Source organism: Longilinea arvoryzae (assembly GCF_001050235.1).
GTDB classification, from domain to species: Bacteria; Chloroflexota; Anaerolineae; order Anaerolineales; family Anaerolineaceae; genus Longilinea; species Longilinea arvoryzae.
Map to the genome: position 1 here is coordinate 2303855 of NZ_DF967972.1, position 115343 is coordinate 2419197.

Annotated in this window: 106 protein-coding genes, 1 tRNA gene and 1 other RNA gene (1 of these 108 cut by a window edge); 53 read left to right on the forward strand and 55 right to left on the reverse strand. The window is 56.7% G+C overall.

Translation table 11 applies throughout. The features are described from left to right. Positions 1-36 precede the first annotated feature (36 nt). The 18 genes from nrdR to mraZ all read right to left on the reverse strand — a co-directional run bounded on the left by nrdR (position 37) and on the right by mraZ (position 18525). Positions 37-486 carry a transcriptional regulator NrdR gene (gene nrdR, locus LARV_RS10210; protein ID WP_075073540.1) on the reverse strand — a complete coding sequence of 150 codons (450 nt, stop codon included), beginning with the start codon at positions 484-486 and terminating at the stop codon, positions 37-39. Between the two features lie 576 nt (positions 487-1062). Further along, on the reverse strand, positions 1063-2229 hold the full coding sequence (gene ftsZ, locus LARV_RS10215) for a cell division protein FtsZ (protein WP_075073541.1): 1167 nt from the start codon (positions 2227-2229) through the stop codon (positions 1063-1065). Positions 2230-2304: 75 nt separating this feature from the next. Continuing rightward, positions 2305-3546, reverse strand: coding sequence for a cell division protein FtsA (ftsA, locus tag LARV_RS10220; protein WP_075073542.1), 1242 nt, complete (start codon positions 3544-3546; stop codon positions 2305-2307). A gap of 6 nt (positions 3547-3552) precedes the next feature. Beyond that, complete coding sequence (locus tag LARV_RS10225) at positions 3553-4608, reverse strand: cell division protein FtsQ/DivIB (protein WP_075073543.1); 1056 nt, start codon at positions 4606-4608, stop codon at positions 3553-3555. Next, a complete protein-coding gene (locus LARV_RS10230) occupies positions 4605-5714 on the reverse strand; it encodes a D-alanine--D-alanine ligase family protein (protein WP_075075191.1) in 1110 nt (369 codons plus the stop codon). The genes LARV_RS10225 and LARV_RS10230 overlap by 4 nt, the downstream gene beginning before the upstream one ends. A gap of 16 nt (positions 5715-5730) precedes the next feature. Then, the gene (gene murB, locus LARV_RS10235; RefSeq protein WP_075073544.1) at positions 5731-6684 is read right to left on the reverse strand and encodes a UDP-N-acetylmuramate dehydrogenase; all 954 of its coding nucleotides are present in this window, start codon (positions 6682-6684) and stop codon (positions 5731-5733) included. 15 nt (positions 6685-6699) lie between these two features. Further along, positions 6700-6882 carry a hypothetical protein gene (locus tag LARV_RS10240; protein WP_075073545.1) on the reverse strand — a complete coding sequence of 61 codons (183 nt, stop codon included), beginning with the start codon at positions 6880-6882 and terminating at the stop codon, positions 6700-6702. After that, a complete protein-coding gene (gene murC, locus LARV_RS10245; RefSeq protein WP_075073546.1) occupies positions 6875-8242 on the reverse strand; it encodes a UDP-N-acetylmuramate--L-alanine ligase in 1368 nt (455 codons plus the stop codon). The genes LARV_RS10240 and murC overlap by 8 nt, the downstream gene beginning before the upstream one ends. Beyond that, positions 8242-8784: a hypothetical protein gene (locus LARV_RS10250; protein ID WP_152031773.1), complete on the reverse strand. Its 543-nt coding sequence runs from the start codon at positions 8782-8784 to the stop codon at positions 8242-8244. Before LARV_RS10250 ends, murC begins: the two co-directional genes overlap by 1 nt. Beyond that, complete coding sequence (gene murG, locus LARV_RS10255) at positions 8781-9884, reverse strand: undecaprenyldiphospho-muramoylpentapeptide beta-N-acetylglucosaminyltransferase (RefSeq protein WP_075073548.1); 1104 nt, start codon at positions 9882-9884, stop codon at positions 8781-8783. Before murG ends, LARV_RS10250 begins: the two co-directional genes overlap by 4 nt. Continuing rightward, on the reverse strand, positions 9805-11058 hold the full coding sequence (locus LARV_RS10260) for an FtsW/RodA/SpoVE family cell cycle protein (protein WP_075073549.1): 1254 nt from the start codon (positions 11056-11058) through the stop codon (positions 9805-9807). The genes murG and LARV_RS10260 overlap by 80 nt, the downstream gene beginning before the upstream one ends. Then, positions 11037-12419, reverse strand: coding sequence for a UDP-N-acetylmuramoyl-L-alanine--D-glutamate ligase (murD, locus tag LARV_RS10265; protein WP_075073550.1), 1383 nt, complete (start codon positions 12417-12419; stop codon positions 11037-11039). The genes LARV_RS10260 and murD overlap by 22 nt, the downstream gene beginning before the upstream one ends. Before the next feature lie 2 nt (positions 12420-12421). Continuing rightward, entirely contained in the window at positions 12422-13414 is a 993-nt protein-coding gene (gene mraY / locus LARV_RS10270; protein WP_075073551.1) for a phospho-N-acetylmuramoyl-pentapeptide-transferase, read from the reverse strand. Next, the gene (locus LARV_RS10275) at positions 13411-14829 is read right to left on the reverse strand and encodes a UDP-N-acetylmuramoyl-tripeptide--D-alanyl-D-alanine ligase (RefSeq protein ID WP_075073552.1); all 1419 of its coding nucleotides are present in this window, start codon (positions 14827-14829) and stop codon (positions 13411-13413) included. Before LARV_RS10275 ends, mraY begins: the two co-directional genes overlap by 4 nt. Positions 14830-14841: 12 nt before the next feature. Continuing rightward, positions 14842-16623 carry a peptidoglycan D,D-transpeptidase FtsI family protein gene (locus LARV_RS10280; RefSeq protein WP_075073553.1) on the reverse strand — a complete coding sequence of 594 codons (1782 nt, stop codon included), beginning with the start codon at positions 16621-16623 and terminating at the stop codon, positions 14842-14844. A 1-nt stretch (position 16624) separates the two neighbouring features. Next, a complete protein-coding gene (locus LARV_RS10285; protein ID WP_075073554.1) occupies positions 16625-17089 on the reverse strand; it encodes a hypothetical protein in 465 nt (154 codons plus the stop codon). A gap of 52 nt (positions 17090-17141) precedes the next feature. Further along, on the reverse strand, positions 17142-18089 hold the full coding sequence (gene rsmH / locus LARV_RS10290; protein ID WP_075073555.1) for a 16S rRNA (cytosine(1402)-N(4))-methyltransferase RsmH: 948 nt from the start codon (positions 18087-18089) through the stop codon (positions 17142-17144). Between the two features lie 7 nt (positions 18090-18096). Beyond that, positions 18097-18525, reverse strand: coding sequence for a division/cell wall cluster transcriptional repressor MraZ (gene mraZ / locus LARV_RS10295; RefSeq protein ID WP_075073556.1), 429 nt, complete (start codon positions 18523-18525; stop codon positions 18097-18099). A gap of 179 nt (positions 18526-18704) precedes the next feature. Here mraZ and LARV_RS10300 point away from each other — a divergent pair, with 179 nt between their 5' ends. Continuing rightward, a complete protein-coding gene (locus LARV_RS10300; RefSeq protein ID WP_075073557.1) occupies positions 18705-19130 on the forward strand; it encodes an EamA family transporter in 426 nt (141 codons plus the stop codon). Between the two features lie 180 nt (positions 19131-19310). On the opposite strand, the gene LARV_RS10305 is transcribed toward LARV_RS10300, so the two are convergent. From LARV_RS10305 to LARV_RS10315, 3 genes are all read right to left on the reverse strand, one after another. Next, complete coding sequence (locus LARV_RS10305; RefSeq protein ID WP_075073558.1) at positions 19311-20147, reverse strand: LabA-like NYN domain-containing protein; 837 nt, start codon at positions 20145-20147, stop codon at positions 19311-19313. Positions 20148-20407: 260 nt separating this feature from the next. Beyond that, on the reverse strand, positions 20408-20596 hold the full coding sequence (locus LARV_RS10310; RefSeq protein ID WP_075073559.1) for a hypothetical protein: 189 nt from the start codon (positions 20594-20596) through the stop codon (positions 20408-20410). 185 nt (positions 20597-20781) lie between these two features. Next, a complete protein-coding gene (locus tag LARV_RS10315; protein WP_075073560.1) occupies positions 20782-21849 on the reverse strand; it encodes a zinc ribbon domain-containing protein in 1068 nt (355 codons plus the stop codon). A gap of 228 nt (positions 21850-22077) precedes the next feature. Here LARV_RS10315 and LARV_RS10320 point away from each other — a divergent pair, with 228 nt between their 5' ends. Together LARV_RS10320 and LARV_RS10325 are read left to right on the forward strand one after the other, a co-directional pair. Further along, on the forward strand, positions 22078-23835 hold the full coding sequence (locus LARV_RS10320; RefSeq protein ID WP_075073561.1) for a hypothetical protein: 1758 nt from the start codon (positions 22078-22080) through the stop codon (positions 23833-23835). A gap of 257 nt (positions 23836-24092) precedes the next feature. After that, complete coding sequence (locus LARV_RS10325; RefSeq protein WP_075073562.1) at positions 24093-24944, forward strand: trypsin-like serine protease; 852 nt, start codon at positions 24093-24095, stop codon at positions 24942-24944. A 63-nt stretch (positions 24945-25007) separates the two neighbouring features. Here LARV_RS10325 and LARV_RS10330 read toward each other — a convergent pair whose 3' ends face one another. The 6 genes from LARV_RS10330 to LARV_RS10360 all read right to left on the reverse strand — a co-directional run bounded on the left by LARV_RS10330 (position 25008) and on the right by LARV_RS10360 (position 34458). Beyond that, positions 25008-26552 carry a YifB family Mg chelatase-like AAA ATPase gene (locus tag LARV_RS10330; protein ID WP_075075192.1) on the reverse strand — a complete coding sequence of 515 codons (1545 nt, stop codon included), beginning with the start codon at positions 26550-26552 and terminating at the stop codon, positions 25008-25010. Between the two features lie 134 nt (positions 26553-26686). Continuing rightward, the gene (locus LARV_RS10335; protein WP_075073563.1) at positions 26687-27295 is read right to left on the reverse strand and encodes a hypothetical protein; all 609 of its coding nucleotides are present in this window, start codon (positions 27293-27295) and stop codon (positions 26687-26689) included. A gap of 462 nt (positions 27296-27757) precedes the next feature. After that, entirely contained in the window at positions 27758-29734 is a 1977-nt protein-coding gene (locus LARV_RS10345) for a BTAD domain-containing putative transcriptional regulator (RefSeq protein ID WP_075073565.1), read from the reverse strand. A 76-nt stretch (positions 29735-29810) separates the two neighbouring features. Then, positions 29811-31973 carry a formate dehydrogenase subunit alpha gene (fdhF, locus tag LARV_RS10350; RefSeq protein ID WP_075073566.1) on the reverse strand — a complete coding sequence of 721 codons (2163 nt, stop codon included), beginning with the start codon at positions 31971-31973 and terminating at the stop codon, positions 29811-29813. 2 nt (positions 31974-31975) lie between these two features. Continuing rightward, positions 31976-32710 (reverse strand): 2Fe-2S iron-sulfur cluster-binding protein, encoded by a 735-nt coding sequence (locus LARV_RS10355; protein ID WP_075073567.1) that lies wholly within the window; start codon positions 32708-32710, stop codon positions 31976-31978. Continuing rightward, positions 32707-34458, reverse strand: a complete 1752-nt coding sequence (locus tag LARV_RS10360; protein ID WP_075073568.1) for an NAD(P)H-dependent oxidoreductase subunit E — start codon at positions 34456-34458, stop codon at positions 32707-32709. Before LARV_RS10360 ends, LARV_RS10355 begins: the two co-directional genes overlap by 4 nt. Positions 34459-34539: 81 nt before the next feature. Between LARV_RS10360 and mobA the strand changes: the two genes are divergently transcribed. Next, positions 34540-35139: a molybdenum cofactor guanylyltransferase gene (mobA, locus tag LARV_RS10365; RefSeq protein ID WP_075073569.1), complete on the forward strand. Its 600-nt coding sequence runs from the start codon at positions 34540-34542 to the stop codon at positions 35137-35139. Here the strand turns inward: mobA and fdhD are convergent. Next, complete coding sequence (gene fdhD / locus LARV_RS10370) at positions 35136-35960, reverse strand: formate dehydrogenase accessory sulfurtransferase FdhD (RefSeq protein ID WP_075073570.1); 825 nt, start codon at positions 35958-35960, stop codon at positions 35136-35138. The two genes, mobA and fdhD, sit on opposite strands and share 4 nt — an antisense overlap. 177 nt (positions 35961-36137) lie before the next feature. On the opposite strand from fdhD, the gene LARV_RS10375 reads away from it, so the two are divergent. The 7 genes from LARV_RS10375 to LARV_RS10405 all read left to right on the forward strand — a co-directional run bounded on the left by LARV_RS10375 (position 36138) and on the right by LARV_RS10405 (position 42977). Continuing rightward, positions 36138-37142, forward strand: a complete 1005-nt coding sequence (locus LARV_RS10375; RefSeq protein WP_075073571.1) for an NBR1-Ig-like domain-containing protein — start codon at positions 36138-36140, stop codon at positions 37140-37142. 28 nt (positions 37143-37170) lie between these two features. Further along, a complete protein-coding gene (locus LARV_RS10380) occupies positions 37171-38238 on the forward strand; it encodes an SIS domain-containing protein (protein ID WP_075073572.1) in 1068 nt (355 codons plus the stop codon). A 93-nt stretch (positions 38239-38331) separates the two neighbouring features. After that, positions 38332-39123 (forward strand): ABC transporter permease, encoded by a 792-nt coding sequence (locus LARV_RS10385; RefSeq protein WP_083522486.1) that lies wholly within the window; start codon positions 38332-38334, stop codon positions 39121-39123. Further along, positions 39116-39934: an ABC transporter permease gene (locus LARV_RS10390; protein ID WP_075073573.1), complete on the forward strand. Its 819-nt coding sequence runs from the start codon at positions 39116-39118 to the stop codon at positions 39932-39934. Before LARV_RS10385 ends, LARV_RS10390 begins: the two co-directional genes overlap by 8 nt. A gap of 12 nt (positions 39935-39946) precedes the next feature. Next, complete coding sequence (locus LARV_RS10395) at positions 39947-40960, forward strand: ABC transporter ATP-binding protein (RefSeq protein ID WP_201785909.1); 1014 nt, start codon at positions 39947-39949, stop codon at positions 40958-40960. A gap of 80 nt (positions 40961-41040) precedes the next feature. Next, complete coding sequence (dinB, locus tag LARV_RS10400) at positions 41041-42228, forward strand: DNA polymerase IV (protein ID WP_075073574.1); 1188 nt, start codon at positions 41041-41043, stop codon at positions 42226-42228. Between the two features lie 11 nt (positions 42229-42239). Next, positions 42240-42977 (forward strand): hypothetical protein, encoded by a 738-nt coding sequence (locus LARV_RS10405; protein WP_152031774.1) that lies wholly within the window; start codon positions 42240-42242, stop codon positions 42975-42977. On the opposite strand, the gene LARV_RS10410 is transcribed toward LARV_RS10405, so the two are convergent. Further along, on the reverse strand, positions 42974-44224 hold the full coding sequence (locus tag LARV_RS10410; protein ID WP_236709956.1) for a glycosyltransferase: 1251 nt from the start codon (positions 44222-44224) through the stop codon (positions 42974-42976). The genes LARV_RS10405 and LARV_RS10410 overlap by 4 nt on opposite strands. Positions 44225-44274: 50 nt before the next feature. Between LARV_RS10410 and LARV_RS10415 the strand changes: the two genes are divergently transcribed. The 5 genes from LARV_RS10415 (at position 44275) to LARV_RS10435 (ending at position 49461) form a co-directional block, all read left to right on the forward strand. Continuing rightward, positions 44275-44347: transfer RNA gene (locus tag LARV_RS10415), tRNA-Thr, on the forward strand. 377 nt (positions 44348-44724) lie between these two features. Beyond that, the gene (locus LARV_RS10420) at positions 44725-46785 is read left to right on the forward strand and encodes an ArnT family glycosyltransferase (RefSeq protein WP_075073576.1); all 2061 of its coding nucleotides are present in this window, start codon (positions 44725-44727) and stop codon (positions 46783-46785) included. 106 nt (positions 46786-46891) lie between these two features. Next, positions 46892-47542, forward strand: a complete 651-nt coding sequence (gene udk, locus LARV_RS10425) for a uridine kinase (RefSeq protein WP_075073577.1) — start codon at positions 46892-46894, stop codon at positions 47540-47542. Next, positions 47539-48078, forward strand: a complete 540-nt coding sequence (locus LARV_RS10430) for a VTT domain-containing protein (protein WP_075073578.1) — start codon at positions 47539-47541, stop codon at positions 48076-48078. Before udk ends, LARV_RS10430 begins: the two co-directional genes overlap by 4 nt. 27 nt (positions 48079-48105) lie before the next feature. After that, a complete protein-coding gene (locus tag LARV_RS10435; RefSeq protein ID WP_075073579.1) occupies positions 48106-49461 on the forward strand; it encodes a M20/M25/M40 family metallo-hydrolase in 1356 nt (451 codons plus the stop codon). A gap of 83 nt (positions 49462-49544) precedes the next feature. Here the strand turns inward: LARV_RS10435 and LARV_RS10440 are convergent, their stop codons facing one another. Beyond that, positions 49545-50117 (reverse strand): SET domain-containing protein, encoded by a 573-nt coding sequence (locus tag LARV_RS10440; RefSeq protein ID WP_075073580.1) that lies wholly within the window; start codon positions 50115-50117, stop codon positions 49545-49547. A gap of 465 nt (positions 50118-50582) precedes the next feature. Here LARV_RS10440 and LARV_RS10450 point away from each other — a divergent pair, with 465 nt between their 5' ends. From LARV_RS10450 to LARV_RS10490, 9 genes are all read left to right on the forward strand, one after another. Then, entirely contained in the window at positions 50583-52181 is a 1599-nt protein-coding gene (locus LARV_RS10450; protein ID WP_075073582.1) for a sensor histidine kinase, read from the forward strand. Next, positions 52178-52846, forward strand: a complete 669-nt coding sequence (locus LARV_RS10455; RefSeq protein ID WP_075073583.1) for a response regulator — start codon at positions 52178-52180, stop codon at positions 52844-52846. Before LARV_RS10450 ends, LARV_RS10455 begins: the two co-directional genes overlap by 4 nt. Before the next feature lie 191 nt (positions 52847-53037). Next, complete coding sequence (locus LARV_RS10460; protein ID WP_075073584.1) at positions 53038-53877, forward strand: CBS domain-containing protein; 840 nt, start codon at positions 53038-53040, stop codon at positions 53875-53877. A 14-nt stretch (positions 53878-53891) separates the two neighbouring features. Continuing rightward, positions 53892-54398: an NAD(P)H-dependent oxidoreductase subunit E gene (locus LARV_RS10465; protein ID WP_075073585.1), complete on the forward strand. Its 507-nt coding sequence runs from the start codon at positions 53892-53894 to the stop codon at positions 54396-54398. Further along, positions 54388-56010 carry an NADH-quinone oxidoreductase subunit NuoF gene (gene nuoF, locus LARV_RS10470; protein WP_075073586.1) on the forward strand — a complete coding sequence of 541 codons (1623 nt, stop codon included), beginning with the start codon at positions 54388-54390 and terminating at the stop codon, positions 56008-56010. Before LARV_RS10465 ends, nuoF begins: the two co-directional genes overlap by 11 nt. Further along, positions 56007-56729: a bidirectional hydrogenase complex protein HoxU gene (gene hoxU / locus LARV_RS10475; protein WP_075073587.1), complete on the forward strand. Its 723-nt coding sequence runs from the start codon at positions 56007-56009 to the stop codon at positions 56727-56729. Before nuoF ends, hoxU begins: the two co-directional genes overlap by 4 nt. Further along, a complete protein-coding gene (locus LARV_RS10480; RefSeq protein WP_075073588.1) occupies positions 56726-57262 on the forward strand; it encodes an NADH-quinone oxidoreductase subunit B family protein in 537 nt (178 codons plus the stop codon). The genes hoxU and LARV_RS10480 overlap by 4 nt, the downstream gene beginning before the upstream one ends. Before the next feature lie 8 nt (positions 57263-57270). Beyond that, entirely contained in the window at positions 57271-58695 is a 1425-nt protein-coding gene (locus LARV_RS10485) for a Ni/Fe hydrogenase subunit alpha (protein WP_075073589.1), read from the forward strand. A 14-nt stretch (positions 58696-58709) separates the two neighbouring features. Then, positions 58710-59159 carry a hydrogenase maturation protease gene (locus LARV_RS10490; RefSeq protein ID WP_075073590.1) on the forward strand — a complete coding sequence of 150 codons (450 nt, stop codon included), beginning with the start codon at positions 58710-58712 and terminating at the stop codon, positions 59157-59159. Positions 59160-59222: 63 nt separating this feature from the next. Here LARV_RS10490 and modA read toward each other — a convergent pair whose 3' ends face one another. From modA to LARV_RS10510, 4 genes are all read right to left on the reverse strand, one after another. Next, a complete protein-coding gene (gene modA / locus LARV_RS10495; protein WP_075073591.1) occupies positions 59223-60095 on the reverse strand; it encodes a molybdate ABC transporter substrate-binding protein in 873 nt (290 codons plus the stop codon). 19 nt (positions 60096-60114) lie between these two features. After that, positions 60115-60945 (reverse strand): ABC transporter permease, encoded by an 831-nt coding sequence (locus LARV_RS10500; RefSeq protein WP_075073592.1) that lies wholly within the window; start codon positions 60943-60945, stop codon positions 60115-60117. Then, positions 60917-61483 (reverse strand): PadR family transcriptional regulator, encoded by a 567-nt coding sequence (locus LARV_RS10505; protein ID WP_075073593.1) that lies wholly within the window; start codon positions 61481-61483, stop codon positions 60917-60919. Before LARV_RS10505 ends, LARV_RS10500 begins: the two co-directional genes overlap by 29 nt. A gap of 229 nt (positions 61484-61712) precedes the next feature. Then, the gene (locus LARV_RS10510) at positions 61713-62552 is read right to left on the reverse strand and encodes a GNAT family N-acetyltransferase (RefSeq protein WP_075073594.1); all 840 of its coding nucleotides are present in this window, start codon (positions 62550-62552) and stop codon (positions 61713-61715) included. A 145-nt stretch (positions 62553-62697) separates the two neighbouring features. Between LARV_RS10510 and LARV_RS10515 the strand changes: the two genes are divergently transcribed. Both LARV_RS10515 and LARV_RS10520 read left to right on the forward strand, forming a co-directional pair. Beyond that, complete coding sequence (locus LARV_RS10515; protein ID WP_075073595.1) at positions 62698-63099, forward strand: helix-turn-helix transcriptional regulator; 402 nt, start codon at positions 62698-62700, stop codon at positions 63097-63099. A gap of 125 nt (positions 63100-63224) precedes the next feature. Continuing rightward, a complete protein-coding gene (locus tag LARV_RS10520) occupies positions 63225-63779 on the forward strand; it encodes a P-loop NTPase family protein (protein ID WP_075073596.1) in 555 nt (184 codons plus the stop codon). Between the two features lie 36 nt (positions 63780-63815). Here the strand turns inward: LARV_RS10520 and LARV_RS10525 are convergent, their stop codons facing one another. Next, on the reverse strand, positions 63816-64766 hold the full coding sequence (locus LARV_RS10525) for an IS110 family RNA-guided transposase (protein WP_075071883.1): 951 nt from the start codon (positions 64764-64766) through the stop codon (positions 63816-63818). Between the two features lie 736 nt (positions 64767-65502). Between LARV_RS10525 and LARV_RS10535 the strand changes: the two genes are divergently transcribed. Together LARV_RS10535 and LARV_RS10540 are read left to right on the forward strand one after the other, a co-directional pair. Continuing rightward, a complete protein-coding gene (locus tag LARV_RS10535; protein ID WP_075073598.1) occupies positions 65503-65772 on the forward strand; it encodes a hypothetical protein in 270 nt (89 codons plus the stop codon). Next, on the forward strand, positions 65765-68065 hold the full coding sequence (locus tag LARV_RS10540) for a DNA polymerase domain-containing protein (protein ID WP_075073599.1): 2301 nt from the start codon (positions 65765-65767) through the stop codon (positions 68063-68065). Before LARV_RS10535 ends, LARV_RS10540 begins: the two co-directional genes overlap by 8 nt. A gap of 43 nt (positions 68066-68108) precedes the next feature. Here the strand turns inward: LARV_RS10540 and LARV_RS10545 are convergent, their stop codons facing one another. Beyond that, positions 68109-68513, reverse strand: coding sequence for a Fur family transcriptional regulator (locus LARV_RS10545; protein WP_075073600.1), 405 nt, complete (start codon positions 68511-68513; stop codon positions 68109-68111). A gap of 114 nt (positions 68514-68627) precedes the next feature. On the opposite strand from LARV_RS10545, the gene LARV_RS10550 reads away from it, so the two are divergent. The 3 genes from LARV_RS10550 to LARV_RS10560 are packed head-to-tail and all read left to right on the forward strand — an operon-like array spanning position 68628 to position 71108. Beyond that, on the forward strand, positions 68628-69605 hold the full coding sequence (locus LARV_RS10550; protein WP_201785910.1) for an energy-coupling factor ABC transporter permease: 978 nt from the start codon (positions 68628-68630) through the stop codon (positions 69603-69605). 3 nt (positions 69606-69608) lie between these two features. Continuing rightward, a complete protein-coding gene (cbiQ, locus tag LARV_RS10555) occupies positions 69609-70400 on the forward strand; it encodes a cobalt ECF transporter T component CbiQ (protein WP_075073601.1) in 792 nt (263 codons plus the stop codon). A gap of 3 nt (positions 70401-70403) precedes the next feature. Continuing rightward, positions 70404-71108, forward strand: a complete 705-nt coding sequence (locus LARV_RS10560; protein WP_201785911.1) for an energy-coupling factor ABC transporter ATP-binding protein — start codon at positions 70404-70406, stop codon at positions 71106-71108. Positions 71109-71221: 113 nt separating this feature from the next. On the opposite strand, the gene LARV_RS10565 is transcribed toward LARV_RS10560, so the two are convergent. The 8 genes from LARV_RS10565 to rnpB form a co-directional block, all read right to left on the reverse strand. Next, positions 71222-72145 (reverse strand): glycoside hydrolase family 130 protein, encoded by a 924-nt coding sequence (locus LARV_RS10565; RefSeq protein ID WP_075073602.1) that lies wholly within the window; start codon positions 72143-72145, stop codon positions 71222-71224. Between the two features lie 18 nt (positions 72146-72163). Beyond that, positions 72164-72769: a DUF624 domain-containing protein gene (locus LARV_RS10570; RefSeq protein ID WP_075073603.1), complete on the reverse strand. Its 606-nt coding sequence runs from the start codon at positions 72767-72769 to the stop codon at positions 72164-72166. Positions 72770-72775: 6 nt separating this feature from the next. Next, a complete protein-coding gene (locus LARV_RS10575; RefSeq protein WP_083522487.1) occupies positions 72776-73660 on the reverse strand; it encodes a carbohydrate ABC transporter permease in 885 nt (294 codons plus the stop codon). Positions 73661-73671: 11 nt separating this feature from the next. Further along, positions 73672-74919 carry a carbohydrate ABC transporter permease gene (locus LARV_RS10580; RefSeq protein ID WP_083522488.1) on the reverse strand — a complete coding sequence of 416 codons (1248 nt, stop codon included), beginning with the start codon at positions 74917-74919 and terminating at the stop codon, positions 73672-73674. A 98-nt stretch (positions 74920-75017) separates the two neighbouring features. Further along, positions 75018-76376, reverse strand: a complete 1359-nt coding sequence (locus LARV_RS10585; protein ID WP_075073604.1) for an ABC transporter substrate-binding protein — start codon at positions 76374-76376, stop codon at positions 75018-75020. 126 nt (positions 76377-76502) lie between these two features. Beyond that, positions 76503-79349 carry a beta-phosphoglucomutase gene (pgmB, locus tag LARV_RS10590; protein WP_201785912.1) on the reverse strand — a complete coding sequence of 949 codons (2847 nt, stop codon included), beginning with the start codon at positions 79347-79349 and terminating at the stop codon, positions 76503-76505. Positions 79350-79410: 61 nt separating this feature from the next. After that, the gene (locus tag LARV_RS10595; protein ID WP_075073606.1) at positions 79411-80454 is read right to left on the reverse strand and encodes a LacI family DNA-binding transcriptional regulator; all 1044 of its coding nucleotides are present in this window, start codon (positions 80452-80454) and stop codon (positions 79411-79413) included. Positions 80455-81046: 592 nt separating this feature from the next. Beyond that, an RNA gene (rnpB, locus tag LARV_RS10600) (RNase P RNA component class A) lies at positions 81047-81459 on the reverse strand. A 259-nt stretch (positions 81460-81718) separates the two neighbouring features. Here rnpB and tpiA point away from each other — a divergent pair. The 15 genes from tpiA (at position 81719) to LARV_RS10675 (ending at position 96392) form a co-directional block, all read left to right on the forward strand. After that, positions 81719-82477, forward strand: a complete 759-nt coding sequence (gene tpiA, locus LARV_RS10605; RefSeq protein WP_075073607.1) for a triose-phosphate isomerase — start codon at positions 81719-81721, stop codon at positions 82475-82477. Positions 82478-82485: 8 nt separating this feature from the next. Continuing rightward, positions 82486-83244: a hypothetical protein gene (locus LARV_RS10610; RefSeq protein WP_075073608.1), complete on the forward strand. Its 759-nt coding sequence runs from the start codon at positions 82486-82488 to the stop codon at positions 83242-83244. 263 nt (positions 83245-83507) lie between these two features. Next, positions 83508-83987 (forward strand): 4Fe-4S dicluster domain-containing protein, encoded by a 480-nt coding sequence (locus LARV_RS10615; protein WP_075073609.1) that lies wholly within the window; start codon positions 83508-83510, stop codon positions 83985-83987. A 1-nt stretch (position 83988) separates the two neighbouring features. Then, complete coding sequence (locus LARV_RS10620; RefSeq protein WP_075073610.1) at positions 83989-85794, forward strand: aldehyde ferredoxin oxidoreductase family protein; 1806 nt, start codon at positions 83989-83991, stop codon at positions 85792-85794. A 134-nt stretch (positions 85795-85928) separates the two neighbouring features. After that, positions 85929-86207: a MoaD/ThiS family protein gene (locus tag LARV_RS10625; protein ID WP_075073611.1), complete on the forward strand. Its 279-nt coding sequence runs from the start codon at positions 85929-85931 to the stop codon at positions 86205-86207. Between the two features lie 24 nt (positions 86208-86231). Further along, the gene (locus tag LARV_RS10630) at positions 86232-88088 is read left to right on the forward strand and encodes an NADH-quinone oxidoreductase subunit 5 family protein (RefSeq protein ID WP_075073612.1); all 1857 of its coding nucleotides are present in this window, start codon (positions 86232-86234) and stop codon (positions 88086-88088) included. An 8-nt stretch (positions 88089-88096) separates the two neighbouring features. Next, positions 88097-89248 carry a proton-conducting transporter transmembrane domain-containing protein gene (locus tag LARV_RS10635; RefSeq protein ID WP_075073613.1) on the forward strand — a complete coding sequence of 384 codons (1152 nt, stop codon included), beginning with the start codon at positions 88097-88099 and terminating at the stop codon, positions 89246-89248. Next, positions 89227-89709 (forward strand): NADH-quinone oxidoreductase subunit B family protein, encoded by a 483-nt coding sequence (locus LARV_RS10640; RefSeq protein ID WP_075073614.1) that lies wholly within the window; start codon positions 89227-89229, stop codon positions 89707-89709. The genes LARV_RS10635 and LARV_RS10640 overlap by 22 nt, the downstream gene beginning before the upstream one ends. 3 nt (positions 89710-89712) lie before the next feature. Continuing rightward, entirely contained in the window at positions 89713-90621 is a 909-nt protein-coding gene (locus LARV_RS10645) for a respiratory chain complex I subunit 1 family protein (protein ID WP_075073615.1), read from the forward strand. A gap of 27 nt (positions 90622-90648) precedes the next feature. Further along, a complete protein-coding gene (locus LARV_RS10650; RefSeq protein ID WP_075073616.1) occupies positions 90649-91218 on the forward strand; it encodes a 4Fe-4S dicluster domain-containing protein in 570 nt (189 codons plus the stop codon). Then, the gene (locus LARV_RS10655) at positions 91215-91640 is read left to right on the forward strand and encodes an NADH-quinone oxidoreductase subunit C (RefSeq protein WP_083522491.1); all 426 of its coding nucleotides are present in this window, start codon (positions 91215-91217) and stop codon (positions 91638-91640) included. The genes LARV_RS10650 and LARV_RS10655 overlap by 4 nt, the downstream gene beginning before the upstream one ends. 15 nt (positions 91641-91655) lie before the next feature. After that, positions 91656-92735, forward strand: coding sequence for a hydrogenase large subunit (locus LARV_RS10660; protein WP_075073618.1), 1080 nt, complete (start codon positions 91656-91658; stop codon positions 92733-92735). Between the two features lie 230 nt (positions 92736-92965). Beyond that, on the forward strand, positions 92966-93952 hold the full coding sequence (gene moaA, locus LARV_RS10665; RefSeq protein WP_075073619.1) for a GTP 3',8-cyclase MoaA: 987 nt from the start codon (positions 92966-92968) through the stop codon (positions 93950-93952). Between the two features lie 12 nt (positions 93953-93964). Continuing rightward, positions 93965-94636 carry a response regulator transcription factor gene (locus tag LARV_RS10670; protein WP_075073620.1) on the forward strand — a complete coding sequence of 224 codons (672 nt, stop codon included), beginning with the start codon at positions 93965-93967 and terminating at the stop codon, positions 94634-94636. Next, on the forward strand, positions 94626-96392 hold the full coding sequence (locus LARV_RS10675) for a sensor histidine kinase (protein ID WP_075073621.1): 1767 nt from the start codon (positions 94626-94628) through the stop codon (positions 96390-96392). Before LARV_RS10670 ends, LARV_RS10675 begins: the two co-directional genes overlap by 11 nt. Here LARV_RS10675 and upp read toward each other — a convergent pair. Beyond that, positions 96374-97000 (reverse strand): uracil phosphoribosyltransferase, encoded by a 627-nt coding sequence (upp, locus tag LARV_RS10680; RefSeq protein WP_075073622.1) that lies wholly within the window; start codon positions 96998-97000, stop codon positions 96374-96376. The genes LARV_RS10675 and upp overlap by 19 nt on opposite strands. Before the next feature lie 71 nt (positions 97001-97071). Here upp and ruvB point away from each other — a divergent pair, with 71 nt between their 5' ends. The 3 genes from ruvB (at position 97072) to LARV_RS10695 (ending at position 99925) form a co-directional block, all read left to right on the forward strand. Beyond that, a complete protein-coding gene (gene ruvB, locus LARV_RS10685; RefSeq protein WP_075073623.1) occupies positions 97072-98100 on the forward strand; it encodes a Holliday junction branch migration DNA helicase RuvB in 1029 nt (342 codons plus the stop codon). A 104-nt stretch (positions 98101-98204) separates the two neighbouring features. Continuing rightward, positions 98205-99224 (forward strand): tRNA preQ1(34) S-adenosylmethionine ribosyltransferase-isomerase QueA, encoded by a 1020-nt coding sequence (gene queA / locus LARV_RS10690; RefSeq protein WP_075073624.1) that lies wholly within the window; start codon positions 98205-98207, stop codon positions 99222-99224. A gap of 11 nt (positions 99225-99235) precedes the next feature. Beyond that, entirely contained in the window at positions 99236-99925 is a 690-nt protein-coding gene (locus LARV_RS10695; protein WP_075073625.1) for a uracil-DNA glycosylase, read from the forward strand. A 58-nt stretch (positions 99926-99983) separates the two neighbouring features. Here LARV_RS10695 and LARV_RS10700 read toward each other — a convergent pair whose 3' ends face one another. After that, positions 99984-100799, reverse strand: coding sequence for a plastocyanin/azurin family copper-binding protein (locus LARV_RS10700; RefSeq protein ID WP_075073626.1), 816 nt, complete (start codon positions 100797-100799; stop codon positions 99984-99986). 248 nt (positions 100800-101047) lie between these two features. On the opposite strand from LARV_RS10700, the gene LARV_RS10705 reads away from it, so the two are divergent. Beyond that, complete coding sequence (locus tag LARV_RS10705; protein ID WP_083522493.1) at positions 101048-102040, forward strand: alpha/beta fold hydrolase; 993 nt, start codon at positions 101048-101050, stop codon at positions 102038-102040. 105 nt (positions 102041-102145) lie between these two features. Here LARV_RS10705 and eno read toward each other — a convergent pair whose 3' ends face one another. The 9 genes from eno to LARV_RS10750 all read right to left on the reverse strand — a co-directional run bounded on the left by eno (position 102146) and on the right by LARV_RS10750 (position 112579). Next, on the reverse strand, positions 102146-103441 hold the full coding sequence (gene eno, locus LARV_RS10710) for a phosphopyruvate hydratase (RefSeq protein ID WP_075073627.1): 1296 nt from the start codon (positions 103439-103441) through the stop codon (positions 102146-102148). A gap of 186 nt (positions 103442-103627) precedes the next feature. Next, positions 103628-105133, reverse strand: coding sequence for a hypothetical protein (locus LARV_RS10715; RefSeq protein ID WP_075073628.1), 1506 nt, complete (start codon positions 105131-105133; stop codon positions 103628-103630). Between the two features lie 160 nt (positions 105134-105293). Next, on the reverse strand, positions 105294-106922 hold the full coding sequence (locus LARV_RS10720; RefSeq protein WP_075073629.1) for a CTP synthase: 1629 nt from the start codon (positions 106920-106922) through the stop codon (positions 105294-105296). Between the two features lie 259 nt (positions 106923-107181). Then, the gene (locus LARV_RS10725) at positions 107182-108015 is read right to left on the reverse strand and encodes a mechanosensitive ion channel family protein (protein WP_075073630.1); all 834 of its coding nucleotides are present in this window, start codon (positions 108013-108015) and stop codon (positions 107182-107184) included. A gap of 125 nt (positions 108016-108140) precedes the next feature. Further along, entirely contained in the window at positions 108141-108983 is an 843-nt protein-coding gene (locus LARV_RS10730) for a S1 RNA-binding domain-containing protein (protein ID WP_075073631.1), read from the reverse strand. Between the two features lie 183 nt (positions 108984-109166). Then, positions 109167-110306, reverse strand: coding sequence for a S1C family serine protease (locus tag LARV_RS10735; RefSeq protein ID WP_075073632.1), 1140 nt, complete (start codon positions 110304-110306; stop codon positions 109167-109169). Positions 110307-110332: 26 nt separating this feature from the next. Continuing rightward, positions 110333-111574 carry a S41 family peptidase gene (locus LARV_RS10740; protein WP_075073633.1) on the reverse strand — a complete coding sequence of 414 codons (1242 nt, stop codon included), beginning with the start codon at positions 111572-111574 and terminating at the stop codon, positions 110333-110335. Between the two features lie 77 nt (positions 111575-111651). Beyond that, positions 111652-111900 (reverse strand): hypothetical protein, encoded by a 249-nt coding sequence (locus LARV_RS10745; protein ID WP_172797841.1) that lies wholly within the window; start codon positions 111898-111900, stop codon positions 111652-111654. A gap of 10 nt (positions 111901-111910) precedes the next feature. Then, on the reverse strand, positions 111911-112579 hold the full coding sequence (locus LARV_RS10750; protein WP_075073635.1) for a pyrimidine 5'-nucleotidase: 669 nt from the start codon (positions 112577-112579) through the stop codon (positions 111911-111913). A 138-nt stretch (positions 112580-112717) separates the two neighbouring features. Between LARV_RS10750 and mutL the strand changes: the two genes are divergently transcribed. Together mutL and LARV_RS10760 are read left to right on the forward strand one after the other, a co-directional pair. Then, on the forward strand, positions 112718-114472 hold the full coding sequence (gene mutL, locus LARV_RS10755; protein ID WP_075073636.1) for a DNA mismatch repair endonuclease MutL: 1755 nt from the start codon (positions 112718-112720) through the stop codon (positions 114470-114472). Between the two features lie 24 nt (positions 114473-114496). Then, on the forward strand, positions 114497-115343 hold the 5' portion of the coding sequence (locus tag LARV_RS10760; RefSeq protein ID WP_075073637.1) for a DegV family protein. 20 nt of this gene lie beyond the right edge of the window; the window shows 847 of its 867 coding nt (coding positions 1-847); it begins with the start codon at positions 114497-114499; its stop codon lies beyond the right edge, outside the window.

Here is a 115343-nt window from a genome sequence, read left to right on the forward strand (position 1 = left end):
AACGCCCGGTTTTAGAACTTGCCATGGAATACCTCCTCATCCTTCCAGTAATCGGTCGATCTCGTTACGAATGGCTTGCAGATCATCGAGATGCAGATAAACGATGGCATAACGGATATAGGCAATCTGGTCGAGTTTTTTGAGGCCGGCGATGACCATATCGCCGACCACACGGGAAGGTACCTCGGCGCGTCCCATTTGCTGCAGCGAAGATTCGATCTCGCCGATCAGGCGTTCGATTTCGGCGGCCGAAACCGGGCGTTTGGCGCAGGCGATGCGAATACCGCGGGACAGTTTTTCACGATCGAATTCCTCGCGGGTGCCGTCCCGTTTGACCAGCAGCGGAGTGGCCAGGATCGGGCGTTCGTAGGTGCTGAAACGTTGGTGACACTTTTCGCATTCCCGCCGGCGGCGAACACCACCGTGAGCGTCGTGGGTCGTGTCCAACACTTTTGATTCCTCGTGTTGACAATATGGGCAGCGCACAGGTTCCCCTCCTTGAATTGCGGTTTATGGAATAAAAAAGTCTCCTTTGGAACAACTACCCCCATATATGGGGGTATCATTAAAGGAGACCGTATATTTACTGTCAAAATTCTAGCACAGATGATCCATTCATGCAATAGCCAATCCGGGATTGTAACCTTAAAATTTAGATTGCCGTCCGGGGCCCGGCGAGGGCATTTTTTCGACATCCGGTTTTCGGTGGCCGGCTTTGTTTATACAACCCGGGGGCGAATTGTGGCCTCGAATGCCGGAATCGGGCATTTGGCGCCACAAATGGGGTGCTGAAAACGAACAGGTTAGAATCCTTAAAAATCCATAAATATTAGTCTTAAAATTTTTTTCGCCGCTTTGATTTTAATTAAATGCGATCCCCGCCCTGGACGGGGGCGGGGATGAAGGGGGGGATAACCTGAACCCGATAGGGCGCATCCGATGGGCAGTTCGATGCCGGGGCAGGCTGCAAGGCCGGCCACCGGCAGGGCTGCCGGGCAGATGGACCGTATCTTTTGGAGAGCCCACCCGAAAAGCAGGCTCTCCAATCAGGTGTGATTTCGATCAGCGCTGGCTGTTCGTGCGGTTGCGCAGGAAGGCCGGCACATCCAGATCGTCTGTGTTGTATACGCGCGGCGAGAACTCGGTCGGCGCCGGAATGGGGGCGGCGGCGTTGGTGTTCAGGTTGGGACGTTCGGCAGGGCGCGGGCGTGACTGGCTGCCAGACAGATCCTCGCTGGTGCGAATAGGACGCTGCTCACTCACAGGGCGTACGCCCGCGCGGTCAAAACCCGTTGCAATGACGGTGACGCGGATATCATCGCCCATATTCGGGTCGATGACTGCGCCGAAGATCAGGTTGACATCCGGGTGAGCCGTTTCCTTGATGATGGCGGCGGCCTGGTTGACCTCGAAGAGGGTCAGGTTGCTGCCGCCGGTGACGTTGAAGAGGATGCCGCGCGCGCCGTCGATGGTGATATCGAGCAATTGGCTGGAAATGGCGGCTTCAGCGGCCACCCGGGCGCGATCTTCGCCGTTGGCACTGCCGACGGCCATCAGCGCTGCGCCGCCTTCGCTCATGATGGCGCGAACATCGGCAAAGTCGAGGTTGATCAGGCCAGGGACGGTGATCAGCTCAGAAATGCCCTGGATGCCCTGGCGAAGGACATCGTCCGCAGTCCGGAAGGCATCCTGCAAGGAGGCGCGCTTGTCGACGATCTGCAGCAGGCGGTCGTTGGGGATGACGATGAGCGTATCGGCGTGTTCCTTGAGCTTGGAAATGCCCTGCTCGGCGGATTGCTGGCGGCGAGAGCCTTCGAAAGTGAAGGGGCGGGTGACGACGCCGATGGTCAGCGCGCCGCATTCCTTGGCAATCTGGGCCACGATGGGGGCCGCGCCGGTGCCGGTGCCGCCGCCCAGGCCGGAGGTCACGAAGACCATGTCGCTGCCCTTGAGCACTTCGTACAGCTCTTCGGCCGATTCTTCGGCGGCCTTGCGGCCCATCTCGGGATTGCCGCCGGCGCCCAAACCGCGGGTCGACTTGTCGCCAATGCGCACGCGGGTCGGCGCTTTGGAGAGTAACAAAGCCTGGGCATCCGTGTTCACGGTGATGAACTCGATGCCCGACAGGCCCTCGTCGATCATTCGGTTGACAGCGTTACAACCTCCGCCGCCAACACCAATGACTTTGATGCGAGCAAATGATTCTTGAAGTTGGTTGTTCAGGTCCATGGTTATCCTCCGCAAAGTTGAACAGATCAGGTTCTGTAACGCTAGCGAAAGTCAGCCGAACGCCGGCCGACATATTTACGGTAACAGCCGTTTAAGGAATTCCTTGAGCTTTTCAAGATCGACACTCGTTCCTCCTGCACCGCTGCGTGAACTGCGGCGCGAATGAACCGGCATGGTCTCGCTCATCAACAATGCCCAATAGAGCAGGCCCACGCTGGTGGAGTAAGCCGGCGAATTGAGTTGATCGGTCAGGCCGACCAGATTTTCCGGACGCGCAAGGCGGACGGGCAGGCCCATCACCTGGCTGGCCAGATTGCGCATGGCAGGCAGTAGACTGGAACCACCGGTAAGCACCATTCCGGCCGGAAGCAAGCCGTCGTAACCGGAACGTTTTATCTCTTGTAAGACCAGCTCGAAAATTTCAGCCACCCGTGCCTCGATGATATGCGCCAATTCTTTTCGGCTGACCTGCACAGGCAAATCCTCGCCGAAAGCCCGCACGGAAAATGTTTCTTCATCACTGATCTCTAATTCTATCGCATGTCCGTAAGTCTTCTTGATTTCTTCGGCTTGCGGAATTGAAAGGCGCAGCCCGTGAGCGATGTCCGAGGTAATATGATTGCCACCCACGGCTAAAACCATGGTGTGCCAGATATCACCGTCGATGTAGATGGCCATGTCAGTCGTTCCGCCGCCGATATCGCAGACCACAACGCCCATCTGGCGTTCGGTCTCGGAGAGCACAACCTCGGCCGAAGCCAGGGGATTGAGGACGAATTGGGTTACTTCCACGCCGGCCGCCTGAACGCACTGGCGCAGGTTTTCGACGGTGGACGCGGCGGCGGTGATGATGTGGGCTTCCACTTCCAGACGGTAGCCGTGCATGCCGATGGGGGAACGCACGCCGTCCTGCCCGTCGACGATGAAGCCGCGCTGGATGACGTGGATGATTTCACGGTTGTGCGGGATGGCCACCGCCTGAGCGGCTTCAAGGGCGCGGGCGACATCGTCTTCATCGATCACACCGCCCGTGATGCCCACCACGCCGCGGCTGTTGACCGAGGAAACGTTCGCTCCGGCCAGGCTGACCAGGGCCGAGGTGATTTCCAGGCCCGAAGTGCGCTGAGCTTTTTCCACCGAACGGGCGATCGATTGTGACGCTGCAGCCAGATCGACGATGGTCCCCTTTCGAATGCCCTGGGAAGGCTCGATGCCCACGCCCAAAATGCGCAGGTTGCGTTCGCCTTCGACCCTGGCCACCAGGGTGCAGATTTTCGTCGTGCCGATGTCGATACCAACGACAATGGGTTCGTCCATGGCGTCCTACTCCGTTCGGAAGAAAGGAGCACTCAGGTGCTCCACGCTGATCATCACGGGCGTAATTCCGCGCTCAGTGAGTTGCTGAACAATGGCTTCGTATTCGGTTAATTTCGTTTCCAGATTGCCCAGGTCATTCCCAATGTAGACTTTCCATCCGCGGGTGTCCTGCCAACCCAGACCGTCCGTGGTGCTGTAGGCCAGCACGGTGCCTTCGGGAACGCGGGTGCTCAAATTGAGCGTCGCAGCCAGCAAGTTCAAATCCATCCGGCTGCCTTCGACGGTTGTGACCGGCGCCTTGAGCGAAGCCAGCATGCTGGCGGCCGTGGATTCCGCGCTCGCAGCGCTGCTGTCTTCCGCGGCGGAGGGGGCGACCAGTTCGGGCAGGCCATCAGCCTGCAGGGTGATCAAACCGGCCGCTTCACCGCGCACCGGGATGACGACACCTTCCGGGTCCACCCAGACGGTTTGTTCCGGCATCTGCCAGGCGACGATCGGCTGGCGTTCGCGGACACTGATTTCGACCTTGGCTGGCAATCCAACGTGCACCTGCACATCGGTCAGTTCGGGGAAGAGGGCAGTCACCTGGGCTTTGATTTCATCCGGATGAAGATCGAGCGCGGCGGTTCCGGTGAGTTTGAGTGCCGTTTCCACATCCGTGACGTTCAGGCGCTGGAGCCCGGTGATATTCAGGCTGGACACTTCGAACATAGAGCTGCTCGACATCAGGAAGATGCCAATCAACAGGATGACCACCAGCATGCCCGAAACCATCCGCCAGCCGGGATTGACCAGCGGAATGGAGGGCAGGCGAACTTCGACGCCAGAGGCGTCCAGGCTGTAATAGTACTGGCGGCGGACGTTGCTCTTTGCATTCTGACGCACGGGCCGCGAGGTCTTCACCGCAGCGGCGGATCCGCGCGTCATCACAGGCTGGCTTTTCACCGGCGTATGAGTACGCTGGTTGATCTGGCTCATGCGCGTCTGTTCCTGCTGCGTGCGGCGCTGGCGAACCTGATCCGCGTGGGAATTGGAATGGGTGGCGGCCGAAATAGGGCTCATGCGCTTCTCCTGTACTGGCGTTCGGTGCGTTGCTGGTCGGCGTTACGCTCCAGGGCCAGAGAAACCAGGCGGTCGATCAGTTCAGGGTAGGAAATGCCGCTGGCTTCCCAGAGCTTGGCGAACATACTGATGCTGGTAAAGCCTGGAATGGTGTTGACTTCACTGACGTAGATCCCGCCGGCGGTTTCACTGTAGAGGAAGTCCACCCGCGCCATGCCGGCGCAATCGATGGCCTTGAAAATGGCGACTGCCAGACTGCGGAATTTAGCCTGCTCGTCTTCGTTCAAACGGGCCGGGATGATCAATTCGGAACGTTCATCGATATATTTGGCAGCATAGGTGTAGAAGTCGTCGGAAGGGCGGACTTCGCCCGGTACGGAAGCCTCAGGCTGATCGTTCCCGAGCACGCTCACTTCGATTTCGCGCGGTTTTTCCAGCCCGCGTTCCACCAACACACGCCGATCGAAGCGCGCGGCTTCCAGCAGACCTTCGTAGAGATCGGAGCGGTTGCGCACCTTGGTGATGCCGACCGACGAACCCAGGTTGGCCGGTTTGGTAAAAAGCGGATAAGCGGAAACCTTTTCGCAGGCTGCGATGGCGTCTTCCATCCCTTTTTCGACATCCAGGCGGCTCAGGACGATCGAATCCAGCACCGGGATGTGGTTGGCGCGCATCACGTCTTTGAAAAGCGCCTTGTCCATACCCACGGAAGAACCCAACACGCCCGCACCGACGTAAGGCAGGCCGATCAGTTCGAAAAGCCCCTGAATGGTGCCGTCCTCGCCAAAGGTCCCGTGGAGCACAGGGAAGATGACATCCAGGTCGGCGTAAGGAGTGAGTGACTGCCCCTGAATTGCGTACAGCGTCGTCTGACCCGCCTGCGGCAGCAGGGTGACCGGGGTGAGATGGCCGGTTTTGCCTTTTTCGAAAGCATCCAGGGCATCCTCGCCGGCCAGCCACTGCCCGGCATGGGTGATGCCGATCGGGTAAATCTCGTATCGATCCGGATCCAGCGCGCGCAAAACGGAACGAGCCGACATTAAAGATACTTCATGCTCGCCGGAGCGCCCACCAAAGAGGATACCGATACGGATCTTGTTATTCATGAAAGCCTCTGTGCCTTTAATTTGTCGATCCATTCGAAATTTCCCATTCGCCAAGCAATTCCACTTCCAATTCAAGCGTGATCCCGAACTTCTGCTGCACCGCAGTGCGAGCCATTTGGATCAATTGCCATAGATCGCTGGCGGTTGCCTGGTCGTTGTTGACGAAGAAATTGGCGTGAATTGGACTGATCTCCACGCCGCCCACGCGCGCACCCTTGAGTCCGGCTGCTTCGATCAACCGTCCGGCGTAATCTCCGGCCGGATTCTTGAACATGGAGCCCAGGCTCGCGCCGGGGGGTTGCGTCCGGCGGCGCTGGGCCGAGTTGGCGTCCATGCGCTGCTGCACAGCCTGCGGTGTACTGGGGGACAGCTTCATGCGAGCTGCCAGGATGATGGCCTGCCCGGGATTGCGTTTGAGTGCGCTGCTGCGGTAACTGTATGCCATTTGCTCGACAGTCCAGGTCTGTCTACCCAGTTTTTGGTGCAAGATTTCTGCCAGCACCAGGCTGCCGTTCATGTCTCCGCCGAATGCGCCGGCGTTGCCGTAGACCGCTCCGCCGACCGAACCGGGGATGGTTGCCGCCCATTCCAATCCACTCAGGCCGCGCAATGCCACCTGGCGCGCAACGGTCCCCAAATTGGCGCCCGATTCGGCCCAGACGCTCATGGGTTCGGTATGGGTGTCGATTTTGATGTTGCGGGTTCGATTGACGATGACGACACCCGGTAGACCCTGATCACTGACCAGCACATTCGAACCGGAACCGATCATATAGAAAGGAATGCCATGCTCCCAGAGTCTCTGCGCGGCCAGTTCGAGTTCCTGGCTGGTTTGCGCGATCAACATGGCCTGCGCAATTCCACCCACGCGAGCCGTGGTGTAATTGGCCATGCTGACGTTTTCCTGCAGGCGATCGCCAAACAGGGTGCGCAGCTCAGAAAGGGAGGATGTAATCGATTGGGGTTTCATTTGTAGACCGGTTCTCTAAAGGCCTTTCAAGTGGTCGATCAGCTTGTTGACGACCTTCTGGCGCTCGGGCAGCGCCAGGTCATCGTAGCGTGAGGCGCGTCGGTCAGCCGCCGGATTCGGATTTTGGGGCTCCAGGCGCAAGCTGGGGAGGATCAGGGTTTCCTGTTCAAAGGTACGTTTCGTCTTCGGATCAGACATGGCCTTCCTCTTTCTGGCCCAACGCGGTGAGGACCTGGGTACTGATCTGGTCCGCGTCCCCGGCGGAAAGCACCAGGAGAACGTCACCCGGCTGCAATTCAGCCAGCAGGGTGTCGCGGACGTCCGCCAACGCGGGGATAAAACGAGCGTTCGAATGCTGCATTCGGTCGACGACCTGAGCAGCAGAGAAACCATTATCCTTTTCGCGCGCCGCATAAACGGCCGTAACGATGACCCGATCGGCGTCGCCGAAAGCACGGGCGAATTCAGGCAGCAAGGTTTGGGTTCGCGAATACGTGTGCGGCTGCCAGACGGCCCAGATGCGACGGCTCTGGTAGCGGGACCGTGCAGCCGCCAGGGTGGCGCGAATTTCGGTGGGATGATGCGCGTAGTCATCCACGATCGTAATCCCATCTACTTCACCCCGCACGTCAAAGCGCCGGCCGGTTCCCTTAAAATTTGCCAGAGCTGCCGCAACCGCGGCGTCGTCGATCTTCAATTCGCGCGTCACCGCCAGAGCCGCCAGTGCGTTGCGCACATTGTGTTCGCCCGGCACCTGCAGGGTGATTTCACCGGCATAGGCGGGCGCCCGGAAGGAAAAGCCGCCTTGATCGTTGCGGTGGACATTCACCGCGCGCAGGTCGGCGTTTTCATCCAACCCGTAGCGGATGACACGGCAGCCGGCCGGGATTTCAGCCGCCAGCCCGGAAGTCTCGGCATTATCGGCGTTGGTAATGAGCAGCCCGCCCGGTTGAAGGCGATGGACAAAGTCAACGAAGGCCGCCCGATAATCTTCCGGGGTGGGGTAACAATCCGGATGGTCGTGTTCCATCACCGTCACCACGGCGATTTGTGGGTTCAGGCCGAGGAACATGCGGTCGTATTCATCTGCTTCAATGACAAAGGCGCTGCCCCGTCCGGCATGGGCGTTGTTTCCCAGGTTCTTGGAGACGCCGCCGATGATATAGGAAGGATCCTTCCCGCACGCGGTGAGCAGCCAGGCCAGCATGGACGTGGTGGTGGTCTTGCCGTGCGTTCCGGCCACGGCGATGCCAACGCGCCCGCTCATCAATCGGCCCAGGAAATCCGACCGTTTGAGAACCGGGATCCCCGCCGCCAACGCGGCCTGGACTTCGGGATTGGCATCCGGGATGGCCGAGGAGCGCACCACAATATCGGCGCCGCGCACGTTTTCAGGCGCGTGGCCGGTATATACGGTCGCCCCGGCCTCCGCCAGCTCGTGGGCCAGATCGGAGAGAATCCGGTCCGAGCCGCTGACCGAGTACCCGCTCTCCAAAAGGAGCCGGGCTATGGCGGAGAGTCCGCTGCCACCGATGCCAATCAAGTGAACGTGTGTCATCAGATGAACACCACCAGAACGAATACGAAAGCGATCGCGACCGCGAAATAAATGGCCGGGCTGCCCAGCCAGTTCGGCGGCAGGAACGACAGCAAACGAATGGCCGCGTCGCCGATTGGAGTGCCAGCCATGGGAGCCGTGACGATTGCAAAGGGATAATTGGCCGCGTTCATGTAAAACCAGAGCGAGCCAAAGATGAGGTAGCCATTGAATGCGCCCAGGAAAATGCCCAACAGGCTATCTTGCAGCCGGTCGCGGGCAAAGCGGCCACTTTCGGCCAACCTGGGAATTTTCGGCGTCTGGTAGCCGAAGAAGACCAGCGACAGGATGATCAATGTGCGCATCCAGAACAGCGAATTTGGCGCGGTCAGCGGAAGGGTGTCTCGAACGAAGGGGACGAACCGTTCGAGGACGTTGATGATGAACATGGCCAGGATGACGCTGAAACTCACCAGCAGTTCCCGCGCCCAGCCGCGCATTCCACCGATCAGCGCGAAAAGGACCACGTACATCCAGAAGGTGGCGTTTAAACCGATCATCAAGCATTCCCTTCCTGCGGGTTTGCCCCCGCCAGGTCGCGAACCAGGGCTGCAAGCCGTTGGCTTGCTTCCGGCCGGGCCAGCGATCTCATCGCAGCGCGCATGGCATTCAAGTTTTCAACGTCGTCCAGCAGTTCGCTCAGGACAGGCACCAGTTGCTTCGGTAGATCCTCATCTTTGATCATTTTGGCTGCGCCTTTATCCACCAGGTAGGCTGCGTTGACTTTCTGATAGCGCCAGGCGTAAGGGTAGGGGACCAGGACAGCCGGCAGCCCAAACAGCGGATATTCTCCCAGGGTGGAGGCACCGGCCCGGGAAACGACGATATCTGCGCTCGCCAGAGCGGATCCCATATCGTGCAGGTAGGAATACGCATGATAACGTCCGGCGAGTTCCGGGCTCAGGCCAGCCTGGAAAGCCTGAATTTCAGGCCAATCCAGATTGCCGGTCAGGTGCAGCACCTGAGCCATTTTGAGCAGGTCGTTCAAGTTGGCTGTCACGGCGCGGTTGATGGAGCGCGCGCCCTTGCTGCCGCCGGTCACCAGCACGACGGGTTGGTCGAGGTTCAAATTCAGGCTGCGGCGGGCTTCATCGCGATCGTAGCGGGTCAACTCGGGGCGGGTCGGATAACCGCTGACCTCGAGGTGTTTGCGCCCGGGGAAGAAAGCCCGCGAATCGGGGGCGGTGACGGCCACAATACTGGCGTAGCGGGCCAGGAATTTGAGCGCCATCCCGGGTTCGATATCCGGCGTGTAGAGCAGGGACGGAATACTGCGTCCGGCGACGGCCATCGGCGCGGCCACATACCCCCCGGTGAAGAGCAGGACATCTGGTTTGAACTGGCGCAGGATCCGCCGCGAAGCCGCGACACCCCGGACCAGTTTGGCGATGTTGCCGGGAAGGGAACGCAAACCGACGCCGTGAACCCCGGCAGCGGGGATCGCGGTGTACGGTACGCCCTGGCGTTTTACGAGTTCAGCTTCCATTCCTCCCTCACCGCCGACCCAGAGCACCGTCACTTCTTCATTCCCGAGGGATTGCAGAACGGCGAGCGCCGGATACACTCCGCCGCCCGTTCCGCCTGCGCAGATCAACAACCGCACTGAATGGCCTCCCTTGTTCCGGGGTGGATGTCCGGTTGGAAACCCGGGCAACACTCATGATCAAACCAATTGCAGCCAGACACGTGATCAAACTGGAACCGCCTGCGCTGATAAAGGGCAGCGCGTTTCCGGCGAATGGAAGCAAGTTGACCATCACACCCATGTTGATGGTCGCCTCCAAAACGATCCACAGCGTGCAGCCGGCGGCCAGCAATTTACCCAGCAAATCCGGGGCATGCGAGGCGATCTTCAGCCCGCGCCAGAGCACGACCATGTACAGAAGAATGATACCGGCTGCGCCGATCAGGCCGGTTTCTTCAGCGATGACGGCAAAGATGCTGTCGGTGTGGGCAACCGGCAGGCCGGTGAACTTGGTCGCACCCCGTCCGATCCCCACCCCGAAGACGCCGCCGCGCACGACCGATTCGAGCGAGCGCTGCACGTGGTATGAGGCTTCGACAGGATCCCGCAGACCGGCCAGATAGGGCTCCAGGCGGGCTTTACCGGTGGGCATGACCGTCACCAGCAACCAACCCAGCAAACCGGCGACAATGACGATGATCAGAACCTGTTTCCAATCCACGCCGGCCAGGAAGAACATCAATCCGCCCATGATGAGGATGGTCAGCACGGCGCTCAGATCGGGCTGGGCCAGGATGATGCCGCCCGTGATACCCAGAATGGCAGCCATGGGCAGCAGGCCGAAAGTGATATTGTTGATCATTTCGCGCTTGGAATACAACCAGAACGCCAGATAAACGATGATGGCCAGCTTCGCCATTTCGGATGGCTGCACCGAGCCGCCAAAAAGTGCGCGGCGGGCGTTGAGCCGGGTCTCGCCGGTGACCAGAACCAGTACCAGCATGATCAGCGTGACCAGCATCATCGGAACCATCAACCTGCGCCAGCGGTGATAATCGACCAGGCTCAGTCCGACCATGGCGGCCGAACCGACGATGGCCCACCGCAGTTGATTGGTGAAGAAGTAGGCCGGGTTGTCGCCAAGTTCAAGGGAAGCGCCCCAACTGGCCGAATAGACCATTAACAGGCCAAAGGCCATCAATGAGGCGACGGCCAGCAGTAGCGGGACATCCAGCCTCAGGTGCAGTGACTTGACGGCCCGGTTCTGCCGCACGCTATTGGCATTCGAATTTACGGCAGTTGGTTCACCCATTCTCGGAAGCACTCCCCACGCTCTTCGAAATCTTTGAACTGATCGTAACTGGTGCCTCCCGGCGACAATAACACCACGTCCCCGGGTTGAGCAACCTGTGCCGCCGCTTGAACGGCTTCATGCAGGTCACCACAGACTTCCATGCTGTACGGCCGGCGACCCAGTTCCAGCGGGCCGATCGCATTTTGAATCTTCGCGGCTGCCTCGCCGAAGAGAATGACATGGTCGACGCGTTGGTGAATGAGCGTAGCCAGATCATCCCACGGCAGCTTCTTGTCGCGACCGCCGAGCAGAACGACCAGCGGTTCGCTGAACGAATGAATGGCGGCGCTGGTGCGTTCGGGGGCGGTGGCGATGGAGTCGTTGTACCATTTGCTGCTCCGCCAGGTGCGCACGAATTCCAGGCGGTGCGGGACTCCGCCAAAACCTTCGACACCGCTGCGCATGGCCTGAACGGGAAAGCCAGCCGCGTGGGCGATGGCGCAGGCTGCCAGAACGTTGTAGAGGTTGTGCGTGCCGCGCAGCAGGATGGAGCTTTGCGGCATGATTGAGATGTCCTTTTGGCCGTCATATACCCACAGGTGCTCGTCCTGGCAGAAGGTGCCCGCCTGGTGAAGGTCCGGATGCTGCAGGCTGAATGTGACCAGGCGGCCGGCGACCTGAGAGCGCAGATTCCACGATCCGGAGTCCGCCGGGTTAAGAATGGCCACATCTTCGCTGCCCTGAAAATGAATGAGGCGGGCCTTGGCAGCGGCATAAGCTTCGAGGGTGCCGTGACGGTCGAGATGGTTGGGGGTGATGTTGAGGATGGCGCCGATATGCGGTGAGGTCGTCATCTGCTCGAGCTGGAAACTGGAAATCTCGAGAATTACGACATCATCCGCCTTGATCTCTTCGAGGTGATCGACCAGCGGCAGGCCGATGTTACCGCCGATCCAGGCTTTGCGCGGCGCCTTGATCGCGGCCTGAGCCATGCGACCGACCAGCGTGGTGGTGGTTGTCTTACCAGCCGAACCGGTGATGCCGATGACCGGGCAGGGGACCGCGTCCATGAAGATTTGGGTATCGTTCGTGATGGGCAGGCCGCGCCGCTGGGCTTCCTGTACAATCGGCAGGGTCAGCGGAATACCGCCCGAGACGCACACCAGGTCAGTCTGATCCAACAGGCGTAGAGGATGCTCGCCCAGCACCCATTCGATGGGCAGAGCCGCGTTGGCCTGGCGCACGGCGGCCAGTTGGTCGGGGCTGCGTTGGTCGTTCAAAGTCACCAGCGCGCGCTGGCGCACCAGATAACGCGCCAATGCCAGCCCCTGCCGGGCTGCACCAAGAATGAGTACGCGTTTACCGATCCAGTTTGCCATCGTTACACCACCGCAAACGCCACGCCGAGCATGGCAGCCAGAAGACCGACCAGCCAGAATCGCTGGACCACCTGCGTTTCACTCCATCCGAGCAATTCGAAATGATGATGGATCGGCGCCATTTTGAACAACCGTTTACCCTTGGTCAGCTTGAAATAGCCGACCTGTAGGATATCCGAGAGTGCTTCGCTGACCGGAATGATGGCCACAATGGGCAGCAGCAGCCATTGACCGGTCATCAGGGCAACCACCGCCAGGGTGGCGCCCAATGCGAGCGACCCCATATCGCCCATGAAGAGCTGGGCGGGATGCACATTGAACCAGAGGAAACCGAACAACGCGCCCACCAGTGTGAAACAGAACCGGCCCAGGAAGACATAACCCTGCAGCAGGGCGATCAGGCCGTAAGCGGCGAAGGCGGTGGCGCTGATCAGGCCGGCCAGACCGTCCAGACCATCGGTAAGGTTGACCGCGTTGGACATGCCGACGATGAGGAAGACCGCGATCGGGATGTACATATTTCCGAGCGGAATTTCTTCGACCGTGCCGGGCCAGTAGAGTTCGGGGACATCCAGCACGTACTTCAACCCGAAGGCAATGACGATCGCCAGCACCAGTTGAAGGAGGAATTTGGTGCGCGCGCGCATGCCCAATCCACGGCGCGGACCGCGAATGCCTTCCCAGTCATCGATCGCGCCCAGGAGAGCATAAGCCACCATCACCAGCAAGGGCAGCAGAATGGAACGGCCTATGACTTTCAGTCCCAACAGGGTCGCGGCGTTCAATAACAGGGTCAGCATGATCACGGGCAGCAGGAACATGATGCCGCCCATGGTGGGGGTACCCATCTTGACTGCGTGCGAATCGGGGCCTTCAACCCGAATGAGCTTGCCGATCTTGAAGTGGCGCAGGATGCGCAGCAGCGGGCCGCCCCAGATCACCGTAAACATAAAACTGAAACCGGCCAATGCGAGGGCCAGGGATGTATTGCTCATGATTCCGCCTCCAGGGAAGAGACGATGCGGTCCATGCGCACTCCATGTGACCCCTTGATCAAAACCACATCATCCGAATTCAAAATTCCTTTCAATAGTTCCGTCGCCTGATTTACATCGTTCACGGCAGTGATCGCATCGGCCGGCATGCCGGCCTGGCGCGCCGCCTCGGCAATGAGCTTTCCCAAACGCCCGACTGTGACCAGGCGATTGGCGACTTCCGCCGCGCGCACCCCGACCATCTCGTGCCCTTCCTGTTCGTAAGGACCCAGTTCGAGCATATCGCCCAGCACGGCCACCTTGTTGCCTTCGATTTCCGTCAACAGGTTGAGCGCCGCCAACGTCGATTCAGGCGATGCGTTATAGGTGTCGTCGATGATCAGGGCGCCACTCGTGGCGCGGACCGTCGCCAGGCGTAACTGGGTCAGGCTACGCTGCAGGCCGTCGATCACTTCCTGCCAGGATAGCCCTTCCACCAATCCCACCGCAGTGGCGCGCAGCACGGTTTGCACCGAATGCTGGCCGATCAGCGGAACGTGCAGGTGGAGGGTCTCATTGCGAACGTGAAGCTGGAAGCGAATGCCCTGCAGACCCAGGCCTTCGATATCACTGGCCCACAAATGGCTGCGAGCGTCCAGACCATAATAGAAGATGCGCGCCTGTGTGCGGCCGGCCATGCCGCGCACCCAGGGATCGTCGTAATTCAAAATGGCAACGCCTTCCGGAGCCGGCGGCAGAGCTTCGACCAGTTCACCTTTGCCTCGGGCAATGGCTTCCTGAGAACCGGCGCGCTCGGCATGCACGGTGCCGATGTTGGTGACTACGCCGACCTGCGGCCGGGCCAGTTTGCACAGAAACTCGATTTCACCGGGTACATAGAAACCCATTTCGAGCACAGCCCGCTGCGTGCCTTCGCTGAGTTGCAGCAGGGTCAGCGGCAGGCCGATTTCATTGTTCATGTTGCCGGGGTTCTTGATGGTGCGATAGCGTTGGCCGAGGACCTGGGCAACCAGTTCCTTGGTGGTGGATTTCCCCACACTGCCGGTGACGCCGATCACGCGCACAGCCAGGCGCTGGCGCCAGAAACCGGCAATCGTTTGCAGCGCAGCCAGGCTGTCATTGACCCACAGGCAGAAGGGCGGTTGGGGAATCGCGAGTGGCTCTGGCAGTTGGCCGGAGCGTAAATCGAGCACCGGGAACTGCGCAGTAAGGTCGCGCTGCACCAGGGCAATGTGGGCGCCGCGCTCGAAAGCGCTGGCGACGAAATCGTGCCCGTCGACGTGTTCGCCTGGCAGCGCCACGAACATGGCGCCGGGGATCACCTGTCGTGAATCAACCGCAGCCTCGCTGATAATCAGGGAGGCTTCCGGTCGATTGCCCGTCAGGGCTTCCAATACATCTGCCAGCCGTAACACGCTCTATTTACCTCATTGCCCGTTCAACTGATGCCGGATGTCGTCCGGTGGGAGTTTCATCAACGCGACCAGCTCTTTGACAATATCGCTGAATACCGGGGCAGCCACTGTCGAGCCCCAGATATCGCTGGTCGGTTTTTCAAGCCAGACATAAACCAGGAACTTGGGATCGTCCGTAGGTCCCCAACCGACAAAGGAGGTATTGGTGATACCCGTTAAATATCCGGTACTGGTTGGAATTTCCGCCGTGCCTGTCTTTCCGGCGATTTTATATCCAGGAACCAATGCCACCGAGGATTCCGATTCAAGAGAGACGGACAGCATATCGGTAAGGGTCTTGGCTGTCTGGGCCGTAATGGGCGAACCTACCGCTACTGGTGGTGTATTATACTGCTTCCCATCCTGAATGTAGGCTTTGAGAACATGCGGGGCATACATGATGCCCTGGTTGTTGGCAACGCTGGAAATGGCCATCGCCAGTTGAAGCGGGGTGACCGCAACGCCTTGCCCGAATGAATTGGTGGCCAGGTTGACCTCGTACCAGTCCTTATCGCCGGGCAGGGTCAACGGCCAGAATTGTTCGCCGGCCAGGTCGACGTTCGTGCGGCGACCGATGCCAAAGGCCTGCATGTAATTGTAGAATTTCGTCGGTCCCATCTGGGTGGCAACCCAGGAAAGGCAGACGTTCAGGGAGTGCTGCATACAACCGGTCATGTCCTGCGGTCCCCAGGCGCCGCGGTCCCAGTTGTAAATGTAATACCCACCGACCAGGATCGAACCGGTATCCAGGAAAGAGGTCTCCGGGGTGACGGTGCCGCTATCGAGAGCGCTGGCCATGGTGAGCACTTTAAAGACCGAACCCGGTTCGTACGGCCGGCTGATGGCGCGGTCGAAGAGCGTACCGTCGGAATAGATATCGCTGTAGGTCCAGTAGTCATTCAGGTCCATGCGCGGCGTCGACGTCATGGCCAGAATTTCACCGTTGGTCGGGTCGAGAATGAGGGCAGTGCCGGATTCTGCGCCGGAGTCCTGCACAGCCTTGTCCATGACGCGTTCCAACATGGCCTGGATTTCGCGGTCGATGGTCAACACCAGACTGGAACCTGGCGGGACATCCGGAACGTCCTCGATGAGAGCCGGATCGCGCGGAATGCTGATCGTGACCGGATTGCCGGCCAGCAAATCGTTGTATTTTTCTTCCACGCCGTAAAAACCGGTGGCGGATTCGCGATCTTTGTAGTTATAGAAGCCGAGAATGTTGGAGGCCAGTGATTTTTCTGGATAGGACCGCTGCAGGTGACCCGTCCAGTGCAGACCGCGCAGGCTCTGCACTTCCTGGCCCTTTCGAACCTTGGCCCGGTCGGTCTCGTACTGGTCGTAAAGCTTTTCCAGCTCGTTGACTTTTTCAGCCGAGACGAAATCGGTCACGATCACATAGGATTGCTTGCCCTCGATATATTCCAGGCTGGCCTTTCCCAGGACATCTCCATAATCGAGTCCCAGAACGGTCGAAAGGACGGTCGCCAGCGTTTCCGGATTCTCGACCTCATTGAGGGCGATGCCGATTTCGTAAACGTCCTTGTTCCCGGCCAGCAGGTGTCCCCAGCGGTCATAGATATTGCCGCGTTCGGGATAGATGGTGCGCGAAATGGTGCCGTATTGCTTCTCGATCGATGCGCTCATTTTTTGAGCGTTGACGTTGGTCTGAATGCGAACCATTTGAAATAAAATCAAAGCGCCCACCAGGGCGAAGAAGATACCGATGAGTCGCAGACGGGTGAAATATTTAAGCATATCAGTACCCTCCCGCGGATGCGCCTGACAGCACACCCTGGAAGAACCATTCCCATAAGGATTGCCGGTAGGATTGCTTGATGATGGGGGATGGGAGGGAATTGGAGGAAGGCGGCGGGGCGATCATGGCCGGTTGGCGGCCTTCGTAACCCGGGATCACCATATAGATGGCCGTGCTCATATCCGGAAGCTCGAATCCCATCTCGGTAGCCCGCTGCGTCATCACGCCCGCCGAGGTGATTTCAGCCAGCGCGGCGCGGCGGTCGGCAATCAGGCGGTCGAGCGATTCGCGCTGCCGTTCCAGGCTTTGAATTTCGAGTCCGGCCGTGGCCGTTTGAGCGCTGATGAAGAGATAAACACCGGCGATCAACACCACCCCTACCAATGCAGCCAGAAAGCCGCCGATCCGTTGGATCTGGAGGCGCCATGGGGCTTGTTGGTATGCCTGCGTGAACAGGTGGGTCATTCTTTGTTGCTCCTGAAGGAAATCGGTTTGATTTCCGGTATTTATGCAAATCTCATGCCAGAGGCAGCTTTTCGACGATGCGAAGTTTGGCGCTGCGAGCCCGGGGATTGCGGCTGGCCTCCTCTGCGGTCGCTTCGATCGGATGCCGGTTGACCTCGACCAGACTGGCCTTGTGGCCGCAGGTACAAACCGGTTGATCGGGCGGGCAGATGCAATCGCGGCTTTCGAGCCGGAAATACTGCTTTACGATGCGGTCTTCCAGCGAGTGGAAGGAAATCACAGCCAGCCGTCCGCCGGGCGCCAGGGATTGGACAGCCTGGGGAAGAAATTCCTCGAGGGCGTCGAGTTCGTGATTGACAGCGATGCGCAGCGCCTGAAAGGTGCGCGTGGCGGGGTGGATGCGCCCGCGCCGACCGCCGGAAGCCCGCAGGATTACCTCTGCCAGTTGGGCCGTGGTGTGCAGCGGCCGGGCCTGAACAATGGCACGGGCGATGCGGCGGGATGCCCTCTCCTCACCATAGCGATAGATCAGATCCGCCAGTTCAGTTTCAGGAAGCGTATTGATTAGGTCAGCGGCTGAGGTGGGTTGATCCGGCGAGAAGCGCATATCCAACGGCCCATCCGCCAGGAATGAAAAACCGCGTTCGGGGGTATCGATTTGCATCGACGAGACTCCCAGGTCGATGACGATCCCATCCACCGCATTCCAACCCAGATCCGCCAGTTGGCGCTGCAGGGTGGTGTATGAGACCTGACGGAGGGTAACTCTGGATTCAAAAGCAGAAAGGCGCCGAGAAGCTATCTCAAGCGCCTGCGGATCGAGGTCCAGCCCCAACAAGAGTCCTTCCGGACTGCTGTCTTGAAGGATGCCCAAGGCGTGTCCCCCTGCTCCGACGGTCGCATCCACATACCTGCCCGGACTATGTGGGCGTAAAGCATGTATAATTTCTTGGTAAAGTACGGGGAGGTGCGGGGTATTGTCGTTCCTTTCGGCGCACATAGGGCACCTAGAGGGTGAGCGCCGAGAAGCGTTGTTCGTTGGCCTCGGCGTTGGTCATGCTCTCACTCTGATGATTCCAGAGTGAAGGCGACCAGATTTCGAAGTAGTTGAGCACGCCGACGAGGACAGCTTCGGTTTCCAGTTGGACCGCTTCACGCAGGGATTGCGGAATCAATATGCGCCCGGCCTTGTCGATTTCAACGCGTTCTGCATTGGAGAAGATCAGGCGCATCAACTGGCGAGAGGTCGGATCGGTGAGGCTCAATTTTGCCGACCGCTCGGCGATTTCATTGAAGTAGGAGGTGGTCAATACCATCAGGTTGTGGTCGAACCCCAGGGTGATATAGGCGCCTTCCGAGATCAATTCACGGTAGCGAGCCGGAATGGTCAGGCGGCCTTTTTCATCCAGGTTGTGATGGTACGTGTTTAGGAACATTAGTTCTATATCCTCTTTAAAGCCGAAACGCCGGACCATGCCAGCGCTCCACCATCTCCCACTTCATACCACTTTCTCCCACATTCTAGCCGATTTTAAGGGAAAAAGCAATAGGCATTACCCACCTTTTAGCTTTTTGTAAGGATTTCCAATAATTTATCTCCCATTGGAGGATGATCATGAAACCTCAAGTTCTCGCGTTGTTGACCGCCATTGCCTGGGGCGTCGGAGGCTATTTCGAGAAAAAAGGCCTTCACCTTGGAAACCTGGCTCCGGAGATGGGAATTACCATCCGTACGGCAGTTGCATTGGTGATTCTGGGCGTGGTAAGTTTTCCACAGTGGAAGTCCGTCACCCAGGCCGGCTCTAAGGCTCTGCTGTATATGATCATCGGCGGCGGGCTGGTGGCCGGGGCGTTGGGGATGCTCTGCTACTATAAGGCGATCAAAGGCGCACCCTTGACTCAGGTAATGCCGATTGCGTTCACCTCACCGCTGTTTGGCGCCCTGATGGGCATCCTGTTTGGCGGCGAACCGCTGACCTTCAAAACGGCTGCCGGTTTGCTGTTGACCCTTTCGGGAATTGTTGTGCTGACCGTCGGATAAATTCCTTCATAATGAGAAGGGGCTGCCTACCGTCAAACCGGTGAGCAGCCCCTTTTTATTTCAGATTATCTTTCGCATTCAACTTCAAAGGCCGAATGGGGTAATGAGGTGTATGCCAAAATAATGGATTACCCTGTCGTTGATTTTCGAATCGAGGATCCGTTTGGCGATCAGGCGTAGCTAAAATCGGCTGACCAGTTCGATATCCTGAGCCTGGAGGCGGTCGTATTTTTCGGATCGCACCAGCTCGAATTCGAAGATGAAGTTCCGGGAGGGTAATCCGGTGGGGCGAATGCCTTCCGGAAGGTTCGAATCGTGGAAGAACGCGGTTCCGTAGGCCGAATCCGGATTACGGGTATCGGTTTGCCAGAGCTGAGGGCTGATCTCCTTCAGGAATCGCATGAAACCGTAGCCCTGATCGGTGTGCCAGTAGCACCAGCCGCGCACCCGGCTGTTGATTTCGCCCCAGGCGGGTGAATCGGGTTTGCGCATGGTGACCGGAATCAGGTTGGGAATCAGATAACCGGAAATGAAGAAATCGGATTCGTAGCGTAGTTTCGAAGAAACGTTATCCAGACCCACAACCTCGACACGGCAACCTTTATTCTGAAGTGCGCGTACCACCTGGACGAAATCCCCGTCGCCGCTGACGATGAGGACCCGGTCCAGATTTTCAGACTGAAGCAGCGCATCTACGGCCAGGTCGAGATCCGCATTGGCTTTTCCATACCGAATGCCTGATTCATCTTTGAACCATTGAATTTCTTTGACGATTACTTTATAACCGATATCTCGTAACGCAGAATGGAAACTTGTCGCCCCCTTACGATAAACCTCGTCCCTTTCAGCGCGATCGCTGTCAAAGGTAACGTAGGCGTTCATGCGCATGGGGTCGGCGAAATCCCGACAGGCGAACTCACGGAGAACATCATATTGCATTTTTGAGCCGCCATTGATATATACATAGGCAACATCAACATACACCCCCACTTTGCTGGTGGATCGCCCAGTTCTCATAGAAGCACCTCAATTTTAATAAGAAGAAAATTATTATATAAATATTACTACAAATGCAAGATTTATAGCAGAGACTTTCGATTGCAGAATGGTTGCAGTCGCGGGGGGTGTACAAAGACGATCTCGGGCCTTGAACGATTCACCGGAGCGGATCCTTGCCGGTCGGGTACGTATGATCACCGGCCCGACCGTCAACAAAATAATCGCTGGAAGGTGTAAGTCGACCTTTCAGGATCCGTCGGGAATTTGCAAAAAAGGGTTCATCCGGTTTCCGATATGGGCTGCAATGCCTGCCAGAGCTTTTGGAGCACATCCCTGCGATGCTTGAGCATATCCTTGTAATCCGCCCGATCGGTCTCGTGGATTTCCTCTTTCAGGTCAGCGATGCAATCTTCGAGCAGATAAACCAGAGTCTGGCGTTCTTCTTCGGTCAGGTCGAGTTTCAACATCGTGAACCTCCTCGGCAGGCCGGCCGTTAAGAAAACAGCCGCCTGCAAATTGCAGACGGCCCGTATATGACTTCGGAATGTTCTTGGCTTTGGCAGCCAGGCCGGGATTCAAGCGCTGTGCCTGAATCCAGTATAGGAAATTCGAGGAAGGTTGTCAATCGGATGATCCGGATTGACGACTTTTTTCACGGGGCCGGCTCGATGGTAACGATCTCCCCCAGCGAATTGATGCGCAAAGTCCAGCGGCTGCCGGGTTCCGCCGCGCCAAACAATGCGGCATCTGCGGTCTCGTAAGTGACATTGCCGTCTTCCGTGGAAAAAGTAATGCGATATTGTTCGCTGCCATCCCCGGCGCGCTGGTCGGCCGCGAGGTTGAGTTGCGGCCAGTAGGGGTTCAAATCCGAGCCGCTGGTGGTTATGTTATCGACCGTTACCCATTCCTGAACGGTATAGCTGCAATAATCGGCATAGACTTCATACTGGCAATCCTGAACGACTTCGGAATAACCATTGCCCTTGTCGATGGTATATGGCGTTCCACACACCTTTACGGATCGATCCGTGGGTTGGTCGGAGACGCCGGCTTTTCGTTCCTCACACACGCCGAGGATCGCGTCCTGGGGAATCTGATCTTTCCAATCCTCATGTTCGACGGCTCGTTGCGCCAGAATGGGATAACTGCGCTGCCAGGCAAGCGCGGAGACGGTGCCGATTTGATCGGTGGTGCGGGTTAGGATGACGGCCAGCAGAATGCAGAGAATGGTCAGCCCGATGAAAGCGAAGGGCAGCCATTTGGGGAACGAAGCGGGCTTTGCCAGAGACGGTTGGGCCTGCGCGGGCGCGGATTTCAGGCTGGCGCCGCATTTGGAACAGGTCAATGCAGTGGCCGGGTTGGGCGAACCGCAGGCCGGGCAGTTTTGCATGGCAACCGGTCCGGTGTTCAACGCACCGGCCATTGTTCCGCTGGCGCGAGGCGTCCCCGTCGCCAGATCGGCGCCGCAGGCAAGGCATTCCCTGGCGTTGGCCGGGTTGCGAGCGCCGCAATAACCGCAGTGAATATCTGCGCCCAGTTCGGCCTGCTCGATTTCTTTGGCGTCGGTGACCAGGACGTCCTGATCGTCTTTTTGGAATTCGACATTGGCCGGTTGGGCGGCCCCACAACCCCGGCAAAAACGGAAATTTCCAGGATTCTTGCTCTGACAATTGGGGCAATACCAGACCATACGGACATAACCGAGTGATTCACGCGGCATGACACGAACCTCGAGGCGGGAAGGGATTTACTCTGATTATAATATAGCCCTAATCAACACCGGAGAACTCTGGCGGGCGGTTGCATGCGCAAAACCCCGATCCGGTTCGACCGGCGATTTCGGGAACGAAACCTGGTTCTCTGGCGGCGTACAATTGATTAACCTATATCCGGTATAATACAGCTTATTCGTAGATTTCGTTTTTGGATTGACGATCCGGATATGGACATGAAACGATTTACCGGCGCGCTGGCGTGCCTGCTTTTTTTTCTAACTGCGACCTTTGGGACGCTGGTATCGCCTGTTCAAGCAGCGATCTCCACCACGCCTGATCCAACCGGCAGCCCAACCCAGGCAGCGGATACAAGCAATGCGTCCGGCGCGGAGGGCGGTTGTTTTACCACCAACGCCTGGCATGAAACTGAGAATTATCTCATCTACCATATGATCCGGGTGGATGAGCAGAATATGATTCTGCCCTGGTACGACCCGAGCAATCTGTGCAATTCGTACGACCATATGCTCCACCTGGTTTTCGAATGGTGGTTGAATATGGAACGCAATCCGGCGGAACCGGACCTGCCGTATTACCTGATGCACCAGATCTGGCAGTCGACTTCGGAACCCGATTACGACCCGAAGGGCCTGGGCGGCGATCAACTGGCAATGGCCATATCCTCCTGGACTTTGTACTATGCGTATACTGGAGACACGCGCGCGCTGGATGATATGGTCTTGATTGCGAACCACGTTCTGGATAACGGTATGTCGCCGGCGACGGATTTATGGCCAAATCTGCCCTATCCTTACAATGTTACCCGGCTGGATAAAATGGACGGGGACATGATCTTCCATGAGAATTTCACCATGCTCGACAAGGCGGGATCCTTTGGCTATGAGCTGGTGAACCTGTACAAAATCACGGGAAACACCCGTTATCTCCAGGCGGCGGTAAAAATCGCCAATACCCTGGCCAACCATACCCAGGCCGGGGACGAGGTAACCTCACCCCTGCCGTACCGGGTGAATACCAAGACCGGCGAACTGCCGGTTGGCGGAAATCCATACACCACCTATTGGACGGGGTTGCTGATGCTGTGGGAAGGCCTGGAGGGTCTGGGCCAGGGTAACATTGCTGATTACCAGACCGCCCATACCAAAGTCTTGAACTGGCTGCGTACTTATCCCGTTCATAATAACCAGTGGGGGCCGTTCTTCGAAGACGGACCGGGCTGGTCGATCACACAAACCAACGCGGTGACCCTGGCGATGTACATCATGGACCACCGGGATCTCTGGGGGCCGACCTGGCAGGCGGATGCTCGTTCAGCCCTGGATTGGCCCTATGCCGCGCTGGACAACCTCGGATGGATCGACTACGGGGTGGAACTGATCGACGAGCAAACCGGTTACCGCAAGCCTGGAAACAGCCATAACAGCCGGCAGGCATCGATGGAATTGCGCTATGCCGAATTGACCGGCGACACCAGCCGGGTAACGAATTCGGTGCGCCAACTGAGCTGGGCAACGTATTCGGTGGATTTCGATGGCAAGAACCGGTATCCGTACGACAATATCTGGCTCACGGATGGTTACGGCGATTACGTGCGTCATTACTTGCGAGCTATGGCCGCCGCGCCTTGGTTGGCGCCGGACGACCAGGATCATTTGCTGCGAACCTCGTCGATTATCAAATTCATTCGTTATCAGCCGGATAGAATAGAATATCGCACCTTCGATGGCTCCGCCCAGGAAAAACTGAAAATCACCAGCTTTATGCCCCTGAGTGTTACCGCAAATGGCGTGCCTTTGCAGCGCCTGAACAGTATTTCGGACCTGGAGACACAGACGGGCTTCACGCTGGGCGCTCCGGGAGATCTGCCAACGGTCATGCGCATCCATCATGAAAATGCGACCTCGATCGTCATATCCGGCGTACCGCCCAAATACCTGTTTCTGCCGCTCATCCAACAGATACCCCAATAAAACATTGTCCGGGCTGCCGGTTTACGATTGCGAAGCGTGCCCGACAACTGTTCGCCCTGATTCGGAAGAATTTCGCGCAGAAATACGGCCGCGCGGCCGTATTCTTTCATTTGGATCGAGCAATTTTCTTCATTTATAAAGAAACGCTAAGAATAAACTGGATTTCGATTGTTGAATTCAATGATCGAATATGTTATTTATTAAATATTCCCACTGTCGGGAACCTGGAAAACAATTCTGAATCAGGGAGGTTCATGATGAAAAAAGGACTTCTTCCGCTGACGCTTGCGTTGATTCTGATTGTCTGTGTAACAACACCGGCTGCGGCCATCACAGGCGGCCAGCCGGATGGAAATGGGCATCCGTATGGGGCCCTGCTGATCGTCCCGGGGTACACCTTTTGCTCTGGCACATTGATCGCTGCAAATGTCGTTCTGACGGCGGGCCACTGCACCAGTTTTTGGACCGCGGCGGGCATCCCCGAAGTTTGGATCACGTTCGATGCCGCAGCCAGCGTGGACGCCGAAACCTGGGTCCCGATCCCGGGGCAGGGAACCTGGTATACGACCCACGCCTGGGTGACCCATCCGGGATACGATGATGCAGCCTGGCCGTTTACCTGGGATTACGGCCTGGTCTTCCTGGATGAACCGGCGGTGGGGATCACGCCTGCCGAGCTGCCTATGGCCGGTGTGGTCGATGAACTAGTCGGAACGACCGGCCAGACCGATGAACACTTCTTCGATGTGGGCTACGGCCAGAACGGCGTCACCGTCGGAGGTGGTCCATACACGCGCAACTATGATTTCGTCCGCAAAGTATCTGAACAGCTTTACAGCCCCAGCCAGGGAACCGTCGGCACGCAGGATGCGCGCTGGTTGATGTTGATCAATGCCCCCAGTAAAAATTTTGGAGGCGGCTGCGGAGGCGATTCGGGTTCCGGCATCTTCCTGGATGTCAGCAGCGCCTATCCGGATACGGTGGTCGCCGTGCACACCGGCGGTTACCGCCTGGGGTACGAGGGACGCCTGTGCGGGCGGATCACTTCACTAAACCACCGCATCGATCTGCCAGAGGTGCTTGGCTGGATCGCTGCATATCTGGATTGAAGTTTGAGAGAATGAATGCCAAAGCCTGCCGCGAAATCCCCGGCAGGCTTTTGTGTGCGAATATTAATCTGCTGATAATCGCGGCCGATATTGCAACGCTTCGGCCAGGTGCGCCGGCGCGATTTGTTTGGCGGCGGCCAGATCAGCGATGGTGCGGGCCAGTTTGAGCACGCGGTGATAAGCGCGCGCGGAGAGCTGCAGTTGATTCATGGCGGTGCGCATGAGGGCGCGGCCGGCGTCATCCAGCCCGCAAAATTGGCGGACCTCACCCACGCGCATGTCGGCATTGTTCATGATGGCAGCCTGGGGTTCCTTTTCCGGGTCCAGTCTCCCAAAGCGCTCGCGCTGAATCTGGCGGGCGGCCTCGACCCGGGCACGGACCGTTGCGGAGGATTCACCCAGGCGGGCATCGCTGAGTTTATCGTACGCAACGCGCGGCACTTCGACGTAGATATCGATGCGGTCGAGCAGCGGCCCGGAGATGCGTTTCTGATATTTGGTGACCACCCCGGGTGAGCAGGTGCATGCTTTAAGCGGGTCGCCGAAAAAACCGCATGGGCAGGGGTTCATGGCGGCCACCATCTGAAAATTGGCCGGGAAAGTGAGCGATCCCTGGGCGCGGCTGATAGTGACCAATTTATCCTCGATGGGCTGGCGCAGGACTTCCAGAACGCGCGGGCCAAATTCGGGCAGTTCGTCCAGGAAAAGCACGCCGCGGTGCGCCAGCGATATTTCGCCGGGGTGGGGGACGTTTCCACCGCCGACCAGGCCGGCATGGCTGATGGTGTGGTGCGGCGCGCGGAATGGACGGGTCTGCACCAGCGGCACATCCGCCGGTAGTTGATCGGCGATGGAATAGATGCGGGTCACATCCAGAGCTTCGTCGATCGATAGATGCGGCAAAATGGCGGGCATGGCGCGCGCCAGCAGCGTCTTGCCGGCGCCGGGTGGCCCGATCATCAATATGTTGTGTCCGCCCGCTGCAGCGATTTCGAGCGCGCGCTTGACGTGCTCCTGGCCTTTGATCTCTCGAAAATCGACCTGCACCGGAGGCTCCATCTGTTCGACGTCGACAGGAGGGTGAGAGGGAATGATGACATTGCCCAACAGGTGGTTCGCCAGTTCGGTCAGATTGGCGACCGGGATGACTTCCAACTCGGGAATCAGGGCGGCTTCGGCCGCGTCGCACTGCGGCACGAAGACACGCCGGAAGCCTTCACGCCGGGCTACGGCTGCCATGGGCAAGACGCCGCGAACATGGCGCACAGCGCCGTCCAGGGAGAGTTCACCGATCACCAGCGTTTCGGCCAAGCTCTCAGCCGAAATTTGTTCCGTCGCCACCAGGACGCCCAGGGCAATCGGGAGGTCATAGGATGGCCCTTCCTTGCGCACCGTTGCCGGAGCCAGATTGACGGTCAGCGGCTTGCGCGGATATTCGAGGCCGGCGTTCTTGATGGCCGAGTAGACACGTTCGCGGCTTTCCTGCACGGCCGCATCCGGCAGCCCGACGATCGTCATTTTGGGCAGGCCCTGCCCAAAGTCTACTTCGACTTCGACGATTACGCCCTCGAGTCCGATGACAGCGCAGGAAAAGATACGAGCTAACATGGGATTAGTGTAGGATTGGTAATCGAAATTGTCAAATAAGAAAGGTGGGAGAAAATCAGCGCCCAACCCCCAACAGGCTCGGGGCGGTCGATCTCCACGCGGCAAATTAACCGGCTATTTTTATGGTTCAGGGGTTAATTCGAAGAAAACTCGAAATCGTCCAGGAAGATCTGGGCCGTATCACCGGCTTCGAGGGTGACTCGAATGGTGAGGGTCACCTCCTGATTGGCAAATTGCGTGAGGTCGACAATCTGGCGGCTCCAGTCGAAGAAACTGACGCTTTTGCAGGGCTCCTTCAACCATTGAAGTTGGCCGTTTACATAAACGGATAATCTGCTCTGGGTCGATCCGCATATCTTCTTGGATTGGATCTGCGTCCAGAAGGAAAGATGAGGGACGATAGAAGGAATCACAATTTGCTGGCTGATGGAATTTTGCAGGGTTGGGTCCGACTCTGAATGATATCCCAACCAGGCCGCATGACTGCCGGTCCGCGGCACGATCCCCGTCGGGAAGTCCGGTTGGCTGTAAATAAGCTGCTCTGTGGACGGGAACAGGATCCAAGTTGCAGTTTCCGATTCGAAACTGCTGTCGGGGAGCGGAATTCTGGGTGAAAAAATGACCGGCAGATAGACCCGAAATGGAGCATCCGATTGAACGACAGAAACTGACGAACCCAGCAGCGTAAAGAGCAGTATGGTCAGAATGACCAGTCTGCAGCGGCCGCGGAATTTTAAATTCATTTTCAACCTCCCCACTGATTCCGGCTCGCCCAATACCATAAGTATATATCCGATCGAGAATCAAATCCCCCTGGCCATGACGGCCAGGGGGGCTTTGTTTTCGGTGCGGTCCCCTGTAAACGCATCGAAAACGAATCGGGCGAGGGATTGGGTGTTCAGGATGCCTGGGTGGGAATGGATCGAACGGGGGTGCGTTTCTTCGCGGGGGTTTCGTCTTTTTCGGTGACTGTTTTGTGGATCAACGCGAAGAGTTCATCCAGGTTGGAAAAAGTGGCCTGACTGCCATCAGCAACGGTTCGAAGATTTCCGTGAAGTTCGCCTTCTGATGTCTCGGCAGGCAGTATTGTGAGGAGGAAGGTCGATTTCCTGCGCATTGATGAATCTCTAGCATCAGAATATCATTTCCTACTGACATTTAACTGACAAATGATAGGAGGATATCAACAATGATGGATCGAGATTCTATACCGGATTGTTGGGGTTATCCAGACGGGCGCGCTTGATGCTGGCCACCATTTGCTTTAAATCGGAACGCGGCTGGAGGTCCAGGTCTTCTTTGAGGATCGACTCTAGTTTTTGATAGAGATGCACAGCCCGGGGAGCGCTGTTCATTCCGAGATAGGCTTGCATCCCCAATAAAGTGGCATCTTCATTCCAGATATCGCGTTGGAGAATTTTGAGGGCGCAATTGGCCGCCTGGTCGTAACTCTGGCGTTCGAGGTAGGCCTGTCCGAGGACGAGCAGACCATGCAGATACAGATCCACCAGTTCCTGCCGGCGCGAAGCGCTCCAATCCTGGTAGAGGTCCATCGGAAAGAGATCGTCCGTGTAAAGCGTCAGGGCTTCCTGAAGCCGGCTGATTTGACGGGATTGTAAAGCAATGGGAAGCTCCTGCTCGAAGTGTTCGAAATCGACCATCGAGCCGTGCGGAAGATTGACGAATACGCGCTCGCCTTCCACCGTCAGATATCGGGATGGAAATTTCTCGGGCAGGTCGGGCTCCAAAATGTGGCGCAGCGTCGATGTGGCCTGATGAAACAGATCCTGGCTGGTGGAAAGCGGGTGATCGGGCCATAATTCCTCCAGGATCACTTCGCGGCTGGCGGAATGACCGGGCTGCAGCAACAGATAGCGCAGCATTTCGCCGGCTTTACGGCGCTGCCAGAGCGAATCCGGCACCGGCCGGCGCCCCTGCAGCACTCGGAATTGGCCCAGACCGAAGATGCGCAACGGGGGAGGGGAAATCTTGTCGATTTGTTGGAGCAACACCTCGGCAGGTTCGCGTGCGGCTGAATCGCGGCTTCGCAGATAGCTCGCAATCAATGGGAAGGCCAGTCTCCGTTCGCGTTCGAGGATGAAAGTATAACCGCCCTGCAGGATGCTTTTGACCGCCAGCTTCCAGGTTTCCGCGTCGTCGCCCTGATTTTCGAGTGAAATCCAGGCCGCCTTCAGCAGGCGCGCGTAAGCCAGGTTGTACTCGGCCGTGATGGCAGTGAATTGTTGGATGGCGTCGTCGATTTGGGTGAAAGCCTGCGCGTGGTCGCCCATCTCCCAGGAGGTGCGGGCGCGCTCGACGAGCGCTTTGCCGCTCAGGTAGAACGAGTTCAGACGTTGCGCAAAGCGGTAGGCGTCCTCGGCCCAGGTGTGGGCGGTGGCCGGTTCGCCGCGCAGACGAAACAGGCGGCTGTATTCCAGACGCACCCGCACATTCAAATCGGGAACTCCGGTTTGATTGGCAATCCGCAACGCCAGATACAGGTATTCCTCGGCTTTTTCGAGTTCCTCTTCATCCAGCGACAACCGCGACCAGAGAAAATAATAACCTCCGGCCGCGCGCGTGCCCGGACGGACGAGCGGCAGGAAAGCATCCAACGCTTTACGCGTGCGTTTGCGATCGCCGGTGGTCTGAAAGATTAAAGCCTGCAGGAAAGGAAGGCCCCAGGTTTCGCCGCTATCCTCCGACTTGATCTGGTCGGCTTCTTCCATGGCGGCCAGGGCCAGGGTGAATTTACCCTGGATGAAGTAAACCACTGCGGCCTGATCGTGCAATGCGTGCGACAACCCGGCGGGATATTGAATCGAGCGGCTGATCTCAGCGGCTTCGTAAAAATCCTTTTCGGCGTTCTGCAGGTTGTTTGTTTCAGCTTCGATGGTGCCGAGCGCAATCAGGGCATCGACCGCTTCCATCGAATAGCGCGTCTGAGACAGCACTTCTTCCACCAGCCTGCGGCCTTCCTCAAAGGTGCCCAGTCGGCAGGCTATGGCGACCGACCGCATGAGAACCCGTTGAGAGGCCACCTTACCGGGTTCGTTGCGTGCTAAATCCAGCGCTTCTCTGGCGGCCGCAGCAGCGCCTTTTAAATCGCCGGAATTTTCTTTGGTTTCGCTTTCTTTTAGAAGAACTTCGATCTCTGGATTGATCATGGGACCTGGATGCATTGTTAACTGCTATCAAATCATACAATAGCCAGTAGGTTGGCGCAAGTCGGGCTCACCTTTCAAGAAAGTTTGGACCCTAATACCTTCCCCGAACCTGATAATCCTGTGCATTCGTCAATTCCGATTCGTCAGCCGGGGTAACGCGAACTGCGCAGGCTTTATATTCGGGGATCTTGGCCTGCGGGTCGAGGATATCCTGCGTCAGCAGGTTAGCGGCGGCTTCGGCAAAATGGAAGGGAATGAAAACCACGCCGGGGGTCGTTTTTTGGGTGACTATGGCGCGCAGAACGATGGATCCGCGCCGCGAGGTGACTCGAACCGCGTTGCCTGCATTGATCTTCAAATGGGCGGCATCGGCAGGATGGATTTCCATCAGGGCTTCCGGGAACAGGTCGTCCAGCCAGGAATGCCGGGTAAGCGTTCCGCCATGCCAGTGCTCCAGCACCCGCCCGGTGGTTAGAATGAGCGGATAATCCTCATCCGGCATCTCGGCCATGCCGGCATCCTCGAGCGGATGGAATTTGCCGCGCCCACGGGGGAAGGTTTCGGCAAACAAATAGGGCGTGCCGGGATGGTTTTCATCCCAGGTGGGCGTTTGAATGCCCAAATTCTCGATGCGTTCGTAGGTGATGCCGCGATATTCCGGAACGACGCTGCCGATTTCGCGCATCACCTCGGCCGGATTCTGGTAATTCCAACCGGCGCTGGTGGATCGCTTGAGTCGGGTTTCCAACCGTCTGGCAAGGTCGCAGACGATCTGCCAATCAGCGCGCGACTGGCCGCGGGCCTGGATGGCCTGGCGCACGCGCTGTACGCGCCGGTCGGTGTTGGTGAAGGTTCCATCCTTCTCAGCCCACGAAGCCGCCGGCAAAAAGACATCTGCAAAAGCGCCGGATTCGTTGATGAAGATATCCTGCGCGACCAGGAATTCCAACTGTTCGAGTTTGTGGCGGGTATGGTTGAGATTGGGTTCGGACATCATCGGATTCTCGCCCATGATGTAGAGCGAACGCACGCCGCCTGGCCCGATGCTGCTGACGATTTCCGTGGTGGTCAAACCGAGCGTCCGGTTCAGGCCGCCGGGTTCGATGTGCCAGGCCTGTTCGAATTTGCGCGCGTTTTGTTCATCATCGACGCGCTGGTATCCGGGGTAATGCCAGGGCATGGCGCCCATATCCGAAGCGCCCTGCACATTGTTCTGCCCGCGCAACGGATTGAGACCAGTGCCCGGCCGGCCGATGTTCCCGGTCAACAGCGCCAGGTTGATCAGCGCCAGGGCGTTGGCTGTGCCGTGGGAATGTTCCGGGATGCCCAGCGACCAGTAGATGGCTCCGTTCCTGGCGTTCCCGTACAGACGCGCGGCCTCGATGATCAAATTGCGATCCACTCCCGAGACGATCTCGGCATGTTCGGGAGTGAATTTTTCCATCGAAGCGGCAAATTCGGCAAAATTTTCGGTGCGCTGATCGATGAATTCCTGGTTGTAAAGCTTCTCTTTCAGGATGACATGGGCCATCGCAGAAAAAACAGCGATATCGCTGCCCGGTTTTTCGGGCAGCCAGAGTGTGGCGTAATTTGCCATTTCCACCCGGCGCGGATCAACGACGATCAATTTGGCGCCGTGTTTCTGGACTGCGGCTTTCATCTGAAGCGCGATGATGGGATGGTTTTCGGCGGTATTCGAACCGGTGACGATAAAGACATCGTTTTGAATGACTTCGGCAGCCGTGTTGCTCATGGCAGATGAACCGACCGCCATTTGCAGCGCCACAACCGAGGCGGCATGACATAGACGAGTGCAGTGGTCGATATGATTGGTGCGAAAGAGGGCCCGGAAGAGTTTTTCCATAAGGTAATTATCTTCGTTGGTCGCTTTGGCGCAGCAATAGGCGGCCATGGCCCGGGAGCCGTCACGCTGGTAGATTTCAGTCAAGCGGTCGGCGATCAAATCCAACGCTTCATCCCAGGTGGCTTCGCGCCATTCCGACAGGTCGAATGCCTGGGTGCGCTTGCCCGGCTTTTGAGGGGTGCGGCGGATGAGCGGGGTGGTGATGCGGTTTTGGTTGTAGATGAAATCGTATCCAAAGCGGCCCTTGACGCACAAATTGCCGTGGTTGACGACCGAATCAAAAGGAGATGTTACCCTGTAGATAAAATCATCCTGGATGTGCAATTGAAGGTTGCAGCCAACGCCGCAAAATGGGCAGGTGGTGGAGACGACGCGGTCGGAAAGAGACATGATCAACCTCCTGAAGCAGATCCCTGTTCGCTGGAAACCTCACGGCGTTTACGGCGGCGTTCGGTTCGAGTGAGGGACATGATTTCATCCGGTGTAAGGCTCTGTTCGAGCAGCCACTGGCGTTTGGCCTTGAGCGCGCCGGTCGGACATACACCGACACACTGCCCGCAAAAGACGCAGGTCGTTTCCGGCATGGGCTTGGCGAAGAAGGTGCCGATCTGCGTTTCGAAACCACGGCCGGTAAAATTGATGGCATAGGTATACTGGGCGTCCTCCGCGCAAACCTGCACGCAGCGCCAGCACAGGATACATTTGGAATAATCCCGGATGTACATCGGGTTATCATCCAATACGGGCGACACGCGTTGTTCGGCGCCCGGGAAGCGTTCGGCTTGGGCCGTGTATTCGGAAATGTAGGCCTGAATTTCAGGCGAATCGCTCAAATCCACGGTCGCGGCCAGCATTTCCAGGATGGTGCGCCGCGCGCGAAGCACGCGATCGGATTGGGTTTTTACCTTCATCCCTTCGCTGATTTTGGCCACGCAGGCCGGTACCAGGGTGCGCGAACCTTCCACTTCGACCACGCAGAATCGGCAGAGCGCGTTGGCGGTGCAGTAATCATGGAAACAAATGGTGGGTATATCGATTCCAACCGCTGCGGCAGCCTTTAGAAGGGTGGTGCCCGGTTGCGCGGTCACGGTTATACCATCGATGGTCAGGGAAATCGAATCGGTCATGCCTGTTCTCCTATCGAAGAGACGGCGTTTGGAAATTCGAACAATTCAGGCCACAGGCGCATCGCGCTCAGCACGGCCGAGGCGGCGGTTTGACCCAACCCGCACAGGGATGCGTCGGTCATCGTCCAACCGATATCCAGCAGGCGTTCTTTATCGCCCGGCAGCGCGCGACCGTCCGCCAGACGCTGCAGGATTTCATATTGCCTTTGCGTGCCCAACTGGCAGGGATAACACTTCCCGCAGGATTCATCCGCGAAGAAGTGCCCCAGGCGCAGCAAAATATCCAGTAAATCCCGAGATTGGTCGAAAACGGTGATGACGCCTGAACCCAGCGGCAGGCCGGCGGCGCGTAAATCTTCGAACGTCAGGCGCACATCCAGGTTTTGTTCCACCGCAAAGGCGCCCGCCGCGCCGCCGAACAAGGCCGCCTGGAATTGGCTCCCCGGCCGCATTCCACCGGCCAGGTCGTAAAGCAGATGGCGAAAAGTGACGCCGAAAGGAACTTCGTACAGGCCGGGATGGACCACATCGCCGGAAATGCAGAAAAGTTTGGGACCGGGGGATTTTTCGGTGCCAAATTGGCGGTAACCGGCCGAACCGAGCTGGAGGATGAGGGGGATGTTGATAAGCGTCTCGACGTTGTTGATGACGGTTGGCTTTCCAAACAGGCCGAAGGTGGTCGGAAAGGGCGGTTTGACGCGTGGGAAACCGCGCTTGCCTTCGATGGATTCGAATAAGGCAGTCTCCTCGCCGCAGATGTACGCTCCGGCGCCGCGTCGAATTTCGATGTCGAAATCGAAATCACTGCCCAGAATGTTCTTGCCCAGGACTCCGGCCTGCCGGGCTTCGTCAACCGCGGCATTCAAGATCCAATACTGCAGGGTATATTCGCCGCGAATATAGATGTATCCCTGGTGAGCGCCGACCGCATATCCGCAGATTGCCAGCCCTTCGATCACGCGGTGTGGATCGTCCTCGATCACCACCCGGTCTTTGAAGGTGCCAGGTTCGGCTTCGTCTGCATTGCAGACCACGTACCGGATCGGTGAATTCGATGCAGCGACCGCCTCCCATTTGGCGCCGGTCGGAAAAGCGGCCCCACCGCGACCGACCAGGCCGGCCGCCTTTACCTCGTCGACAATGGCAGACGGCGGCTGCGCCAGCGCCTTGCGCAGCATGGAATAACCGCCGCTTTCCTCGTATTTTGTAATATTCGTAATCTGGCCTTTACCGCAATTGCCCGTCAATAAGTGCAAATCGCCGCCGACAATCGAAAACGGCCGGTGAACTTTACCGGCGACTAGATCTTTCCAGGAGCGGGTGTCAGCCCTGGAAACCGGTTGGCCCTGGATGAGCAGCGCGGGCGCGTAGTCGCATAATCCCAGGCAGGGGGAGCGTTCGACCGTGATGGTGTCGCCTGCCCGGGGTGTTCCGCGTTGATGTTCCACTTTTTGCGTCATCACTTTCATGACGCTGTCGGCGCCGGCCATGGCGCAGGCCGGGTCGCCGCACACATGGATGACCGTTTTTGCAACCGGTTCGCGGTAGAACATGGCATAGAAATCGATCACGCCAAACACGTCCGCGAGCGGGACCTTTAAAGCGCTCCCGATGGCGGACGCCACCTCTTCCGGAATGTAACCGTAGACGTTCTGAGCAGCGTGTAGTGCGGGTAATAGCGCCGTCTGGCCCTGCGGACCCAATTCCACGAGTGCGGGCTGGATTAAGGTTAGATCGATCTCGGTCATGCCTGCTCCTTTTTCCCTGGATTCGATAAGTAGCGGGTCAATGGAATTCCAAACGCAAACGCATTATAATTATATATAAATATGGTAACTTTAGTTATACAAGCTGGCGGTGAATCGCGGCGCATGGGCCGCAACAAGGCTCTGGTTTCCTTTCTCGGCCGGCCATTGGTGCAGCACGTGATAGAACGGCTGCGCCCCCTGGCGGATGAAGTATTGATTACCACGAACCAGCCGGCGGGTCTCGAGTCCCTAAGCGTTCCCCTGGTGGCGGATGTCTTCCCGGGACAGGGCGCGTTGGGCGGCTTATATACCGCCGTGTGGGCGGCCAAATACCCGGTTGTGGCTGTCGTGGCCTGCGACATGCCCTTCGCCAGCCTCGACTTGTTGCAATTCCAGATCGATGTGCTGGTCCAGCAAAACCAGGATGTGGTGATCCCGGGGTCAGAGGAGGGCTGGGAGCCGCTGCACTGCGTCTATCGCAAGCCGACCTGCCTGCCTCAAATCAAGGCCGCGTTGGTGCAGGGCCAGAAACGGCTCATCTCGTGGTTTCCGAATGTTAATGTGCGGTATTTGCAGGGGAATGAGGTCCGGCGCTACGACCCGCTGGGGATCGCATTTCGAAATATCAACACCCCGGAGGAATTGCAGCAGGCCGAGGTATTGGCGCGCAAATTAGCCTAGCGGGTATCGCTGGCCGGCTCGTCGGGTATCGAGACCGGAATGGAAAACGATGAGGGTTGTAGACGTTCGACGTGCGTATAGACGTTGAACTGATTGCGGCGCGCGTAACCGATCAGGGTGATGCCCAGTTCATCCGCGAGGTGAACCGATAGCGCGGTCGGCGAGGTGCGCGAAATGACGGCGCAGGCATCCAGGCGGGCGGATTTTTGGAGCATTTCCGAGCTGACCCGGCCGGTTGTAAAGACCAGGCGGCGTTTCAAATCAGGTTTTTCGAGGAGTACCCGGCCGGCCAATTTATCGAGCGTATTGTGGCGGCCAATATCTTCTGCCAGAATCCGGCTTTCTTCGCCATCGGTCAGCATCGAACAATGCACGCCGCGCGTGGTCCGATAGATCTCCTGCGAGCGCAGCAGGTCTTCCATGCCGGCCAGGATCATATCGGGCGACAGCGATTCTAGGGGTTGAGTGATCGGCCGGATGGGAGTCGATTCTGTAGCAGTAAAACCGCCCGTACAGCCTGAGGTTCGCCGCCAGTGGTCCGGTTTGGTGACGTCATGTTTGAGCCACACGTCCAACTGGCAACCGTTTTCACAGACGTGAACCACCGAGACTTCCGCCGCAGTTGAGATGATCTCTTCATTATAGAGGAATCCAACTCCCAGCGCTTCCAGATGGGTGGGCGTACACATGAAGGTCAGCCAGGATTCGCCGTTGACGAACAACCCGACTGGAATCTCGGCAATCATCCGGGTTTCGGCGGCCACCCAGCCACTGGGGGGGTGATATTGAAAATACTGCAGAGGTTCATCGACTGACGCCATGTCCCGTCTCCTCTGTAAACGATTGCTTGGTTACCGCAAGGCTGAAAATACACTTCAGATATTGATGTAATAATACCTCATTTGTATTATTTTATTCTAAAAAGATCAGCATCCTGACACCGTAATTCATGCGAATTTGGGGTAAAATCGAATTCTGGAGCAATTCTTATTGCCAGTATGAAAAGAAATCTGTTCATTGTGGTTTTCTGCTTCATCTCCCTGGGAATGGTCTCCTGCGACCGTATCTCGGGATTACAAGTACCAACCGGCGCGGGAACTCCCAGTGCCATTCAGACCATTACCGTTGCATTGACGCAAACCGCGGCCCTTTCCCTGGATCCCAATCAAACCCTTACTCTCGATTCCGCCAACGCTGCCACGGCCGGGCCGGATATTCTGGCGCTTACAACCACCCCATCCGCACCCTGTGATTCAGCCGCTGCCGGCCGCCCGATCGATGTCACAATCCCAGACGATACCGTTATCTCAGCCGGGAGCGCTTTTACCAAGGTGTGGCGTCTGGTAAATACCGGCTCGTGCCCGTGGACCACGGATTATGCCGTGGTATGGTTTTCCGGCGATCGGATGGGGTCCATTTCAGAACAGAATCTGTCACATCCGGTTGAAGTTGGCCAGAGCGTCGATATCGCGGTGGATATGACCGCGCCAGCCGAAGCCGGGGTTATGCAAAGTTTTTGGAAGCTACGTAACGCCGATGCACAATTGTTTGGCATCGGGCCTGCCAGCAACGCTCCGTTTTGGGTGCGAATCATCGTTGAAGATGCGGCAACCGTCGAACCGACCCAGGCACCTGAACCAACAGCCACGCCGGTCACACTGGTCCAGGGTTCGGTGGATTTGTTGCCGGGTGAGGGCATCAACCTGGATACCGGCGAAAAGACATCCGCTGGCGCAGGGGATATGGGCCTGATGAACACCAGCGGGTCCTTCGTGTTGCAGCCGGGTCCGGGCGCCATTCTCGGTTCCGCCGGAAATGGGAGCCCTACGCTTGACGACTGCCGCCTGGTTGTCCAGGGCACGGAAGCGGTTGCCCTCGCTGAATTGGCGCCGGGATCCTACTTTTGTTATCAAACGGATCAGGGAATGGCCGGTGTTGCCCGTCTGGCTGATCTGAACCAGGATGGAATCCGGCTGGATTTTAATACCTGGTCTGTCCCCTGAAACAACTGCCTTCCATACGGAGGAAGTCATGGGAATCCAACTGGATCTCGACCATCCAACGCTTTTTCACGAAGTGGATGGGGAGAACATGCTCGCCTGGATCGACGGTTTGCCGGCCCAACTTGAGAGCGCCTATCGTGCCGGGCTGTCGTTGCCATTACCCGAAAATCGGATCTACCGCGCCATTATTTTGACCGGGGTGGGCGGTTCGGTCATGGCTGGCGATCTGTTTGCATCTTACGCCGCTGGGCTATGCCCGCTCCCGATTTTCGTGCACCGGGATTACGACCTGCCCGCCTGGGCCAAAGGCGGGCAAATCCTTGTGGTAGGGATGTCCCTGTCTGGAAATGCGGAGGAAACCCTGGCGGCGCTCGAAGCCGCTCGACGGAATGGATGCGCGGTCATGGCTTTCACCCGGGGTGGGCAACTGTTGGAACTGGCTGAGAAGAATACCATTCCGATCTGGCGCGTCGAATTCGCCGGGCCCCCACGCGCTTCGGTGGGTTGGTTCTTTGGCCTGCTTTTGGCGCTGTTTTTCCGACTGGGGTTGATTCCGGATCCGGCGCGGGACCTGATGGCGACCATCGAGGCCATGCAGGCCCAACAGATGCAAATTGGCTCGGAAGTTCCAACGCGCCAGAATTCGGCCAAGCGTTTGGCCGGACAGGTGGTGGAACGCTGGGTGAGCGTGTTTGGCTCCGGATCGCTCGCGGTCGTGGCACGGCGCTGGAAAAGCCAGTTAGGCGAATTGGCGAAAACCTGGGCGCAATTCGATGTCCTACCCGAGGCAGATTACAACACCGTCGAAGGCGTCGCCAATCCGCCGGACCTGGTCCCGAAGGCGTATGCGATATTTCTGCACGGCTCCAGGGATCATCCGCGCAACCAACTGCGGACGCAACTGACCCAGCGCACGCTGATGCTGGAGGGCATTCCCACGGATATCATCAGTGCCAGAGGCGACAGTGCAATGGAACAGATGTGGACGGCGCTGCACTACGGTGATTATTTTGCCTATTATCTGGCCATGATCTACGGCGCCGATCCCAATCCAGTGGACCGAATTCAGAGTATTCAGGCGGATCTGGCCGCCTGACGCGGACGGCCAGAATTTTCAAACCGTCTTTGACTTAAAACTGGCCTTCCCGGGCGAAAGGTGCATATATAATACTTAGCCTGCGGAGGCGGCGTGAAGGTTTTTGGGCGGCTGGTTCAAATCTCTTTTCGGCAGCAGTTGACCTACCGGACGGCCATGCTGGCCGGACTGGCGACCAACCTTTTCTTTGGCATGCTGCGGGTAGCCGTCATGGTGGCTTTATATAACGGCCAGAAATCCGTCAACGGCCTTTCGATGGAGGGGGCGATCACCTTCGCCGGACTGACCCAGGCGATGATCATGTTCCTGATGCTGTTCGGCTATACCGAGATCATCCTGAGCGTCACGACTGGCGCGGTGGCCGGAGATTTGCTCCGGCCAATCGACTATTTCGTGCTGTGGTTGGGGAAGGACCTTGGTCGGGCGCTCGTCAATTTGCTGGTACGCGGTATCTTCTTTTTCGCGCTTTTCGCGCTTTTTTTTCATATTATCCTGCCGCAGGGATTTATCCAGTGGTTGGCATTTGGACTTTCTTTGGTCCTCAGCTATCTGCTCAGCTTTAGCTGGCGTTTCCTGGTCAATCTGGCCTCATTCTGGACTCCGGATGCGATCGGTATCAGCCGGATTCTCTTTTTGTTGACCCAATTCCTTTCCGGCTTTCTCTTTCCGCTGCAGCTTCTGCCCGATTGGTTCAGCGCGATGTGCAAAATGACGCCGTTTCCATCGATCGTCAACACGCCCGTGGGCATTTTTCTGGGGACGATCCAGGGCGGCAGCATCGGGCTGGAACTCCTGCGGCAGGCGATCTGGCTGGGCGGGCTGGTTCTGGCCGGCCAGTTGATCTACCGGGCGGGCATCCGCAAACTGGTGGTGCAGGGTGGATGAGCTGCGCTGGAATTTCCGCCTTTACCTGCACCTGTTGAGCGCGAATTTGCGTTCGCAGATGCAGTACCGCTTATCGTTCTGGATGGATTTTCTGGCGACATTGCTGGGCAACGGCATCGGCATTTTCACCCTCGCGCTGGTCCTGAGCCGGTTTGGGAACATTGCAGGCTGGACCATCGGCGAGGTGGCCCTGTTGGCTGGCATGGCCGAGACCTCCTTCGCGCTGATGGATATGATTTGCAGCGGAATCGACCCGGATTACTTCAGCCCGATGGTGCGATTGGGCAGGTTGGACCAGTACCTGCTGCGGCCTGTAAACCTGATGGTCCAGTTATTCGGCTCACGCTTCCTGCTGCGCCGGTTGGGCCGCATCTCCGAGGGTTTGTTGGTCTTGACGGCGGCCTTTCTGCTCACGGACATCCAGTGGACGGTCGGAAAAATACTGTTCATACCGGTCGTGATCCTCAGCCAGGTCGTTAGTATGGGGGCACTGTTTCTGATCGGTTCGACCATCACCTTCTGGACGGTCGAGCGCATCGAAGCGATGAATATGCTGACCTACGGCGGTGTGGAGTTGATGACCTATCCGATGAGCATCTACCCGGGTTGGATATTGCGTGTGTTTACCTACATCGTGCCGATGATCTTTTTGAATTATTATCCGGCGCTGTTTATTTTGGGGAAACCGGATCCATTGGGATTTCCGGCATTCGCGCCTTTTCTGGCCCCGTTTGTGGCGATTGGCATGGGAACGGCAGCGCTGCTGTTTTGGTCATTCGGGTTGAAGCATTACCAGAGCACGGGTACATAAGCGAGGCAGACCGTGAGCGAAATAATTCGTGTAGCCAATGTGTTCAAGACCTTCGAAATCAACCAACGACGCAGTGGAACTTTCTCGACCTTGCGCAGTTTTATTGCGCCGGTCAAACGAACCATCCGGGCAGTGAACGGCATCAGCTTTTCCGTCTTTCCGGGCGAATTGGTCGGTTATCTGGGGCCGAATGGGGCCGGTAAATCGACGACGATCAAGATTCTCACCGGCCTGCTGGTGCCCACCAGCGGTGAGGTGCGCGCGGCGGGTTTCATCCCCTGGAAAGACCGCACGGCGTACGTGGCCCATATCGGCGCTGTGTTTGGCCAGCGCTATACGCTGTGGTGGGATTTGCCGGTCTCCGATTCCTTCGATCTGCTGCGCGATATGTATCGAGTCCCGAAGGCGCGATTCGACGCAAACCTGAAAGAATTTCGCGAGTTGCTCGAAATGGACGATTTCATCGAAACCCCGGTGCGTTCTTTGTCGCTGGGCCAACGTATGCGCGCCGAACTGGCGGCCGCGCTGCTGTATGAGCCGCAACTGGTGTTTCTGGATGAACCGACGATTGGATTGGATGTGGTCGCAAAAGAGCGAATTCGAGATTTTATCCATTATCTCAACCGCGAACGCGGGACGACCGTCCTGTTGACCACGCACGACCTGACGGATATCGAGCGGCTGTGCGATCGGGTGATGATTCTCGATCAGGGACACATCCTGTACGATGGCGCCCTTGACAGGCTGGTGGAACGTTTCGAAACCGGTCGGCAACTGGCGGTCATGGTGGCCGGAAAAGATCCGGTAGCGCCCATCGAGGGACTACCCTTACCCGTAGTTCAGGATCAGCGGCTGATTTTCACCTTCGATCCGCACCAGATCTCGGCCCCGGAGATGATCCAACGGGTGACCCGCCATTATGAAGTGCTGGATCTCGAAGTGCGCCGCCCGGATCTCGAAACAACCATTCGCCGGATTTACGAGCAGCGTTTGCTGGTGCACGATGATCCGAATGTGAACGGTTGATCCGCTTGAAAGGCCAAACGTTCCATGAAACGATCGGGTTTGGATTGACCTGACGGCCGGAGGTGGATACACTTTGAATCATGAGAGTGCGCAAGATCCTCCACCTTGATCTGGACGCTTTCTTCTGCGCGGTGGAAGAACTCCATCACCCTGAATTGCGCGGGAAACCCTTTGCGGTCGGCGGGCGAGCCGATTCACGCGGGGTGGTGTCATCCTGCTCCTATCCAGCCAGGGCATTCGGCATACACTCGGCCATGCCGATGGCGCGCGCGCTGCGTATCTACCCGCAATTGATCGTTGTTTCCGGCAATTATTCGGCCTATTCAGAAGCCTCGCACCAGGTGATGGATATCTTGCGGCGCTATACAGCATTGTTCGAACAGGTTTCGATCGATGAAGCTTTTATGGATCTCACCGATTTACCAAAAGACGGTCGAACGCTGGCCGAGGAAATCCAGGCGACGATTCACAGGGAATGCAATTTGCCCTGTTCGTTGGGCGTGGCGACGAACAAACTGGTGGCAAAGATCGCCAATGATTATGGGAAGAGCTCGCATCGCGGCAGCGGCACATATCCGAATGCCATCACCGTCGTGCCCCCGGGAGAGGAGGAGACCTTTCTGGCAAAGCTTCCGGCGCAGGCGTTATGGGGCATCGGTCCCAAGACCGGCGCGCGCCTGGCCGAATTTGGCATCCTGACCATCGGGCAGTTAACTCAGGCGCCGGCCGGATTGTTGGAGCGTGAATTTGGCAAGTACGGACATGAATTGGTTTTGCATGCCCGGGGTATCGATGACAGCCCGGTGATTACCGAGCACGATGTCAAATCGATCAGCCAGGAAACCACTTTCGCGCGCGATCTTCGTGACCAGAAACGGCTGCACAATACCCTGCGCGAACTCTCGGAGCAGGTGGCTTACCGGCTGCGCCAGGACAGTCTGACCGCTTCCACGGTCAAAATCAAGATCCGGTGGAGTGATTTCTCGACCCTGACCCGGCAAACGACGCTTTCCCAGCCGACCGATCAGGACAGCGTAATCTACGAGACCGCGCTGCATTTATTCGACCATTTATGGCTGCCGGAACAAAAACTGGTAAGATTGATGGGGGTTGGGGTGAGCGGGTTGAACGAACATATTCATCAATTAAGTTTATGGGACACCCCGACCGAAAAAGAACGCCGTTTATTGGATGCGGTGGATGATCTGCGGGCTCGCTTTGGTAAAAAAGTGGTTCGCCGCGGTCTTGAAAAACCACCCAAAAAGTGATCGGGAGGAGTATGGAACGACTCGGAAAAAAAGCACTCATGCGCATAACCCAACGATCGACGTTCGAAACGCCGGCCATTCATCTGGAAGACGGGCCGATCATCATCAGTGGGCCGTTGTGGAAATGGGATTGGGTCAGTAAATTGCGCGATGGCCTACTGCCAGCGTTCGTGATGCAGTTGCTGATTCTCGTTCCGAGTCTCCTGATTTTACCCATCCAAAACCGTTTCAGCCGGCCGGGTTTATTGGTCTATATGCTCATCCTGCTGGCTGGAGGCGTGGTGACTCTTGAGCGTTCGCTGCCTGAGAACCGGCCGATGGTGCGGCGGGCCTGGTATGGGTTGTCGGGCGGCATGCTGACCTGGATGGCGCTTGAAGTCACCGACCGTTTGAGCGGCGCTGGATTGACGTCCTTGAACGCCGTGCCTTTTATTCTCATCCTTGGTTTGATCTCGACCATTCTCTGGCGGCGCGTGTTTCCCCTGCCGGTACGCTGGTTCATGCTGGTGTTCTTTCTGAATTGGATTTCGCGTTTTTTGATATCCGGCGAGGAATTTCTGGCGGGTTATTTTCCGCAGGTGGAGCTGGCGTATTGGATCACGGCCGGGCTGGGCGGGCTCGGAATTGTGATTTCCCTGATTTCGATCATCTGGCGAAGCCGCGAACGCATTCAGCGCATGCGCATGGCGATCGGGCTGTGGTTCTCGACTCTGGTGGTCCTTGAAGTTTTGCTGGCCATCTTACTCTAGGCGCGGACCGCCAGTAATTCCTGGTACACGCTGGACATCCGCTGGGCGATAATGCTCCAGTCATAACCGCGGGCATAATCGGCGGCCTGCTGCCCCAGTTGGTTGCGCAACTCCGGGTTGCAAACCAACAGGGCGAGTTTTTCAGCCAGGGCCTGCGGGTCGTCGTCCGGTATGGAATAACCGGTGACGCCGTCCTGCACCAGGAATGCCAGACCGCCCACCTGAGAAGCAATCACCGGGGTTCCACAGGCCATGGCCTCCAGGGCAACCATGCCAAAAGACTCGTAATGCGACGGCATGACCACCACTTCGGCCGCGCTGTAATAGTAGGGCAGCGTATCCTGAGCGCGTTTGCCGAGGAACAACACCAGGTCGTCCACCCCCAGGTCGTGACACAGCGCCTGAAGACGCGCCATTTCAGTATTTTCCATTTCGGGGGTGACGGCAGGATCGCCGCCCACGATGGCCAGGTAATGCGGGCAGCCGGAGATGATCCGGTCCTTGAATAACAGTGCGATGGCGCGAATGAGTGTCTCGACGCCTTTGAGCGGCTCGATCCGCCCGACGAACAGGATCATGCGGTCGTGCGGATGAATACCGATGACGGCGCGAGCTTCATCGGGTGGAATGGGGTAAAAATGACTGGTATCCACACCCGGCGGAATCACCGTGATTTTTGACTTATCGGCATGATAGAGAAATTGGAGTTGCGACAACTCGGCGGGTGTGGCCGCGATGATGCGATCAGCTGCCCGAAGAACCTGATACTCGCCATCGATGCGGTAGCCGCCTTCCATTTCCTGCGGCGTGCGCGCGACCCGGTTTTTCATCAATACCAGTGTGTGGAACATATGCAGGATGGGCAGATTCCATTCCGCCTTGAGTTGCATGGCGGCGACGCCTGACATCCAATAATGGCTGTGGATCAGGTCGTAGTGAATACCTTTCTCAGCGGCAAACCTTTGAATTCCATCCACAAACTCGGTCAGATAGTTCACCAATTCCGGCTTGGGCAGGGGAACTTCGGGGCCGGCCAGGACGTGAACGACGCGGTTGCCATAGCCCAGGTCGTGCAACACGTGAGGAACGTGTTCATCCTGCGAACGGGTGAACACATCGACGTGAATGCCCAATCCCCCCAGGTGGCGGGTAAGCTCGCGCACATAAACGTTCATCCCGCCGGTGTCTTTACCGCCGAGCGTCGCCAACGGGCAGGTGTGATACGAAAGCATGGCAACATTAATCATAAAGTGAAACCTTGCAAAATCCGCATGGGTGCTGGTATAATTTTTTCCACGTCACCGTAGCTCAGTTGGTAGAGCAGACGTTTCGTAAACGCCAGGTCATGGGTTCAAATCCCTTCGGTGGCTCATGTGATTTAAACCCGGGAAATGCCGCGCGCCTGGATTAGAATATGGCGTGGGGGGTGATGAAAATCCATCAGGTTTGTTTCTTTTCCGCACCTGTATGGGGCCTGCGTCCATCGAATGGATGTGAAAAAGAATGATCTGCTGGTATATTACCACAGGGTGCATCAATATTGAGCGAAAAAAATCGTCGCCCCTGGAAAAATTTCGTAAATCGAGATTTGAACCTGTATTTTATAAACACATTGGGTGCATGTATTACCGATGATCTGGCAAGTCTACTACGAATTCGCCATCAAGACTCAGCGCAAAAACAGACTTGAACGCAAAAGGGCGACGGGAAAGTCAGGTTTCTTTTTTGAATTATAATGTTTGGATACATGTTAATCATTCTTCCCATATTCGTTTGGATCCTGGCAGTATTGTTTTGGCTGGGCGGATCGGAGCAGGACGCCCGCTCGGCTATCTATCCTCATTCCACGGGCTCTGCGGTGATTCTGGCGAATATCTGCTGGGGCGCCTACCTGGCGGTTATTTCAGAGCTGTTAAGCCTGGCGCATTTTCTCACGACCACCGGGGTGGGGCTGAGCTGGGGACTTGCCTTCATCCTGCTCTCAATTTTTGGTTTTCGATCGGGTTTCTTAAAACGCGGCCTGCGCCGTATGGGCGTCGCCTGGCGGTGTATCCAACCCGGTGATTATGTGCTGGCGGGCGTGCTGGCGCTGCTTTCCGGCGCGCTGCTCCTCATCTTGATCGTTTCACCTTCCGGTAATAACGATTCGCTGCAATATCACCTGGCCCGGGTCGTTCACTGGGCTCAAGATGCCAGCCTGCAACATTACGCCACGGGATTTGTTCCCCAACTCTATAATCCGATCTGGGCCGAAGAAGTCATTCTCCATTTGCGTCTGTTGTGGGGGAATGATCAGTTGGCCGGTCTGGTGCAGTGGGGCGCCATGTTGACCTCGTTGGTGGCCGTGTGTGAAATTTCTTCTGAATTGGGAATCAAAAGGCACGGTCGGTGGATCGCGGTCGCTTTTGTGTTCAGCCTGCCGATGGGGGTTTTGCAATCGGTCAGCACTCAAAACGATTATGGGGTAGCTTTCTGGTTGGCGGCCATGGCCTGGTTGTGCGTCCGCGCCCTCACGCGCCCATTGAGTGTGCTGGAAGCTTTGATGCTGGGGTTGGCGGTCGGCCTGGGCGCACTCACCAAGGGTACATTCTATCCGTTCGCTTTACCCTTTGGTGTATTGTTCCTGTACGCCAGCCTGCGCTGGATCTGGCGACAGGTCGATCGGAAGAAAGCCTGGCGGCGAACCCTGCTCTTGTTTGGAATCATCGGGCTATCGATCATTGCGCTGAACGGCGGATATTGGATCCGAAATCTGCAATCCTTTGGCAATCCGCTTGGCCCTTCAGATTGGATTTCGAATATGACCGCTGGATCGATGAGTGTGGGGAAGTTATTTTCATCCCTCATCGCACAAGTGGCCATGAATTTCAGTTCGCCCTTCGATCAAATCAATAACCCGATCATTCAGACCATTCGGACCCGGCTGGGTCCGATCGATCCACGGATGAATAATTTTTCCATGATCTGGGGCTGGAACCATGAAGATACGGCGGGAAATCCCTTGCACGTCATCATCCTGGCGCTGGGGTTGTTGATTTTGCCATTCTCATGGAGGAAAGACCCCGACCGACGTTTATGGGGTTATCTGGCGACCGTACTGGGATCATTTGCCATGATGGCCCTGGTGGTTCACCTGGATGCGTACGGGGTTCGCTACCAGTTGCCGTTGTTCGTTCTCTTCTCGCCGCTGGTCGGCGCGGCATTGGAATTTCCGCGTTTCGAAAAAGCTACCAATTCAGGGGACTCGTTCCTTTCACGCCGGCGTTGGATTTATCGAACCTGGCAGGCTGTGAAATTATCTCTGGTCTTCATCTTGATTCTTGCAGCATTACCATGGGTATTATTCAACCGCTCGCATCCCCTAATCGCGATGAAGGAAAAGGTCGAACCGTTTTCCATCCCTTGCAAGCCCATCCTGGGTTGTACGGGAGGAAGCATCCTCTTCGAATCGCCCATGAATTCGCTTTTTGCCAACCATTACGATCTTATTCGACCCTACTCGCAGATGACCGATGATTTACAAAGGTTGGGTTGTAAGGATGTTGGCCTGCGGATCGATTCGCATGACCCGGAATATCTCTTCTGGTGGTTGTTGGATGCACCCCAATCCGGGTATCGGTTGGAATCTTTGTACACCAATCCGGATCTCGAGCGCTATATCGATCCGGCTTTTCATCCCTGCGCCATTATTTGCACGATCTGCGGCGATCGAACCCGTTTGCACGGTTTGTCTCTTGCAGGAGAATATTCGGGTGTGAAATTGTTTGCCGGTCCAGGATTCGAGTCCGATGAAGGACCCAATAACTGATCCTGCGGCCAGTTTTCCGGGTTGGTTCGAGTGTGCGAGGTTTACAAATCATTAAGGTCTTCGATTTGACCTCAAATCCAAACCCATTTTTGGGTATAATCCTTCTATGCCCATCCATAAGCCACCCCTCGTAATCGGCATTGCCGGCGGATCCGGTTCAGGCAAGACGACCGTAGCCAATGCGGTTCTTCAACGGGTGGGCAGGCAACGAATTGCATACCTTCCGCACGATGCGTATTACCGCGACGTGCGGGATTTACCCGGTAAACGGCACGACCAGATCAATTTCGACCATCCGGATTCATTTGAAAATGAACTCCTGATCCAGCATGTGCGCACGCTCCGCGAATGGAAGCCGGTCGAACTCCCGGTATATGATTTCACAACCGATACCCGTACCGCCGAAACAATTCACGTCGAACCCAGGCGTGTAATCCTGGTGGAGGGTATTTTGATTTTCGCCGATCCGGAATTGCGCAGTCTGTTCGATGTCAAGATCTTCGTCGACACGGATCCTGATCTGCGCTTCATTCGCCGTCTGCAACGGGATCTATCCGAACGTGGGCGCACGACCGAGAACGTGATTCGCCAGTATCTGGCCACCGTTCGACCATCGCATCTGGAATTCGTCGAGCCCTCCAAGCGCTACGCGGATGTAATCATCCCGGAAGGCGGTATGAACAAGGTCGCCCTGGATATGGTCATTGCGCGCATCGAAGCCCTGTTGAAGAGTGAGGATCGGGACGGGGAGCGATGAAGCCTGAAGACCGCCAGCGCATTCGGGGCCTATTGGTGCTGGTGTTTGTGATCGCGCTGTCCATTCTTCTGTTTGTCTATCGAAGCCACATTCATGAACTTGAAGCGCTGGGTTACCCCGGCATTTTTTTAGTTTCGCTGCTCTCGAACGCTTCGTTGATCCTGCCCGTGCCGGGCGTGCTGTTCACGTCTGCCATGGGCGCGATTTTCAATCCCTTCTGGGTCGCGATCGCAGCCGGCTGCGGTTCTGCTCTGGGGGAATTGTCCGGTTATCTGGCCGGATACAGCGGGCAAAGGGTGGTGACTCGCAGCCAGTGGACTGACCGGCTCGAGAACTGGATGCGACGCTACGGCGACGCAACCGTGCTGGTCGTCGCAATCATTCCCAATCCGCTGTTCGATGTGGTGGGTATTCTGGCAGGTGGATTAAAAATGCCGATATGGCGATTCTTATTATGGTGCTGGTTGGGCAAAACGATCAAAATGCTGCTCTTTGCCTATGGCGGGGATGTCCTGAGCAGATTTCTACCCCAATGAAAATCAAATAATTTCCAGGAGAATGACATGGTTGGACGAACGGCAATCGACGCATACCTGCAAGACCACCTCGATGAAAGCATTGCCGAACTCTCGCGCCTGGTCGCGCAGCCCAGCGTTTCGGCTCAAAACCTGGGCTTACCGGAATGCGCGGCACTGGTGGCGCAGATGCTGCAGAATCGCGGTTTTCAGACCGAGATCATCCCCACCGGCGGCGCGCCGGTCGTATTTGGCGAACGAAAAGGGCGCAGCGATAAGACGCTGCTTTTCTACAATCATTATGACGTCCAGCCGGCTGAACCATTGGAGCTGTGGGACAGCCAACCCTTCGTGCCAACCCTGCGGGATGGAAAATTGTATGGTCGGGGCGTGAGCGATGACAAGGCCCACATTACCAGCCGTCTGTTTGCCATTGACGCGCTGCTGGCTGAAGCGGGCGAATTGCCCTGCAACATCAAATTCGTCATCGAGGGCGAAGAAGAGGCCAGCAGTGTGCACCTCAAGGATTTCGTTCACGAAAATGTGGAAAAACTGGCCGCGGACGCCTGCGTGTGGGAATTCGGCGGGGTCGACCACCGGGACGCGCCCATGCAGTATCTTGGGTTGCGCGGTATTTGTTACGTGGAATTGAGCGTGGAGACGGCCAATCAGGACGTTCACTCCGGAACGGGCGGTTCGATCTTCCCCAATGCCGCCTGGAGGCTGGTGTGGGCGCTCAATTCATTGAAGGGACCGGATGAACGCGTTCGTATCCCGGGTTTCTACGATACGGTGAAGCCGCCCAACGCTCGAGACCGGGAATTGATGGATGCCCTGCCGGAGACCGCGGACGAATATCGCGAACGGTATGGACTGAAGGAATTCCTGAAAGGCCTGACCGGCGGCGTCGAGCTGCGCCTGGCCGAGGTCTTCGAGCCGACCTGCACCATCTGCGGTTTGACAGCCGGCTATCAGGGGCGGGGTTCCAAGACGGTACAGCCCGCCCGGGCCAGCGCCAAGGTCGATTTCCGCCTGGTGCCTGACCAATCGCCGGAAGAGGTGTTGGAATTATTACGTCTGCATCTGGATGCGCAGGGCTTCCAGGATGTAAAAATCGATTTATTGGGCAGTGAGTCACCCGCCCGTACCAACCCGGAAGATCCTTTCGTTCGCCTGGTGGTGCAGGAAGCGGCCGACGTGTACGACATGCCAATGGAGATCGTACCGATGACGGGCGGCTCTGGTCCAAATCACCTGTTCATCGAGGCGCTGCATCTCCCGGTGGTAACGGCCGGAATGGGTTATCCGGGCACCCTGGCGCATGCACCGAATGAGAACATCCGCCTGGATCTGTACCTGAAGCATGCCATGCATATGGCTCGGGTTATTCAGACATTCGCATAGTCAATTTGTTTTCCGGTCATTCGCATAAAATTAAAATCGCCTGGACACGATCCAGGCGATTTTGATCCCTGGGGGATCGAAACCTAATGCGAGGCTTTGGCTTCTTTCGACACTTCCACAGCCGGTTTGAAACCATTTCCGGATTGGGGGTGCATGCTTTTGATGCGCCGCTGCAGGTAAGGTGAGAAGTACTCGAAGTAGCGTTTCTGCAGTTCCGGGATCATCCAATCCCGACCGGTGATGTGTTTCCGGCAGGCCGGGGTTCCGCAGTGGCATTCGAATTCATCGTAATCGCTTGAATCACTCATCGCGTAATCATAACAGGCTTCTTCGCCGATGGTGATGTCGCGAATGGCAACCATCGAGACGGGCGAACCCAGACCGCAGTTGGGATCGCACGAGTGATTGAAATAATCGGAAGGGTCACCGTGTACGGCGGGCACCAGATAGAGATCTTCATCGACCTGGATGCCGTGAGTCTGCCGCTCGACCGGTAACTCATCCAGTTGTTCGGTGGTCACCACCTGCCCACCCCAGAAGGCCAGCAGTTCACCGGCCGAAATGGGCTGGCAGGCAAACAGACCAAAGCCGCCTTTTTCCGGGCAAGACCGTAATTCCAGTTTGGGCGAGGTATACGAAAAACGTTGTGTGTCCATTCCTCTCCTATAATGTAAAAATCTTCGTGATCACCATGCCGGAATCAGGCCCGGTCTTGGTTGTCACTTTTCCACGGGGGTGGCTGTAGCCCGTCCAAAGGTTGAAAATCTTCCGCCATCTGGCTTTAGGGCAAAAAAAAGGCGCTCGGGGCAACCTACGCTGCCGGGAACACCGCCTGCTGCAAACCCTGTCCGGGGGGATCTTTATCAACGCTATGGCCGTTTTAAGGTGCCAATCGAACCTGCGAATGGGTTTCATCCCGTCCTTCGCAAATCCTAAAGGCAAGCCCAACCCTGGCGTCGGGCGAAGCAAGTGGATTATACCAAACAACTTCCCGTTGGTGAGGCGCAATCGCGCCAATCCCTTCTGACGGGAGTAAAAGGGATATGGAATTGGACTGGGCAAAGCCTGAATTGCGGTCATGCCATTGGTATAATTAACCTGATTCCAGGGATGGCAGACGGATGGGAAACCAGACTGTTGTAGATAAAGAAAGCAATGTCGAGCACATTTTCCCGCTCGATCTTCATCAGGTTATATCGCGGGCTGCCGGTGACCTGATGCGGACGATCGATGCGGATAATTGCCTCATCTATCTGGTATCCCTCGACCAGGTGATGCTTCCCTTCCTGGTGACCGGATTGGTTTCAGATGAGAAACGCAGGCTGTTTCTCGAAAACAAACTGGACGAGAGCAATGATCTGCTGGCAGCGATTCTGTTGAACAATCCGCGGACATTTCTTTCGAACCAGGTTCAAGAGGATAAACGCATTCTGCCTTCGATCGCAACCTTCCTGGGGGCGGAAGCCCTGATTGCGACCACGGTTGTAAATCACAATGAGGTCATTGCCGTGGTGATCAGCATACGCTACCAACGCGGCAAACCGTTCACCCGCCAGCAGGTCACGCTGGCCGAGACGGTCGGATCGATCATCGCGCTGGCGCTGGAAAATGCGCAGATGTCCGAAGACATGTCCATGCGCCTGCAGGAAAGCCAGAGCATGCACCAGATCACCCTGGCGCTGCTGCAACGGCTCGACCTGGATGAAGTGATCGATATCATCTGCAAGGAAGCATTGCGCATGAGCCGCGCTTCCGGGAGTCTGATCGGATTATTGGAAGGCGCTGAATGGATTCGCGTCGAGCAGGCGGCAGGCGAGGTGATCGAGAATGTGGGCCGGCATCCTCTGCAAGATTCCCTGCTGGGAGCGGCCATTTCACGCGGCGAGCCGATCCTGTTGAACCGGATTTCGCTCCCGGATCAGCCGGGGACCGAAAAGAATTGCTCGGTGTTGGCCATCCCACTGAAGGTGGAGGGCATCGTTATTGGCGCGCTGGGGGTGATCCATCAGCAGCACGGCTTCGAAAGCTCGGACGTACACCGTTTACAATTGTTGGCGGACCAATCAGCGGTTGCAGTGGAGCACGCCCGCATGGCCCGGCAGGTCCAGGAGATGGCGGTAATCCAGGAACGCCAGCGCCTTTCGCGCGAACTGCACGATTCGGTCAACCAGCTCCTGTACGCCATGGCGATGTATTCAGAGGCCGCGCTGCGGAAATTGAAAACCAACGACCTGGCCGCCGTGGAGCGGCATTTGCAAAACCTGAGCCAATCGGCCAAGGACGCGCTCAACGAAATGCGGCTGATGATCTATGAGCTTCGACCGCCGGTATTGGAAGAAAAAGGGCTGCAGGAAGCCCTGGAGCAACGTTTGCTCTCCGTGGAAGAAAAGCTTGGTTTCCGGCCGGCCTTTAAATGGCGCGTCAGTGCGCCGCTTCCGGCGGATCTGGAAGAAGGATTGTATGGAATCGCTCAGGAAGCGCTGAATAATGTGGTAAAACATTCCTGTGCCAAGAACATCAGCGTTCACCTGATTCAAAGCGGGCAGACATTGTTGATGAAAATCGAAGATGATGGAAATGGCTTCGATATGGCTGCGGTCGGCGGCGGCGGAATGGGTTTGAAGACGATGACCGAACGAGCCAATGCGCTAAACGCTCACCTGCAAGTTCAAAGCGCGCCCGGAGCGGGGACCAGTATCACAGTTGAGGTGCATTTATGAGCGATCCGATTCGTATTGTTGTTGTGGATGATCACATGGTGGTCCGCAAAGGGATCATTGCCATGCTGGAAACCGAACCCGATTTACTGGTGGTAGGAGAAGCCGGCAACGGCCGCGAAGCAGTGGACCTGGTAATCGAAAAGCAGCCGAACGTGGTGTTGATGGATCTGGTCATGCCGGAAATGGACGGGATCGAGGCCACCCGCCTGATCAAGCAGCGCACGCCCCGGGTACAGGTATTGGTATTGACCAGCTTCAGCTCGAATGACAAGGTCCTGCCGTCCCTGAATGCGGGCGCGATCGGTTACCTGCTCAAAGATTCGAATTCGACCGATCTGATCCGCGCCATTCATCAGGTGGCGCGCGGCGAAGGATCTCTGCACCCGGTCGTTACGCGGCAGCTCCTCAAGCAGATAACCGACAGTGGTGAAACCAACCCGCAGGTGGAGGAATTGACCGAGCGTGAAATGGAAGTGCTGAAATATATCGCCAGGGGCCTGAGCAACCACGAAATTGCCCAGCAACTGGTGGTCAGCAACGCCACGGTCAACACGCACGTCAGTAAAATCCTATCCAAACTCAACCTGACCAGCCGGACCCAGGCGGCGCTCTACGCGCTGCGCAAGGGATTGGTCGCCCTGGATGATACAGACGTTCAAATTTAAATCATCTGCCAAGCCGTTCCATTGAGCCGCAATCGCGGCTTTTTATTTTAAATGAGCTTGGGTCGTTATTTATATTGAGAAAAAATAAAAAAAATTGCTCAGTTCTAAGCGGTCAAATGTGAAATTTAGCACGATGTATAAGTCGTGGCGAACTTTTATACTTGGTCTGTCTCATTATCAAGAGGAGAAAAATGAACCAAGGAATTGTTCGCAACTGGATGTCTTCGCCGGTGATCACTGTAACCCCCGATACTCACCTGGCTGACGCTCGTCGAATCATGAACGCCGAAAGTATCCGCGCTTTGCCGGTTGTGGAAGCCGGTCGTTTGGTCGGGATCGTCACCAAGCGGGGTTTGCTGCGCATCGACTTTTCAACCTTGATTGGCGTGGAGGGGCGGAGTGGAACCGATCTGAAAGAAGAACTGATCGGCCACATCATGACCAGAACGCCCATCACGACTCCTCAAAATGCACCCATGCCCAAGGCGGCTCGCTCGATGATGGAGAATAAAATCACCGCGCTGCCCGTCCTGGATGAAAAGGGCGTGTTGATTGGCATTCTCACGACGTCCGATATCTTTCGTGCGATCCTGGCTGAATTGCCAGAGCTGAAACAGGATATCCCCGTCAGCGATTATATGATCCGTGAAGTTGTCACCATCGATCCGGATACCAGCCTGTTGGAAACCCATCGCTTGATGGGCACAAAGCGCATTCGTTCCCTGCCCGTGCTGGTGGATGGCAATCTGGTCGGGATTGTGACGCGCACCGATGTGATGAGCGCAGATCCTTCCTCCCTAATGAATCGCTTCAACCAGGAAATTTCGTTGAAAATTCTCACCCAACCGGTGGAGAAATTGATGGCGCATGATTTGATTACGATCCGGCCGGACCAACCGATTACGGATGCCGCTCAAAAACTGCTGGAGAACAAAATCCATAGTTTGCCGGTGGTCGATGAAAGCGGCGCGCTGATCGGCATCCTGACTGAAAGCGATCTCTTCCGCATGTTCACGCAAAAATTCTTCTAAACGAGAGAAACAGCATGATCAAAACAAATACCAAACCAGCTCCTCCGAGTGACGATAAACGTTGGAAAATCGTCGAGGCGACCATGCGCCGACATGGTTATGCTCCATCGGCGCTGATCGAAACGCTGCATACCATCCAGGAAGCCTTTGGTCACATCAGCACGGAAGCGTTGGCTTATGTGGCGGACAGCCTGAATGTCCCGCACAGCAAAGTGCTGGGAGTGGCAACTTTTTACAATCACTTCAATATGAAACCGTTGGGCAAGCATGTTTTCTCGGTGTGCACCGGAACGGCATGTTTTGTCAAAGGCTCGGGTGAAATCGTCGAATTCATGAAGTCTGAATATGGCCTTGAGCCAGGCGAAACGACCCCGGATGGCAATCTGACCTTCACCGTGGCGCGTTGCGTGGGCGCCTGCGGCCTTGCGCCGGTTATGATTTTGGATGGGAATGTGGTCGGAAAGCTCTCAATTGAAGACATGAAGGTCAGGATTCGGGAGTGGTTAAGCCATGACGCATGAAGAACTGCTCGAAATCATCGAAAACGAAAAGGCCGCCCAGGCGAAGTACAAACATATTATTCACGTGTGCGCCAGTACGGGTTGTGTTTCGGCCAACAGCGAAAAGATACTGACAGACCTGGAAGCAGCCATCCAGGAACGCGGGTTGGAAAATGAAGTTTTCGTTATGAAGGTCGGCTGCATGGGATTATGCGCAGCGGGCCCGATTGTGTCGATCCAGCCGGAAGGACTGCTTTACGGCGAAATGACTCCCGAGGATGTACCGGCAATATTGGACAGTCTGGACGGCGAGCCGATCAAAGAAAAACTGATCGACACCAACCAGCCGTTTTTCTATCGTCAGGAAAAGAACGTGCTCGAAAATACGGGCCAGATCAACCCGGAACGGATCGAAGATTACATCGCCCAGGGCGGTTACAGCGCGTTGCTCAAGGCGCTTACTGATCTCTCTCCCAACCAGGTGATCAAGGAAGTGCTCGACAGCGGTCTGCGCGGGCGCGGCGGCGGCGGGTATCCGACCGGCCTGAAATGGAGCACGGTTGCCAAGGTAGGCGGCGATTTGAAATTCGTGGTCTGCAACGCAGACGAGGGCGACCCGGGCGCATTCATGGACCGCTCGATTCTTGAGAGCGACCCGCACCGCGTTCTGGAAGGCATGGCGATCGCGGCATATGCGATCGGCGCCAGCCAGGGCGTGGTTTACCTTCGCGCCGAATATCCGCTGGCCATCAAACGCCTGCGCACGGCCATTCGCCAGGCCGAAAAAATGGGCCTGCTCGGCCAGAATATTTGCAACACGCCCTTCAGCTTCAAGCTGGATCTGCGCCTGGGCGCCGGCGCGTTTGTGTGCGGTGAAGAAACCGCGCTGATGCAATCGGTGGAGGGCAATCGTGGCATGCCGCGCCCCCGCCCACCCTATCCGGCGCAATCCGGGTTGTGGGAGCATCCGACGTTGATCAACAACGTGGAAACGTTCGCCAATGTCCCCAACATCATCAGCGATGGCGCCGCATGGTTCGCGCGAATTGGCACCGAGAACAGTAAGGGCACCAAGGTGTTTGCCCTGACCGGAAAGATCAAGCACACCGGTTTGATCGAAGTCCCCATGGGAATTACCCTGCGCGAAATCATCTTCGAAATCGGCGGCGGCATCCCGAACGGGCGAAAATTCAAAGCCGTGCAAACCGGAGGCCCTTCCGGCGGCTGTATCCCGGAGGAATGCCTGGATACCCCGGTCGACTACGAATCCCTCAAGAAGTTGGGTTCGATCATGGGCTCGGGCGGCATGATCGTCATGGATGAAAGCTCCAACATGATCGACATGGCGCGCTTTTTCATGGAATTCAGCCGGGATGAGTCCTGCGGTAAGTGCGTCCCGTGCCGCGTGGGGACCACTCAACTGTATGAGATATTGGGGAAATTCCTGGATGGCACTGCGACCGAAGAGGATATGACCAAACTGGAAGAACTGTGCGATATGGTGCGCAATTCCAGCCTGTGCGGCCTGGGTCAGGCCGCGCCAAACCCGATCGTCAGTACGCTGCGTTATTTCCGCCAGGAATACCTGGACAAAATGAAAAAAGAACCCGCAAAAGCGGAGGTGACTGAATGACTCCCAACAGCGTTGTAAAAACACTGACGATCGATGGCAAGCAGGTCAGCGGCGCCGCCGGTGAAACCGTGCTGGATGTTGCCCGCCAGAATGGCGTCGACATCCCCACACTGTGCAACCTGGACGGGCTGACGCCGACCGGACAATGCCGTTTGTGCATGGTCGAAACCAAGGGCAGCCCACGCCTGCTGCCGGCCTGCGTGTTGCAGATCGAAGAAGGCATGGAAATTGTGACGGACAGCCCGCGGCTATTGAAATATCGCCAGATGATCATCGAACTGATCTTCTCTGAACGCAACCACGTCTGCGCGGTGTGCGTTTCGAACGGACACTGCGACCTGCAGGCCATGGCGCAGCGCCTGGGCGTCACACATATTCGCTATGATTATCTGCACCCGCTGTTCCAGGTGGACGGTTCGAACCTTAAATATGAGGTAGACCACAACCGCTGTATCCTGTGCGGGCGGTGTGTTCGCGTGTGCGATGAAATCGAAGGCGCACACACCCGTGATATTCGAAACCGCGGCTTGAATACCCTGGTCATCACGGATTTCGATGAACCCTGGGGAGATTCGATGACGTGTACGAACTGTGGTAAATGCGTACAGGTGTGCCCGACAGGCGCACTGGCTGAAAAAGGAAAATCCGTCGCCGAAATGGCAAAGCGCCGCCAGTTCCTTCCTTATCTGGTTATGCGCCGGGAGGGAAAGAAAGCATGAACACCAAGAAACGTTTGGCAACAATCTGGCTGGACGGCTGCTCCGGCTGTCACATGTCCTTTCTGGATATCGATCAGCGCCTGCTGGCGTTGGCCGAAAAGGTCGATCTCGTCTTCAGCCCGCTGGTCGACCAGAAGGAATTCCCCGCGGATGTGGATATCACCCTGGTGGAAGGCGCGTTGAGCACCGAGGAGGATTTGCATAAAATTCGCGCCATTCGCGAGCGCACCAAGGTTTTGGTGGCGTTTGGCGATTGCGCGGTCACGGCCAATATTCCCTCGATGCGCAATCCGTTTGGCGCCGAAGCCATGTTGAAAACGGTTTATTTGGAAAAGGACGCTCTGAACGCCCAGGTCCCGACCCAGGTGGTGCCGAAATTACTGGAAAACGCAATTCCTTTACACCAGGCAGTGAACGTGGATCTGTTCATTCCAGGCTGCCCGCCTTCCGCTGAGACAATTTTCTTTGCCCTGAGCGAACTGGTGGAAGGACGCATTCCCGATTTGACCCAGCTCACGCGATTCGGGGCATAGGAGAGGACATGACACAGATTATCAACATCGACCACGTGACCCGCATCGAAGGGCATGCCACGGTTAATTTGATCTTGAACGAGCACGGCGACGTGCAGGACGCTCAAGTCTCGGTTACCCAGGTGCGCGGCTTCGAAAAGTTCGTCGAAGGCCGCCCGTTCTATGAAATGCCATCTCTGACGGCGCGCACCTGCGGCATTTGCCCGGTGAGCCATGAAATTGCCGCCTCCAAGGCTTGCGATCAGATCTTATCCGTGCGCATCCCTGAGACGGCCATTGCTCTGCGCAAAATCCTGAACCTGGCGCAGATCATTCAGTCGCACGCCCTGAACTTTTTCTATCTGTCGTCGCCCGATCTGCTGCTGGGAATGAATTCGGACCCCGCCAAGCGAAATATCCTTGGCGTAGCCGAAAAAGATCCACAGATCGTACGCGATGGCATCCGCCTGCGCCAGTTTGGCCAGCAGACCATCGAACGCATGGCTGGAAAACGCATCCACCCGGCCTGGGTGGTGCCCGGCGGCGTCGCCAGCCCGTTGGACCCGGCCGTGCGCGAGGTCATTTTGAGCGAAATTCCTGAGATGATGACCATCATCAAGCGCACGTTGGACTGGTTCAAGCGCAGTATGGATCAGTATCAGGAATACATCCGGACCTTCGCCAACTTCCCCAGCCTCTTCCTGGGCCTGGTGAGCAAGGATGGCCGGCTGGAGCATTATCACGGGTATATCCGCGTGGTCACACCGCGCGGCAGTATCCTGGCCGACCAGCTCGACCCGGTGGATTTCAACAGCTACATTGGCGAAGCAGTGGAGCCCTGGACCTACCTGAAGTTCCCGTATTACAAACCGGCCGGTTACCCGGACGGCATGTACCGGGTGGGCCCGTTGGCCCGCATGAATATCGCCAACGAATGCGGCACGCCAATGGCCGATCAGGAACTGGCTGAATTCCACTGCCTGGATAAGGGCGCGGTATTGAGTTCGTTCCACTACCACTATGCACGCCTGATCGAGATTCTGTATGGCATCGAGCGCATCGAACAATTGCTCAACGAGCCGGATATCCTCTCCAAAAATGTTCGCGCCCAGGCGGGCGTCAACAACCTGGAAGGCATTGGGGTTTCCGAGGCTCCGCGCGGCACCCTGTTCCACCATTACAAAGTCAACGAGGACGGACTGGTCGAAAAAGCCAACATGATCATCGCCTCCGGCAATAATAATCTGGCGATGAACAAAGGTGTCCTGCAGGTGGCCCGCCATTTTGTTCGCAGTGACAAATTGACCGAAGGCATGTTGAACACAGTCGAGGCCGTCATCCGCGCTTTCGACCCGTGCCTGGCCTGCTCGACGCATGCCGCCGGGGAAATGCCCCTGGACGTTCAATTGCGTTCGCCGGAAGGAACTGTGATCGACCGCATTGCCCGCGGATAAATGAGACGACTGATATGGGACAAAAGCTGGTGATCGGCTATGGCAACCCGCTGCGAACGGACGATGGTTTGGGCCTTCGCGCGGTCGAAACGCTGCTAACACGGCTGCCTTGCGGGCAATGCGAGGCCATAACCAACCACCAGCTGGTTCCGGAACTGGCCGAGAAAATTGCCAGGGCAGATCGAGTTGCTTTCATCGATGCCAGTTCCGAGAGCCACGGCCGCGAAGCCGGAACGATCCGCCAACGGCCGGTCAGATCGGATGCAGTTCAGACTGGCGGGTTGAGCCATCATGTGGCCCCCGAATGTCTGGTCGCACTGGCCGGCCAACTCTATGGTTATGAACCGCAGGCGGTTCTATTCACGGTCGAAGCCCAGAGTTTCGAGCTGGGAGAAAACCTGACGCCGCCCGTTCAGGCGGCGTTACCGGAATTGATCGATCAAATAATGGCTTGGATCGGGTAAAAGGAAATTAATTAAAAAGAACCGCGGGACTGATCATTCAGCTCCCGCGGTTTGCTGTTCCCCCTACTTCACCGGCAGGAAGCCGTATTTCTGGAGCACCTGCTGTCCATCAGCGGAAAGAATATAGTCGACGAAAGCCTGAGCCAATTCAGCGTTGGCGCTGTCTTTCACGACGGCGATCGGGTAATTGGCGATCACATTCAAATCATCCGAAATTTCGATTTGCTTGACCTTGTCGGGCAGGGTGGCGGCGTCAGTCGAATAGACAATACCGGCGTCAGCTTCGCCCAAGGAAACCTTGGTCAATACGGCCTTCACGTTTTCTTCGTAACTGACCACATTGGCGAGAACCTTGGCGGAATAATCGTTGCCCAGTGTGGCATCCTTGTCAGCCTTGGTCAGAAAATCCAGAGCGTACTGGCCAACCGGGACTTCCTTGGCCGCCAGATCCAGCTTGATGCCGGATTTGGCCAGGTCAGCCAATGTGGTGATGCCAGCCGGATTATCTGCAGGCACGATGACAACCAGAGCGTTCTGGACAAAGGGAACCGGTGTGTCTTTGTCGATTCGGCCGCCGTCCACGGCGACACCCATCTGTTTATCGTTGGCGCTCGCGAAGACGTCCGCCGGGGCAGCGCTGGTGAGCTGCTGGGCCAACTGCTGCGAGCCAGCAAAGTTGAACACGAGGGTGACGCCGGGGTGGGCAGCTTCGAACACCGGGGCAATCTCGTTGAAGGCTTCGGTGAGCGAGGCGGCAGCCATGATGTTCAGCGTTACCGGCGCGCTGATCGCGGTTGGCTCAGCCGTTGGGGCTTCGGTCGGGGCGCTGGTTGCAACCGGAGCGGTGGTCGGGGTCTGAGTGGCAGTCGGAGCGGCGCATCCAGCGAGCAGCCCGAAGAGCATCACACTGACAAGCAATAGACTTAACTTCTTCATTACTTTTCTTTCTCTCCTCTCAATCGAAAGTAACTTCTGTCTCAGGTTCGACGTAACGATAGACGAACCATTTAACCGTGATCAGGGCGATGAAAGAGATGACGACCAGGATCACCGCCAGGGTAATGGCGACGCTCATGTCCATTTGAAAGCCAATGTAAATGGCGGATGGCATGGTCTGCGTTCGGCCAGGATAATTGCCTGCGAAAATGATGGTGGCGCCGAATTCACCCAGGGCGCGCGCCCAGGTCAGCATGCTGCCGGTCAGCAGCGACGCCCAGGACATGGGCAGAACGATGCAGTGAAAGATCTGCCAGTGGTTGGCGCCGTCCAATGCGGCCGCTTTTTTCAATTCGCAGTCGATGGCACTGAAGCCGAGCGCCGCGGATTTGATGTACAGCGGCCCGGCGACGAAGGTCTGCGCCATGACGACCGCGGCTGTGGTAAACGGCAGCGATATACCCAGCAGGTTCAGCCAGCCGCCCAGCAAACCGCGCCGGCCGAAGGCCATCAGCAATGCCACGCCGGCTACGGCCGGCGGCAGGACCGTCGGCAAGTCGACCAGCGTATCCAAAAGCCGGAAAAAGCGATTCTGACGGTATGAAAGAAAATAGGCGACCGGCGTGCCGATGACGAGTGTTACGAGTACGGATAGGCTTGAAGTGGTCAGGCTCAAGCGGATCGCCTGCCAGACGGATTTCTCCTGCAGGCTGTGGAGAAGATCGGCGGGTCGAATGCCCAATAACAGACAAAACAGCGGAATCAGGATAAACAACAGATAAGGAAGGAGGGCGGCCTTCCAAAGATTATGCTGAAGTCCTTTAGCGTTGGGGGTGTTCTTCGTTGACATCGTTCCCAACCCATACGGCTGCCTGATCCAACCATTCGAGCAGCGCCCTTACCTGTAAGATGCGAAGCTGAAACACCAACCGTTCATCCATCTGGTCCGGGGTGAGCATCTCGAACTTGTGGTTCAGGCCGCCCAACCATTTCTGGCAGACTTCGCGCTGCCACACAATCAACTCCGTGGCAAAGCCGGCCTGCCGCGCAAAAAAGAGCTTGGCGAGGAATTCCTGGCGCATATCCCGCGGATGTTCCACCGGCGTCGAAAGCCATGCGTCGAACATCTGGCGGCCGGTGGGGGTCAGGCTCAGAACTTTACGATCCGGACGCCCTTCACCGGGCTGTAATTCACCGGTCAATAATCCCTGGCGCTCGAGCTTATCGATCAGGGCATACAACTGGGGTTGCCCGATATGCCATACCTGTGACAGAGACTGCAGGGAACGCAATTCCTGTTGCAGTTCATACCCGTGAGCCGGTTTCTTGGAAACCAGCCCAAGCAGGATAAATTCAAGAGTAAGCGGTGCGGCGCTTCGTGGGCTCATAATGAATTTATTATATACTCAAAAAATGAGTAATAGAAGTTTTTTGAATGGGTCAAATGACCTATTTTTTGTGACACTTATAACCGATTTTTTAAATATTCTGGTTCTGCAGAATCGGGGAAAAAGGGATCATTTCCCCGTGAAGGCAATCGCCCGCGAGGATGAGGGTTCGCATCGATCGGATGAGGAAGTCGCTAGCGCCTGACGAAAGGACGTCGAGAAAATCGACTTAATCTTCGAAACAACAAACCGTGACCGGATAATCCAGCATCAAGGCATAACCCAACCGGCGAGCCAGCGCTGCCGACGCTTCATTGCGCGCCCAGCAATGCCAGCCGATTTCGGCGATGCCGCGCTTCAGGGCTTCCTCGATGAAAGCCGAGCCCACCAACGTGCCCAGGCCGCGACGCTGATATTCATCCACAGTGGCAATGCCGACTTCGCAGCGCGCGCCGGCGTTGTACTCGGACAGGCACCAGGCAATGAGGCTTTCATCGGTATGCAGGCAGACGCCAAAGCTGTGATCGAGAAAATCCTGCACCGAGCTGCGTTCGGATTGCGTCTCGTCGGTCAGGTAATCCATATGTTTCAGGTGGGTTTGGGCGAGCAATTGCGCATCGACAGGCGACAGGTGAAGGCCAGCCGGAATTTTCTCCCGCCAGGCGGTGTCGAAGCGGTTGGCGCCGGAACGGAAGGTGTGGACCTGGCGGGGCGCGTCGACCTGGCGCGCAAAATTGGATCCGAAGAGCGTGGAAAACTGCGTCTTCCAGGCGGCGTCGGCCAGGAACGCGATGAAGACTTCCTGACCGCGCTGACGGGCCTGGGGGAAGAGAACCTGATCGAAATACGCCGAAAGCTGCTGAATGAAATCGACATTTCGGCTGTTCCCCGCCAGGAAAAGCTTGTGCCCAAACCAGGCTGCTGCTGCGGTGGGCGCCTGCGGATCGTCGACCGCGATCTGGCCGGGAGTGTAGCCGGCCAGAATGGAAGCAATGGTGAGATGCAGATCGAGGGGCTGGAAGATGGGCGCGGCGGATGGATAACGATCGGGTGTGAGCAGTGTGAACATGAAATATCTGTCCTTTGCGTATAGCCAATTTTGGAATCCATTATTGCCGGATGAATTATAGACTTGTAAACCATACTTCGAGGCCAGTTTATGCTTTACTTCCCTCTCTATTGACAATTGATCATTTGTTCTATAAAATCAAGATATGGACGCCTGGCATTTGATCTGGCACGATTTGCAAAACTGGCTGCATCGCAAGCGCCTGTTTGCAATGGACCTCGAGGCCTATCGGGCGCTGCACCTGGTCGCCGAGCGCCAGCAGCGCTCGCCGGGCGAGGTGGCCTCGCAGCTCTTCGAACAGGCCGCGCAGGAGCAGGATGCGCAGGCCTGGACGCTGCGCTGCTGGGAACACCTCTCGCCGCGCCAGAAGCAAATCACGGCCCACATCTGCCGCGGCGACTCGAACCGCCAGATGGCCCTGCAGTTGAACATTTCGCAAACCACGGTCAAATCGCACGTCGAGATCATCCTGCGCAAGTTTGGCGTCGGCAACCGGGTGGCGCTGCGCGTGCTGCTCTCGCCCTGGGATCTGAGCGCTTACCTGTAGATCTGGCGTTATCTTCTCCATCCTCCCGAATATCTGGCTCCTCCCACGGAGGAGGCTGTTAAATCCCCCCATTATCCTCCCGATAGAGGATGCACAGAACACGCGTTCTATGTCATGATCAAGGCATGGACGCAATCACCCTTCCGGAAACCAACCAACTGTACGTCGTCGTCGGCGGACGCGCCGCCACACAGCGCCTGCTGGACCTGGCGGCGCGCCTGGCGCTGCGCGGGCCGCTGCTGCTGCTGGATTGCGGCAACAGCGCCAACCCGCTGCCGCTGGTGCGCGAGCTGCGCCGCCTGACGATCGACCCCGTGCGGGCGCTGGGCAACATCCAGCTCGCGCGCGCCTTCACCTGCTATCAAGTCAAGGCTCTGCTGGAGCAGGTGGCCTTTTTCCCGGCTCAGCAGCCGCTCTTGATCTTCGATCTGCTGGCGACCTTCTACGACGAAAGTGTTTCGGACGCGGAAGGCCGCCGCCTGCTCGAGCAGAGCCTGCACTGCATCCGCCACGTGCGCCGTTCGGCGCCGGTGCTGATCAGCGTGCGCCAGCCGCCCGCGGATTTCCCCGAGCGCGAGGCCTTTGTGGATTTGCTGTGCGGCTTCGCCGACCAGTGCTGGTTGGAGGAGCGCGTCGAGCCGCCGCCGCCCGCGCAAATGTCGTTGTGGGAGGAGGAATAACCACAGAGCAACTGTGTAGAATGTCAAGAAAGAAAATCAGGCTAAAACTGAGGGAAAAGGCTGCCAGGGACGCCGATCACGAACCATAGCGTTAAGGATCACCAAGAACTTCCGCATACAGGCGACCAACGCCACTTTTTTCTCCTTTCCCATGGCCAGGAGGTGATGATAGAAAGAATGAATGATAGGGTTATATTTCGTGGCACTCAGGGTAGCCATGTACAGAACCGTGCGGACACAAGGCCGTCCGCCTTTGATCCGACGCTTCCCCCGATGACGGCCACTGTCATTGTTATAGGGAGCTACGCCGACCAAGCCAGCAATCTCCTTGCGGCCCAGGGCTCCCAACTCAGGCAGATCTGAGAGCAGAATGGCAGCCGTAACTTGGCCCACCCCAGGCGCGGAACGAAGAATGTCATTCTTTTCCTGAAAGTCAGGCGTATGCCCAATCAAGTCATCAATCTGATGGTTGAGCTCAACCAACTCCTGCTGCAGGGCTTGCATGATCTTCTGGATGCTGGTCTGCATGCTCGGATGGGCGCTGCACAGGTGGTTTTTCTCCATGGTTAGCATTTCAATCACCTGGCGACGTCGGGTCATCAATGCTGTGAGCTGCTGTTCTTCTTCACTGGGTAAGCGGGTCGGCTCGGGCTGGATGGCTTCTCCAAACCGAACCAGTAAGCGTGCATCGACTTTGTCGGTCTTGGCCAGCAGGCCAATCGAGCGGGCAAATTCGCGGACTCGGCGAGGATTGACCACCGCCACCCGAAAGCCGTCCAGGGATAATAACGAGACCACCGCTCGTTCCAGTCCTCCCGTGGCTTCCACTACGATCAATCCAGGCGCTAGAGGTTTCAGCTTATCAATGAAGGCCTCGATCCCGATGATATCGTTGCTTTCTGCCCAATCCTGGCCCGCGATTGAGACATCCAGCCGGTTCTTTGAAACATCAATCCCGACCACACTTACTGAGATTTGCTGCTCCATTCTGCCCTCGTCTGTTTGTATAATGGATGTGCCCGTTCTAGCAGAATACGGTCTCTTGGACCCCACAACTGTTCGGGCAACATACACGACGGACCCGGCGACCCTGCTCTGTGACGGCCTCTTATGACCTATACCCGATCGGCCTGCCGGGTCCCATTGTATGGTATCACTCATCATTTTCATCATACTAGACTCAGAGGTCACAGAGAAGAGGGATCATCACGGAGACACGGAGAACACGGAGAAGAATCTTTTGGGGGAGAAGAAAAGAAAGATTCGTAGGTCAGGTTGGAGGGGGACGGATGGCAACGGCCGGAATGGGATCCATGCATCCCCCCGCAAACCCGACGTTACGAGCTGTTGTGGGAAGGATCACCACGGAGACACGGAGAACACGGAGAAGCAATGATTGGCGGAAGAGAAGAGATTGATTCGTAGGTCGGGTTGGAGGGGGATGGACGGCAACGGTCGGAATGGGTTCCATGCATCCCCCGCAAACCCGACGTTATGAGCCGTTGTGGGAGGGATCACCACGGAGACACGGAGATCACGGAGAAGATGAGGGAAAGAAGAGGAGACAACCCCAGAGAATGACTATGGAAAAGACAAAGAAGCGAATGGAAAATTCGTGAAGTTTTCCAGACCCTTTTCGGAGGATCGGATCAAAGTACTCTTCTCAAATCTTAAGAATTCTTCTCCGTGTCTCTGTGGTGAAAATTCTTAATCGGGAGCCTTTATGGGACGCACACTACCATCCATCACTCAAAGCCTGAACGAAGAGCAGGCAGCTTATAACCGCTTCCGGCGCGCGCTGCGGCGTTCCGACCAACTCGCGCTCGACGAACTGTTCGTCGCGGCGCGGCAGCACCTGGCCGCGGCCGCCTATTCGGCCAATCTGCTGCCCATGGAAACATTCCTGCTGGCCATGCTGCTGGAGGAGCACAAAGAAACCGTCCGCCTGCGCGCCGAGGTGGAGCGTTTGCAAAGCCGGGTCGAGGATGGATGAGATTACCGGCTGGCTGCTGGATCTGTACGAGGACGGCGAGCGCGGGCTGGCGCTGTGGTTCATCGCCGAGGACGGCCGGCGGCTGTGCCTGCACCAGGCTTTTCCGCTGCACTTTTATGCCGCTGGGCCCGCGCCGCGCCTGCGCGAAGCCTGGCAGTGGCTTGGACAACGGCCTGACCCGCCCAAACTGGCGCGCGAATCCCGGCGCGATCTGTTCCAACCCCAGCCTATCCCCGTGCTGGCGGTCGAAGCACGCCATCCGGCCGAACAGCGCGCCCTGTTCGCCGAACTGGAGCGTGCCTTTCCGGACCTGACCTATTATGACGCCGATGTGCAGGTCCAGATCCGGCATGCCGCGCGCTACGGCTCATTTTCGCTGGCCCATTGCCGGGTCAGCGTCGACGCGCAGCTCAACGTGCATGCCTTTCAGACGCTGGATTCACGCTGGGACCTCGACCCGGAACCGCCGCCGCTGACCGTGCTGGAGATCAACGTGCCGGGCGAGTCACCGCTGCACGAGAACCCGGTCCGCTTCGAGCTGCGCTGCGGCGCGTGGAAGAGGGCCTATGAACTGGTGGAGGGCAGCGCGCCGGCCTACTGGCTCAAGGCGGCGTTGGGCAGGTTCGACCCCGATATCCTTATCACCGATTACGGCGACACCTGGCTGCTCGAGAACCTGCTGGCGCGCGTCAAGGATCCGGCCGCGGAACTGCCGCTCAGCCGCGATCCGGCGCGCACCATTCACACCATCCGCGAAAAGACCTACTTCTCGTACGGCCAGGTGGTCTACCGCGGGCAGCAGGTGCACCTGTTCGGGCGCATCCACATCGATCGCAAGAATGCCATGATGTGGGGCGATTACGGCATGGAGGGCATCCTGGAAAACGCGCGCGTGACGGCGCTGCCGATTCAAACCGCGGCGCGCGTATCGCCGGGCTCGGGCATTTCGTGCATGCAGATGATCACCGCGCTGCGCGGCGATATCCTGGTCCCCTGGCACAAACAGCAGGTCGAGCAGCCCCGTCCACTGATCGATATGATCCACGCTGATTTTGGCGGCCTGGTCTACCAGCCCACCGTCGGGCTGCACCGCGATGTGGCGGCGCTCGATTTCGTCTCGCTCTACCCGGCGGTGATGGTGCGCTGCAATATCTCGCCCGAGAAGACCGCTCTGTCGCTCTCCGATCCGCCGCCGGACGACCCCGGGCTGGTACCGCAAACCCTGGCGCCGCTGCTGAAAAAGCGCGTGCTGCTCAAGCAGCGCCTGCCGGGACTGCCCGCCTGGGACCCGCGCCGCAAATGGTATAAAGCGCGCACTTCGGCCCACAAATGGCTGCTGGTGGTGTGCTTTGGTTACCTGGGCTACAAGAACGCCCGCTTCGGGCTGATCGGTTCGCATGAGGCTGTCACCGCCGGCGGGCGCGAGGCGCTGATGCGCGCCAAGGAAGCCGCCGAAGACGCCGGCTTTGCGATCCTGCACCTGTTCGTGGACGCGCTGTGGGTTCAGCGCAAGGATTGCACGCGCCCGGAGGATTTTCAGGCGCTGCAGGATGAAATCACCCGCCGCACCGGCCTGCCGATCGCCCTGGACGGCGTCTATCGCTGGGTGGTCTTCCTGCCCTCGCGGGCCGATAGCCGCATTCCGGTGGGCAACCGCTATTTTGGCGCCTTCCAGGATGGCGCCATCAAGGTGCGCGGGCTGGACGCGCGCCGGCGCGATACCGCGCCCTGGGTGGCGAATACGCAGATGGCGCTGATCGAATATCTGGCGCGCGCGCCGGACGCCGACTGCCTGCCGGATTACCTGCCCGGGGCGCTGGCTTTGCTGCGCCGGGCGCTGCAGCGCTTGAACGCCGGCCGGGTGCGTCCCGAAGATCTGCTGACCGCGCAGCGCCTCAGCCGCCCGCCCGAAAAATACACCACGCTCTCGCCTTCGGCGCGCGCGGCCCTGCAATTGCGCGCCGCCGGAAAAGAACCTCAGGCCGGGCAGCGCATCCGTTTGCTCTATGTATATGGGAAACCGGGCGTATGGGCCTGGGATCGACCGGAAGCGTTCGACGCGCGCCGGATCGACCTGCGCGTCTACCGCAAGTTGATGTTGCGCGCCGCCGCAGACGTCTTTCAGCCGTTTGGGATCCGTCCGGAAGAACTGGCCATGCTGGTGGAAGGGGATTTCGTCCAGCCGCCGTTATCGGCTGCCCGGGCCGGCCGGAAAATCGAAGCCCTTCGGGGTTTGGAAAGCCTGCCGGTTGTGAAAGAGGCCGTTCAATGGATTGAAAAGTCTGCGGTGTGAAATCGACTCGAAAAAGAATCTTCGGTATCTGAATTTGCCGGGGTTAGTTATTCTCGCTGTTCTTTTCGCCGTTCTTCCGGCATTCTTCGCAAATACCGAAGAGGATCAGGTGGTTGGTGAGAATATCGAAGTGATTCTGGTTCTGAATGGTCGTAAAAAAATTCTTGACTTCTGCGTTCGAAAGCGTCATCACCCGGCCGCAATTCTGGCATACCAGATGGTGATGGATTTCACCCGAAACCAACTCGTAAACCGCCGAACCGGTCCCCATATCCGAAACGGAGACTTTGCCGTTGCGGGTGAGGCGTTCCAGGGCGCGGTAGACGGTGGATGGATTGACGGCCGGCAGGCGCGAACGGATTTCTTCATACACCTGGGATGAGGTCAGGTGGGCGTGCTCGGTGGCCAGTACCTGGACGATGGCTTGATCGACTGAAGAAGAGCGCATAAATTCTCCAATATTCAAATTATAACGCAAACATTTGCATTTGCCATTGTATGCATTATAATAGTTCTGGGCATTGTGTCCATTCTATCACGATCGTTGATTTGGAGGTCTCGGATGTTGCTGGCCCCGTTTCTAACACCTCACCCAATGCATATTCCGGACGGCTTTCTATCGGTGGCCGTTTCGATCGCCTTCTGGGTTGTCTCTGCAATTGTGATCGGAATTGCTTTACGCAAGACCAACCAGACGCTTGGCGAACGCCAGGTCCCGTTGATGGGCGTGCTGGCGGCGGCTATTTTTGCCGGCCAGATGTTGAACTTCAGCGTCACTGGCGGCACCTCGGGTCATTTGTTGGGCGCCGCCATTGCGACCATCCTGCTCGGCCCCTGGCCGGCGGTACTGGTCATGACCTCGGTCGTCTCGGTCCAGGCATTATTGTTCCAGGATGGCGGCATTCTGGCGCTGGGGGCCAATATCTTCAACATGGCCGTGGTCGGCGTCTTTGTATCCTACGCGGTCTACACCTTGCTTACCCGGTTATTCAAGAAGCAGGCGTGGGGAATCATTGCGGCTGGGTTTGCGGCCGCCTGGAGTTCGATCTTTATCGCGTCTCTATCCTGTGCGCTGCAGTTGGCGTTATCCGGCACATCGCCGGCGAATATCGCAGTCCCCGCCATGGGCGCGATTCATGCTTTGATCGGAATTGGCGAGGGGCTGATCACGACCGGAGCGCTGGCTTTCCTTTTCGCCGCTCGCAAGGATTTGCTCCACATTGGGGAAGCAAACCCATCCGGTAATCAAGGGATTCTGATTGGCGGAATTTCGATTGCTCTGGTACTGGCGGTTCTCTCCCCGCTGGCTTCGAGCCATCCGGATGGTCTGGAATGGGTGGCCGAGCAGCGTGGTTTTTTGGATGTGGCCAGGAATGCTCTGTATCATATCATTCCGGATTACACGATGCCGGGCATCTCCAATCCTGCATTGGCCACGATCCTTGCCGGCATCCTGGGTGTTAGCATTGTGTTTGGCGTGGCCTACGGCATCGCCCGCGCGGAAAAACATGTAAAAGCTCAGACAGACAGCCAGAGGTAAGGCTTGCGGGAACTCTACGAACCCAATCGCAGTTCCATTCACCAATTGGATGCAAGGGTGAAGGTAATCTTCACCCTTGCGTTGATCATCGCCCTGAATCTGACACCCCCGGGCGCCTGGCCGGCGTATATCCTATTCCTGACACTGACGCTTTCGCTGGCGGTCTATTCTCGATTGGGCGTGCAGTTTGTACTGAAACGCGCATTGCTGGCCGCGCCGTTTGCGCTGGCGGCCATTCCGCTGATCTTCACCGGGCCCGCGCCGGTGGTACCCTGGTCCATTACGCCGGACCTTCGAATCCTCTACAGTCCGGCCGGTGGGGTGCGATTTGCCAGTATTGCCATCAAGTCCTGGATTTCGGTCCAGGCGGCTGTTCTGTTGGCGGCCACGACCCGCTTCCCGGACCTGTTGGCCGCGTTACAACAATTGCGCGTTCCAAAGATCTTCGTCGCCATCATCGGGTTGATGTGGCGGTATCTCTTTATCATCGTCGAAGAGGTCAACCGCACGCTGCGCGCGCGCCGCAGCCGGAGCGCCAACGCACCGATGCCACACCGCAGCGGCGGGCCTTTGCTCTGGCGGGCGCGGGTGACCGGGAACATGGCCGGCAGTCTCTTCCTGCGCTCGATCGAACGCAGCGATCGGGTTTACGCCGCCATGCTTTCGCGGGGTTACAACGGCGAATTGCCGCCCGCTGAGGCGCGGACCCTTTCGGCAAGAGACCGGGCACTGCTTCTGACAGGAATTTTTGGGCTGATGATTCTATGGCTGTTGGGTTTATTGACCGGAGGTTAAGGCTTGGAGCCGATCATTGAAATCAAGGACCTCTCGTATGCCTACCCGGATGGGAAACAGGCTCTTAAGGATATTTCGCTAACCGTCCAATCAGGTGAGAAGATTGCCCTGGTGGGACCGAATGGCGCTGGAAAATCGACCCTGCTTTACCACCTCAACGGCATCTTTACCGGTCAGGGAAAGATCTATCTGGGCGGGATGGAACTGAACAAACAAAACCTGGGAGCCATTCGCGCCTTTGTGGGCCTGGTTTTTCAAAACCCGGATGACCAGCTTTTTTCGACAACGGTTTTCGAGGATGTGGCCTACGGGCCGATCTATCAGGGTATGGATCCGGCGACGGTGCAATCCAGGGTCGAAGAGGCTTTGAAGGCCGTTCACATGGAAGGTTATGCCCGGCGAAACCCGTATCACCTGAGCGGCGGCGAAAAGAAGCGCATCGCCATCGCAACGGTTTTGTCCATGCAGCCGCAGGTGTTGGTATTCGATGAGCCGACTTCCGGGTTGGACCCGCGCGCCCGCCGAGAATTGATCGAGCTGCTGCAGGAACTGCCGCAAACCCTGTTAATCGCCACCCACGATTTGAGCATGGTCCGAATCCTGACCCCCCGAACCGTGATTTTAAACCAGGGCAGCATCGTGGCGGATGGGCCAACAGAAGAAATACTGAGGGATGAAGAGCTATTGTTCGTGAACGGATTGCGGTAAGTCAGGTCGTCCCCTACCTTACCCAGCCGTAAAGGTCGACCATCTGTCCCCAAGTGGAGAGTGGGTCGACCCTTACAGGTTGGTGCTGCTTTCTTCTCAGAGTCAGATAGGGATTACCTGGCCGTCAATACGTAGTCCAAAAGGTCGGATAAGGCGCAGGTCGCCAGGCCGATGACGTGATCGGCGCCGCCGTAGTAGACATAGACCGTTCCATCCAGCACCGGATTGGCGCAGGAAAATACCACGTTGGGTACATCTCCGCGTAATTCCCACAGCTCGCGCGGCTCGAAGATCGGGTCAGCGGGCCGGCGGATCACACGGGTGGGATCCTCGAGGTCCAGCAGGACCGCGCCGATCCGGTAGATATGCTCGGGGGTGTAGCCGTGGTTGAGGACCAGCCAGCCTGCACTGGTTTCGATGGGCACGCCGTTGTTCCCCACGCTCTGACTGTCCCAGGCGCTCTCAGCGCGCGGACCATAGATGGGCGCCATGTCCTGTTCCTTCCAATGGAGCATGTCCTCCGAGTAGGCCAGCCATACCTTCGGATGCCGGCGGTGCAGGGCGGCAAATTTCCCCTTGATCTGGCGCGGGAAAAGGACGTGATCCTTGTTGTCTTCGCCGGTGACGATCGGGCCCAGCCGTTCCCAGGTGATCAGATTCGAGCTGCGCGCGATCATGGGTTGAATGCCCCCGCCGGAATGGGTGGGTTTAACGTCTATTGGAACCGAACTGCCGTAAGCCGTGTAGGTCATGTAGAATACGCCGTCAATTTCCACCACCCGCGGATCTTCGATACCGCGCGAATCGGTCATGTCGTGCGGTTCGAGGACCGGACGGCGCAGACGATTCCATTGGATTCCATCCGCGCTGACAGCATAACCGATGCGGCTGATCCAATCCAGCCCCTGAGCCCGGTAAAGCATATGCCAGAGATGGTTGTGATAGACGACGGCCGGGTTGAACACGTTATACGTTTCCCAATCCGATGTCGTATCCGGAAGCAGGATTGGATATGTCGAGTAGCGAGTAAGTTCCATGAGTTCTCCACGAAGGATTTATTGCGTTTGAATCTGGCCAAGAACGGCCCGGTTGCCCACCAGCGCAACGAAAATTCCACCCAGGGCAACGCTCAGCATGAAGGCGATGATCCCCAGGCTCAAGGTGAGGATGAGCAGGATCAACAGCGTAAAGCAGAAGATCGGATTTTTTCCGATCAGAACCACACTGTTTCGCAACGCTTTGAAAACGGCCGGTTCTTCCTGCTCGAGCATAAAGGGAAGGGCAAAGATCTGGATCAGGAGCCAGAAAGCAAGCAGCGTAAAATAAAGGCCCCTGAAAAATAAACCCGCGCTGGTCGGATTTTGCGACCGGGTCAGGTAGATGTCGCCGGCCAGGATTGCCAGGACGATCAGGTTCACAATTCCCCAGCGCCATCCGGCCTTCCAGTAGCGCGGAATGGCTTTGAAAAAGTCGGTTACGTAGATTGCCTCACCCCGGACGGATTGATTCGCGTAGTAATACAGCGCCAGGGTGGCCGGCGGGCCGGGTATGATCAAGACACATGCAAAGAGCCAGACGATATTGCAGACCAGTGCAGACCACAAATCCAGCCAGGTATCCCGTAAAGAAGTTGTGATGACTTTAAAGGCAGACTGCTTCACGCAACTCTAGCCTTTCAACCCTGTGTAAGCGACTCCTTCGATATAGTACTTGCTAAAAATGAAGAAGAGGATCAAGACTGGAATGGCGTTGAACATTGCTCCCACCAGGGTCAGGTTCCACTGGGCTTTATAGGATTGCTGGAAAATACTGAGCGCGACATTTAATACCATTTTGTCTGCTGAGTTAAGGTACAAAAGTGGGGCTAAAAAGTTATTCCACATTCCCTGGAATTGCAGGATTAATACCGTGAGTAGCGCTGGCCGCGCCAGCGGCAGGACCACGTCTTTATATATCTGCATATGGCTGGCGCCGTCCATATACGCTGCGTCCTCCAGTTCTTGAGGAATGGCCCTAAAGAATTGCGTCAGCATGAAAATTCCACCAGCACTGACCGCGCCTGGAATAATCAAAGAAAAGAATGAATTGATCAACCTCAATTTTGACATCAAGACATAGGAGGGAATTAAAGTAACCGCTCCCGGGATCATCATTGTAGCCAGCATGAAGTTGAATATAAAATTGCGGCCCGGAAACTTCATTCTGGCAAAGGCATAGGCAGCCATGGAACAAAAAATGGCTTCCAGGACGGCCACGGTGACAGAGAGAAAAGCGGTGTTGAACAGCCAACGCGGGAAGGTACCGCCATTGCCAATATCTGTATTCCAGACTTTTGCCCAGTTATCCCAATGCCACACTGCGGGAAAGAACGAAGGAGGATATGCGCTGATTTCTGCGTCGGTTTTAGCAGTACCCAAAAAGGCAAGAATAAACGGGGTGAACATGACCAGGCCAATGGCGATGATCAGCAGATAACGCATTACCAATCCGATGTAATGCATTGCCGGTTTACCTTTATGGTATTTTTGGATTGCGAGCGCTTGTTCTGTCACTGCGGCACCTCCTAATATTGCTCTGTTCCACGTTCAAGAAGATTGCGTTGGACATAGGTAATCGCGAAGATGATCACAGCCAAAATAAAAGCCAACGCGGATGCGTATCCCATACGAATGGGACCCTGTGTACCCATAGCCTCGCGATAGACGAGATAGACCGGTGTCAGGGAAGTACCCAATGGACCGCCAGAAGTGGCCAAATAGACCTGGTCAAACACCTGGAGCGTTCCAATTGTGCCCAAAACAACCACCATTAATATGATTGGCCGGAGCAATGGAATGGTTATTTTTGTGAATTGCTGCCATTTGGACGCGCCATCAATTGCGGCGGCTTCGAATAAAGTGGGATTGATGTCTTGCATGGCTGCCAGGAACATGATCATAAACGTTGGGGCAGTGGTGAAAATATTCTGAAACATAATGGCCATCCAGGCTATACTGGGTCCTCTCAAGTACCACAGCTTGGAGGGAATGTCACCACCGAAAGCATTAGCGATAAGTTGGATTAGGCCTCGCGGGTCGCCTAGCCAGAGAATACTTACCCATTTGACACCAAACAACCCCAGGAATTTATCGAAGAAGAAGTTAATGTAACCGATCTTTAGATAAAGCCATATAAAGATCAAGGTGATGACAACGGATGAGGTCACGCTTGGGGCATAAAAAACGGTGCGAAAGAACTGGCGAAATTTGATCGGAGTATTAAGCAAGGCCGCCAGTAAAACGGCAATAATCGTCTGCAAGGGAACCACAATCAGGGCGTACCAGATGACATTATAAAGAGACTGGATAAAATCCTTCTGGGTTGGGTCGACAAACCCATTAAAGGCCTTTTTATAATTAGCTAATCCCACCCATTGAGGAGAGGTAAAAATATCATAATTGTTGAAAGAGATATAGAATGCGAAGAGGACCACACCGACCGTAAAGGTCAGTGTTATTAGCAGGTAGGGAGCCAGAAATCCATAGGCTGCAAGCGTTGTTGTGCGTTTTTGTCGATTGGGCCACACCTTGTAAATCATGCGGCCGAAGACATAGGCCAGGGCAATGGCACCGACAGCCACGACGCCCAAGAATGGCAGGGCAGTCCGCTTGACCTCAGCCAAGTATGTCTGGGGTGAAGCCATGACTTTGGGTCCGCCCATGGTCGGTGCGTTCATCAACGCGATGATCATGATGATAATGAAAACGGAAAGCGATGTAACAATTGCAGCAAGAGTATTGTGGGTGCGGACCGAATTATTATTGCTTTCCATATCGGCTCCCTTTGTTACAAAATCGATCTATTTTATTATTATCCTCCTTCTTTCCCCAAAAGGAAAGAAGGAGGATATGCTAATTTAGAACCCTGGGTTTATTTGCCGTCAAGCGCAGCCTGAGCCTCAGTCTGTGCCTGTGCGATCGATTCGTCAACGGTCTGATCGCCAAGGAAGATGCGGTCTAAAGCCTTGGAAACTGCATCATTGACCTTGCCGGTGTACGGACCCCAGTAAGCGACGCGGGTATCGGGCAATAAACCGCCAGCGGCAATTGCCTGGTCGTTTACATCCACGATGAGATTTGCCTGATCGGGATGCGTGCTGTAAGCGAAACCGGTCTTCACAATCTCACCCTGGTTGGCTTCGCCGGTCAGGAAGATGGCGAAGGCAGCCGAAGCGATCGGGTATTTGGTGGAGGCATTCACACCGATACCGTTGGTGAAGATGACATCCGCGCGGGTCTTGGGGCCGCTGGGGATTTCGACGGCTTTCCACGCGACATCCGGGAAGGTGGTCTTCATGGTGTTGACCATCCAGCCGCCTTCGGTGGTCATGCCGACCAGCTGCTTGCCGATGGCTTCACCGCACCAGCTCGCGCCGATATCTGCCGGGCGAACAAGGGATTTCTCCTTGAACATGTCGGCTACGAACGTGGCCATGGTCTTGACTTCGGGCGTATCGAGTGTGGCGGTCTTGTTGTCACTACTGGCGAACGCGCCGCCATTGGAGAAAGCGAAGGGAGCGAAACGAGCCCAGTCAGCGCCCATGCAGAAGCCGGCATATTTGCCGGTGGCAGCGATCTTCTGAGCGGCCGTGCGCATATCATCCCAGGTCCAATTTGCGGTCGGTTCGGGGATGCCAGCTTCCTTGAAGGCAGCCGGAATGTAAACCAGGCCGAGGGTGCCCCAGTCTTTAGGCAGGGCATAGGTCTTGCCGTCGGCGGTGAAGATGGTGAGCAGAGCCGGGATGAAGCCGTCGCGCGAAACGCCAGCCTGTTTCATGTAATCATCCAGCGCAAGCAATTGGCCGGACGGCTGGAAGGCGGTCATCAGCTGATCGTCGACGTAGAAGACATCCGGGGCCGTGCCGCCAGCCATCATGGCCTTGAGTTTGTCCTGGAATTTATCGGGGATGGGCTGATAATCAACCGAAATGCCCGGGCAGACATCCTTGAAACGCGCGATGGAATCGGTGTAGATCTTCTGTTCCGAGGTATCGCCCCAGCCGGAGAATACGATCTTGGCGCCGTCTTCGGCGGGCAGCGGGCAGGTGGATTTCGGAGCTTCCGTTGTCGCTGCCACTTTGGTCGGAGCAGCGGTCGCTGGAGCGGTGGTTGGAACGGCTGCAGGAGGTTGGGTTGCAGGTGCAGCAGTGGTCGCAGCGGTTCCGCATGCGGCAAGAAGCATCGTTATGGCAATCAGGCAACTTAGCATGCCAAAAGTTTTGGCTTTCATCGTCATTCCTCCAATATTCGAATTTGAAACGACAGGTTTTTGTAAAACCGAAAACCCTTCAACTTACCCCAATTTTTTCCAGTCCATCACCTCCTTTGGATGTTTTTCCACCAAAACCGGATGGTTTCAATCCTTTTTCATACCGGATAAACGATCGAGCAGATCCGTAACGCTAATCTCGTTCAAACCCGGATAGACCCAATGGGCGTTTTTCAAGCGTTCATGGGGTCCGATCCCAATGGCCCACATTCCCCCGGCGCGCGCAGCTTCGATCCCGGCGGCCGCATCTTCGAACACGGCGCAGTATTCGGCCGAGACGCCCAGCAAACCGGCCACGTGCAGGAACAAATCGGGAGCCGGCTTTTGATGGACGACGCTCGCGCCATCCGCGATCGCATCGAACAGGCTGGCGATTCCCAATTTCTCCACCACCAGCAGAGCATTCCTGCTCGCGGATCCGAGGCCAATTTTGATGCCGGCTGTTTTCAGACTGTCCAATAGACTTCGGGCGCCAGGCAGTAAGTCGCGTTTGGTCAACAGAGAGATGGATTCGACGTAATATTGATTCTTACGTTCCATCATCTCCTGTAATTTTTCCTCGCTCACCTTTCGGCCCTTCAATATCCGTAATAATGATTCCCGGCGCGGAATGCCGCGCAGAAACTCGTTATCCGCCCGGGTAAAGGGAATGCCGGCTTCATCCGCCAGGCGTTTCCAGGCCCGGTAATGCAATTCCGAGGTGTCGGTGAGTACGCCATCCAGATCGAATATGGCGCCCTGTACCGGCAGGACTGCGTTACGATTGGCCTTCCCCTCCGGCCGGATGTCAAACTCGTATTTCTTGCCTTTGATGAGGATATTGAATTGCACCCGCTTCCATTTGGGGGGTAATTTCGGGTGGACGAGCGGCCCATCCGGCGTCATCTCGAGGCCGCAAAAGCCAAAAATCACCGCCTGCCACAAACCACCCTGCGTGGCGATGTGAATTCCATCTCCCGAATTGCCGCGCACGTCAACGAGGTCGGTTTTGGCGGATAATCGGAACAGGTCATAGGCAGTCTTCACGTCGCCCACGCGGGTGGCCAGGATGGCCTGAATGGGCGGCCCAAGAGAGGACCCATAGGACGAGTCGGTGACGGGGGTATAAAACGCAAAATTACGTTCGAGGATTTCTTTTGAGGTGTTTGCATTCATCAAATAGAGCAGCATCAAGACGTCAGGTTGTTTCAGGATCTGAAATTCCTGTGTCTTTTCGATGCCCAGGATGGCCTGCATCGATTCGGTTCGCGGTTCGAATGTGGCGAGGTCGACTCGCTGGCGTTTGAAGAAACCCTCGAATTGCTCGTACAATCCGGTTTGCGGGTCAAATCCCAGATAGAGATGATCGATGACGTGACGCCAATGGTCGAGTTTAGGGGGCGTCAATTCAAGGCGTTGTTCCAGTTCGTCTGCCTTGGCCGGCGAATCCTTTTTCAGCCATTCCAGGATTTCGAGGCCAAATTGAATATTCCAGCGCGCCATATTGTTCGTATAGGCATTGTTATCGATGCGGTCGTGGTATTCGTCCGGCCCGATGACATTGTTGATGTGATAGCGATTTGAGGGTTCGTCCCATTCGGCGCGAGAATTCCAGAAGCGCGCGGTTTCAAGAATGATCTCTGCCCCAAAATTGCGCATAAAATCGTTGTCGCCGGTAACGCGCCAATATTGTTGGATGGCGAACGCGATATCTGAGGTGATGTGATGCTCGATATCGCCGCACCAGATGCGTACCAGATTACCGTCGCGCAACGGAACCCAGCGCGGGGTGTTTTCCTCGCCGGTCGCGGCGCTTTCCCAGGCGAATTGGGCTCCTTCATAATTATTGGAGTTTGCCTTGTTGCGCGCTGCCGGGAGCGTGAAGTATCGATACATCAACAGGCGCCTGGCAATTTTTGGCTGTGTGTAGGTAAAGAAGGGCAGCATGAAGACTTCGGTATCCCAGAAGACGTGGCCTTTATAGCCAAATCCGCTCAATGATTTGGCCGGGATGCTGACATGCTCGTTCTTGCGTGGGGCAGCGATCAACAATTGGTAGATCGCATATCGCACAGCGCGATCCGCTTCATCATCACCCTGGATGGAGATGTTGCTGGCATTCCATTCCTTTTGCCATTCGGCGCTGGATTGCGCCAACAGGGCGGTATACCCCAGTTCTTTGGCGCGCTGCAGGCTGGCGATGGCGGATTTCTTGGGGTGAGAAGCGTCCAGCGATGTGTAAATGGCGACGATTTTCTCGATTTCCGCTTCCTGCCCCGGCTCCAGATGCACCTTTTCGACTTTGAACGGGTTCATCCGGCTGTCGCAGAATTCGGATGTGCTGGATTTCCCACGCGTCAGGTTCAGGCTAAAGGCTTCGACCAGCGTGTGGTGAGTCTTGCGGGTTTCCACCTGCAGGTAGGCTGAACTGGCATCGATTTTCCCCTGTTCGATCCATTCCAGGTGGAGAAATCCTTCATTGTCTGCATAACCGGACAGTCCGCTGTGGAATTCGATATCTCCGCTGAAATCAATCGATTTAACCTGGCAGCGTAAAGCCACGATGTGTTCGTCGGCCAGGCTGGTAAAGCGTTGAAACTCGAGCGCCAGGTGCCCACCGGCGGCAACTTCCCAGTGCAGCGTCCGGGTCAGCTCGCCGTTATGCAGGTTCAGGTCGCGGAAGTAATCGGTGACGACAGCGTTCTTCAGGTTCAGACGCTCTCCATTGGCAGTGATCTGCAGATCCAGCCAATTGGGTGTATTGGCCAGTTCGGTAAAAACAATGGGAATATCGTCGAAAAAGCCGTTGATGAGCGTTGCCGGTTGGTCGCCGGGATAACCTTCTTCGAAGGTCCCACGTGTACCTAAATACCCATTTCCGATGGTGTAGACGGTTTCGAGCGAGCGGTTATTTTTATTATTAAATTGTGTTTCGAAAATATGCCAGTTATCCATCATGCGTTCCAAGCTTTCTTAACAGCATCGGGCATGGATTGATCCGATAAATGGACTTCTTTCAAACCGAATAAGCAGGATAAGAACTCGACTCGCGCACGACAAGTGAGGGTTCCAATAAGACGGATTGATTTTGCGGTGGGGCGTCGTTCAGGATCCCCTGGAGCATTTCGGCAGCGACGCGACCGACTTCCCAGATCGGCTGCTGAACGCTGGATAGACCGGGAATCATGTATTGCATGGGCGGCGAATCGTCGAATCCGGTGATAGCCAACTCGGGACCAACGCGAACTCCCAGTTTGAGGGCCGCGTTCATGACGCCAATCGCCATGACATCGCTGAAGGTGATAATGGCGGTGGGCCGGCTGGCGAGCGGAGCCTGCAACCATTTGAGGGCGTTCTGGTAGGCGAAGGCAAAATCGCCTTCACCCAGCGCGATCCAGCCGGATGGAACGACGATCCCGGCCGCATTCAGCGCTTCCATGCAGCCCTTCATACGATTCTTGCCCACACTGGTGGATTTCGTTTCTGACCAGTTGATCAGGGCAATTCGCCGGTGGCCCTTTGACACCAGTTGCTCGACTACTTTGCGCATTCCCACGGCGCCATCCACATCGACATAGGGAAATTCCCATTCCGGATTGGCGCGGCCAAAGCCGACGAACGGAAAGCTCTGCTCCAGAAGGAAGGGAATGCGGGCATCGTTCATTTCAATACTGGACAGGATAAAACCATCCACGCGGTTGGTCTCGATCAGGTCGCGATAGGAATTTACCCACGCGCTGCCCGGTTTATAGGGAAACATCAGGATGTGATATCCGACCGCTTCCGAGTAATAGCAGATGCTTTCCATAAATTGGGTGTAGATCTGGTTGGACTGCTCCGGGGGGGTGGGCTCCCAGGAGAAACCAATCATCCGGCTGCGTTGAGAGCGTAAGCTGCGCGCAATCAAATTGGGACGGTAACCCAATTCCGCGGCGGCCTTACGAATGCGCTCCTCAGTGGCCGTCGAAACCTTGACCTGATGGTTCAAGACTTTCGAAACGGTCTGGTAACTGATTCCCGCAGCTGCAGCGACTTCCTTGATCGTAACGTGTTTGGACATGGGGCTTTTCCAGGGAGATTTATTTTAATGCGAACGTTCGCACGAACGTTCGCATTGAGTATAGCACGATCAATATTCGGTTTCAATAGGCTTTTCTATCAATATGGGAAGGACTTTATATGAAAAAATAAAACAAAAACGCGAGATTCTTAAGATTTATTAAAGGAACGATCCGGCGGGAGTGAAGAAATCAAGCCGTTAAATCTCGGAAAAGGGTTCATTCATCCAACCCAATCCACAATTTTTGAATTTAGAAATATGAAGAAAATACAGGTTGACCGATATGCCGCACCAGCATCTCAATGGTGTTCTGTCTGATTTTATAGATAGTGCCTCAGGTTGACCGATATGCTGCGCCAGCACCTCGATGGTGTTCTGTCTGGTTATTATAAATAGTGCCTCAGGTTGACCGATATGCCGCGCCAGCACCTCGATGGTGTTCTGTCTGATTTTATAAATAGTGCCTCAGGTTGACCGATATGCCGCGCCTGCACCTCGATGGTGTTCTGTCTGATTTTATAAATAGTGCCTCAGGTTGACCGATATGCCGCGCCAGCACCTCGATGGTGTTCTGTCTGATTTTATAAATAGTGCCTCAGGCTGATCTATAAGCCGCGTTCTGTCCGGCGACTGGGTCTCCTCCGAAGAGGACGCACGCACCCGCCTGGGCAGCCATCTCTCTAGACGGACTGTTGCCAGCCCGTTCATGCAGCCTACCCGGAACTTCCACCCTCCCGGGTATTTCTACCCGGAAACGTGTCGAGACGAGCAGTCTCCCGTCCCTGCTTGGCCTTGCTCCCGATGAGGGTTGCCTGGCCGCTGCATTACGGCAGCGCCGGTGGTCTTTTACACCGCCATTTCACCCTTACCCCTTGCGGGGCGGTATGTTTCTGTGGCCCGATCTGGCAGGTTACCCCGCCCCGGGTGTTACCCGACATCGTGCTCTGTGGAGCGCGGACTTTCCTCGACATCCCAATGGGACGCCGCGGCTGCCCGACCAACCTGAGGCAATTCGATCATACCCGCAATCCAACCTCACGTCAATCGAACGAATTGGAATTTGATCCGGCCTTGCGGTTCGAGAGAGCCTAGATCCAAGATTACCGCACGGTCCTAAAATTGTCCTTCTTTCCGGTCTTTACAACTTGGCAAATCCGGTATAAAAAAGAATGGTCTGCAAGTGGAATTTCGCATCCAATCCCAAACCACTTCAAGGTCAGCCATGGCCGAAAAGAAGTGAGAATATTATCCACAAGAGGTATTCATGAGAAAACCATTCGTTGCTGGTAACTGGAAAATGAACATGACGGTCGAGCAAGCGCGCGCCCTGGTAGCCGATATGCTGCCCGGTCTGCAAGCCGTCTCCTCTGTCGAACGGGTGATCTGCCCCCCCTTCACGGCTTTGATGGCTGTTTCGGCGATGCTGGCCGGCACCGATATCAAATTGGGCGCGCAGAATTTGCACGCCAAGGCATCCGGCGCATATACGGGCGAAGTCTCGCCGGCCATGGTTAAAGAATTCTGCAGCTACGTCATCATCGGGCACTCCGAGCGCCGGCGCGATTTTGGCGAGACGGATGAGATCGTTAACGCCAAAGTCAAAGCCGCCTTCGGGGTAGGGCTGATGCCGATCGTGTGCGTGGGTGAAACGCTCGAAGAGAACGAATCCGGGCGCACGACCGAGGTGGTCACCCGCCAGGTGAAGCAAGGCCTGAAGGATTTAAGCCCCGAACTGGCTCCGGCGTTGGTAATCGCATACGAACCGGTGTGGGCGATTGGCACCGGGCGGGCTTCCACTGCCGAGGCTGCCAATCAGGTCATCGCCGAAACCATCCGCAAACCGCTGGCCGAAATGTTCGGCAAGGACGTCGCCGAAGCGGTGCGAATTTTGTACGGCGGTTCGGCGAACGCTGCGAATGCGGCGGAATTTTTCGGCATGCCTGAGATCGACGGCGCCCTGGTGGGCGGCGCCAGCCTGAAAGCGGCAGATTTTGCAAAGATCGTTGCGGCGGACGTAAAGTAGACCCGCGAATGCCCGTGCCTGTCGATGGGCTGGTTTTTTTCGCGCTTAGCCTGGCGCTGTTTTGGGTCGTCCAACGCTGGCTGCACCGCGAGTTGCAGGCGGTGCTGTTGCTGCTCACGCGCAATCCTTCCGCCGCGATCGGAATCTTTTCGCTGCTGTTCTTCCCGGGTGTATTGCTGCATGAGACCAGTCATTTTCTCATGGCGCGGCTGCTGGGCGTGCGCACCGGCAAGTTCTCGCTGATTCCGCAGACAACGCCGCAGGGTTCGCTGCGCCTGGGATATGTGGAGACGGCGCGCGCGGATTGGCTGAGGGATACCCTGATCGGCATGGCTCCGCTGTTGACCGGTGGGGTGTTGATCGCCTGGCTGGGTCTGAGTCGACTGCAATTGCTGCCCGTTGGAACGGCGATTTTGACCAGCAATTGGAAGGATTTGCCGGGTCTTTTGAGCGGCGTTTTTTCTGTGACGGATTTTTGGCTCTGGTTTTACCTGGCCTTCGCAGTCAGCAGCACCATGCTGCCCTCGGCATCCGACCGGCAGGCCTGGTTGCCGTTGGGATTGGTGCTTCTGGGACTGCTGATCATTGCCATCACTGCCGGGGCCGGGATGTGGATGCTGGAGAATCTCGCTCCGGGGCTGAACCAGATCCTGCGCGGTTTATCGGCTTTGTTCAGTGTCAGCCTGGTGGTTCATTTGATTTTGGGAATACCCATTTGGTTGTTCCGGTTGTTGATCTGCCAGATGACAGGCTTGCAGGTAGTTTGAAGAGACAGCGGCTCATTCGAGCCGCTGTTTTTATCGATAGATACCTCGAATCAGGTATGTGAATTTAGTCACACTAACGATGTACACAGGAACGAAATTTGATATCCTATACCCAGGTGGCCTGCGTAAATAAACATAGCAAAGGCCCAGCTCGCAGACTACCTGACATTTTATAGAGGCCCAATCATCCCGACCCACGGCCTGATTGCGTTGCGGATGATCCCCTATGCCCACCCCTCAACATATTTTATAAGGAAGGAAAGATGGCCAAAGTAATCATGATCCACCCTGACCGGTGTACCGGTTGCCGGAATTGTGAACTTGCCTGCTCTTTCAAGCATGAACAAGAATTCCGGCCGCGCGCTTCTCGTGTACATGTATTTACATGGGATCGTGAAGGCGCTTCTGTTCCGATGATGTGCCAGCACTGCGAAAGCGCCGCCTGCGTGGCGGTCTGCCCGACCGGTGCCATGCACCGTAACGCGCCAGACAGCCTGGTCGAATGGGACGCCACTCGCTGCATCCGCTGCCGGATGTGCACGCTGGCCTGCCCGTTTGGCAATGTCGTCTATGACGCCAAGACCAGCGGTATTCTCAAGTGCGATGTTTGCGACGGCGATCCTGAATGTGTCAAGTTCTGCCCGAACAATGCGCTTGAATATGTGGACGATACTCTGGCCACGCGCTCACGCAAGAAGGCATTCTCTGCTAAGTTTAAAGAAGCTTTTGCGGAGGTAAAGTAACATGTACGGTTGGACTGGAACGATTCTACGTGTCAATTTGACCACCGGAAAAGTCTCCCGCGAAGCCATCGACCCCCGCATGGCAAAGTTGTTCATCGGCGGCCGCGGTTTGGCTGAGAAGATATATACGGATGAGGTCGATTCGAAAGTTAAGGCCCTCAGCGCAGAGAATAAAATCATCTTCGCGACGGGACCGTTCACCGGTACATTTGCTCCTTCCGCCGGTCGTTACATGGTCATCACCAAGGGGCCATTAAACGATACCCTGGCCTGCTCGAACTCGGGCGGTTCTTTTGGCGCCGAGTTGAAGTATGCCGGTTATGACATGATCATCGTCGAAGGCAAGGCGGATCATCCGGTTTACCTGTGGGTCAACGACAACAAGGTTGAAATCCGCGATGCACGCCATATCTGGGGCCAGATGGTGCCGGATACCACGGACATGGTCCGCGCTGAAACGGATGAAGATGCCAAGGTGGCCTGCATTGGTCCTGCCGGTGAAAAACTGGTGCTTTATTCCTGCATCATGAACGAAATGCACCGCGCGGCCGGCCGCACCGGCGTTGGCGCTGTGATGGGTTTCAAGAACCTGAAGGCGATCGCCGTTTCTGGCAGCGGTTCAGTCAAGGCTGCCAATAACGAAACCTTCATGAAGGCCGTGCTCAACGCGCGCGGCAAGATCAAGGCTCATCCCGTTGGCGGCGCCGGCCTGAAGGCCTATGGCACCGATGTGTTGGTGAACATCCTCAACGAAATCGGTGGTCTGCCCACCCGCAATTATCGCGATGGTTATGATCCCAAAGCGAACAATGTCGGCGGTGAAACCCTCTCGGCCACATTGCTGCGGCGCCCACGTGGCTGCTTCTCCTGCATCATCAGCTGCGGCCGCTCCACCAAGATCACCAATCCCAAGTACGCCGGTGAAGGCGAAGGCCCTGAATACGAAAGCGCCTGGTCGTTTGGCCCGGATTGCGGCATCGATGATATCGAAGCCGTCACCAAGGCGAATTTCCTGTGCAACGAACTCGGTCTGGACACCATCACCATGGGCGCGACCATCGCCTGCGCGATGGACCTGTACACCGATGGCGTCATCACCACCAAGGATACCGGCGGTGTGGCGCTGCCCTTTGGCGCGGCTGAGACCATGGTTGAAATGGTGCGCCTGACCGGTATGCGCGAAGGCTTTGGCGACAAGCTGGCGCTCGGCTCCTACCGCCTGGCGGAAAGCTTCGGCCATCCTGAATACTCGATGACCGCCAAGAAGCAGGAAATGCCGGCTTACGATCCGCGCGCTGTCCAGGGCATTGGCCTGAACTACGCGACCAACAACCGCGGCGGCTGCCATGTGCGTGGCTACACTGTGGCCGTGGAAGTGCTGGGCAACCCGGTCAAGATGGACAACCTGGCGACCGAAGGCAAGGCTGGCCTGGATATCACCTTCCAGAACCTGACGGCTGCCCTTGATTCCAGCGGCGCGTGCCTCTTCTCCACCTTCGGCCTCGGTGCCGATGAACTGGCCGAGATGTTGAGCGCGCTGACCGGTTTGGATTACTCGGTGGATGAGTTCATGAAGGCCGGCGAGCGCATCTGGAATCAGGAACGCCTTTGGGACCTGGAGATCGGATATACCAAGGCGGATGACATGGTCCCCACCCGCCTGACCACCACCCCGTTAGCAAGCGGTCCTTCCAAGGGCAATATCTCCCATGTTCCTGAGATGATGCCGGAGTATTACCAGCTGCGGGGTTGGGACAAGAACGGTGTGCCCACCAAAGAAAAGCTCGAAGCCCTTTCGCTTGCATAGAGGGTGAGCGGCAAGCTTATTGGTAGGGATTGAAGATGAAAGCGTCCTGAGCAGGCGTATTTCTTTACCGGTAACCTCCTGTTCGGGACGCTTTCCTGCGCCGAAATCAATTATCTCTGATTTCCTCATTGAATATGAAGATACGTTGTTACGCCTATTTTCGGGATATTTTAGGGAGCAGCAGTTTTGATTATGACAGAACTGCGAACTCCCTTGGCGCCCTGCTGGACGATTTTTCGACCCGCTACGGGCAGCCATTCCGAAAATGGGTTTATGAACCGGACGGGAAGACCTTCAGCCATATGGTCATCATATTGATCAACGGCAAGGATGCCCGTGATTTACAAGGTTTGGATACGCCCCTTTCGCCAAATGACACGGTGGTGCTTTTTCCGCCGCTGGCGGGTGGGTGAGGAGTCCAAGAACTGAGGAGCGTTGTGGAAACGAACGCAGTCCTGATCCCCATTGGAGCTTTGTTTGCCGGAGTGCTTATTCTTCTGGTGGCCAACAAAGCTCTTTCTACGCGAGCCAAGGGTTGGCTGGCATTTATCTGTGGCCTGGTGGCCATGGCAGGCACGCTCAGTCTGCTCCCGCAGGTGATTCAAAACGGCGCAGTCGATTTGTCGCTGTTCGATTGGGATGGATCCATCTCATTCGCGTATCACGTCGACGGGTTAAGCATGGTTTTTGCCCTGATGGCCTCGGTCATTGGCACGGCGATCTTGCTGTACTGCATCCCTTATATGGCTCACGAAGAAGGAACGACGCGCTTTTACGCGTTGATGTTGACCTTCATTGCCGGATTGATTAACCTTGTCTTTTCCGCCAACCTGCTGGTTGCCTATGTATCCTGGGAAATCATCGGGTTGTGCTCATATTTCCTGGTAGGTTTTTGGTACAAGCAAACAGCCGCAGCGCAGGGCGCCCGTAAAGTGTTGATCATGACCCATATCGCGGGCTATGGATTCTTAATCGGTATTTTGCTGCTGGCAGCCCGTTCGGGCAGTTTCATGTGGACCGATCCAGCCGTCGGCGCTTCCTTTTCTACCGGTATCTTCCTGCTGATGCTGGTCGCAGCGATGGCCAAGAGTGTGTTGTTCCCGATCAACACCTGGATTCCGGAAGCGATGAATGCGCCTACGCCGGTTTCGGCTCTGCTGCACTCAGCCTGTTATGTCAAAGCCGGCGTGTATCTGATCGCGCGTATGTATTCTCTGCAGAATCCGTGGGGTGCGGGATGGAACACGCTGGTGCTGGTGATCAGCGCGCTGACGATGCTGATCGGCGCCCTGTTTGCTCTGAAACAGACCGATCTCAAGCGCTTGCTGGCCTATTCGACGATCAGTCAAATTGGCCATATCATCACTGCGCTTGCTTTGGGTACGCCCCTGGGTGTGGCCGCGGGGATTTTCTATGTCATCAACCACGGCCTCTTCAAGGGCACACTCTTCCTGGTCGCAGGGGCCGTGCAGCATGAAACCGGAACCCGGGATATGCGCAAGCTGGGTGGACTGTTCAGCCGGATGCCGGCGACAACGATCATCTGGTTGATCGCCGCGGGCGCCATTGTGGGCGTTCCACTTGGCAACGGTTTCGTGGCCAAATGGCTGTTGCTGGACTCGGCCCTGGATGCCGGCTCTTATGTGATCGTGCTGGTAACCTGGTTGACGAGCGTCCTGACGGCCTTCTACATGCTCAAGGCAACCGTATCCACTTTCTTCGGGCAGTTGCCGCAGGATTTGGAGAAGAAGGGCGTTCACGACGCCGCGCCGGCCATGCGAATCGGCATGGGCGTGCTGGCGGGATTGTGCATCCTGTTTGGTGTGGCTCCCCAGATCCTGATCGGCAGCGTCGTCGTGCCGGCGGTGAAGTCGCTGGGCTTCGAGAATGTACTCCAACTTTCCTGGCTTGGCCTGCACACCGGCACAGCCGGTATCAGTGTCACGTTGGGCGCGGTCGTCGTCCTGGTCGCGATCGTACTGGGTGGTCTGATCTTCTGGATCAGCAAGCCGCGCCCGAATGCAACCGCCAATGTGTTCACCGGCGGTGACCCATTGGTCAGCCCGGATGAAGCCGTATCCAGCACCGATTTCACCGAACTGGTGGAAGAAGCCGTCGAACCGGTGTACAAGGTGACCGATCCCGATCCGGTTTATCTGGCGATATGGAGCGGGATCAAAGCTGCGGCCGGTTGGCTGGATCGAATCGCACGCAAGGCTGGCGAAGAACGTCCGCTGTTGGCAGCGCTGGCGCTGGCTGTTGTGGTTGCAGCAGTCATCTGGTTGGGAGCGTGAGGTGAAAGATGATCAATCTTGAGAAGTGGAATCTGGTCTTTGGCCTGACGCTTGCCATTTTATGGATCGCAGTTGCCTGTATCGCCAGAGCGATCAAGCAGGGCGACCGGCGTTGGTGGGGAGTCGCTGCCGGAGTGGGCGCTCTTTCGATCGTCAGCCTGTTCTTTACCGGCGTCGCGCGGGTAGTCCTTCTGGACACGACAGCCCTGCTGGCCGTAGCCCTGGTCTGGCTGGGCGGATCTTCCGATGCGAAGAAAGCTGCCCGGACGTATCTCTTCCTGCTGATCCCGGCGCTGGTGTTCATCGCGCTGGGCATGGTGTTGGGCGGTGGAAATGCTGCCGCGAACAGCCCGGCCATGAAGGCCGCCGCCATTTTGTTGATCGTCGGTTTTGGGCTTAAATTGGCCCTGATGCCTTTCTATTTCTGGCTGCCCGGCGTGGCTGAAACCGTGCCGGCATTGACGACGGCAGTGATCGTCTCGATCGTCGACATCGCCTCCTTCAGCGAACTGGTTCACCTGTGCGAGACGATGGCCGGTTTGTTCGAAGGGTACAGCGCAATCTGGCTTGGCATCGGGCTGCTGTCGATGTTCGGCGGGGCATTGCTGGCCCTGGCTCAGAAAGATCTCAAACGCATGCTGGCCTTCTCGACCATCGATGACCTGGGATACCTGATCCTGGGCCTGACCGTGGGTGGCGAAGTGGGCCTGCAGGGCGCGCTGTTCGGCGCTTTGAGCCACGCAGTCTGCAAGGTCATCCTTTTCGGCGCGGTGGCGGTGGCGGAAAACCGAATGGGCCATTCGATCACTTTAGCTGACGGCGGCCTGGCCGCCCGTTTCCCGGTCAGCGGGGCTGCTTTTATCGCCGGTTCGCTGGGCATGCTGGGCGTGCCGCCGACGATTGGCTTCCTCGGCCGCTGGCGTCTTTATCAAACCGGGGTGGCTCTTGGCGGCGCCTGGTTGGGAATTGCGATGGCTGCGGCAACCGCGCTGGCGCTGTTGTACTATGTGCGCGCCATTCACCGCGTCTGGTTGGGGCCTGTTCAGGGCGAGAGCAGCAATCCTGAGCCTGGTCTTTCCAAAATGGTTTTGATCGTGCTGGTCGTGGCGGTGGTTGCGTTGGGCATCTACCCGGGTCTGTGGACCGGGCTGCTGCGTTGAGCCAGAACAGGAGAATTATTATGTCAATTCTTTCACCTTTACTGCGCGCGGCTCGCCGCAAGAGCCCCTGGTTTTACACGGTAAACGCCGGATCGTGCAACGGCTGTGATATCGAGGTGGGGGCAGGCCTGTGTCCGCGTTACGATCCCGAGCAATTCGGCGGGTTGCGACAGGGCAGTCCCAAGCACGCGGATATCCTGATCGTTACCGGGCCGATCACTTTGCGCACGAAGCAGGCCTTAGTGGATATCTACGCTCAAATGCCATCTCCGAAAGTCGTCGTGGCGGTGGGTTCGTGCCCTGCCACGGGCAATGTGTTTACCGGTAGCCCGAGCGTCTGCGCCCCGCTCGAATCCTTGATCCCGGTGGACGTTTATGTTCCGGGTTGTCCGCCGCGGCCGCAGGATATCCTGCGCGGTTTGAAACAGGCAGCCCAGTTGCTGGCGGAAAAGGAGGCCTGAGATATGAATACGATTGGCTCTTTCCTCCTGGCTGTGCTGGTCTGGCCTGGACTGATCGTGAGCGCTTTACTGGGTTGGACTTACCTTTGGATGGGTCGTAAATTGACGGCCCGCCTGCAAGGACGCCAGGGCCCGCCTTTCTTCCAGCCGTTCTTCGATTTCGTCAAGCTGGCCGGCAAGAAGACGATCGTTCCGGTGGGCGTCAATCCCGGGTTGTTCTACGGGTTGCCTCTGGTAGCTGTGCTGGGCGTGGTGTTTGCACTGGCGCTGCTTCCACTTCCCGGAAATCTCACGCCGTCTTTTTCCGGCGACTTGATCCTGGTGGTGTATCTGCTCGAAATGCCGGGAATCTGCACGGTGCTGGCCGGTTATGCAAGCCGTTCGTTATACGGCCAGGTCAGCGCTTCGCGTGAAGCGGTGATGCTGCTGGGCTACAACCTGCCTTTCCTGGCAGCCCTGATCGCCCTGGCAGTGCAGGCTGGCAGTTTCGAGCTGGCCAAGATTGCAGCCGCACCGTGGTCTCCGGTTCATATTCTGGCCGGACTCGCGTTCCTGATCTCGATCCCGGCTCGTATCCGCTCGAATCCCTTCTCCATCCCCAACGCCGAACAGGAAATCGTCGCCGGTGCGACGACCGAGTTCAACGGCTTACCGCTGGCTCTGTTCGAACTGGCTCACGGCATGGAGCTGGTCGGAATGCTCGGACTGTTTGCCGCGCTGTTCTTCCCGAGCCTCATCAGCGGCGGCCTGGGACTGGTCTGGTATGTGCTGATCAGCCTGGTGCTGGTCGTCTTGGTGACCGTACTGGCGGTGAGTACAGCTCGCCTGCGGTTGAATCAAGCGTTCCGCTTCTACTGGCTGTGGGGCGCGTTGACGGCTGTCGCTGCCTTTGCGGCTGCCGTAATCTGGTAATCCTCAGCCGTGAGAACGGAGGTAAAAATGGGGATTTGGAAAATCCTGAAGCAAAATCTGGCCGGTGGGTCGCGCACCCTGCGTCCCGAACAGGCCGTTGAATATCCGCAGCATTTTCGTGGCGCCCTGCTGCATAATACCAATCATTGTACCGGCTGCGGAACCTGCGCCTACGTGTGCTCACCGGGCGCGATCGTGATCGAAAATCGCGAACCCGCCGGCCTGGTGTGGAACTACAACGCCGCGCAATGCACCTATTGCGGCCGGTGTGTCGAGTACTGCACGACGACGGCCCTGTCTTTCGATCAAAAACCGACCAAAATCAACAGCGATCTGGCGGCCTTCAAGGTACATCACGCGGTCGAAATGGTCCAATGCAGTCGCTGCAAGACGCCCTTTGTGCCGCTGCCGGCCCCGGTTCTGGTGAAGTTGTACGGCGATCCGCTGCCGGAGGAAATTCAAAACATCCGATTCTTATGCGAAAAGTGCCGCAAGAAGGTGGCGACGCGCCATCTCAAGGAAGCTTCGCGCGGTCAGATGGCACGCCGGGGATCCGATTTGATTTCAACCAGGAAAGCGGAGGAAAGTAAAGAATGACAGCCCCAATAGTAAGCTTAGAGAAACTGTCTTCCGCTTCAGGCTGGACCCTTGTGCACGGCGTCTGGATCATTACGCTGGCCGGCGGCGAAATCGTTGCGGCGGTTTCACAGATGCTCGCCCAAAAAGCGCGCCTGATGGGCATTACGGCCCGGGCGATGGGTGATGAGACGCAATTGAGCTATAACTTCTCGTTTCAAGATGAGATTTGCAGCCTCAAGGTCATGACTCAGAGCCAGCACATGCCATCGGTCACCCCGCTCACGCCTGCGGCGAACTGGGCAGAACGCGAAGCGCAGGACCTCTTCAGCGTCACCTTCGACGGTCACCCCGCGCCGCGCCGTTTGATCCTCCCGTCCCCATTGGCGACCGGAATTTTCCGGCAACCGGGCGGCAGCGATAGCAAGAAGCAACAGGCATAGCCAGGAGAGAATAGCATGCCATATACCATCCCGATTGGACCTTATCACCCGGCACTGGAAGAGCCCTATAAATTGAGCGTGACCTGCAAGGGTGAAATTATTGAGAAAGCGGATATCGAAATTGGTTTCAGCTTCCGCTCGATCGAACTGCTGGCGCAACGGCGCAACTACATCCAGGATTTAACCCTGGTGGAACGGGTTTGCGGCATTTGCTCGAGTGTGCATACGGCCACGCTGGCGATGGCGGCCGAAAAGCTGGCTGGCATCGAAGTGCCCGCCCGCGGCAGGTATATCCGCACCATCATGCTGGAGTTGGAACGCCTGCACTCCCATTTGTTGTGGGCCGGCATCGGCGCCGAGGTTCTGGGCTACCAGACCGTGTTTATGGAAGCCTTCAACCTGCGCGAACGCGTGATGGACCTACTGGAACGCGTCTCCGGCAATCGCGTGCATTATGCCGCCAACGCGATCGGCGGTGTGAATTTCGACCTGACCGAACCGGATGTCGTGCTTGGGGTCGTGCGCGAGATCAAGGATAAACTGGCCAACGTTATCGTTCCGGCCTTTATGGAGTCAATCACCCTCAAAGGGCGCGTGACCGAAGTCGGTCCGCTCTCCAAAGAAGATGCGCTTGCCTATGGGGCAGTGGGCCCGCTGGCGCGCGCGTCAGGGTTGGCGACGGATATCCGTCAGGACCGGCCTTACGCGGCCTACCAGGAACTGGGCTTCAAGATCGTTACCGCTGAAGGCGGAGATGTCAAAGCCCGGATTGTGGTGCGCGCCATGGAAATGCTCGAAAGCGTGCGTTTGATCGAGGCTGCCCTGGAGAATCTTCCGACCGGGCCGGTACGGATCGCAGATCACTTCCCGGTGATTCCGGCCGGCGAAGTCGTGATGAATTCGGAAGCCCCCCGCGGTGAGTTGTTCTACCATCTGGTTTCGGATGGCAGCGATATTCCCCAGCGTTTGAAGATCCGCACGCCATCGTACGTGAATATCCCGGCCATCCAGGCCATGGTGCACGGTCAGCATCTGGCGGATCTCCCGATCATCCAGGCATCCGCTGATCCCTGCTGTTCGTGCACGGACCGGTAATCGATCCGCACCGACATTTTCTCCTCGCCTGGGAATAGGTTCGTCCCCCGACCGGGTTCCTGGCGAAGACTGGCACCCTCGCGTTTTGAGTCATTCAACGAAGCACCCCGCGAGGGTGCTTTATTGATCCGATTAATGCAAATGTCACCCAAAATGGGGAAATACGTTTGCATCTCCCTTCGCTTCCAATGATACAATTAGGATAGCCATCCTAATAGAATAGGATTATTATGCTTATCGATACCATTGGTCGAAAGATCACTTATTTACGAGTGTCCGTCACAGATCGGTGCAATTTCCGGTGCGTCTATTGCCAGCCTCCGGAAGGCGCGCAATGGAAATCCCATGAAGAAATCCTTCGCTATGAGGAAATTGCCGAGATCGTTGGCGTTATGGCGGCTGAGGGCGTGCATGCGGTGCGTTTGACCGGCGGTGAACCCTTGGTTCGCCCGTATTTAGCCAACCTGGTGCGCATGCTGGCAGCCATACCGGGCATCGACGACATCAGCCTGACGACCAATGGTTTCTTATTGGAACAACAGGCTGCCGAGCTGGCTGAGGCCGGTCTGAAACGAATCAACGTCAGCCTGGATACGATGAAACCGGAATTGTTCAAGCGCATCACGCGCGTGGGCACTATCGATCAAGTGATGCGGGGTCTGGATGCGGCCGAGAAATCCGGTTTGACCCCCATTAAAATCAACATGGTGGTTATGCGCGGGATCAATGATGATGAGATTGTTCCGATGGCCCGCCTGAGCCTCAACCACCCCTGGAACGTGCGCTACATCGAATTGATGCCCATTGGAAACCAGTCCCCCTGGGGCGATGGTTTCCCGGCTCCTTCCTCTATGTATTACCCCATTCAGGATATCCGCGACCAGCTTGAACCGCTGGGGCTCCAGGAAGTCCATGGAAAAAGCGGCAACGGCCCCGCGAAGGAATACCGTTTGGACGGCGGGCTCGGGCGCATTGGAATGATCGCGGCCATTGGCGAAGCCTTCTGCGGCGACTGCAATCGCCTGCGCCTGACAGCGGACGGTTTCTTGCGGCCGTGTCTGATGAGTGACTGGGAAGTCAATATTAAAGAGGCGCTACGCGCCGGTAAACCCATTCTCCCTTTGATCCAACAGACGGTCGAGGCAAAACCTCTCGGGCATGAACTGGCCCACCGTCCCGCGCCAGAGGGACGCTGTATGATGCAAATAGGCGGTTAGGCAAGTGAACCCATGGAAACCTCGATTACACGAATTGTGCTGGTAGAAGATCACCAGATCGTGCGCGAGGGAACCCGTCAACTGCTCGAGCAGGTGCCGGATTTTCGCGTTGTCGGCGAAGCTGCAGATGGATTGGAATCGATTGGACTGGTGGAACGCCTCCAACCGGATGTCGTCATCATGGATATTCGGCTGCCTCGCATGAACGGCATCGAGGCGACCCAGATCATCAAAGAACGCTTTCCGGATGTGGAAATCATCATCCTCTCGGCTTATGAGGATGATTGCTATATCTTCCCGCTGTTGGAAAAGGGAGCCAGTGGTTACCTGCTCAAGACATCCAGCGGGAAGGAACTGGAACATGCCATCCGAACCGTGCGGATGGGGGAGACTGCCCTAGATCCGCGCATCGCGCACAAGGTTGTGCAGCGTATCAATCGCCGTCAGCTCTATCGGAGCGCTGAGATGCAGGAGGGCTTGACCCAACGTGAAATGGAGGTCCTCCGGGCGGCTGCGCAGGGGAAGAGCAACAAGGAAATCGCAATCTTCCTTTCGATCAGCGCCGGAACCGTTCAGGTGCATTTCCGCAACATCTTTGAAAAATTAGGCGTCACCAGCCGGACAGAGGCCGTAACCAACGCAATCGGCAAAGGGTGGATCTCTCTTGACGAAAATGAGAGATAAACACTGGCTGTACGAAATCCGTTTTCAAAACCGGGTGATTCTCATTACGCTTCTGCCGGTGATTGCCCTCACCCTGGTCAGTATTTTGATTGCCATCGTTGCCTATCAAAGTCTGACTCGCAATCTGGTCCTGGATCGCAACACGGGATTGGTCAAGGTGGCCGCCAATAGCGTTACGCAGGAATTCGACAACCAGCTCACCCTTCTTCAATCCACAGCGGATGCGCTGTCGCAGCATCTGGGCGATGTGCCGGCTCAGCAAGCCTTACTGGAAAACTGGGAACCCCTGCTGCGAAGTTTTGAGGGGGGCATCAATTTCCTGGACACGGATGGATACGCCGTTGCGGCGACCTCGGCTGCAAAGTCCCGCCTGGGACTCAACTATGCCTTTCGTTCGTACTATCAGCAGGCCTGGGAGCAAAAAGCCCCCGTTTTTTCACCGTTTATTTCAGAAGTACCCTCAGGTTCGCCGGCCGTTGTCATCGCAGTGCCGGTGTTTCAAGACAGCCAGATGCAGGGCCTGCTCATCGGGGTGCTTTTTGTTGAAAAGCATCTATGGCCTGAGGTAATACAGGATCTGCAGGCAAACGTGGGCGCTCAGGCCTTCCTGATCGATTCACAGGGGACCATTCTTTACCACCCTCAAAAGGATTTGATCGGAACGAAGTTGAAGGATGATCCGGTATTGCGTGAGATGCAAAGCTCATCTCAAGCCCTGAGCCGGTTGGATAATTCAGATGGAGACGGCGGGAGGGTGATTTCTTACGCGCCGATCAGTGCCATGGGTTGGGGCATCATGATGACCGAACCCTGGAGTCAATTGATGCAGCCGGCGCGACCCTATCTGTATATCATCCCTGGATTGATGCTGGTCGGACTTCTATTTAGCGTCGTTCTGTTATTGTGGATGCTGCAACGAAATATCTCGCCTTTATCCCGACTCCTGAAAGAAACCCAGAACGTCGCCGAGGGAGGTGAGTTTCACGACGTGCCGATTGCCGGACCGCCGGAAATCACCCTTCTGCTCACCACCTTCAACCGGATGATGTCCATCCAAAAGGAACAACGCGAATCATTGCGAAAGTACGCAATGAAAATTCTGGAAACCCAGGAAGAAGAACGCAAACGAATTTCGCGCGAACTGCACGATGAAACCGTGCAGGACCTGGTGGGCTTATCCCAGCGGCTCGAATTATGCCACACGGCCATCGTAAAGGATCCCCAAGCCGCACGAATCCGCTTGCGCGAACTCCAGACGCTGATCAACCGCGCCATTATCGATGTGCGGCGCATGAGCAATGATCTCCGCCCGCTGATTCTGGAGGACCTGGGATTGGCGGCGGCGGCGCGAATGATGTGTAGAGCGCTCGAACAGGATTTGCCGACCGCGGAAGTCGACTTTGAGGTCATCGGGCCGTCTTATCGATTGCCCTCCGAGCTGGAATTGGTGACCTTCCGGGTGATCCAGGAAGGTCTAAATAACATTCGCAAGCACGCCCGCAGCGCCACCCATATTGAGGTGACAATCGAATTTAAAGAAGATGACCTCGAAGCCAGGATCATCGATAATGGACCTGGCTTCGAGGTCGTTAAGCCCGCAAATTTGATGCAGCAGGGGCACCTGGGCCTGGCGGGCATGGCTGAGCGGATTTCGCTGTTCGACGGCTCTCTGGAGATTATTTCCACGCCCGGCGCAGGATGCTGTGTCAAGCTCCTGCTGCCTTATTCGCCCGCCAATCAGGCCGTGCCGAACTGACGATCGCCTGCATCGCCAAGGCCGGGGACGATGTATCCTTTTTCATTCAGGTGGTCATCGATGGCGGCCAGATAAATCGGCACATCCGGATGCTGGCGCTGCATCAAGGCAATCCCTTCGGGCGCGCCGATCAATCCGACGAACTTGATTTTGGAAACACCCCACCGTTTCAGCACTTCCACGGTCGCGGTGGCTGAGCCGCCGGTTGCCAGCATGGGATCCAGGATCAGGCAGACGGAAACGGTCGGTTCGATGGGTAATTTATTATAATATTCGACCGGTTTGAGGGTTTTTTCATCCCGATACAGGCCAATATGCCAGACTTCGGCGGAGGGCATGAGCTCCCAAAAGCCTTCCACCATTCCCAGACCGGCGCGTAAGATCGGAACCAAACCAATTTTTTCCTTTAATTGAGCCGCCCTGGTGATCGCGAGCGGCGTTTGCACGTCGACAGGGGTGGTGACCAGGTCGGCTGTAGCCTCATAGGCGAGTAAACCCGCGATTTCACGCACCAGCTCACGGAACTTCTTGGGTTCTGTGGCGACGTCGCGCAACTTGCTGAGTTTATGAGCAATCAGCGGGTGGGGTGAAACATAGACATTGGACATATCAGTCTCCAATCGGATAGAATGCTGGCCCAATTATAGTCGCTTTATACAGATAAGGTATAATTCAACCCATGAGTGAATCCCCAAAGCGTGTCATTTCCCCCGATCCTCGGCCCGACGACCGTTTGGATCAGGCATTGCGGCCGCGAAAGCTGGCGGAGATTATTGGTCAGGACCAGATCTGTGAGAATCTCGCAATTTTGATCGACGCTGCGCGTAAACGCAACGAGCCGTTGGATCATGTGCTGTTTTATGGGCCGCCAGGCCTGGGAAAAACCACCCTGGCCAACGTGCTGGCCAACGAAATGGGCGTCAATATCAAGGTCACGGCTGGTCCGGCCGTGGAACGCGCCGGCGACTTGGCCGCCATTCTCACCAATTTGCACGCCGGGGACATTCTTTTTATCGATGAAATCCACCGCCTGGGGAAGGCTGTCGAAGAGGTGCTGTATCCGGCCATGGAAGATTATGCGCTGGATATCGTCATCGGCAAGGGACCCTCGGCGCGCTCGATCCGCTTGAAATTACCACGCTTCACCGTCGTTGGCGCCACCACACGGCTTGCTTTGTTGAGCTCGCCGCTGCGGGCGCGGTTTGGGGCAGTCTACCGCCTGGATTATTACGATCCGGCCGCCATGAAAAAAATCGTCGACCGGGCGGCGAAAATGCTCAATGTGCCCAGCCAGGACGGCGGCATCGAAGAAGTGGCCCGACGCGCGCGCGGCACACCCCGCATCGCCTTGCGCCTGTTGCGCCGGGTGCGCGATTTCGCCCAGGTGCGCGCGGACGGGGTGATCGACCGCGATGTGGCCAACCAGGCCTTGAACCTGTTAAATATCGACCCGCTTGGATTGGATGAGGTGGATCAACGGGTGTTGATGACCATCATCCAGAAGTACAATGGCGGGCCGGTTGGTTTGAATACCATCGCGGCCTCGATCAGCGAGGAATCGGACACGATCATGGACGTGGTCGAGCCTTACCTGCTCCAGTTGGGCTTTATCGACCGCACGCCTCAAGGTCGGGTCGCCACCCGGGCCGCCTACGATCATTTCGGGCTGGCCTTCCCCGAGGAAACGCAGCAACCGCGCCTGATCTGAAGATTCTTGGCTTGTCTTCTTCTTTTTCGTGTATTTCGTGGTCTTTTTACTTGTTTGACTGCGATTATTCTTTGATCGAATAATGAAGGGTCATTTGCAATTGTATGAAAACGAGTGATTTCGATTATCCGCTGCCGCTCGAACGCATCGCGCAGACGCCGGTGGAACCCCGCCACAATTCCCGTTTGATGGTATTGAGGCGCGATCGAACTGAAATAGAGCACACAGTCTTTTACCGGGTTGGCGAGTATCTCAATCCGGGTGATCTATTGGTGATTAATCGCACGCGCGTCATTCCGGCACGGATCTACGCGCTCAAAACCACCGGCGGCAGGGTGGAACTGCTGTTGTTGCGCCGGGAAGATGAGACAACCTGGGAAGCCTTGGTAGGCGGAAAGGGCCTGCTGGCAGGCAAGAGAGTTACCATTCCGAACGGGCCGCAGGCCGAGGTGATCGAAGTGCTGGAAGGTTCGCGACGCCGGATTCGTTTTTCGGCGCCGGTTGAGGGCTACCTGCCCAGTATCGGGCAGATGCCGCTGCCGCCATATATCCACACGCATCTCGAAAATCAGGAACGCTACCAGACGGTCTACGCGGATCGGCCGGGTTCGGCCGCAGCGCCGACCGCAGGTTTGCATTTTACGCCTGAATTGATGGGTCAACTCAGGGAACAGGGCGTTCGTTTCGCCGAGGTAACCCTGCACGTCGGGCTGGATACTTTTGCGCCAGTGACCGAGGACGATCCGGGCGAGCATAAGATTCACACCGAATGGTGCGAGCTCAACCCGGAGACCGCGGATCTGATCAACGCCACCCGAAAAGCTGGCCGGCGCATCATCGCCGTCGGGACGACCAGCGTGCGCACCCTGGAATCCGCGGCTCAGAAGGCCGCATCCGGAGACGCGGTGGCGCCGTTCTGCGGCCCGACCAGCATCTTCATCCTGCCGGGTTATACCTTTGGCGCGGTGGACGGGATGATTACCAATTTTCACCTTCCAAAATCAACCTTGATCATGCTGGTCAGCGCGTTTGCCGGGCGAGAACGCATCCTGGCGGCATACCAGGAAGCCATCCGGCTGGAATACCGGTTCTTTTCCTTCGGCGACGCCATGTTGCTTTTATAGGGCCAATCACCATGCCCAATGATTCATCTGCCTGGGAAGCCCTGAACCACGAAATCATCGCCTGCCGCAAATGCCCGCGCCTGGTCGCCTGGCGCGAGGAAGTGGCCCGGGTCAAGCGGCGCGCCTATCAGGATTGGGAATACTGGGGAAAGCCGGTGCCAGCCTTTGGCGACCGGAATGCACGCCTGTTGATCGTTGGGCTGGCGCCCGGAGCGCATGGCTCCAACCGCACCGGGCGCATGTTCACCGGCGATGCCTCGGGCGATTTCTTGTTCGCTGCGCTGCACCGGGCCGGTTTCGCCAGCCAACCCAAAGCGGTCAGCCGCGACGACCCTTTATCGCTGAAGGATGTTCTGATTACAGCGACCTGCCGCTGCGTGCCGCCGGATAACAAGCCGACCCAATCGGAAATGGATAACTGTCGGCCGTTTCTGCAGGCCGAGGTCGACCTGCTGCCGGATCTTCAGGGCATTGTCGCGCTGGGTCAGATCGGATTTCGAACGGCGTTGAGCGTTTACCGGCAGCGCGGTTTTGACCTGCCGGCGCTGAAATTCGGTCACGGCGTGTTTCATGAATTGGGCAACGGATTGCCCTGGCTGGTGGCGTCCTATCATCCCAGCCAGCAAAACACGCAAACCGGACGTCTGACGCCTGCCATGTTCGACGGCATCTGGCAAATGGCGCGCGAAAAACTGGTGTAAATCAAAACAGGCGGTCACCCTCCCATTCGGGAAAATGACCGCCCGTTGGTTTGTAAATCTACGCCACGACGGTAATCGAAGCGATCATGTTCGTATGGTTGGCGCAGTAGTACGTAAAAGAGCCTTCCTTCGTAAAGGTGAATGCGAAGGTGCCACCCTGGTTCAGGGTGCCGCTTGAAAAGGAACCATCATCGGCTGTGATCGTGTGGGGCGCGGAATCCGAATTGGTCCACGTCACCGTCGTGCCTACATGAACGATGAGGTTGTTCGGGGAAAATTGGAAATTGGCGATCGATATCGCGATGTTATTCCCTTCGGTGACGGCCTGACTGCTGTTGGCCGAGGTGTTCTCGTCATATTGGTTGGAAGTGCTGGCGGTATTGCCGGCAGCAGAGGTCACTTTTTCGCCAGCCGGGGATACAACGAACCAGATCGAACCGACATTTTGACCGTTGGTATCGCCGGCTTTCGTATCCTTGATGTAGGTGTATAACGGCCAGCCGTTATAGGTAACCTGCATCGAGCCATCGGTGCGCTGGGTGGTGCCCAGTTTGGTGGCATCGAGTTCGGCGCCGCCGGTCGGCGTGCCGGTGACGATCAGAGGTGGCCAGTTCGTGGCGCAGGTATCGTAACAGGTGCTGGTATTCGGTGTATCTTTGGTGTACAGGTAAAGGGTCATCCCCTGGCTGTTGACCAGGATTTTTCCGTAGCCGGAGTTATCCGCCACGTTGACGGTGATGGCATCCAAATTGCCGGTGGAACCGGCCGCGGTGGGTGCGGCGGTTGGTTGCACCGTACCGGTTGCGTTTCCGCTACAGGCAGTGAGAACAATCATCACTGAAAGAGCGACTGTAAACAGAAGGTTCCGTTTCATATGTTCCTCCATATCCATGGATGATTATATATAGGACAAATAAGGTAATAATTAAGAATGTATTATAAAATGGCAAGAAATTAAACTATTCTTTACAAATCCAGTAAAATTCACCATATTCTTTACAGACGCCCGCGGGATCGCCGGCTTGTTTTTTATCCTGAAGCTCTTAGAATTAAGTGCGAATCGATTTTGTTTCCCATTTCTGCGGGCGTCTTTTCCTGGGACTCTCCCAGAAGGGGGTAAGGGTGAGAATTCGTAAAGCGCTGAAAATCATCGCCATCCTGATTCTGATCGCCATTTTAATCCTGCTGCTTGGCCCGTTTTTCACGCCGGCAGCTCTCGCCTGGGAATATGCCCATGAGATGGAGCTGGCAGAACCGGACAGCCGTTTCATCGAGATCGATGGCATACGCGTCCATTACAAACGAATAGGCGCCGGTGAGCCGGTCATCATCCTCTTGCACGGCTTTGGGGCGAGTGTATTCTCCTGGCGCGAGGTGATGGCGCCGCTGGCGAAACACGCCACAGTCCTAGCCTATGACCGTCCGGGGTTTGGTTTGACGCAGCGCCTGATGCCCGGCGAATGGAAGTGCGAGAATCCGTACAGCGCGCAGGCGCAGGTCGCAATCCTGATCGGGCTGATGGACGAATTGGGGATCGAAAAGGCAATTCTGATCGGCCACTCGGCCGGCGGAACGGTTGCTCTTGCGAGCGCTCAGGCGCATCCGCAGCGGTTTTCAGGGCTGGTGTTGGTCGACCCGGCGGTTTATTCGAGCGGAGGCGCGCCGGAATGGCTCAGACCGCTTTTCAGGCTTCCGCAATACGATCGGATCGGGCCGTGGTTGGTGCGTTCCCTGATGAAAAAGCAGGACGCTCGGCTGATCGAACGGGCCTGGCACGATCCGGGTAAAATCACTCCGGAGATTGTGGCGGGTTACCGGAAGCCGTTTCAGGCCAAGAACTGGGATCGGGCGTTGTGGGAAATGACCCGGGTCACCCATAAGCCGGTGGCGCTGGTCGAGCGCCTTGCCGAGGTTCGGATGCCCGTCCTGGTGCTCAGCGGGGATGACGATCGCATCATTCCGCGAGAACAAAGCCGGCGATTGGCGCAGGAGCTGCCGGACGCCCGATTTGTCGAGATCGCCGACTGCGGGCACATTCCGCAGGAGGAGTGCCCGGATCCATTCCTGAAGACGGTTGGTCCGTTCATCGGCAGCTTCGAGTGGGAAAGGCTGTAATTCACGAAAGGCCGGATTTAGCGGACTGCGTATAGCCACACAATAAAAGATAATAAAAAACGCGCAGCCGGAGAGCTGCGCGTTTTTAGATCTTTGCCGAATGATTTACTTATGCTGGCGAAGGGCATCCCAGCCGGCGTACTTGGCGGTATCGCCCAGTTCGGCTTCGATGCGCATCAACTGATTGTACTTGGCAACGCGGTCTGAACGAGCCGGAGCGCCGGTTTTGATCTGGCCCATATTCAGGGCCACGGCCAGGTCGGCGATGGTGGAATCTTCGGTCTCGCCGGAGCGGTGGGAGGTGACGGCGCGCCAGCCGGCGCGTTGGCAGGTTTCCACAGCTTCGATGGTCTCGGTCAGAGATCCGATCTGGTTGAGCTTGACCAGCAGGGCGTTGGCGGCGTTTTCTTTGATGGCGCGGCGAACGCGTTCGGGGTTGGTGACCAGCAGGTCGTCGCCGACGATCTGGATGCGGTCGCCGACCTCTTTGACCAGCAGCTTCCAGGACTCCCAATCATCCTGTGCCAGGCCGTCTTCGATCGAAACGATCGGATACTGGTCGACCCAATTCTTCCAGAAGGCTACCATTTCCTCGCCGGAGAGCATCTTGCCTTCCTTGCGCAGGTTGTACTTTTTGGCGTCTTCGTCGTAAAGCTCGGAGGCGGCCGGGTCGAGCGCAATGCAGACCTGCTCGCCGGGTTTGTAACCGGCCTTGGTGATGGCTTCGAGGATGACTTCCACGGCTTCGGCGTTGGCCTTCAGTGCAGGTGCATAGCCGCCTTCATCGCCGACCAGGGTGGTATAGCCGCGGTTCTTTAGAACGGTCTTGAGCGCGTGATAGATCTCGGCGCCCCAGCGCAGGCCTTCCGCGAAGGAGGGCGCACCCAACGGCATGACCATGAATTCCTGGGCGTCGGTCGACTGCCAGGCGGTGTGTGCGCCGCCGTTCAGGATGTTCATCATCGGGACGGGCAGGACGTGGGCATAAACGCCGCCGATGTAGCGGTACAGCGGCAGACCCAGGCTGGCGGCAGCCGCTTTGGCGACGGCCAGCGAAGTGCCCAGCACGGCATTCGCGCCCAATTTGGACTTGTTGTGAGTGCCATCCAGCTCGATCATGGTCATATCGATGGCCTTCTGTTCGACGGCATCGAAACCGATCAGGGCGTCGGCAATGTCGCTGTTGACATTTTCCACAGCTTTGAGCACACCCTTGCCATTGTAGCGGGATTTGTCACCATCGCGCATTTCAAGGGCTTCGTGTACACCGGTGGATGCGCCGGAGGGTACGGCCGCGCGGCCCCAGGTGCCATCCGCGAGGATAACTTCTACCTCGACGGTGGGGTTGCCACGAGAATCCAGGATTTCCTGCGCTACGATTGATTCAATTGTTGTGTCCATAGATCTACCTCGTTATAAAATGCTTATGGGATACAGGCGCGATAAGCACCTATTTGACATTTGCAGAATTGAATAAGTATAACCCAGATTGGCGTGTTTGTGCATTTTGTCATTAATCACGGTTGGAAATGGACACGAATACCAAGGATTGCTCCCTTCCAGAGCCAAAAAGCCCGCGCCAAACCATCATCCATGCGCCAACAATTGATGGATGGGCGTCTCTGCAATCCGCGTTCGGCGTTGGTTCTTCTCGTGCAGGGCCATGGCAATCAGGAAGATCGCGCAGAACATGGTGAAAGCAATGCCGAGCAAAACCAGGTTCAAATAAGCGGATTCAGTGTACTGGTTGGCGAGAGTCCATTTGGAGGCATTGAATTCACTCTCCGGAAAATACCAGGAGGCGGCGACGACCCGCCATTGCCGGGCATTGTTAAAGATTTCAAACAGCCCCCAACCGCTGAATGCGAAGACGGCGCCAAATGCGAAGGGAGAACGCTTCCGGTAATCCAGCCAGAGTTGAAATTCGTTGGCCGCCAGGAAGACCAGGAAAACAAACCCGACGATGATGATGCGGGTGGCGACCCGTTCGCCGCTCAAAATGGGAATGTCGAAGGTGTCACGCAGGGGTTTATACACCTGATTCATGGACAAAAGGACCATTCCCAGAACGGGAATGTAGCAGCGGATGTACCGGTTCTTGAGCGGTTTTCTGAACCACGGCCTGATCAGGCCAAAGAGAACCAGGAAGGCGAAACCCGCGAAACCGATATACAGGCTCAGTTCCCAGGTGCCCAGGTATTTTCCGACGCCGGCCAATCTGGCCAGGATCGGTTTGTCCACCATGACCAGGGCGTGATAGATGGCACCGACGTTCAGATATCCGGCGATAAATTCGTTTTTATAATCGTCGAGCAGGCTGAATTCAGGGGTCAGGCGCATGAACCCCAGCAACACCGAAAAAACTGCGGCGCTGGCGATGGTCATGAAATTGCGATAATAGGCGATGGCAAAGAAACCCAGGAAGAACAGCAACCAGATGAACTGGTGATAGGAGCCCTGCAGCAGAACGGCGAACAGGACCACCGCCATCTTGAAAATCCACTGCCAGCCCGGTTTTTGGTTGATGGCCTCGAAGATCAAATACGCGAACCAGGGGAAAAGGAAATAGCCCGTCCACGTCAGGTGGCCGACGGCGATGCCGGCGGTAATGTTCCCGTTGAAGTTGAAAAGGACGTCCACAATCCCGAAGGTGAGCAGTGACCAGTTCAACTTCCTGCGCAATTGAAGCAATCCCCAGAATCCGGCCGCGTAAAGCAGGACCACCTGGAAAAGCGAAAACTGTGCGACGCTCATGAACGGCAGGAATACGATTTGCGGTGAGAGCAATAGATCCGGAATGGCAAGGACCTTGGTGGAGGCGGTTGCGCCCATGTCCATCGGAGTGCTGGCGTTCAAGGGCAGGGTCAGGCTGGAAACCGCATTGCGAATGAGCGTGAGTCGCGGGGCGGTAATATCGGCCCAATCATGAAACGTGATCGGCCCGCGCCCCCAATTCATGAAGAGCCCCCAGAAAATAAGGCCGGCTACGAAAACCAATCCCAGAAAAATGCGGTTAAGACGGTAATATCTTTTGGATGGGTGGGCGGTCAAAGAATCGACCACGACCTGGTAATAATGGAAAAGTGCATTCATGTTTCGACCAGTAACGGATTCCTTTAATCAAATTTCCAGTAAATGAATTTCTGTCCGTGCAAAACGCAGGAAAGTATACCCCAAAAAAACCACATGACATTCTAAGGATTTTCTTAGAATGCCATGTGGCGTAATTCACAATGATCCGTCAGATCGAGTTCTACTCTTCCTTTTTCTCGAACACGCCGGCATGATCGCAAACAGCCTGGACAAAGGCCAGGAAAAGTGGATGCGGCCGGTTAAAGCGTGAGAGGAACTCGGGGTGGAACTGCGTGCCCATCATAAACGGGTGGTCGGCATATTCCACGATTTCCACCAGGCGGCCATCGGGTGAAAGCCCCGCGAAGCGCATGCCGTTGGCTTCCATGATGGCGCGGTAAGCGTTATTGAACTCAAAACGATGGCGGTGGCGTTCCTGGACGACTTCCTCGCCGTAGGCTGCGGCCGCGATCGTGCCAGGTTGCAGATGGCAGGGATACAATCCCAGGCGCATGGTGCCGCCCATTTCGGTAATTTGCTGTTGATCGGGCATCAGGTCAATGACCGGGTAAGGGGTGGTGCGGTCGAATTCGGTCGAATTGGCTTCGTCGTTTTGGAAGATGTGCCGGCCAAACTCGATGACCATTAACTGCATGCCCAGGCACAGCCCCAGATAGGGAATTTTATGGGTGCGCGCGAATTTGGCGGCCTGGATCTTGCCTTCGATGCCGCGACTGCCAAACCCGCCCGGGACGATGATGCCGTCCACCTGTTCGATCACGTCCCAGCCCTTGCCGCGTTCCAGTTCGGCGCTGTGGACCCATTTCAGCTCTACTTCGACACCCAGCTTCAAAGCGGCATGGTCAATGGCTTCGCGCACGCTGATGTAAGCGTCGTGCAATTCGACATATTTCCCGACCAGCGCGATTTTGATCTTGGGTTTGGGCGTGCGAATCTTTTCGATTTGCTCCACCCACGCCGACCAATCCGGTTTGGTGCGCGCCTGCATTCCCAGTTTCTCCAGAATGTAGTCGGCGACGGACGCATCCTCGAGCAACAACGGAACTTCATACAGGACCTTCGCAGTCACCATGGGAACCACGGCCCGCTTGTCCACATCGCAGAATTGGGCAATCTTCTCGCTCAGGGATGGATCGACCGGATAATCGGAGCGCGCGACGATCATGTCTGGCGAGATGCCAATCGAACGCAATTCGTGCACCGAGTGCTGGGTGGGTTTGGTTTTGAGTTCCTGGGTTGCGCCGATATACGGCAGCCAGGTGACGTGCACGTAGAAAGTGTTCTCGCGTCCCAGATCGCTGCGCAACTGGCGCAGGGCTTCCAGGAAGGGCAGGCTTTCGATGTCGCCAACTGTGCCGCCGACCTCGACGAGCACGATTTCAGCTCCGGTGGTCTTGGCCACCAGGCCGATGCGGCGCTTGATTTCGTTGGTGATGTGCGGAATGACCTGAATGGTTCCGCCCAAAAAATCTCCCCGGCGTTCTTTGGAGATGACCTCGGCATATACCTGGCCGGTGGTGATATTACAAACCCGGTTCAAGCGAATATCAATAAAGCGCTCGTAGTGGCCCAGATCCAGGTCGGTCTCGGCGCCGTCATCCAACACGAACACTTCGCCATGCTGATACGGGCTCATGGTGCCAGGATCGACGTTGATATAGGGATCCAATTTCTGCATGGAAACCGAGAATCCGCGTTCCTTGAGCAGCCGCCCCATGGCAGCCGCGGTGACACCTTTACCGACGGAACTGACCACGCCACCGGTGAAGAAGATATATTTTGTGGGCATACGCACTCCTTAAATTGAGAACGGTCGATTCCTTAATGACAAAGAAGTGGGGAGGGCCGATGATCGGCGCCTCCCCACCTGTGGGTCGCTTTGATGGAATGAAGAAATCGTTGTAATAATAAAAATCGCATAATCAACCAAGAAACCTGCCTGGTGAAAACAGAACCTGTTTCCGTCGTCAGGCGAACCTCCAGGATACTTACAAAGTTCTGGGGAAGTTTACCATAAAAAACCAAAAAACCGAAGCTTTCCGGGCAAGTCAGGAACGTGGATTTGGAAGTTCGTTCGCGAGGATGGTCGGCAGAGCCACCGGAATGCCGGCCTGATCGAGCGCATCCAGGGCATTGCGGCGCAGGATGGCCTGCACGCCGTATTGCTTTCCGGGCAAGGTTCGCGCCGCCAGGCGGACCTGTACGGCCCAATCACTCAGGCCGTTCCAACCGATGACTTCCGGTGGATCGAGCAGCAGGGGTTTCATCTGTTCATCCTCCGCACAGCGGGCCGCCGCGGACTTCAAGACTTCGTAAGCCTGGTGGAGATCGACGGAATACGGCAGGTTGATATCCACGATGGCGCGCATCCATTGGTGCGAGGCGTTTGCCACGATGCGTACTTCGGAATTCGGAAAGATGTGCAACAGGCTGTTGTATTCACGGATGCGGGTGGCGCGCATGCTGATCTCTTCCACTTCACCGCGCACCGAACCGACCTTGATTTCATCGCCGATGGCAAATTGGTGTTCGGTCAGAATGGCCAGGCCGGCCAGAAAATCCTTGATCAAGGCCTGCGCCCCGAGCGATAGAGCCAATCCGACAATTCCAAGGCTGGCCAGGATGGGCGTCATATCGATGCCCAGGATGTTGAGCAGGCTGATAAAGCCGCCAATGATGATGAAACCGTCCAGGGTCGTGACGCCGACCGAAATCGAGGTGGCGATGCGTCCTTTACGGGCGGTATCCGTCTCGCGTTCCACCCAGTGCCGGCGCAGGATATTCTTAACGCGCTGGACGATCTGCGTGAGCACGAAAATGAAAATGACCAGGATCAGGCTGCGAATAAAGACTTCGACATCCAGGAAAAATGGCAGGTTCAAAGCCTCACTTCCTTTCGGTTGAAATTCACAAGGCGATTATAACAAACCCACAAAAAAAGTCGCCCGGTAAAGGGCGACTTTTTCGTTTCCAGTGTTCCGCTGAAACCTGAGGGAGGATTCCGATTTCAGGCGGTCCGTGCTTTTTGTTCGAGCGTGCGGGAGAACGCGTCTTCCTGCTCGACATTCGATGACTTGGATTTTTTCTTCTCTTCTTGTTCTTTTTTGCGCGTCTTGGCTTTTTCCATGGCTTCGCGAATGGCGATTTCCATGGCGGTCGGCTCATTTTCATCCTTGGGCTCGTTGATCGATTCCATCAGATGAGAGAAGTCTTCGCCGCCTTCGTGCGTGCGCGAGCGCGGAGCAGCCTTCTTCTTGCGTTGGGGTTTCTCACGCTTGGGCGTCAAATCCGAAAGGCGCACGGGTTCTTCTTCTTTGACCGGCTCGGGCTGCATGGCCTTGAGGCTCAGTTTGATCTGTTTCTTCTTCTTGTTGACATCCAGCACCATGGCTTCGACTTCGTCGTCTTCTTTGACGACATCCGACGGCTGGCGAACATAGCCGTGAGCCATTTCACTGATGTGAATCAGGCCGGGGCGTTCAGCGCCGATATCGACGAATGCGCCAAATTTTTCGAGGCGAACGACCTTGCCTTTGACAACCATATCTTTCTTGATATCTTTCCAGTCCAGGTCGAGCGGCTTGAACATGGTTAATTCGATGCGGTTGTCTTTCACACGGCGAACCCAAACTTCGATTTCCTGACCAATTTGCAGTACTTCGGCGACGCTGGTGAGCTGCTGACCGGGTTCGGCGGTCTGAATCTGTGAGATGTGCAGCAGGCCCAGCTTCCCTTCTCCAAGGTCGACCACCGCGCCGGCAAGTGCTGTTTTCACCACCTTACCGGTAAAGTGGGTCTTCGGTTTTAATTCGGCGGAGTTTTCGACTTCCGCCACTTCAGTATTATCCATTATTCCTTCTCCCTTTATCAGTTTTCAGCGAAGGCCAATTATACCTCCCGCATCCTAAACTGTCAATTAATCCAGCGTGTTCAATATCGCGATTAAAGAGTGCGAACCTCACTGGCGATTTTGTTAAAAATCAAGGCCGCCCTGGAATCGGGGCGGCCTTGATGGATGGATGGCCGAATTCTCTCACGAGCTGAACGTCAGGGTTAATTCCAGCGTCTTGGAGTCGCGGGCGACTTTCAGGGTCACGGTATCGCCCGGGGCGTAATGGAAGAGGGCGTTCAGATAGGGTTGGCTGTCGCTCAGCGGGTAATCACCGATCTGGGTGATGATATCGCCCACTTTGATGCCGGCTTTATCGGCCGGGCTGTTGGGTGTAACATCCACCACGTAAACGCCCCATTGCACAGGCAGATTGTAGCGCTGCGCGGTCGCCGGATCGATGGTCTGGTAGCGGATGCCCACATTGGGACGGGCGATCGACCCGTTGGCAATGATCTTGCCGGCGATGACCTGTACCGTGCTGGACGGGATCGAAAAGCCCAGCCCTTCCACCACCGTGCTCGAACTCTGGCTGTCGCGAAGAATGAGGGTATTGATGCCGATCACCTGACCGGCCAGGTTGACCAGCGGTCCGCCGGAATTGCCCTGATTGATCGCTGCGTCCGTCTGGAGCAGGTTTTCCATCAGATAGCCGTTTCCCGAGTCCAGACTACGCCCGGTGGCGCTGATGACGCCGGTGGTGACGGTGTTCTTGAAATTTCCCAGCGGCGAACCGATGGCGATGACCGTTTCACCGGGTTTCAACGTGTTCGAGTTCCCCAGCTCTGCGATTGCGGGCAGGGCGCCATCGACTTTAAGCACCGCCAGGTCCGTAAATTGATCGCTGCCAACCACCTGCGCGGAGCGTTCGTCGCCGTTGGCGAGAATCACCTTGAGGGATTGGGCGCCTTCGATGACGTGATTATTGGTGATGATGTAGCCCTGATCCGATATGATTACGCCGCTTCCGGAGGCTGTGCCGCCCGAAATGACGCCAAAAAACGACATTTGATCCGGCAATTGGCCGACGACGGTCACGACGGCCGGACCCACTTTTTCAACCGCGTCCGTAATGGCGGTTTCGATATTGACCGTCTGGATTTGGAGGGTTTCGGTCGGCGAACCGGCCAGGGTCGTATTGGATGGAGAGGCGCCAGCCGTAGGGGCGGCGCTGGAGCGCCCGACCATCCCCTGATATACGATGACGCCGCCGACGAGTGTGCCGGCCAATCCGGCGCCAAATGCGACGATCAACAACAAGAGAACTACCCAACCTCGTTTCACAGGTTAGCCCTCCGATGGATGAAATCTCAATTGCCCTGCAGAAGCAATTCCACCGCCCTGTCCAGTTGAGGATCCCGTCCGGCGGTGTAATCTTCCTCGGTCATCTTCACTTCCACGTCCGGCGTCAGGCCTTTGCCGTTGATCTGGCGCTCTTTGGGCGTCAACCAGCGCGCGATGGTAATGCGCACTGCGCCCTGGTTGTCCTGCAAGGCCGTCCATTTTTGCACGGTGCCCTTGCCGTAGGTGGTCACACCGACCAGTTTTGCCCGGCCGGCATCCTGCAAGGCTCCGGCGGTGATCTCGGAAGCGGACGCGGACCCCTCGTTCACCAGAACGACCATCGGGATATCCAACGCCAGACCGCCCTTCAAAGCGCTGTATTCGGTTCGGGTGCCGTCGCCATACTCTTCCAGAAGGACATTGCCCGTATTGATAAACTGGGAGGTAACCTCGACCGCCGTCTCCAAATACCCACCGCCGTTATAGCGCAGATCCAGAATCAGACCCTTGGGATTCTGAGCCAGGAGGTCTTTCAAGGCGTCTTTCAACTCCTGGGTGGTTTTATCGCCGAAGTTGCTCATCTGAATGTAGGCAACCCCGGAATCCAGCATCTTATAGGTGACGGAAGACTGCTGGATCTTGGCGCGCGTAACCTTGATATCCAGAGGCTGCTCGACGCCTTCGCGTTGAATGGTAAGCGTTACATCCGTGCCCGCCGGCCCCTTGACCTTGCTCAGCACGATGTTGCCATCGACGCCGGTCATGTCTTCACCGTTCACGGCAATGATGACATCTCCCACCTTGAGCCCGGCTTTTTCAGCCGGCGAACCGGGCATGGGGCTGACGATCTTGAGATAGTCGCCAGTGATATCCACGATCGCGCCGATGCCTTCGTATTCACCTTCCAGGGCAGTGTTGGCCTGGCTGTATTCCTCCGGGCTCATATAAGAGGTGTGCGGATCGCCTAGCGATTCCAACATGCCTTTGATGGCGCCGCGCATCAGGGCTGTATTATCCACCGGTTGATCGACATAAGTCGAATGGACCAGATCCCAGGTCTCCCAGAAGGGTTTGAAGGTTTGAGACAGGTCTTCGGGTGTACCCGTACCCTGACTGGCCGTGGGATTAAGGGTCACCACCGGCGAATTGATGCTCAGATTGGTCTTGGGAAGCGTCCAACCGACCAAAACACCGCCGGAAAAACTGCCCAACAGCAAAACAGCCGCAACCAGGCCGATCAAAAGATTACGCGCTAAACGAGAGGACATCCTCTACTCCTCGAATGAAATTGTTCTCACATTGAATGTAACACTAAAAAATTAAGAATTAGTAAAGATCAAGACGCTCATTTTGAATCGTCTTTGGAATCCTGCGAAGAGTCGGATTTCCGGCGCAATTCGGCGGCACGGCGCGCAAGCTCGGATAACATTTCGTCTTCCTTCTTCCAGGGCTTGCGAATGGATTGTTCCAGGCCTTGGAACGGGCTGTTGGAGTCCTTGTCCCTGCCTTTCTTCTTGTCGCGCCAGGCAGTAAACAGCGACAGGTTAAGAACCACCAGAAAAAGTGCCAGAAGCCCAAGAATTACCCAGCCCAATGGGGATATGTCATTCACAGGTGCTTTTCTCTTTTCTCTTCGATAGATCACCGTTGCTCTGTGGAATAACGGTGGGAAGATCCGCCAACCGAGGAATTGCAGGCGCAAAGGGAACAGCCGGATTGGGCGAGCCGATGAGAACGGTTCGAAATCCCAGCTGATGGGCAACAGCCAGATTGTTCGCGAAATCGTCCACCAACACGCAATCCGCCGGCTGCGGACATCCGGCGCGCGCCAGCGCAATTTCGAAGGCTTCGGGCATGGGTTTGCAATAGGGGCTCAGCGCAACGATGTCGATAATGCCGTCGAAAAGGCCTTCAAGGCCAAGCGTTTTCAAAACCCGCGAAGCGTGCGCGCAATCGCCATTGGTGAAGATGAACTTTGGCATCGTGTACCCGACCAGCACCTGGCGTAATTCGGCGTCCAGTTTGAGGTAATGCTCGAGTGGAACGTCGTGGACGAAACGCAGATAGTCGGCCGGATCGACTGACAGGGTGGCTTCCAGACCGCGCAGCGTGGTGCCATAGGTTTTGAATAAACGATGGCGCAGTGGGGGTACCTCCGCCAGCGGAATGCCCAGCACCGAATGCATATACAGGTCGATTCGGTCACGGATGTTTTTCCAGAGGCCGCAATCAGCCGGGTAAAGCGTGTCGTCCAGGTCTATGAAAAGTGTCATTTCACTCATGACGCCAGTATAATCGAATGCGAGCGGATTTACAAAGCCGACAATGCGGAAGTCATGACCTGAAATAGGACTATATTCCTATTCCTACTTTCAATGGAAAAACTATAATCGAACCGCTCAGGAGCCTCAATGCCGATCCAAATACTTTCGGATGATGTCGCATCCCAGATTGCCGCGGGGGAAGTCGTCGAACGCCCTGCGTCCGTTGTGAAGGAGTTGCTCGAGAATTCACTGGACGCCGGCGCGCGTTCGATCAACATACGGATCGAAGGAGCCGGGCAGCGCTTGATCGAAGTATCTGACGATGGGGACGGAATTTCTCAGGGTGAACTGACCCTGGCTGTGGCCCGGCACGCGACCAGCAAGTTGCGCACCGCCGAGGATCTCTTTCATATCACAACGCTTGGTTTTCGCGGCGAAGCGCTGGCCTCCATTGCCTCCGTTTCGCGCTTTTCCATCACCACCCGCCGGACCGGCGCCGAGGTCGGTTCTCACATCCGGGTGGAAGGCGGCGCAGCCCGTCCGGTGGAAGGAGCCGGCGGCCCGGAAGGAACGGAGGTGCGGGTCGAAGACCTGTTTTTCAATGTGCCTGCCCGCCTGAAGTTCCTGAAACACGATTCGACCGAACGCGGCCAGATCGATGGATTGGTGACTAGATACGCATTGGCGTATCCACAGGTGCGCTTTCAACTCTGGCAGGATAATCGCGCGACGCTGAAAACCAGCGGCAACGGCGACCGGCGTGAAATCCTGGCTCAGCTTTATGGGATCGAGATTGCGCGCCAGCTCCTGGAAGTGAATTCGGATGAGGATGGACGCCACATGAACGGCTTCATCAGCCCGGTCGCTCTAACGCGTTCCAATCGCCGGGATATCACCTTCTTCATCAACGGTCGCTGGGTCCAATCGGTTCCATTGACAACCGCATTGGTGCAGGCCTATCACACGCTTTTGATGGTCGGACGATTCCCACTGGCGGTTGTCTTCTTGAATCTGCCGCCGGAAGAAGTGGATGTGAATGTCCATCCGGCCAAAGCCGAAGTTCGTTTTCGCGAGCCGGAAAGGATCTTCAGCCTGGTGCAGCGCGGAACCCGCCGGGCGTTATTGGCGTATTCGCCGGTGCCATCGATCGGTTTACCCCAATGGCAAACCGCCGCGGCCCAGCCCAGGGTCATCGACCCGGCCTGGGATATGGCAGCGGATTTGAAATCGGATTCGCGTCCTGCCGAACTACCGGAAGAAGCGCTGGTGCCCTCGGAAACGGTTGGAGCCGCGCCGGTCGAGCTGCCGTCGGGGCAACTTCCTCTTTTGCGTTTGATCGGGCAGGTCGGACTTTCCTACCTGGTGGCAGAGGGGCCGGATGGCCTGTATTTGATCGACCAGCATGCCGCCCACGAACGGGTGCTTTTCGAACGCTTAATGAAGCAGGTGGCCGGAAAAAGCATTCCTGCCCAAGCTCTGATCGAACCGGCAGTGGTCACGTTCCCACCCCAGCAGGCCGGATTGTTCAGCCACCAAATGGACGCTTTGGAGCATATCGGTTTTCAGATCGAACCCTTTGGGCCCGCTTCTTTTCGAGTGCGGGCAATTCCCGCATTACTGGTGAGCATGGACCCCGCGGCAGCACTGCGGGTGCTGGTGGAGGACTTTGAAGAGGATGAAAATCCGCTGCGCAGCGAAATCGAGGGCAGGGTGGCAGCCCGGGTTTGCAAGCGCGCCGCGGTAAAAGCCGGTCAGGCAATGTCGATCGAGGAGCAAAAGAAACTGGTGGCCGATCTGGAAACCTGCCAATCGCCGCGCACCTGCCCGCATGGACGGCCCACCATGATTCACCTTTCGGTGGATCTGCTGGAACGCCAGTTTGGCCGCCGGGGTAGTCGATAATTTTTTTTTAGTTTGGGAGTGGATATGCAAATTGTGACGGATCGTGGCGCTGATCTATTACCTGAAGTGGCTGAGAAATACGGCATCCACTTCACACCCCTGAAAGTGACCCTGGACAGCCATACGTACGCCAGCGGGGTAGATATCACCCCGGAGGAATTTTATAAACTGCTGGAGGGCACAGAGGACATGCCGTTGACCTCTCAACCTTCCGTAGGCGAGTTTGTGGATTTGTACCGTCAACTGGCGCAAACCGATCCGGATATCCTGTCCATTCACATCTCATCCGGTTTGAGCGGGACGTTGAACTCGGCGCGCACTGCCGCTGCCCTGGTACCGGAAGCGAATGTCACCCTGGTCGATACCGCCACGCTTTCGTGTCCGGAAGGCTGGCAGGTGGAAGCCGCCGCCCGCGCGATTCGAGGCGGCTGGTCGAAGGAGCGCATCCTGGAATACCTGGCTGAAATCCGCGCCCAGACCGAAGGAATGTTCACGGTGGCCACGCTCAAATACCTGATCCACGGCGGACGCATCAGCCACATCAAAGGTTTGATGGCCTCACTGCTCAACATCAAGCCCATCATCGGCGTGGCAAAAACCGACGGCAAGTATTTTCAACTGGGCCAGGAGATCACACTGAAACGGGCCATCCTGCGCGAAGCCGACCTGGTGGTCAGGCGCTTCGGCGAAGGCGCCAAACTGCGCGTGCAGTTGCTGCATGCCAATAATTTGCCCGGAACGGAATGGCTGCGTGAAAGACTCAGCCAACTGTTCGACATCGAGTGGGTTCCGACGATTTCGATTACCCCCGCCTTGGGCGCGCATGTCGGCGTCGGCCTGGTAGGCATGGCCGTCGGCCCGGCGGCGTTGT

Excerpts from the sequence above, each read along its gene's own strand:
- ftsZ (WP_075073541.1), bottom strand. The coding sequence starts at position 2,229 with ATGGACCTGAACAACCAACTTCAAGAATCATTTGCTCGCATCAAAGTC.
- ftsA (WP_075073542.1), bottom strand. The coding sequence starts at position 3,546 with ATGGACGAACCCATTGTCGTTGGTATCGACATCGGCACGACGAAAATC.
- LARV_RS10225 (WP_075073543.1), bottom strand. The coding sequence starts at position 4,608 with ATGAGCCCTATTTCGGCCGCCACCCATTCCAATTCCCACGCGGATCAG.
- LARV_RS10230 (WP_075075191.1), bottom strand. The coding sequence starts at position 5,714 with ATGAATAACAAGATCCGTATCGGTATCCTCTTTGGTGGGCGCTCCGGC.
- murB (WP_075073544.1), bottom strand. The coding sequence starts at position 6,684 with ATGAAACCCCAATCGATTACATCCTCCCTTTCTGAGCTGCGCACCCTG.
- LARV_RS10240 (WP_075073545.1), bottom strand. The coding sequence starts at position 6,882 with ATGTCTGATCCGAAGACGAAACGTACCTTTGAACAGGAAACCCTGATC.
- murC (WP_075073546.1), bottom strand. The coding sequence starts at position 8,242 with ATGACACACGTTCACTTGATTGGCATCGGTGGCAGCGGACTCTCCGCC.
- LARV_RS10260 (WP_075073549.1), bottom strand. The coding sequence starts at position 11,058 with ATGGGTGAACCAACTGCCGTAAATTCGAATGCCAATAGCGTGCGGCAG.
- murD (WP_075073550.1), bottom strand. The coding sequence starts at position 12,419 with ATGGCAAACTGGATCGGTAAACGCGTACTCATTCTTGGTGCAGCCCGG.
- mraY (WP_075073551.1), bottom strand. The coding sequence starts at position 13,414 with ATGAGCAATACATCCCTGGCCCTCGCATTGGCCGGTTTCAGTTTTATG.
- LARV_RS10280 (WP_075073553.1), bottom strand. The coding sequence starts at position 16,623 with ATGCTTAAATATTTCACCCGTCTGCGACTCATCGGTATCTTCTTCGCC.
- LARV_RS10285 (WP_075073554.1), bottom strand. The coding sequence starts at position 17,089 with ATGACCCACCTGTTCACGCAGGCATACCAACAAGCCCCATGGCGCCTC.
- rsmH (WP_075073555.1), bottom strand. The coding sequence starts at position 18,089 with ATGTGCGCCGAAAGGAACGACAATACCCCGCACCTCCCCGTACTTTAC.
- mraZ (WP_075073556.1), bottom strand. The coding sequence starts at position 18,525 with ATGTTCCTAAACACGTACCATCACAACCTGGATGAAAAAGGCCGCCTG.
- LARV_RS10300 (WP_075073557.1), top strand. The coding sequence starts at position 18,705 with ATGAAACCTCAAGTTCTCGCGTTGTTGACCGCCATTGCCTGGGGCGTC.
- LARV_RS10305 (WP_075073558.1), bottom strand. The coding sequence starts at position 20,147 with ATGAGAACTGGGCGATCCACCAGCAAAGTGGGGGTGTATGTTGATGTT.
- LARV_RS10310 (WP_075073559.1), bottom strand. The coding sequence starts at position 20,596 with ATGTTGAAACTCGACCTGACCGAAGAAGAACGCCAGACTCTGGTTTAT.
- LARV_RS10315 (WP_075073560.1), bottom strand. The coding sequence starts at position 21,849 with ATGCCGCGTGAATCACTCGGTTATGTCCGTATGGTCTGGTATTGCCCC.
- LARV_RS10320 (WP_075073561.1), top strand. The coding sequence starts at position 22,078 with ATGAAACGATTTACCGGCGCGCTGGCGTGCCTGCTTTTTTTTCTAACT.
- LARV_RS10325 (WP_075073562.1), top strand. The coding sequence starts at position 24,093 with ATGAAAAAAGGACTTCTTCCGCTGACGCTTGCGTTGATTCTGATTGTC.
- LARV_RS10330 (WP_075075192.1), bottom strand. The coding sequence starts at position 26,552 with ATGTTAGCTCGTATCTTTTCCTGCGCTGTCATCGGACTCGAGGGCGTA.
- LARV_RS10335 (WP_075073563.1), bottom strand. The coding sequence starts at position 27,295 with ATGAATTTAAAATTCCGCGGCCGCTGCAGACTGGTCATTCTGACCATA.
- LARV_RS10345 (WP_075073565.1), bottom strand. The coding sequence starts at position 29,734 with ATGCATCCAGGTCCCATGATCAATCCAGAGATCGAAGTTCTTCTAAAA.
- fdhF (WP_075073566.1), bottom strand. The coding sequence starts at position 31,973 with ATGTCTCTTTCCGACCGCGTCGTCTCCACCACCTGCCCATTTTGCGGC.
- LARV_RS10355 (WP_075073567.1), bottom strand. The coding sequence starts at position 32,710 with ATGACCGATTCGATTTCCCTGACCATCGATGGTATAACCGTGACCGCG.
- LARV_RS10360 (WP_075073568.1), bottom strand. The coding sequence starts at position 34,458 with ATGACCGAGATCGATCTAACCTTAATCCAGCCCGCACTCGTGGAATTG.
- mobA (WP_075073569.1), top strand. The coding sequence starts at position 34,540 with ATGGTAACTTTAGTTATACAAGCTGGCGGTGAATCGCGGCGCATGGGC.
- fdhD (WP_075073570.1), bottom strand. The coding sequence starts at position 35,960 with ATGGCGTCAGTCGATGAACCTCTGCAGTATTTTCAATATCACCCCCCC.
- LARV_RS10375 (WP_075073571.1), top strand. The coding sequence starts at position 36,138 with ATGAAAAGAAATCTGTTCATTGTGGTTTTCTGCTTCATCTCCCTGGGA.
- LARV_RS10380 (WP_075073572.1), top strand. The coding sequence starts at position 37,171 with ATGGGAATCCAACTGGATCTCGACCATCCAACGCTTTTTCACGAAGTG.
- dinB (WP_075073574.1), top strand. The coding sequence starts at position 41,041 with ATGAGAGTGCGCAAGATCCTCCACCTTGATCTGGACGCTTTCTTCTGC.
- LARV_RS10405 (WP_152031774.1), top strand. The coding sequence starts at position 42,240 with ATGGAACGACTCGGAAAAAAAGCACTCATGCGCATAACCCAACGATCG.
- LARV_RS10410 (WP_236709956.1), bottom strand. The coding sequence starts at position 44,224 with ATGATTAATGTTGCCATGCTTTCGTATCACACCTGCCCGTTGGCGACG.
- LARV_RS10420 (WP_075073576.1), top strand. The coding sequence starts at position 44,725 with ATGTTAATCATTCTTCCCATATTCGTTTGGATCCTGGCAGTATTGTTT.
- udk (WP_075073577.1), top strand. The coding sequence starts at position 46,892 with ATGCCCATCCATAAGCCACCCCTCGTAATCGGCATTGCCGGCGGATCC.
- LARV_RS10430 (WP_075073578.1), top strand. The coding sequence starts at position 47,539 with ATGAAGCCTGAAGACCGCCAGCGCATTCGGGGCCTATTGGTGCTGGTG.
- LARV_RS10435 (WP_075073579.1), top strand. The coding sequence starts at position 48,106 with ATGGTTGGACGAACGGCAATCGACGCATACCTGCAAGACCACCTCGAT.
- LARV_RS10440 (WP_075073580.1), bottom strand. The coding sequence starts at position 50,117 with ATGGACACACAACGTTTTTCGTATACCTCGCCCAAACTGGAATTACGG.
- LARV_RS10450 (WP_075073582.1), top strand. The coding sequence starts at position 50,583 with ATGGGAAACCAGACTGTTGTAGATAAAGAAAGCAATGTCGAGCACATT.
- LARV_RS10455 (WP_075073583.1), top strand. The coding sequence starts at position 52,178 with ATGAGCGATCCGATTCGTATTGTTGTTGTGGATGATCACATGGTGGTC.
- LARV_RS10460 (WP_075073584.1), top strand. The coding sequence starts at position 53,038 with ATGAACCAAGGAATTGTTCGCAACTGGATGTCTTCGCCGGTGATCACT.
- LARV_RS10465 (WP_075073585.1), top strand. The coding sequence starts at position 53,892 with ATGATCAAAACAAATACCAAACCAGCTCCTCCGAGTGACGATAAACGT.
- nuoF (WP_075073586.1), top strand. The coding sequence starts at position 54,388 with ATGACGCATGAAGAACTGCTCGAAATCATCGAAAACGAAAAGGCCGCC.
- hoxU (WP_075073587.1), top strand. The coding sequence starts at position 56,007 with ATGACTCCCAACAGCGTTGTAAAAACACTGACGATCGATGGCAAGCAG.
- LARV_RS10480 (WP_075073588.1), top strand. The coding sequence starts at position 56,726 with ATGAACACCAAGAAACGTTTGGCAACAATCTGGCTGGACGGCTGCTCC.
- LARV_RS10485 (WP_075073589.1), top strand. The coding sequence starts at position 57,271 with ATGACACAGATTATCAACATCGACCACGTGACCCGCATCGAAGGGCAT.
- LARV_RS10490 (WP_075073590.1), top strand. The coding sequence starts at position 58,710 with ATGGGACAAAAGCTGGTGATCGGCTATGGCAACCCGCTGCGAACGGAC.
- modA (WP_075073591.1), bottom strand. The coding sequence starts at position 60,095 with ATGAAGAAGTTAAGTCTATTGCTTGTCAGTGTGATGCTCTTCGGGCTG.
- LARV_RS10500 (WP_075073592.1), bottom strand. The coding sequence starts at position 60,945 with ATGTCAACGAAGAACACCCCCAACGCTAAAGGACTTCAGCATAATCTT.
- LARV_RS10505 (WP_075073593.1), bottom strand. The coding sequence starts at position 61,483 with ATGAGCCCACGAAGCGCCGCACCGCTTACTCTTGAATTTATCCTGCTT.
- LARV_RS10510 (WP_075073594.1), bottom strand. The coding sequence starts at position 62,552 with ATGTTCACACTGCTCACACCCGATCGTTATCCATCCGCCGCGCCCATC.
- LARV_RS10515 (WP_075073595.1), top strand. The coding sequence starts at position 62,698 with ATGGACGCCTGGCATTTGATCTGGCACGATTTGCAAAACTGGCTGCAT.
- LARV_RS10520 (WP_075073596.1), top strand. The coding sequence starts at position 63,225 with ATGGACGCAATCACCCTTCCGGAAACCAACCAACTGTACGTCGTCGTC.
- LARV_RS10525 (WP_075071883.1), bottom strand. The coding sequence starts at position 64,766 with ATGGAGCAGCAAATCTCAGTAAGTGTGGTCGGGATTGATGTTTCAAAG.
- LARV_RS10535 (WP_075073598.1), top strand. The coding sequence starts at position 65,503 with ATGGGACGCACACTACCATCCATCACTCAAAGCCTGAACGAAGAGCAG.
- LARV_RS10540 (WP_075073599.1), top strand. The coding sequence starts at position 65,765 with ATGGATGAGATTACCGGCTGGCTGCTGGATCTGTACGAGGACGGCGAG.
- LARV_RS10545 (WP_075073600.1), bottom strand. The coding sequence starts at position 68,513 with ATGCGCTCTTCTTCAGTCGATCAAGCCATCGTCCAGGTACTGGCCACC.
- LARV_RS10550 (WP_201785910.1), top strand. The coding sequence starts at position 68,628 with ATGTTGCTGGCCCCGTTTCTAACACCTCACCCAATGCATATTCCGGAC.
- LARV_RS10565 (WP_075073602.1), bottom strand. The coding sequence starts at position 72,145 with ATGGAACTTACTCGCTACTCGACATATCCAATCCTGCTTCCGGATACG.
- LARV_RS10580 (WP_083522488.1), bottom strand. The coding sequence starts at position 74,919 with ATGGAAAGCAATAATAATTCGGTCCGCACCCACAATACTCTTGCTGCA.
- LARV_RS10585 (WP_075073604.1), bottom strand. The coding sequence starts at position 76,376 with ATGAAAGCCAAAACTTTTGGCATGCTAAGTTGCCTGATTGCCATAACG.
- pgmB (WP_201785912.1), bottom strand. The coding sequence starts at position 79,349 with ATGGATAACTGGCATATTTTCGAAACACAATTTAATAATAAAAATAAC.
- LARV_RS10595 (WP_075073606.1), bottom strand. The coding sequence starts at position 80,454 with ATGTCCAAACACGTTACGATCAAGGAAGTCGCTGCAGCTGCGGGAATC.
- tpiA (WP_075073607.1), top strand. The coding sequence starts at position 81,719 with ATGAGAAAACCATTCGTTGCTGGTAACTGGAAAATGAACATGACGGTC.
- LARV_RS10610 (WP_075073608.1), top strand. The coding sequence starts at position 82,486 with ATGCCCGTGCCTGTCGATGGGCTGGTTTTTTTCGCGCTTAGCCTGGCG.
- LARV_RS10615 (WP_075073609.1), top strand. The coding sequence starts at position 83,508 with ATGGCCAAAGTAATCATGATCCACCCTGACCGGTGTACCGGTTGCCGG.
- LARV_RS10620 (WP_075073610.1), top strand. The coding sequence starts at position 83,989 with ATGTACGGTTGGACTGGAACGATTCTACGTGTCAATTTGACCACCGGA.
- LARV_RS10625 (WP_075073611.1), top strand. The coding sequence starts at position 85,929 with ATGAAGATACGTTGTTACGCCTATTTTCGGGATATTTTAGGGAGCAGC.
- LARV_RS10635 (WP_075073613.1), top strand. The coding sequence starts at position 88,097 with ATGATCAATCTTGAGAAGTGGAATCTGGTCTTTGGCCTGACGCTTGCC.
- LARV_RS10645 (WP_075073615.1), top strand. The coding sequence starts at position 89,713 with ATGAATACGATTGGCTCTTTCCTCCTGGCTGTGCTGGTCTGGCCTGGA.
- LARV_RS10650 (WP_075073616.1), top strand. The coding sequence starts at position 90,649 with ATGGGGATTTGGAAAATCCTGAAGCAAAATCTGGCCGGTGGGTCGCGC.
- LARV_RS10655 (WP_083522491.1), top strand. The coding sequence starts at position 91,215 with ATGACAGCCCCAATAGTAAGCTTAGAGAAACTGTCTTCCGCTTCAGGC.
- LARV_RS10660 (WP_075073618.1), top strand. The coding sequence starts at position 91,656 with ATGCCATATACCATCCCGATTGGACCTTATCACCCGGCACTGGAAGAG.
- moaA (WP_075073619.1), top strand. The coding sequence starts at position 92,966 with ATGCTTATCGATACCATTGGTCGAAAGATCACTTATTTACGAGTGTCC.
- LARV_RS10670 (WP_075073620.1), top strand. The coding sequence starts at position 93,965 with ATGGAAACCTCGATTACACGAATTGTGCTGGTAGAAGATCACCAGATC.
- LARV_RS10675 (WP_075073621.1), top strand. The coding sequence starts at position 94,626 with ATGAGAGATAAACACTGGCTGTACGAAATCCGTTTTCAAAACCGGGTG.
- upp (WP_075073622.1), bottom strand. The coding sequence starts at position 97,000 with ATGTCCAATGTCTATGTTTCACCCCACCCGCTGATTGCTCATAAACTC.
- ruvB (WP_075073623.1), top strand. The coding sequence starts at position 97,072 with ATGAGTGAATCCCCAAAGCGTGTCATTTCCCCCGATCCTCGGCCCGAC.
- queA (WP_075073624.1), top strand. The coding sequence starts at position 98,205 with ATGAAAACGAGTGATTTCGATTATCCGCTGCCGCTCGAACGCATCGCG.
- LARV_RS10695 (WP_075073625.1), top strand. The coding sequence starts at position 99,236 with ATGCCCAATGATTCATCTGCCTGGGAAGCCCTGAACCACGAAATCATC.
- LARV_RS10700 (WP_075073626.1), bottom strand. The coding sequence starts at position 100,799 with ATGAAACGGAACCTTCTGTTTACAGTCGCTCTTTCAGTGATGATTGTT.
- eno (WP_075073627.1), bottom strand. The coding sequence starts at position 103,441 with ATGGACACAACAATTGAATCAATCGTAGCGCAGGAAATCCTGGATTCT.
- LARV_RS10715 (WP_075073628.1), bottom strand. The coding sequence starts at position 105,133 with ATGAATGCACTTTTCCATTATTACCAGGTCGTGGTCGATTCTTTGACC.
- LARV_RS10720 (WP_075073629.1), bottom strand. The coding sequence starts at position 106,922 with ATGCCCACAAAATATATCTTCTTCACCGGTGGCGTGGTCAGTTCCGTC.
- LARV_RS10730 (WP_075073631.1), bottom strand. The coding sequence starts at position 108,983 with ATGGATAATACTGAAGTGGCGGAAGTCGAAAACTCCGCCGAATTAAAA.
- LARV_RS10740 (WP_075073633.1), bottom strand. The coding sequence starts at position 111,574 with ATGTCCTCTCGTTTAGCGCGTAATCTTTTGATCGGCCTGGTTGCGGCT.
- LARV_RS10750 (WP_075073635.1), bottom strand. The coding sequence starts at position 112,579 with ATGACACTTTTCATAGACCTGGACGACACGCTTTACCCGGCTGATTGC.
- mutL (WP_075073636.1), top strand. The coding sequence starts at position 112,718 with ATGCCGATCCAAATACTTTCGGATGATGTCGCATCCCAGATTGCCGCG.